This is a genomic window from Streptococcus suis (assembly GCF_046032115.1).
Taxonomy (GTDB): Bacteria; Bacillota; Bacilli; order Lactobacillales; family Streptococcaceae; genus Streptococcus; species Streptococcus suis_AJ.
Genome location: NZ_JARQOZ010000002.1, coordinates 1 through 115343, shown reverse-complemented (window position 1 = coordinate 115343; position 115343 = coordinate 1). Strand labels below are relative to the sequence as shown.

The following is a 115343-nucleotide window of genomic DNA, read 5'->3' as shown; positions in this document are numbered from 1 at the left end:
TACCTTATTGATGGTTAAAACAGGGAATCTATTTGAAATTCTGCATCTGATTCGTCAAGTCTTAGACGGTGGCAAACACATTGAGAGTGATTTAGTTGAATACATAAAAACAAAGAGCCTATCCATCGAAAATCTGAACCCAGATAACCGTCTACTGCTCAATCTAGATGGAGAGTTTGGTGGGGAAGCCCCTGTTCGTCTGTACAACCTATCAAACCATATAGAGTTTTTCGCGGATACAGATCTGGTTTCTGACCATGCAATCACTCTTGATACTGATCAGATGAATCGAGAAGATATGGCCAAACGATTCATTGAAGAAACAGACCATATTGATGAAGCTATTAAATAGGAAGAAAAGATGAAATACTCTTTTCTTTTTATTTTACAAAAACGAATTAAACGCTTACAATGGCGGTATTTTCTTGACAAATAGATGTTTTAGGAGTATCCTTACATGGTATTAAATTTTAAAAGGAGAATTCGTTATGAGTTTAGGCGCATTGGCCCTTGGATTGGCCTGTCTTGGTGTAAGTATCGGTGAGGGACTGTTGGTGGCTTCATACCTTAGTTCGACTGCACGTCAACCAGAAATGCAAAGTAAATTGATGGCTGGTGTATTTTTGGGTGTTGCCTTTATCGAGGGAACTTTCTTCGTAACCTTGGCTATGACATTTGTCTTGAAATAGTAGAAAATAGAGAAATAGAAAAGGGGGGAACCTCCATTGGAAGAACATTTAAGTCCAACCCTTACCCTTGGTCCCGTAACCTTTGACCTGACCATGGTATTGGTTTCTGTCATTACCATTTCCATTATTTTCTTACTTGTTTTTTGGGCTAGTCGTCGGATGGAGCTCAAGCCTAAAGGAAAACAGAATGTTTTGGAGTACGTTTACGAATTGACCATCAATTTTACAAAAGGGAATCTTGGCGATGCGGAAGCAAAGCGGTATTCCTTGTTCTTCTTTACAGTCTTTACTTTTCTTTTGGTTGCCAATAATCTAGGTTTGATGACCAAATTGGAAACAGCAGAAGGACATAATTTGTGGACTTCTCCAACGGCCAATATGGCTTACGATTTCGGTTTGGCAACAATTGCAACAGTATTTTGTCATGTTGAGGGTATTCGTCGTCGCGGTTTCAAGGCATACCTCAAATCTTTTGTGACACCTTGGGCTATGGCTCCAATGAACATTTTGGAAGAAGTGACCAACCTTGTGTCGCTTGCTCTTCGTCTGTACGGTAACATTTATGCTGGTGAAGTGCTTGTCTCTCTTCTTCTACAATTATCTCAACAAAGTGCACTTGCATATCCAATTGCCTTTGCTCTGAACGTTGTTTGGACAGCATTTTCTGTATTCATTTCATGCTTGCAGGGATATGTATTTATCATGTTGGTATCTATGTACTTAAATAAAAAAATCAGTAGTGAGAGTGAATAGGAAAGGGAAAGACAACTATGGCAACAACTATTACAATGCAATCTAGTACCATTCTTGGAAACTTTATCTTGGTAACAGTCTCATTTGCAGTACTTATTATTCTTATTCGTGTTTTTGCATGGGATAAAATTACAGGTATTTTTGAAGAACGTGCCAATAAAATTGCGAACGATATTGATGCTGCAGAAGAAAAATTAACAGCAGCAGCAAACCTTGTTCAACAACGTGAAGATGAGTTGGTACAGGGACGTATCGAAAGTCAAAAGATTATTCAAGATGCGGTTGAACGTGCAAAACTAGAGAAAAAACGTATTCTTGAGCAAGCAGATGTTGAAATTCAAGGATTGAAGCAAAAAGCTCAATTGGAAATTGAAGCTGAAAAACGTGAAGCACAAGAAAACTTGCGTGTTCAAGTTGCTGAATTGGCAGTTGATCTTGCAAGCAAAATTATTTTGGAAGATTTGGACCAACAAGCTCATAGTAACTTGATTGACCGTTATTTGGACAAACTAGGAGACAAGTAGATGAACGCTAGAGAAAATGCCATCGTGCAAAAATATGCTCTATCATTTGTTGAAAAAGTCAGTGATCATGCAGATATTTGGGATATGTATGACCAGATTTCTGACTTGATTTCCATCATTCATGATAGTAAGCTGAATCGAATCTTGCTGTCAGCGACAGTATCGAGAGAAGAAAAGGCTGACTTTGTAAGGACGGTACGTCAATCTAGTTTCTGGCAAATCAATGACTTGATTGAAGATGTTATTCGTGATGGTCATGCAGACTTGCTTCTTGAAACCCTTGAGCGTGTCCAATTACAAATCAGTAAATTTAAAAATGAATTTGAAGCCCGTGTGGTTTCAGTCTATCCGTTGACAGAAGCTCAAAAAGAGCGTCTCCGTCACTTGGTAGAACAACGATTTTCCTTGCGTGTACGCAATATCACGGAAGAACTTGATCAAAGTCTCCTCGGTGGTTTTATTGTAACGGTTAACCATAAGGTAATCGATGCAAGCGTTCGGACACAGTTGAAGGACGTTAGAAAAAAACTTTAGAAAATAGAAAGTGGTGTTCTTTTGATTAATGCACAAGAAATTAGCGCTTTACTAAAACAACAAATTGAAGGCTTTCAGCCTGACTTTGACTACACAGAGACTGGTGTCGTAACCTATATCGGTGACGGTATCGCTCGTGCGCAAGGTCTTGACAATGCCATGAGTGGAGAGCTTTTGGTATTTGAAAATGGCACCATTGGTATGGCACAAAACTTAGAAACCAACGATGTTGGTATCATCATTCTGGGTGAATTTACAGATATCCGAGAGGGTTCTGTTGTTCGTAGGACTGGTAAAATTATGGAAGTACCAGTTGGTTCGGCTTTGATTGGTCGTGTCATCAACCCACTTGGTCAACCAGTGGATGGTCTTGGTGAAATTCGTACTAGTAAGACTCGTCCGATTGAATATCCAGCACCAGGTGTTATGCAACGTAAGTCGGTTAATGAACCGCTTCAAACTGGTCTTAAGGCTATTGACGCTTTGGTTCCGATTGGTCGGGGTCAGCGTGAATTGATTATCGGTGACCGTCAGACAGGGAAGACGTCTGTAGCTATCGATGCTATTCTCAACCAAAAAGGCCAAGATATGATTTGTATCTATGTGGCTATCGGTCAGAAAGAGTCAACTGTTCGTACTCAGGTTGAAACCCTTCGTCAATATGGTGCTTTGGATTACACAATCGTAGTAACAGCATCTGCTTCACAACCATCTCCATTGCTTTTCTTGGCTCCTTATGCTGGTGTTGCGATGGCAGAAGAGTTCATGTATGAAGGCAAACACGTCTTGATTGTTTACGATGATTTGTCAAAACAAGCGGTAGCTTACCGTGAATTATCTCTCTTGCTTCGTCGTCCTCCGGGTCGTGAAGCCTATCCAGGGGATGTATTCTACTTGCACAGCCGCTTGCTAGAGCGTTCAGCAAAGGTTTCAGATGAACTGGGTGGCGGCTCCATTACAGCACTACCATTTATCGAAACACAAGCGGGAGATATTTCAGCTTACATCGCGACCAACGTGATTTCAATCACGGATGGACAAATCTTCTTGAAGGACGATTTATTCAACTCTGGTATCCGTCCAGCGATTGATGCGGGTTCTTCCGTATCGCGTGTAGGTGGTTCGGCACAGATTAAGGCCATGAAAAAGGTTGCAGGTACCCTTCGTATCGATTTGGCTTCATACCGTGAATTAGAAGCCTTTACGCAATTTGGTTCCGATTTGGATGCGGCTACTCAGGCCAAACTCAACCGTGGTCGTCGGACTGTGGAAGTGTTGAAACAACCATTGCATAAGCCGCTTCCAGTTGAAAAACAGGTTTTGATTTTGTATGCTTTGACAAACGGCTTCTTGGATTCAGTGCCAATTGATGATATCTTGGCATTTGAAGAAGAGTTGTATGCTTATTTTGATTTGCATTATGATAATCTTTTGGATGTCATTCGTACAACCAAAGATCTACCTGATACAGATGAGTTGAACGCTGCAATTCAAGCCTTCAAAGACCAGTCTGTCTTTAAGTAAAGGAGTGAATAATGGCAGGTTCTCTAAATGAAATCAAGTCAAAAATTGCATCTACTAAGAAAACCAGTCAAATCACCGGTGCCATGCAGATGGTTTCGGCTTCTAAACTAGCCAAATCAGAGCAATTAGCGCAATCCTTTCAGATCTACGCTAGTAAGGTTCGTCAGATTACAACAGACCTCTTGCGTGGAGAATTGATGGCTTCAGATACAAGCAATCCAATGCTGATTCGCCGTCCAGTTCAAAAATCTGGTTATATTGTCATTACATCTGATAGTGGACTAAAAGGTTCTTATAATTCCAGTATTTTGAAGGCTGTGATGGGGATGATTGAACAGGATCATGAGTCGAAAGACGAGTATGAGATTATTGCTATTGGTAGTATGGGAGCTGATTTCTTCCGTGCGCGTGGTATCAATCCTGTCTTTGAATTGCGTGGTTTAGCAGATAATCCAAGTTTTGAAGAGGTTCAAAAAATCATTTCCAAGTCTGTTGAAATGTATAAGAATGAACTGTTTGATGAGTTGTATGTTTGTTACAACCACCATGTCAATAGCTTGACCAGTCAGGTCCGTGTGCAACAGATGCTTCCTGTAGAAGATTTGGACCACAATGAAGCGGACGGCTACACAGCCACTTTTGAACTGGAGCCAAACCGTGAAGTGATTCTGGAGCAACTCTTGACGCAGTATGCAGAGTCAACTATTTACGGAGCGATTTTGGATGCCAAAACTGCTGAAAATGCAGCAGGTATGACAGCCATGCAGACAGCGACGGATAATGCTAAGAATGTCATTAACGATTTGACAATCCAATACAATAGGGCTCGTCAGGCAGCGATTACTCAGGAAATTACTGAGATTGTAGCTGGTGCCTCAGCCCTTGAGTAATAGAAATAGAGGAAATAGAATGAGTTCAGGCAAAATTACTCAGGTTGTCGGACCAGTTGTAGACGTTGCGTTTGCAGCAGAAGATAAACTTCCTGAGATTAACAACGCACTCGTTGTATATAAAAATGATGATTCCAAACAAAAAGTCGTGCTTGAAGTGGCTTTGGAACTTGGTGATGGCGTTGTACGGACCATTGCCATGGAATCAACGGATGGATTGACACGTGGGATGGAAGTTCTCGATACAGGTCGTCCTATCTCTGTTCCAGTCGGTAAAGAAACGCTGGGTCGTGTCTTCAATGTGTTGGGAGATACCATTGACCTTGAAGAGTCTTTTCCGGCAGATTTTGAACGTGAGCCTATCCATAAGAAAGCGCCAGCTTTTGACGAATTATCTACTTCAAGCGAAATTTTGGAAACAGGGATTAAGGTTATCGACCTCCTAGCACCTTATCTAAAAGGTGGTAAGGTTGGTCTCTTCGGTGGTGCCGGTGTTGGTAAAACCGTTCTTATCCAAGAATTGATTCACAATATTGCCCAAGAACACGGTGGTATCTCTGTGTTTACCGGAGTTGGCGAGCGTACCCGTGAAGGGAACGATCTTTACTGGGAAATGAAAGAATCAGGTGTTATTGAAAAAACGGCCATGGTATTTGGTCAGATGAATGAGCCACCAGGAGCCCGTATGCGTGTTGCTCTTACTGGTTTGACCATTGCGGAATACTTCCGTGATGTAGAAGGTCAGGACGTTCTTCTGTTCATCGATAACATCTTCCGTTTCACTCAGGCTGGTTCAGAAGTGTCTGCCCTCTTGGGTCGTATGCCATCAGCCGTTGGTTATCAGCCAACACTTGCAACTGAGATGGGACAATTGCAGGAGCGTATTACCTCAACTAAGAAGGGTTCTGTTACATCTATTCAGGCCATTTACGTACCTGCGGATGACTATACAGACCCAGCTCCAGCGACAGCTTTCGCTCACTTGGACTCGACTACCAACTTGGAACGTAAGTTGACTCAGCTTGGTATCTACCCTGCGGTGGATCCATTGGCATCATCATCTCGTGCGCTTTCTCCACAAATCGTTGGTGAAGAGCACTATGCAGTGGCCATGGAAGTAAAACGTGTTCTTCAACGTTACCAAGAATTGCAAGATATTATTGCCATTCTCGGTATGGACGAATTGTCAGATGAAGAGAAGACCTTGGTTGGTCGCGCTCGTCGTATCCAATTCTTCCTCTCTCAAAACTTCAATGTTGCGGAGCAATTTACAGGTATGCCAGGTTCTTATGTGCCAGTAGCTGAAACGGTGAAAGGCTTTAAGGAAATCTTGGACGGCAAACACGACCATCTACCAGAAGATGCCTTCCGAAATGTTGGTTCAATTGAGGATGTGGTCGCTAAAGCTGCTAAAATGAAATTCTAGAGGTGGCTTATGGGACAAATGACTGTACAAATCGTAACACCAGACGGTATCAAATATGACCATCATGCAGCATTTGTTTTGGTCAAAACGGTTGATGGTGAGATGGGTGTCTATTCTGGACATGAAGAACTGATTGCAGTTTTGGAAATCGGTGAAATGAAAGTGCGTCGTGTTGATGATGAAAACCATGTAGACTGGATTGCGGTCAATGGTGGAATCATTGAAGTCAACAAGGATATTATTACGGTCATTTCTGATTCTGCTGAGCGGGAACGGGATATTGATATTAGTCGTGCGGAACGTGCCAAATTGCGCGCGGAACGTGAATTGGAAGAAGCACAGACTGCTCGTAATATTGATATGGAGATGCGTGCAACAGTCGCCCTCCAACGTGCGATAAATCGTATTCGTGTTGGAAAACATTAATCTATATGGAATTGAACTTGGTTCAGTTCCATTTTTTAATTTCATGGTATAATGGAAACATGGTAATTTCAATTTTACAGTTTTTTAGTCATCTACTTTTTATCTATTTGAGCTATCATCTGTTAGTTTCAACAGTTGATTGGTCAAATTTTTTAAAAGTAACAGGTGAAAATCAGCGCAAAATCAACCTACTAATCTTGTTTCTAGCTATTGCTCTAGGATATTTGGTTTCAACATTTTTCTTGGAATTATTGGTCGTAGGTCGTTCTTTTGCTAATATTTAAATAGAAATGAGTAATATATGGATACAATTATTGTTACAGGTAGTAAAACTGGCTTGAAAGGTCAGGTGGAAATCGAAGGAGCTAAGAATGCTGTTCTACCTTTGTTGGCGGCGACTGTCCTAGCAAGTCAAGGGCAAACCAAATTGACTCAGGTTCCTATTTTGTCTGATGTCTATACAATGAATAATGTTGTACGTGGTCTGGGAGTTCGTGTGAAATTTGACGAGGAAACAAAGACTATCGATATTGACGCAACAGGTAAACTTGGTAGTGAAACTCCTTATAAGTATGTGAGTCAAATGCGGGCTTCTATTGTCATTCTGGGGCCAATTTTGGCTCGGAATGGCTATGCCAAGGTTTCTATGCCAGGAGGTTGTACAATTGGTAGTCGTCCTATTGATTTGCATTTGAAAGGGCTCCAAGCTATGGGGGCTAAGATTAAGCAACGGGCTGGCTACATTGAGGCAAGTGCAGAGAACTTGCAGGGCGCCCATATCTATCTGGACTTCCCAAGTGTTGGGGCAACGCAAAATTTGATGATGGCTGCAACGCTGGCGCAGGGTACAACTGTTTTGGAGAATGCTGCGCGGGAACCAGAAATCGTTGACCTGGCAATTTTCCTCAACAAAATGGGGGCAAATGTCAAGGGAGCAGGAACAGAAACCATTACCATTACTGGTGTGGACCAACTACATGGAGCAGAACACCAAGTGGTGCAAGACCGCATCGAAGCAGGTACCTTTATGGTGGCAGCGGCAATGACTGGTGGCGATGTCTTGGTTAAGGATGCTGTCTGGGAGCACAACCGTCCACTCATTTCTAAGATGTTGGAAATGGGAGTTGAGGTGACGGAAGAAGCTGAAGGGATTCGAGTACGTTCACAGGTGGACAAGCTCAAACCCGTAACAGTAAAAACCTTGCCACACCCAGGCTTCCCAACGGATATGCAGGCTCAATTTACAGCTCTAATGGCAGTTGCAAAGGGTGAATCTACCATGATTGAAACGGTATTTGAGAATCGTTTCCAGCATTTGGAAGAAATGCGTCGGATGGATTTGCATTCGGAAATTTTACGAGATACAGCTATCATCACGGGAGGACAAGCTCTGCAAGGTGCTCAGGTTATGTCTACTGATTTGCGAGCTAGTGCTGCATTGATTTTGGCAGGTTTGGTTGCTGAAGGTGAGACGATTGTAGGTAAATTAACGCACTTAGATCGAGGTTATTATCGTTTTCATGAGAAATTAGCTGCTTTAGGTGCAACGATTGAACGTGTGAGTGGAGAATATGAAAATGTATAAGGATAATCTTAGCTATGTTGGTAAAAATTTAATCTTAGTAGCAGTTGTTTTGTTGATTGCTATTTTGGTGTTTATTTTAGGATTAATGGTTGGTTACGGTGTCATAGGAGATGGAGACAATGTATTTGCGGTGTTGTCACCAGCTAAGTGGCAAGAACTAATCGGTAAATTTACAGGAAAGTAGGCTGGACCTGCTTTTTTGATGGAGAGAAAATGGCGAAGAAAAATGTAAAAAAACAAGCAATGAGTCTGCTCAGCTTATTGGCTACGATTGTTGTAGTAGCGGGTGGCTATCTTTTAAGTGATAACAAGAGCAGTAACGTTGCTGATTATTCCTATTATGTCAATCAGTCTAAGGCAAGTGAGAGCACACCTAGTCAGGAACTGGCTAGTTCGGTATTGACAGAAGATGTAAAAAAACAACTGGGCAATTCGATTGACTGGAATGGAGCTGGTGCTTTTATTATCAACGGCAATAAGACCGATTTGGATGCTTCGGTTACAAGTAAGCCTTATGCGGATAACAAGACAAAGACTGTGCAGGGAGAAACGGTTCCAACGGTGGCAAATGCTCTTTTGGCGAAATCAACGCGGCAGTACAAGAGTCGTGAAGAAACAGGAAATGGTTCAACCTCATGGACTCCAGCAGGTTGGCATCAGGTGCAGGATTTGGAAGGTTCCTATGATCATGCGATTGATAGAGGGCATCTGCTGGGCTATGCCTTGATTGGCGGTTTAAAAGGCTACGATGCTTCGACTAGTAATCCTAAAAATATCGCTGTTCAAACAGCTTGGGCTAATCAGTCAAGGGCTGAGGATTCGACGGGGCAAAACTATTTTGAAACCTTAGTACGAAAAGCCTTAGACAAGAACAAACGTGTTCGCTACCGTGTAACCTTGATCTATGCTGATGAGGATGATTTGCTTCCAGTTGGAAGTCATCTGGAAGCAAAATCATCCGATGGCAGCTTGGAGTTTAATGTCTTTGTGCCGAATGTGCAGAGTGGCCTCAGCATTAACTACAATAGTGGGGAAATTGTAGCGAATCAATAAATAGTCAGACGAATTCTCCCTCGCTAAATCAAATATATCAGACGATTTTCACGTAAAATCGTCTTTTTTTGCGTATAATTAAAAAAATTTACAAAAACAGTTGACAAATCATCTGATGAATATTAGAATATAGTTAAAGAAAACGCTTACGACTTTGTCGTAGAAAACATTTAGGAGGAATTTCCAATGGAAAAACATGTTGAGCAACGTGTCGAAGACGTTACTTATAACAAAGCCAAGTTATGGCAAATTATATTATTTGCGATGAACAATTCATCGACGAATATTTACTTGGTTGCCTTTACTTTCGTGACTTATTTATCGACAGGCGTGCTTGGTCTGGCAGCCCTGTTTGTTAGTCAACTCATGGGCTATATTCGTATCTTTGATGGTTTCATCGATCCTACAATCGGAGTTATCATTGATAAAACGGATACTAAGTTTGGTAAATATCGTCCTATCTTGGTTTTGGGAAATATCATTACAGCAGCTTCTCTCTTTATGATGTTGGGCTTAAGCGGTGTGAGTGAAAACCTCCGTCTTCCTCTATTCATCCTTGTTTTGATTATCCATAAAATTGGTTATTCATTGCAACAGACTATTACAAAAGCAGGACAAGTTGCGCTTACCAATGATCCAAAGCAACGTCCAATCTTTAATATTGTTGATGGTATTGCCACAACTGTATTGATGACTGGTAGTCAGGTTGTTGTGTCAGGGACATTGGTTCCGAAACATGGTGGTTTCACTCCAAGTTTCTTCCAAGAATTGTTCCTCGGTGTAGTAGTAATTTCAGCTGTTCTGGGTATTCTTGCTATTATCGGTATTTGGGAGAAAGACAATAAGAAATACTTTGGTCTTGGTGAGAAGACACAGGAAACTAAGTTGAAAGACTACTGGAAAGTTATCAAAGGAAACAAACCTTTGCAGGTTCTTTCAATCTCTGCAGCCTTTGTAAAATTTGTTGCTCAACTGTTTGGAGATTCCGTTATCGGGGTTATGTTGTATGGTATTATCTTCGGTGACTATGCTCTTTCTGGAAAAATGTCTATGCTTTTGATTTTGCCAGGTATTCTTGTAACAGTTGGTGCTGCGCAATTGGCTCGTCGTAAAGGTTTACGTTTTGCTTATATTACAGCGCTTCAACTTGGGATTGCTGGTCTTGTGACCTTGGCAGCAATGCTCTTTTCAGCTAAACCAGGTATGTTGGATTTGACAAATTGGAATCTCTACACAATCGGTTTCTTTGTTGTTTATATCATTGCTCGCTACGCATCCAGTGCTCCATCTGGTTTGGTATTGACCATGGGTGCGGATATTACAGACTATGAAACATCAGTATCTGGTCGTTACTTGTCAGGTATGATTGGGACTATCTTCTCATTGACAGACTCAATTGCTTCTTCATTTGCTCCAATGGTTGTTGGATTTGTATTAGCAGGTATCGGTTTTGGTAAAGAGTACCCAACTGTTGAAACAGCATTCTCAACAGATTTGAGACTGGCACTGATTGTCCTGTTGACAGTGATTCCAGCAGTGGTATTGAGCGTATCCTTGTTCTTGATGAAATTCTACAAACTAGATCGTGAAGAAATGGCTCGTATTCAAGAAAAAATCCATGTTATGAAAGCGGCAAAAGATGAAGAACGTGTGCGTGCGATTGCGAAAAATGTTCCATTATCTGATATGGATTATGTTGATGTAACTCAATATAAGGTTGATCAATACGACGATAAATAATACATTAACGACCTAGTTGGAGGCTTCCAGCTGGGTCTTTCATCTAGGAGGCGGTATGAAAAAAATCTTAGCGTTTGGAGAAGTTTTATTGCGGCTATCTCCTCCTCATTATCAGACCTTAACACAGGCCACGAGTTTAGATTGTCAGTTTGGTGGTTCGGAGTTGAATGTTTTAGCCAGCTTGGCTCAGCTTGGTCACTCAGTCGAGTTGGTGACGGCACTGCCTAAGAATGAAGTGGGAAAAATGGCAGAACACTTTCTATTTGCAAGGCAGATTGGACAGAAAAATGTGATTCGAAAAGAGGGAAGGCTGGGGCTTTATTATTATCAAAAGGGTTTCTCTCTTAGACCTAGCCAGGTGACCTACGACCGTGATTATTCTGCTTTCAACTTATCCAAGGAAGAAGACTATGATTTGGAAGGTATGTTTGACGGTGTCGATTGGTTTCATGTGAGTGGTATAACGGTCGCTTTGAATCCAGATATTTATCGCCTAGCCTTTCGTTTGATGGAAATGGCAAAGGGGCAGGGTGTTAAGGTTTCCTTTGACTTGAATTATCGAGAAAGTTTGTGGTCTTCTTTTGAAGAAGCGAGGGAGAAATTATCTCCTTTTGTAGGTTTAGCAGATATTTGCTTTGGTCTAGAGCCTATTCAACTCTTCAATGAATCTGGTCAAGATGTGAAGGATGAACTGGGGTTGAAGCGCCCTTATGAAAATAAAGAAGTCTTGTTGGCGGTGGTTAAAGGTCTAGCGGAGGCGTATTCTTTGCAAAGTCTTGCTTTTACCCAGAGGGAAATGACCTACAATAATGAATATTTGCTGAAAGCATACTTGTATCAAGATGGTATTCTTTATGAAACGGAAAAAGAATCCATTCAAGTTTTGGACCGAGTTGGGACAGGGGATGCCTTTACAGCAGGAATTATTTTGGGCTATTTGCAGGAAAAAACGCCACAGGAAATAGTCGACTTGGGGATGGCTAGTTTTCAATTCAAACATACCATTGAAGGGGACATTAATGTCATCAGTCAATCAGATATTGATTTGCTATTGAAAAAAGGGTCACGTGAAATAAAACGATAGAAAGAAGGAAAAAGTATGTTGTATCCTATACAAACAAAAACACGCTCAGTTTATTCTTTAAATGGAATATGGGCTTTTAAGCAAGGGAGCAATGATGTTCATAGTCTGTTAGATACAGATGAAGTAATGGTTGTACCGAGTTCCTTTAATGATGTTGTTGTCGATAAAGCAAAGCGTCGTTTTGTCGGAGATAATTGGTATGAACTCATGGTAGCTCTCCCTGTCGTATCAGCTGATGAGGAGTTGGTTGTGCGTTTTGGTTCGGTGACGCATCAGGCCAAAGTCTATGCAGATGGTCAGTTAATCGGGGAGCACAAGGGTGGATTCACACCTTTTGAATGCTTGATTCCATCAAACTTATACGACGCTGACCAATTCCGTTTGACAGTCTGTGCCAATAATGAGTTGAATTACACAACCCTTCCAGTAGGGAATTATAGCGAAGAAGTGGATGAGAATGGTCAAATTGTGAAGACCGTCAAGGAGAATTTTGACTTTTTCAACTATGCTGGTATCCAGCGGACAGTCCATCTCTATAAACGTCCCAAAAATAGGATTGAGGATATTGTTATTCGGACGGAGCTAAATCAAGATTTGACTCAGGCGGTAGTGAATGTTGATGTGAAGATAGTTGGGCAGTACGATTCCATCCGTATGTCTATTTTAGATCAAGAGGGACAGGAAGTAGGTCTTCTTGAAAATGGACAAATGGTCATTGAACATCCACGCCTTTGGGAGGTCTTGGATGCCTATCTCTATACTGCTAAAGTTGAATTATTTGACGGAGAAAACTTGCTAGATACCTACTCAGAACAATTCGGCATTCGTAGTGTTGCGGTTGAAAATGGGCAGTTTTTTATCAATGGAAAACCGTTCTATTTCAAGGGATTTGGTAAACATGAAGATACCTTTATTAATGGTCGTGGTTTCAATGAAGCAGCCAATCTGATGGATTTGAACTTACTGAAGGATATTGGAGCAAATTCTTTTAGGACATCTCATTATCCCTATTCTGAGGAAATGATGCGGCTGGCAGATCGTTTGGGAATCGTCGTTATTGATGAAGTGCCAGCAGTTGGCCTGTTCCAGCTTTTCAATGCAGCCTTGAATTTGACAGGTGATTCTGAAGAAGTAAAAAATACTTGGGAAGTTATGCAAACCAAGGAGGCTCATGAGCTGGTGATTGATGAATTGATAGCGCGTGATAAGAATCATCCTTCTGTAGTGATGTGGGTTGTTGCCAATGAACCGGCAGGGCATGAAAAGGGAGCACGTGCTTACTTTGAACCTCTGATTCAGCGCATGAGGGACAGAGATCCTTCTAAGCGTCCTGTGACCTTGGTCAATATTATGACAGCAACGCCTGATAAGGATGAGGTTATGGATTTGGTCGATGTTGTCTGTCTCAATCGTTATTATGGTTGGTATGTTGCTCAAGGTGACTTGAAGGCGGCAGAGAAAGGGCTCCGTCAAGAGTTGGAGACTTGGCAAAAACTTTATCCTGACAAGCCGATTTTGATTACGGAATATGGTGCAGATACTCTTCCAGGCTTGCATTCGATGTGGGATATTCCTTATACAGAGGAATTTCAGGTGGATTACTATGAGATGAACCATCGAGTCTTTGATTCTATTCCTAATTTGGTTGGTGAGCAGGTCTGGAATTTTGCTGATTTTGAAACCACGGTTGGTATTATTCGGATTCAAGGAAATCATAAGGGGTTATTCTCACGGAACCGTCAACCGAAGCAAATTGTTAGAGAAATAAAGAAACGTTGGACTGCCATTCCAAACTACCATTATAAGAGGAAATGAGCTATAATAGTAGCAAATAGAAAGTTGTATTGGAGGACCAAGCACATGGCGAAACCCTTGGTAGAAAAAGCATCGGAACGCTTATTGGAATTGATTTTGGAAAGAGGATATAAAGTTGGTGACAAGCTTCCAAATGAGTATGAATTGGCCCAAGATTTAGAAGTTGGACGTTCGACTGTTCGTGAAGCTGTTCGAAGTTTGGCTACTCGAAATATTCTGGAGGTGCGCCAAGGGTCGGGAACCTATATCAGCTCTAAAAAAGGAGTATCAGAGGATCCCCTAGGTTTTTCTTTGGTAAGAGACCGTGTAAAGTTGACGACGGATTTGTTTGAGGTGCGGTATTTGCTTGAACCGAGAATTGCGGAGCGTGTCGCTCAGTTTGCTTCGGACGAAGATATTGCTCGACTAGAAGAAATTGTCCTTGCTATTGAAGAGGCCGTTGCAGCTGGAGACACGAAGCATCTGGAGTTGGATGTGAAATTCCACTGTATGCTGGCTGAGATGAGTGGGAATCTGGCAATGACTAGTCTGATGCCAGTCATTAATCAATCTATTCATCTGATCAATGAAAATTACTCAAATCGTCAGATGAAATCGGATAGTTTACAGGCCCACAGGAACATCTTAATGGCTATCAAGCAACGCCACCCTGTTGCGGCTTATGATAGCATGTTAGCACATATTATATCAGTAAGACAGGTTGTTTTAGGCGAATGGTTCGATAAAGATATGACCTTGCATGGTCTCAATGATCGTAAATAGAAAAACAAAATAGACTGCCCAGAAGAATTCTTCTGGGTATTTTTTGCTTTTTTATTGACAAATCATCTGATGAATTGTATACTATAACTATAAATGACAACGCTTTCTAATTGGAGGTCAAGATGTTAAAGCAATTAAAAGAAAATTACTTTTTCGCAGTGATTCGCGGAAAAGATGAAGAAGATGCGAAAGAAATCGCTCGCCATGCGATTTTGGGAGGTATTCGAAATATTGAAATTACATTTTCGACTCCAAATGCAGCGACAGTTATCAAAGAATTACAAGAGGAGTTCTCAGACGATTCTTCCGTAGTCATCGGGGCGGGAACAGTAATGAATCTTAAGCTGACACAAGCGGCCATTGATGCAGGTGCTAGTTTCCTGGTTAGTCCTCATTTTGATAAAGAAATTCAAGACTTGGCGCAAGAGGCTGAGGTATTCTACTTCCCAGGCTGTGCAACTGCAACAGAGATTGTCACAGCTAGTCAGGCGGGATGTCCTATTATCAAGCTTTTCCCTGGTGGCGTGTTGGGTCCTGGATTTATCAAGGATATTCACGGTCCTATTCCTGACGTAGATTTGATGCCTTCAGGCGGAGTGTCAGTTGAAAATGTTGCAGATTGGAAAAAGGCAGGCGCTTGTGCTGTTGGAGTCGGTTCAGCTCTGGCAAGTCGAGTGCAGGCTGAAGGCTATGAAAGTGTAACGACGATTGCTCGCAGTTTTGTTGCAGCTTTGGAGGGATGAAATGAGTTTTAATGATAAAAACTTTATGCTAAAAAATGAGCCTGCTAAGGAGCTTTACGGGAAAATAGCAGAGCTTCCTATCTATGATTTCCATTGCCACTTGGATCCTAAGGAAATTTTTGAAGATAAGGTTTATGAAGATATTGTTGATCTGTGGCTGGGTGGGGACCATTATAAGTGGCGCTTGATGCGGGCAAATGGTATCTCAGAAGAAGAAATCACAGGTTCAGCAAGTAAATTAGATAAGTTTAAGGCTTGGGCAAGAACCTTGGAACGGGCTTTCGGAAATCCTCTCTATCATTGGAGTCATTTGGAATTGCGACAGGTTTTCGGTGTTGAGGAATTGTTGACCGAAGAAAATGCAGAGCGACTCTATCATCAGCTCAATGCCTTTTTGCAAGAACATCAAGTTAGTCCACGGAAGCTGATTGCGGATGCTAGGGTGACCTTTATTGGGACAACTGACCATCCACTAGATAGCTTGGAATGGCATAAGCGTTTGGCTGAGGACTCAACTATAGATACTGTAGTGGCACCAACTTTCCGCCCAGATGAAGCCTTTATAGAACATCGAAATTTCAATTCATTTATTAAACGCTTGGAGGAAGCAACAGGGGTAGCAGTAAGAGACTTTGCAAGTTTTGTAGAGGCACTTGGTCAGCGCGTTTCCTATTTTGTTCAACATGGTTGTCGAGCAAGTGACATCAGTTTTACGGCTATTTCATACGAAGAAGCAAGCCTTGAAGAGCTTGATGATATTTTACTAGCAAGACTTGCAGGTAAAGAGGTTGGCCAATCCAGTATCAATAAATGGCAGACTGCTATCTTTAGAGAATTGTGCCGATTGTACAAGAAACATGGCTTTGTGACACAAGTTCACTTTGGTGCCTTACGGAACAACCATACCGGACTGTTTGAAAAACTTGGAGCAGATGTAGGTGTGGATTCGATTGGAGACCAGACATGTCTGACTGTGAATTTGAATCGTTTGTTAGATAACTTGGTCAAGGAAAATGCCCTTCCAAAAATGATTTGGTACAATCTCAATCCAAGTTACAACATTGCTCTGGCCAATACTTTGGCGAATTTCCAGTCCAATGAGGAAGGGCTTCGTAGCCAGCTACAATTTGGTGCTGGTTGGTGGTTCAATGACACCAAGTTGGGCATGATTGACCAGATGAATGCCTATGCAGAACAGGGTATGCTTGCTAATTTTGTTGGTATGTTGACCGATTCGCGTAGCTTTTTATCTTATCAACGGCATGATTATTTCAGACGCATTTTAGCGACTTATGTCGGCCAATGGATTGTTGATGAAGAAGTGCCTGAAGATTACAATCGTTTAGGGCGGTTTGTAGAAGCCATATCCTATTACAATGCCAAAGAATTTTTTGAACAATAAAGGAGAGTAAATCATGAAAATGTCATTTCGATGGTATGGGAAAAAGGATCCTGTGACACTTGAGGAGATTAAGGCGATTCCTGGTATGCAGGGAATTGTGACTGCTGTCTATGATGTGCCAGTTGGTCAAGCTTGGCCCCTTGAAAACATACTAGAGCTGAAAAAAATGGTAGAAGAGGCAGGACTTGAAATTACTGTTATTGAATCCATTCCTGTTCATGAAGACATCAAACAAGGGAAGTCAAATCGCGATGAGTTAATCGAAAACTATAAAACTTCCATCCGTAATGTAGGGGCTGCAGGTATTCCAGTTGTGTGCTACAATTTCATGCCTGTGTTTGACTGGACCCGTTCAGACTTGCATCACCCACTTCCAGATGGATCGACCTCTTTAGCTTTCCTCAAATCTGATTTGGCAGGTGTTGATCCTGTGGCGGATGATTTGAACTTACCAGGTTGGGATTCATCCTATTCCAAGGAAGAAATGAAGGCTATTATCGAAAATTATCGTCAGAATATTTCCGAAGAAGATTTATGGGCGAATTTGGAGTATTTTATCAAAGCGATTATGCCAACGGCTGAGGAGGCTGGCGTCAAAATGGCCATTCATCCTGATGATCCGCCCTACGGAATCTTTGGTTTACCGCGCATCATCACTGGTCAAGAAGCCGTTGAACGATTTTTGAATCTCTATGATTCAGAGCACAATGGAATTACCATGTGTGTCGGATCCTATGCTTCTGATCCGAAAAATAATGTCCTTGCCATGACAGAATATGCTCTCAAACGCAATCGCATCAATTTTATGCATACGCGCAATGTGACGGCAGGTGCTTGGGGCTTCCAAGAAACTGCACATTTGTCACAGGCTGGTGACATTGACATGAACGCTGTTGTTAAATTATTGGTAGACTATGACTGGACTGGTGCCTTGCGTCCAGACCACGGTCGTCGTATCTGGGGAGACCAGACCAAGACACCTGGTTATGGTCTGTATGACCGAGCCCTTGGGGCAACCTACTTTAACGGTCTCTATGAAGCCAATATGCGAGCAGCAGGCAAGACACCAGATTTTGGAATTACAGTCAAAACAGTTGGAAATAAGGAGAGCTAATATGTCACGTGTTATTGAGTTTAAGGATAAGGTCGTTGTTATTACAGGTGCAGGAGGCGTTCTTTGTGGCTATTTGGCAAAAGAATTTGCTAAGGCAGGTGCAAAGGTTGCGCTTTTGGACTTGAATGAGGCTGCGGCTCAGGTCTTCGTTGATGAGATTGCAGCAGCAGGAGGCGTTGCGAAAGCCTATAAATCTAACGTTCTTTCTAAGGAAAATTTGGAAGAAGTTCGCAAGCAAGTCCTAGCAGATTTTGGTCCTGTAGATATTTTGATCAATGGTGCTGGAGGCAATAGTCCCAAAGCGACAACTGACAATGAATTCCATGAGATTGGACTGCCAGCTGATACCAAAACTTTCTTCGACTTGGATGAAGCAGGTATCAACTTTGTGTTCAATCTAAATTATCTAGGAACCTTATTGCCAACACAGGTCTTTGCACAGGATATGATCGGTCGCTCTGGAGCAAATATTATCAATATTTCCAGCATGAACGCTTTTACTCCTTTGACAAAAATTCCAGCCTATTCAGGTGCCAAGGCTGCTATTAGTAATTTTACCCAATGGTTAGCAGTCCATTTTTCAAAAGTTGGCATCCGTTGTAATGCGATTGCGCCTGGATTCTTGGTTACCAACCAAAACCGTGGTTTGCTGTTTGATGAGGCAGGTCAACCGACCGCACGTGCCAACAAGATTTTGACCAATACACCAATGGGACGGTTTGGTGAAGCCGAAGAGTTGGTCGGAGGAGTCTTCTTCTTGGCAGATGAGAATTTGGCAAGTTTTGTCAATGGTGTTGTTTTACCGATTGACGGTGGCTTCTCAGCCTATTCAGGAGTCTAATGATGAAGATGGAATACGTATTTTGTGTGGACTCTGATGGCTGCGCCATGGACACCATGACCTACAAACATAAACTTTTTTTCGGCCCCTTGGCTGCAGATGTTTTTGATGTCAAAGATAAAGAACCGTTTTTAGCTGAATGGAATCGAGTTAATCTGTACTCGCGAGAACGTGGCATTAACCGTTTTGTAGGCTTAGTCAAAGGCCTAGAATTTGCAGGTGTGACGGGTATAGACAACTTGAAAAATTGGGTCGCGACCACAGATTCTTTGTCAAATGCTTCTCTGGAAAGATTGATAGAGGAGCAGCCGTCTAAAGATTTGGAACTCGCTTTAAAATGGTCCACTCAAGTCAATCAAGCCATTAAGCAGTATAGCGGTCCTGTTTTAGCCTTCATCGGCGTTCACAAGGGCTTGGAAAAATTGAGCCAGTTAGGAAAAGTCTACGTTGTTTCTTCTGCTAATAAGGAAGCAGTAGAAGAAGAGTGGACAGACCAAGGTTTGATGGACTATGTTACAGAATTGTACTGTCAAGACCGTGGTAAGAAAGAAGATGTCATCAAACTGTTAATAGAGGAAGGGTATTGTCCTGATAAGATTATGATGATTGGTGACTCGCCTGGTGATTTAAAGGCAGCGGAATTGAACGGTGTCCATTTCTATCCTATTTTAGTAGGACGAGAGATGCAATCTTGGACAGATTTGACAGAAAAAATTGCAGATGAATTTGCTCATCAAGCATTCACAGGTGAGAAAGAAACAAAATTGACACAGGCATTTTGGAATAATTTAGACGACTAGAGAGAAGGGGGAGCAGGAAAGAACTCGACCATTCAAAAAAGAGTTCGTCAACAAGTCTTTATTTCTAGTTGTTGAGCTGAAACAGTCTATCCCCAGACTGTTTCACTCCCACCCCCGCACAGCTCAAACTGTCTGGGAGACAGTTTGAGGTTGGAAATGGAGCGAACTTTGTTCGCAACTGTCGTAATGGTCAGATTTGGAGTGTAGTACACGAATTGCTGAGATTTGCTTCGCAAATCTTATCTCCAACCTTTAACAGTCCACTGGACTGTTAAAGCCAATCAACCACTGCGCTGAGATGTTGACACTAACTTTGAGAAGTAGTGTTAGGACTTTTTCTCAGTTTCTTTTTTGGAGGCAAATATGACACATTTAGTAGATTTACGGAAGAAACCTTACAGCCTTGACGAAGAGGCTATTTCTTGGATTGAAGAAACCATTGCTCAGATGACCTTGGATGAAAAAATCGGTCATCTCTTTGTCAACATGGGGAGCCAGCGGACGGAAGACTATCTGACTGGAGTATTAAATGATTATAAGATTGCTGCTGTTCGTTACAATCCTGGACCTGCTGCAGATATTTGGGAGCAAAACTATATTTTGCAGACCAAGTCTAAGATTCCCCTTTTGATTGCAGCCAATACCGAATCTGGTGGGAATGGCGCTGTTACGGATGGAACGAAAATTGGGGATGAAATCAAGATTGCTGCGACAGCTGATCCCCGCTATGCTTATGAAATGGGGAAAGTTGCAGGACTTGAAGCAGCTGCGGTAGGCTGCAATGCCTCCTTTGCACCGATTATGGACCTCAGCCGTAATTGGCGCAATCCAATCATTGCAAACCGAACTTGGGGAGCTAATGTAGACCAAGTCATTGAATTATCCAAAGAATACATGCGTGGCATTATGGAACACGGAATTGTGTCGTTTGCTAAGCATTTCCCAGGCGATGGTATTGATGAACGTGACCATCATCTTTCTTTTGCTTCGAATCCCATGACCAAGTCTGAATGGATGGAAACATTTGGACGGATTTACGGTGAGATGGCTGACGCAGGTCTTCCAGGTATTATGGCGGGGCACATTCATTTGCCAAATGTTGAGAAAGAAATGCATCCAGAACGTGAATTGGATGACATGTTGCCAGCTTCGCTGAATAAAACCCTCTTGGATGAGTTGCTTCGTGGAGAGTTAGGTTACAATGGTGCCATTGTAACGGATGCCAGTCACATGATCGGTATGACAGCATCTATGCCGCGTCGAGAGCTATTGCCTACAGCAATTGAGGCAGGATGTGATCTTTTCCTTTTCTTCAACGATCCAGAAGAAGATTTGCAATGGATGAAAGAAGGATTGGAAAATGGTCTGCTTTCTGAGGAACGCCTCCATGATGCTCTTCGTCGTACCTTGGGCTTGAAAGCTAAACTCGGTCTTCACTTGTTTGAAGGTCGTCGTCAGGAAATCATGTTGCCAAAAGAAGAAGCACTGGCTTTGATTGGTAGAGATGAGGCAAAACAGCTTGCAAAAGAAGTAGCTGACAAGGCGATTACCTTGGTAAAAGCCAAACAAGAAGGAATTTTCCCAGTCAATCCAGAACGCTACAAACGTATTTTGTTGGTAGAAGTAGATGGCTATAAGGGTGGTTTTGGCGCCATGATCAATGCTGGCAAGAAGAGAGCAGCCGATACGCTGAAAGAACTATTAGAAGCTCGAGGGCACCAAGTATCTATCTGGGAAAATACAGAAGTACGGATTGCCAAATTGCCAGAAGAAGAAAGACCAGCAGCGATTGCAAATGTCTATGCTTCTAAGCGTCCTATTGCAGAAATCACAGATAACTATGATTTGATTATCAATTTAGTCGATGTCAACTCAGGAGGGACAACTCAGCGGATTATTTGGCCAGCTGCCAAGGGAACACCAGACCAGCCTTTCTATGTTCACGAAATTCCAACCATTGTTGTCTCTGTTCAGCACCCGTTTGCACTTGCAGATATGCCACAGGTTGCAACCTATATCAATGCCTATGATGGCTTGCCTGTCACTTTAGAAGCCTTGGTTACCAAATTAGCAGGAGAGTCAGCCTTTACAGGAGTATCGCCTGTAGATGCCTACTGTGGTTTGGTAGATACACGTATTTGGCGAGGAAAATAAGGAGGAAATAATGCCTAGATTGGTTGATTTGCGGAAGAAACCCTATTGTTTGAATGAAGAGCAGATTGTTTGGGTGGAAAATACCTTGGCTCATCTGACTGATGAAGAAAAAATCGGTCAATTGTTTGTCAATCTATTCTTCTTCGGAGGAGATGCTTTTAGCGGAAATAATTTGAGTAATCAGGAATTGATTGACCGGTACCACATAGGTGGCGCCCGCTATATGAATGGTAGTCCAGAACAGGTACAAGGACTGATTAACGACTTGCAAAGCTATTCAAAAGTACCTCTCTTGGTTGCAGCGAACTGCGACTCAGGTGGAGATGGAGCTGTGAAAGGAGGAACCTATATTTCCTCAGGCGCTCAATCTGAAGCCAGTCGGGATCCTCGTATCCCCTACCTAGCAGGTCTCGTATCTGCGCGAGAGGAGACTGCATTAGGTGTAAATGTCAACTTTGACCCTTGTGTGGATATTGTTCAGAACTGGCGCAATACTATCGTCAATACCAGAGCCTACGGTACCAATGCTGATGATGTTATTGCCTATACCAGTGCCTATTTGGAAGGATTGACTGCTGAAAGAGATGTAATTCAATGTATCAAGCATTTCCCAGGAGATGGTACAGAAGAACGTGATCAGCACCTAGTCCTCGGTGTCAATGAGCTCTCTCCAGAAGAATGGGACAAGAGTTTTGGTCGTGTCTATCGTCATCATATTGAAGCTGGTGTTGAGATGATTATGGCGGGTCATATAGCCTTGCCTTACTATCAACAAACATTGAATCCAAGTTTGAAGGACGAAGATATTTTGCCTGCAACACTAGCTCCCGAATTGATTCAAGATTTATTGAAAGAAAAACTGGAATTCAATGGCTTGGTCATAACAGATGCCAGCCACATGTTGGGGATGACAGCAGCGATGCGTCGTGAAGATTATGTCCCAGCAGCCATTGCTGCGGGTTGCGATATGTTCTTATTCTTCAATAACTTGGAAGAAGATTTTGAATTTATGCTCAATGGCTACCGCAAGGGAGTGATTACTGAAGAACGCCTTCAAGATGCTCTCCGTCGCATTTTAGGTCTGAAAGCCAAACTCAATCTGCATATCAAGCAAGCGGAAGGAACTTTACTAAAATCAGCTGATGAATTGGCTATTATCGGCTGTGAAGAACACTTGGCTTGGCAACGTGAAGCAGCAGACAAAGCAATTACGCTGTTGAAAGATACACAGAAAAATCTTCCAATCAGTCCAGAAACCCATCGCAGAATCCGTTTGTATTACCTAGAAGGTGAAAAAGAAGGGATTATGGCGGCAAGTACCGAAGTGGTTGATAACCTTAAAGCTGCCTTGGAAGCGCGTGGTTATGAAGTGACCGTCAATGATGGTACGACTCGGATCAAAGGAAAAACGCTGCAATACCGAGAAGAAGTTGATTTAGCTTTAACGGTTGCCAATATCATTGGATATGGAGCGCAGAATAATTACCGCATCCAGTGGAAAACGGCCATGTCCAATGAAGTTCCTTGGTATGTACATGAAGTTCCAACTATTTTCGTTTCACTAAACTATACAACTCACCTTCACGATGTTACCATGGTCAAAACTGCTATCAATGCCTACCATCATAATAAAAACACGATTGAATCCCTCCTTGATAAATTAGAAGGGAAAGATGCATTCTATGGTGTGCCAAATGAAAATGTTTGGACCAATAAATGGCAGGCAAAACTATAAAAACCTGTATCAACAGTTCAGCACTTCCATCTAAGGATAGTTTTTGGCAAAATACAGCCAGAATTCCTTCAAAAAACAGCCTTGATGAGCGAAAAACTAGTTCTTATTTTTAAGTACTTCGCTTATGAATACATGTTCTAAATGTAAACTCCTTTCTATCCTAGATAGAAGGAGTTTTTATGGGAAGATTTCTTGCCAAACTTTCTTATTTTTGATAGAATACTCTTAATTGAATAGAAGTCTGTGAGACTAGTACACCTATGGAAACTGTCCAGGGAGTTGAGCCGTGACTGCAAGCTCAATCAGTGAAAGTTGGTCGAATTCACTCACGCAAGGACTTAGAACCTTTATTCACCGTGCGACACTTCACTTGTGAATACAGGTTCATAGAACTAAGATCTGCCTAGCAGATGAAAACGGATGGTACCGCGTGACAACGCTCCGATACGAGTGGTGTCATGCGTTTTTTTATTGGAGGAATTATGTCAAACATTGAACAACAGTTGGCTGAATTAAGCCAAACTACACTTGAAAAGTTAAAAGAAATCCAGCACCAAGGAGAAAAAGAACTACAAGACCTGCGTGTTGCGGTTTTGGGTAAAAAAGGGTCCTTGACTGACTTGTTGAAAGGTTTGAAAGACCTATCTAACGACATGAAACCAATCGTTGGTAAGCAGGTCAATGAAGTACGTGACGTGCTGACAGCTGCCTTTGAAGAAACAGCTCAGAAGGTTGCTGCAGCCAAAATTCAGCAGCAATTAGCTTCAGAAACCATTGATGTGACCTTGCCAGGTCGTCAGGTCAAGGTCGGGAAACGCCATGTCTTGACTCAGACTTCTGAAGAAATCGAAGATATTTTCTTGGGCATGGGCTTCCAAATCGTTGACGGATTTGAAGTGGAGAAAGACTACTACAACTTTGAGCGCATGAATTTGCCAAAAGACCACCCAGCACGTGATATGCAGGATACCTTCTACATCACAGAAGAAATCCTTATGCGGACCCATACGTCGCCTGTTCAGGCACGGACCATGGATCAGCATGATTTCTCAAAAGGTGCCTTGAAGATGATTTCGCCAGGCCGTGTTTTCCGTCGTGATACGGACGATGCGACCCACAGCCACCAGTTCCACCAGATTGAAGGTTTGGTTGTCGGTGAAAATGTATCCATGGGTGATCTCAAAGGTACGCTTGAAATGATCATCAAGAAAATGTTTGGTGAAGAGCGTCAAATTCGTCTCCGTCCATCTTACTTCCCATTCACTGAGCCATCTGTTGAGGTGGATGTTTCTTGCTTCAAGTGTGGCGGTGACGGCTGTAACGTATGTAAGAAAACAGGCTGGATTGAAATCCTCGGTGCCGGCATGGTCCACCCACAAGTATTGGAAATGAGTGGGATTGACTCAACCAAGTACTCTGGCTTTGCCTTCGGTCTCGGTCAGGAACGTATTGCCATGCTCCGTTACGGTATCAACGATATTCGTGGATTCTACCAAGGCGATGTACGATTCTCGGAGCAATTTTAACGTAGCACTACTTAAGGCTGACAAAGTCAGCTCTTAAGTAGACGGGAATCGCTATTCTGCGACTTCCCTAGCTACCTTACTAGGATTTCAAGCAAAAAATATCGTTTTGCTTGAAATCCGTCGTAATTCGATACTCATAAATGGTGCTAAAGCACCTATTTATGAGACGACAGTCGCTATGGCGAACTGTCTAATCGTCTCACTAGCTCTAAGGTTGAAAAAATGTCGTTTTCAACCTTAGAGCGTCGTAACCACGGACGGTCGTAATCCGATAAAATTAGTTGATTGTTGTTTGAGAGAAACGATAGCCGCTATAGCGGTCTACCTACTCCCCTCACTAGTTCTAAGGTTGAAAGAGTATCGTTTTCAACCTAAGAACGTCAGACTTCGATACTCATAAATGGTGCTAAAGCACCTATTTATGAGACGACAGTCGCTATGGCGAACTGTCTAATCGTCTCACTAGCTCTAAGGTTGAAAAAATGTCGTTTTCAACCTTAGAGCGTCGTAACTCCGTAGGAGTGAGTAGAAGGAAATCGCTATTCTGCGACTTTCCAGGCATATTTAGAAAAGGGAGGTGCCAAAGTGCAGATTGACCCAATACAATTAGAAGAAGTTTCTATTCTACAAGACCTTGCTAAGCAGACTTTTGCCGAGACCTTTGCTCACGATAATGACCCTGAAGAATTAGAAAACTTCTTCGAGGAAGCTTATTCGCTGGAAGTCTTGACTAGGGAGTTATCGGATCCCAACTGCCAGCACTATTTTCTAAGAGTTGATCATCAGATAGCTGGTTATCTCAAGCTCAACCAGGGTCCTGCCCAGACGGAGCAGGAGCTGGAAAACGCCTTTGAAATCCAGCGTATCTATCTCTTGCATGCTTTTCAAGGCCGCGGTCTTGGGAAGGTCTTGTTTGATTTTGCTTTGGAAAAAGCAGAGCAGTCAAGCTGTGATTGGGTTTGGCTGGGAGTTTGGGAACATAATTACAAGGCTCAGAAATTCTATTCCAAATACGGATTTGAAAAATTTGGCCAGCATGAATTTGCGGTCGGTGATAAAATAGATGTGGATTGGCTACTAAAACGGCCTTTGCACCAGAAAGGATAATATGTTAGTAAGTTACAAATGGTTAAAAGAACTCGTTGACTTTGATGCGACAAGCCATGATTTGTCTGAAAAAATGTCAACAACAGGGATTGAGGTAGAAGGGGTTGAGCAAAAGAGTGCTGGCCTGTCTAAGTTGGTTGTCGGTCAGGTTGTGTCTGCTGAGCCGATTCCAGATACCCACCTCAACATTTGCCAGGTCAATGTCGGTGAGGAAGTTACGCAAATCGTTTGCGGTGCTCCAAATGTCAAGCCAGGCATCAAGGTGATCGTCGCTCTGCCAGGAGCTCGTATCGCTGGCAACTACAAGATCAAGAAAGGTAAAATCCGCGGCGTTGAGTCCTTGGGGATGCTCTGCTCATTGAGCGAAATCGGCGTGTCCGACTCTGTGGTGCCAAAAGTATATGCGGATGGAATCTACCACCTGCCTGAAGATGCAGTCGTAGGTGAGCCAGTCTTTTCATACCTTGACCTCGATGACGAGATTATCGAGCTGTCTATCACACCAAACCGTGCCGACGCCCTTTCTATGCGTGGTGTGGCTCACGAAGTGGCTGCTATCTATGACAGCAAGGTCAACTTCAAGCCTGTAGCCTTGGAGGAAAGCGACAAGAAGGCCAGCGATGTGATTGAAGTGGCCATTGAGTCAGACAAGGTGGCTGCCTACACGGCTCGTGTCATTGAAAATGTGACTATCGCACCGAGCCCACAGTGGTTGCAAAACCTGCTCATGAACGCAGGTATCCGCCCACTCAACAACGTGGTGGACATCACCAACTACATCTTGCTCTACTTCGGTCAGCCAATGCATGCCTTTGACTTTGATAAGTTTGACGGCAAGAAAATCGTGGCTCGTCAGGCAAAAGAGGGTGAAAACTTGGTAACGCTTGACGGCGAAGAGCGTGACTTGATTGCTGATGACATCGTCATTTCCGTTGCGGACAAGGCAGTTGCCCTTGGTGGTGTCATGGGTGGTGCCAACACAGAGATTGACAACAACTCTAAGACGGTTGTGCTGGAAGCTGCCCTTTTTGACGGCAAGTCTATCCGCAAGACCTCAGGTCGCCTCAACCTTCGCTCAGAGTCCTCTTCTCGCTTTGAAAAAGGCATCAACGTGTCAACCTTGACGGAGGCTATGGACACAGCAGCGGCTATGATTGCAGAACTAGCTGGCGGTCAGGTCTTGTCTGGCATCGTTTCTGCGGGTAGCGTGGACACTTCTGATGTCCCAGTCACAGCGACCATTGATTATGTCAACCGCTCGCTCGGGACCAATCTGGACTATGCTCAAATCGCAGACATTTTCCGTCGTTTAGGTATGGAAACAACTGGCGATGCAAGTCAGTTTACAGTCGCAGTACCGCGTCGCCGTTGGGACATTCGCATTCCAGCAGACTTGGTGGAGGAAATCGCTCGTATTTATGGTTATAATAATCTACCGACCACTCTTCCGAAAGAGGACGGAACAGCAGGTGAGTTGACCCTGACCCAGAAAATCCGTCGCCAAGTGCGTAGCCTGGCAGAAGGTGCAGGCCTGACAGAAATTATTTCTTATGCCCTGACAACACCTGAAAAGGCAGTGGAGTTTGCGGCTCGTCCAACCACAGTCACCGAACTCATGTGGCCGATGACCGTTGACCGCTCTGCCCTCCGTCAGAACATGGTGTCTGGTATGCTGGAAACAGTAGCCTACAACGTGGCTCGTAAGAACAAGAACTTGGCCCTCTACGAAATCGGAAAAATCTTTGAACAGTCTGGCAATCCAAAAGAGGACCTGCCACAAGAAATCAATAAGTTCGCCCTTGTCTTGACTGGCTTGGTAGCTGAGAAAGACTTCCAGACACCAGCTGTACCAGTCGATTTCTTCCATGCCAAAGGGATTTTGGAAGCTATCTTTGGTCACTACAAGTTGGCAGTTGACTTTGTGGCAACCAGTGAGATTGCGGCCTTGCACCCAGGTCGTACAGCTGAAATCCATTTGAATGGGGCGGTAATCGGCTTTGTCAGTCAGGTACACCCTCAAACGGCTAAGGACTACGGTATTCCTGAGACTTATGTGGCTGAAATCAATCTGGATGCGATTGAAGAAGCCCTCCAGCCTGCTCAGCCATTTACCGAAATCTCCAAATTCCCAGCGGTTAGCCGTGATATTGCCCTGCTTTTGAGCAGCGATGTCAAGCATCAGGATGTCCTGGATGCGATTGCCGGTGCTGGCGTCAAACGCTTGACCAAGGTGACCCTCTTTGATGTCTATGCTGGTAGCAATATTGAGGCTGGTAAGAAGTCTATGGCTTACAACCTGACCTTCCAAAATCCTGCGGACAGCCTGACGGACGAAGAAGTGGCCAAGTACATGGAGAAAATCAGTAAGGCGCTGGTAGAGCTTGGTGCTGAAATTCGTTAATTTGTAAATATTGTGAAATCCTAGTCTGCGGGCTAGGATTTTTGGGAGGGTAATATGAAGGCTCAAGATATTCAAGAAAAATTTTTCCGAGATGGGAAGTTGCTTGTCATTCCGAAAAAGTTGAAAAGTAAGCAGGTCTTGTTTGCTTATTTACAGGAAGAGTTAGCTAAGAAAGGCTCGGTATTCACCGAAAAGGAGGTCAATGCCTTTCTAGCTGAGATTTATGATGATTATGCTATATTGAGACGCTACTTGGTGGATTATGGCTACTTGTCGCGTGACCAGTATGGTTTGGAACACAGAATAGAAGAAAAGAGATGATTGCGGTCATCTCTTTTGTCTTACAAAATAAAGGGTTCAATCTTCAATGCTATCTGGTTGCCATACTTGGCCAGTAAATCGTCTGCCAGGGGATGATAGAGTGTTCGTAGTTGTTCAATCTTGTTAGGGAATTGCTTGCCGATGTAGTCAAACTTGCATTCGATGGTTAAGAAAAGTTGGTGGAAGAGTTCGTTCATCTCGTTCAATCGGGCAATCATTTCTTCGTCTTCTTTGAGAAAATCAGGGATTTCTGAGCGATTGTTGATAAAACCGTCGATGAGTTTTACGGGGAAAGAGCCGTATTCTAGGACAAATTCGTACATGGGGTTCTCCTTGCCTTACTATTGATAAGACTATTGTAGCATAGTTTGGAATGTGACAAAAGAATTTCAACCTTATTGCAGTTTAAGTTTTGTTTAACATTACTTTCAGTTTCGTTTAAAGGTTGTTCAGTAAACTAAGTATTGTAAATGAGGCAGGCAACTGCTAAGAAGTTTTGAGATAAAGAGGGAAAAACATGAAAACTAGAATCGTACAAAAACAATTTAAACGTAAAGAAACAAAATACATCGTTGATAAAGAAACATTTGCCCTACTTGAGAAAGATTTACTGAAACATATGGTTTCAGACGAGTTTGCAACGTCAACCATTACAAATATATATTTCGATAATGAAGATTTCGATATGATTCAAGATTCTATTGCTAAAAAGAATGGTCGTGAGAAGATTCGCATGCGTGTCTATGATGCCAAACCATCTGAATCTAGTCAGGCCTTCCTTGAAATCAAGAAAAAAGAAAACAAAATCGGTTACAAATACCGTCTAACTTCAAACCCAGTTTCCGTAACAAATTATATTGAAAACGGAGTGATTGATTCTACCATTAAAGATGAAAAAGTCACCTCAGAATTGGAACAATTGAGAGAACGCTATGGTACAATTAAACCTAAAATGTATATTTACTATGATCGCGTATCCTATAAAGGGATTGAAGATAGAAAAGTTCGACTCACAATTGACAAGAATTTGCTCTACCGCGATTATGATGTAGATGCCATGGAAGGTAAGTTTGGTAAAGACCTTTTGGATCCTACAAAAGTTATCATGGAAGTAAAGGTTCCTGAAGAACGACCAGAATGGTTGGTAGCCTTGCTTGAAAAATATCGAATCGAAAAACAATCATTCTCAAAATATGGCAATGCCTATAAACTTGCCCACAACATAACCGGAGAGGAAGTAAATCAACATGCAGCTGTTTAATAGCATTTTTTCAACAGCCAATAGCAGTATCACCTTAGCACAGATGTCCATGGTCTTTGGAGTCAGTCTGGCCATGGGTATCCTACATGCGGCTGTGTATAAATACAAAGCCAATTACACGAAAGAATTCGTCATTACATTAAGCCTAATGCCAACCCTAATTGCTGTTATCATTGCCTTGGTAAATGGTAATTTGGGTGCAGGTGTTGCGGTTGCTGGGACCTTTAGTTTGATTAAGTTCCGTTCTGCCGCAGGTTCCTCAAAAGAGATGTTGGCTATCTTGCTAGCAATGGCAATCGGTTTGGCAACGGGTATGGGATTCCTAGGTTTGGCGATCTTTATGACTCTTGTTTTATCGGTATGTATCCTTATTTTTGAAAATAGTAGTTTTGCACAAGTCAATCAAAATCGTCGTCATCTTTTGGTAACTGTACCAATGAATTTTGATTACGATCAATTTTTTGAAAAACAATTTGGCAAGTCTTGTAAGCAATCTGATTTAATTTCCCTCAAGTATAAAAAGAAAAAAGAAGCACTTGTCTTAGAATATCAAGTCCTTCTCGATAAGAAAATTACAGACAAACAATTGGTCGATACAGTATTATCAGCCGGTCCCTTGGATGTCGTATTGAACAAGCAAATGCCTAAGAAGAAATATTTGTAATAGCAAAGAAGCCCTGGATTTCCAAGGCTTTTTCTGTTTCACTGTCTAAGATTATTCTTCATAAAAATCAACGCTGTAATCCAGCAGTTTGTCCCCATCATAGCGGAAGCAGGCAGAGAAGAAGGGACGGTTTTCCAAGAGCCATTCTTGAAAATGACGGTCGCCTTCCCAGGTTGGCTTGGTTAAGACCTGGTCGTAAGGTACCCACTCCAAATCTCCTTCGTTGCATTCTATTAGGTTTCCCTCAAAACCAGTTATCTTAAAGACATAGGTGTACCAGTCAGTGTTTGGAGTAAAGTCTGGAAAGGTGATGACCCCTTTGAGAGCATGCTTGGTGACGGTAAGTCCCGTTTCTTCAAAGACCTCGCGAATGGCACAAGCTTGCGGTGTTTCACCAGGCTCCAACTTGCCACCGACCCCAATCCATTTTCCCTTGTGGACATCATTTTCTTTTTTATTGCGATGGAGTAGGAGAAATTCTTTGCCATTATCAATGTAGCAAATCGTCGCTAGTTGGACAGGTTTTTTGGTCATAGTAGCTCCTTGAAAATCATTTCCTCCATTATACCATAAAGCTAGTCGATGGGTATGGGCTAGTTGAAAATTGGTCGGGGACAGTTTCTGCATTCGGAAGTTGAAAGCCCTTTTCTGAAAGGGGATTTTGCGGTATAATAAGAACATCAAACTATTTAGGATGCATTATGTCAAAACAAGAACAAATCGAACAAACCATTTATCAATTATTGGAATTATTGGGTGAGGACCCGAATCGTGAAGGTTTATTAGATACGCCAAAACGTGTAGCTAAAATGTATTTAGAGATGTTTAACGGCCTACAAGAGGACCCTAAAGACCAATTTACAGCCGTCTTTTCAGAAGGGCATGAAGAGGTTGTTTTGGTCAAGGATATTCTCTTCCACTCCATGTGTGAACACCATTTGGTACCCTTTTATGGTATTGCTCATGTTGCCTATATTCCAAGCAAGGGGCGTGTGACAGGTCTGAGTAAATTGGCGCGTGCAGTCGAAGTAGCTAGCCGTCGTCCCCAGTTGCAGGAACGCTTGACCCATCAGGTTGCCCATGCCCTTCAAGATGCTCTCGAGCCAGAAGGTGTTTTTGTCATGGTAGAAGCAGAGCATATGTGCATGAGTATGCGTGGCATTCGCAAGCCGGGTAGTAAAACAGTGACCACAGTTGCCCTTGGCAAATACAAGGAAGATGCCATCTTGCGCCGTGAACTCTTATCCATGATCCACAATAAATAGGAGGTTCTATGTCAATTGATCAATTAGCCCATCAAGTAACCATTATGGGGATTCTCAATGTGACCCCAGACTCATTTTCAGATGGGGGTAACTATAATGAGGTAGAAGCAGCCCTGGTTCAAGTAGAAAAGTTGTTGGCAGACGGCGCGACTGTCATCGATGTTGGTGGTGAGTCCACTCGTCCAGGTGCAAGCTTTGTGTCTGAAGAAGACGAGATTGCTCGCGTGGTTCCGATTATCCGCGCTATCAAAGAAAACTATGACTGTCTTGTCAGCATCGACACCTATAAAACAGGCACAGCACGAGCAGCGATTGAAGCAGGCGCAGATATTTTAAATGATGTCTGGGCAGGACTTTATGATGGAGATATGCTAGCACTGGCTGCGGAGTACAAGGTACCAATTATTCTCATGCACAACCAGAAAGAAGAAAGCTATGCGGATGTTGTTGGAGAGGTCAAAAACTTTCTAGCTGAACGAGCTCAAGCAGCACTTGATGCTGGTGTTTCCGAAGACAAGATTTGGTTGGATCCAGGATTTGGCTTTTCTAAGAATGTTCAGCATAATTTGGATCTCTTGCAAGGTTTGGATCAGATTACTGGTCTTGGTTATCCTGTTTTATTCGGGATTTCCCGTAAGCGCGTGGTGGATTACCTGCTTGGGGGAAATAGTTTACCGACTGATCGGGATCAAGCTACAGCAGCCCTGTCCGCCTGGGCAGTTCAAAAAGGTTGCAAAATGGTCCGTGTCCACAATGTCGCTGCCAACCGTGACATTGTTAAGGTTTGGGATCAGTTGAGCCAGGGAGGTCAACATGGATAAGATTTCACTTAATAAATGCCGTTTTTACGGCTACCATGGCGCCTTCAAAGAAGAACAAGTTCTTGGTCAAATTTTCACAGTTGATTGTGATTTGTTTGTTGACTTGGCAGCAGCTTCACAAACTGACAATTTAGAAGACACAGTTCACTACGGAATGGTCTTTGAAACCATTAAAGCAGTTGTGGAAGGCAAACCCTACATCCTTATAGAAAAGGTAGCAGGTGTTATTTGTCAGGAGATTTTTGATCAATTTCCAAAGGTGGAGAAGATTCGCTTGGCCATTTACAAGGAAAATCCGCCCATTGCTGGACACTATGATTCTGTCGGAATTGAATTGGAGCGTGAACGACCATGAAGCATCTAGCTTATCTTAGTATTGGCGGAAATATGGGGGACCGTCTAGCTTATTTAAAGGCGGCTTTAGAGGCTGTAGATCGTCATCCTGACTGCCGACTAGGTTTGGTTTCTCCCATCTATGAAACTCCAGCTTGGGGTAAGACAGATCAAGCTGATTTCCTCAATCTGGCCTGTCAGGTTGAAACAGATTTATCTGCCCAAGACTTTCTAGCCCTTTGCCAGCAGATTGAACTGAACCTGGATCGGGTCAGGATTGAGAAGTGGGGGCAACGCACCATTGATTTGGATATTATTTTTTGGGATGAGCAAGTGATTGAAGAAGAAAACCTCATCGTTCCCCATCCCTATGCTCATGAGAGGGCATTTGTTCTTTTACCACTGGCTGATATTGCAGCAGATTATCGACATCCAAGTTTTGGTCAAAGTGTAGAAGAGCTAGTAAGAAATTTAGGAGATACGTCAGACATTAAAAAAATTTCCCTTGACTAAAAAGGGAAACTAAGGAGACCTATGGAAATTTTAGCAATATTAGGAGTTTTACTGGCCGTAGTGGCCATTATTTATTGGACTGCAAAGAATCTACATGTGATTGTTGCAGCACCATTGGCTAGTTTGATTATCATCTTGACCAATCAGATGAATGTGTTAGAGGTCATGTTAGGACAAGAAAAATCTTACATGACGGGTCTGGCAGGATTTCTGATTAATAACTTTGCCATTTTTATGCTGGGGTCTATCTTAGCTCGTTATATGGAAGTTAGTGGTGCCACTCAGACTATTGCCAATAGTATTTTGAAATTGATGGGCAAAGACAGTCCTTATAGAGGTTTACTTGCGATTACCTTGATAGCTTCAATTTTGACCTACGGTGGTGTCAGTATCTTTGTTGTAATCTTTACTTTACTACCATTATCACGTCCACTTTTTAAAGAATTAAATATTAATTGGGCCCTTTTCCCTATTCCTGTCTTTTTAGGAGCGGGAACCTACACGATGACCACGCTTCCAGGTGCTCCGTCTATTCAAAATGTTATTCCGACAAAGGTTTTGGGAACAAGTTTGACGGCAGCTCCATTGATTAGTTTGGCAGCTAGCTTGACACTTCTCGTATTCGGTTTGCTTTATATGGCCTATTGTCTCAAGAAGAGTCTGGCAAATGGTGAAACCTATTCTGAAGAAGAGGATGAAGTAGCAGTAATGGTGGCTGATAAGAAACCTAATCTGTTTCTGTCAGTATTACCGCTCATTAGTCTGATTGGAACAATCTTTCTTCTAAACAAGTTGCCAAATGTCTTGGCAATCGGTTTGCTAGTTTCAATTCTCTTATCAGCCTTGATTTTCTATCCCTATCTGCCAAATCAAAAAGAAATCTTGAACACTGCTGCGACAGCGTCTATTGTACCAGCCTTTGCCACATCTAGTACGGTAGCATTTGGGACGGTGTTAACCTTGTCAACTGGATTTGCATTTATTCAAGATTGGATTCAACAAATTCCGGGCTCTCCCTTGATTAGTTTATCAGTTTCTACAGCTCTTGTTAGTGGTATTATTGGTTCATCCTCTGGTGCGGTTGGGATTGCTTCAAGTAATTTCTTGCCAGCCTACTTGGAAATGGGGATAAATCCTGAAATCCTGCACCGTGTTGTTGTTGTTGTTGCATCAGCTATCTTGACAGTTGTGCCTCAGTCTGGCGTGATGATTACCTTCCACAATCTTTCGAAATTAAGTATGAAACGTGGACTCAAGTATTCGTTTACCCTAGTGACAGTTGGGCATTTGTTAGCCTTACTTGTGATTTTACTGTTGGCACCTTTGCTATATTAGGATTGATTAACAAATAAATAAAAGCCCTGCCAAATGGCGGGGCTTTTATGCACGAATAACAAGAAGTGGCTTAAGACCAAAACTTCTCTGCAATTTCTTGGCCTTGTTTAATTTTTGCCCACTGTTGCGGGATGGCCAATTCATTACCTGAATCACATGAAGCGAATCCACATTGATGTGACAAGTAGAGACGCTCTTTTGGAATAATCTTGCTTGCTTCCTCGAGTAATTTATAAACACGTTCTTCATCATCCAAATCAGAAGTTTTACTTGAAAGTAGACCAAGAACGACTTCGACATTCTTATCACGCAAGCTTTCCAAAGCTTTTAAATCACCTGCACGTTCATCATCCCACTCAAGGAAGAATCGATCGTATTTTTGGTCACGCAGGAATTTTTCAGCAATAGCTTCGTAAGTTCCGCCAGCTGCTGAGCGGCTTTCATAGTTACCACGGCAGTTGTGCGTCCAGACGGTTAAGCCAATTTCATGTCCGTAATCAATAACAGCATTATTGATAGCAACAAACTCGTCAGCCAAAGCAGCCAATGCTTCAGAATCGTCTTGTGGCAAGAAAGGTACAGGGTTAGCAGGGTCGAATAATTCCCAAAGGCAGTCATCAAATTGAACGATTTGTCCACCAGCTTCCTTGTACTGGTCTAAAAATTCTCTATACGCAGCCAATAAACCTTCTTTCAAATCCTCACGTGTTTTATAAACTTGGTCTGGACCGACTTGACTATTGAAGAGAACAAGCTCGGTAAAGGCATGGGCAGGTCCCCATACAGTTAACTTTGTATCAGTTTCACCAGCTAGTTCTTTAACTTTTTTATAAATGTCAATGAAATGGTGATTTTTTGCTGAAAGAGGACCGGTGATACGTAATCCAATATCCTTACGTGTTTCAAAAATTTGTCCATCATGGTCTTTAAAAGGATAACCATGCTCAGCAATGTAACGCTCGATACCATCGAAGCCCCAGACAAAGTCAAGATGCCACATTGATTTTGAAAACTCACCGTCTGTTACAATATCAATACCATTTGCTTTTTGTTCAGCGACAATCGCTTCGATAGTTGCAGCTTCAGTTTCTTGATAGCCATCAAAGGCGTCGTAGAATGGGTATTGGATATTGTCACGATGCTCAATTTTACGTTTAAATTCTCCTAAGTTTGCTGGTCGAAGAAGTGAACCGACTAATTGGAATCTTGATGTTGTCATGTAAAATCTCTCTTTCGATTTGTGATGAACTTATTCTAACCTAGAAAGTCTCATTTGAAAAATAGTTATTTTTGGGTCAAATCCATAGTTAAAAACTATAACAAAATAAAATAGAGAAATCCCTTTCTATCAATTGTCAAGTATGTTATAATCGAAAGAGTGTAAATTCCGAACATTATATATATTAGGAGAATTAAAAATGAAAAAACAATCACCCTTTATAATTGCAGGAATCGTCATGCTAGGGGTCGTGATGCGTGCCCCCTTTACAGCTTTACCTGCTATTTTGACAGATGTGGCAGCAGGACTGGGAGTAGAAGTGAGTTCATTAGGAATTTTAACCTCTATTCCGCTCATCATGTTTGCTCTCTGTTCATCCTTAGCACCGCGTCTTGCGGCTAAGTTTGGCATGGAAAAACTAATGGCCCTGGTCTTACTGGTCATGGTGCTTGGTTCAGGAATGCGAGTTCTCAACTTACCAGCCCTTTACATTGGTACTATGCTTGTTGGTGCTACAATAGCGTTTATTAATGTTTTGCTACCAAGTTTGGTTGCGGCTAATTTTCCAAAGAAAATTGGTCTGTATACGACGATTTATATCACTCTCATGGGGGTGGCGGCAACAGTTGCATCCATGATTGCTGTTCCAATTGTATCCTCTAGTTCTTGGGAATTTTTTATTCTATTAATTACAGGATTGGTGTTTATAGCTTTCCTAATCTGGTTGCCTAATGTAAAAAATAACCATCGATTTGCAAGTGAGAACCAAGGAAAACAGAAATCATCTATCTGGAAAAATAAAGCAGCGATTGCCTTTTTGATATTTGGTGGGCTACAATCAGTTCTCTACTATACAGAGATTACCTGGCTGCCAACCATTTCTCAATCAGTTGGCTTTAGTAAGGCAGAAGCAGGTCTAATGGCTGGTTTCTTTAATATGACAGCTATTCCTATGTCTATGATTATCCCAGCTGTTCTTTCCCGTCAGACAAAAGAAATGCGTCGAAATATCATGCTGGCTATTTCATCTGTTACCTTGCTTGGCTTGGCTATGATGGCATTGATTCCGACCAATCTCATTCTTTGGTCAGCGCTTCACATTATTTTAAGTTTTTCAAATGCAGCCCTCTTCCCTTATATGATGTTGAGCTTTACTTTGAAAACAAGCAACAGCCAGGCTACTGCCCAGTTATCAGGAATGGTGCAGACAGGTGGCTATCTCATTGCAGCATTTGGACCTGGTCTTCTCGGTTATAGCTATCCAATCTTCGGAAACTGGATGCCATTGATTCTTGCTCTGGCTATCGTCACACTTGCCATGATGTGGACTATTGTTCTCATTGAAAGAGAAGATATTATCTTATAAAGTATAATTCCTTAAGAAGGCTGGCATTTTCTGTGAAAATGGCAGAGCTTCTAAGGGATTTTTTGTCAAACAAAAAAAGCTGGACATTTGCCAGCTTTTTAGTGTGCTACACGTTTACGTGCAGCTTTTTTACGATTTTCCTCGATGAAGGCTTCTTTCTTTTCTTCTGGTTCGATGATTGTTTTATGAACGGTGAAGATTGCACCAGCTGCAAGAGCAACAGTAGAAAGAACACCTGTCAAGAAACCTTTTCCAAAACCTTTAGCCATAGTTATTTCTCCTTTACTTGTGTTATAATAGATTTTAGCGAAAAAACAAAATATTTTCAAGGAAAAAGATGAAAACTAAAGTTATTGTGGTCATTGGACCAACTGCGGTAGGAAAAACTGCTTTAGGCATAGACTTGGCCCAGCGCTACAATGGAGAGATTATCAGCGGTGATAGCCAGCAAGTCTATCGCAAACTAGATATTGGTACGGCAAAAGCTAGTCCTGAAGAGCAGGCTGCTGCGGTTCATCACTTGATTGATGTCCGAGATGTGACCGAGGGCTACTCGGCTTATGAATTTGTAGCAGAAGCCAAGGTCTTAATTGCAGACATTACTAGTCGTGGCAAGCTACCCATTATCGTTGGAGGAACTGGGCTTTACATTCAGAGCTTACTTGAAGGCTACCATCTGGGCGGGCTGGTTGACCAGGAGCAAGTTCTCGCCTATCGGGCGGAACTCGACTGCTTGTCTGACGAGGTTTTGGAAACAATGGCAGAGCAGGCAGGTTTAATGGTCGAAGGAAACAGCCGACGGAGAATCATTCGTGGCCTTGAGCTGAAAAAATTTGGCAAAAACTTAGAAAATACAGAGTCAGAATATGTGCCTCTTTACATATGCCTGACGGATGACAGACAGGTTCTTTACGACCGCATCAATCAGCGAGTGGATAAGATGATGGCGGCGGGCTTGCTAGAAGAAGTTAGCTGGCTCTACAAAGCGCATCCTCAAGCTCAAGCCACTATGGGAATTGGCTACAAGGAGTTTTTCCCCTACTTAGCAGGTCAAATCAGCCTAGAAGAAGCAGTTGATAAGGTCAAGCAAAATAGTCGCCGCTTTGCCAAACGCCAATTGACCTGGTTCAGAAATCGCATGCAGGTCCCCTTTTATTCAGTAGGCGAGCCAGATTACAAGTCGCAGATTTTCACCACCGTGGAGGAATTTTTAAATGATTGAAACGCAGAAAGAACAAGAACGCGCCCTCCTGGTTGGAGTGGAACTACAGCAGACAGATAATTTTGACATGTCCATGGAGGAGTTGGCAAGTCTGGCTAAAACAGCAGGCGCTCTGGTCAAGGGAGTCTACACTCAAAAACGAGAAAAATACGACAGCAAGACTTTTGTCGGCTCAGGGAAACTAGAAGAAATTGCCCAGATGGTCGAGGCCGATGAGATTGATACGGTTATTGTCAATAACCGACTGACACCCCGTCAGAATGTCAATTTGGAGGAGATTCTGGGGGTCAAGGTCATTGACCGTATGCAGTTGATTTTAGATATTTTTGCCATGCGAGCACGGAGCCACGAGGGAAAACTGCAGGTCCACTTGGCCCAGCTCAAGTATATGTTGCCACGCTTGGTTGGACAAGGCATCATGCTCAGCCGTCAGGCCGGTGGTATCGGCTCTCGTGGACCAGGTGAAAGTCAGTTGGAGCTTAACCGTCGAAGTATCCGCAATCAAATTCATGACATCGAACGCCAACTCAAAACGGTGGAGAAGAACCGAGCGACTGTTCGCGAACGCCGCCTGCAATCAGGCGTGTTCAAAATCGGCTTGATTGGCTATACCAATGCTGGTAAGTCCACTATCATGAATGCCATGACGGATAAGCGACAGTACGAGGCAGACGAACTCTTTGCCACACTTGATGCCACGACCAAGCAGATTAACTTGGCTGACAAGTTCAACGTGACCTTGACCGATACGGTTGGTTTCATTCAGGACCTGCCGACTGAGTTGATTTCTGCCTTCAAATCCACCTTGGAGGAGTCCATGAACGTGGACCTCTTGCTCCATGTCATCGACGCCTCTGACCCCAATCATAGCGAGCAGGAGCAGGTGGTCTTGGACATTTTGAAAGACCTGGATATGCTGGATATTCCCCGTCTGGCCCTTTATAACAAGCTGGACAAGACGGACGACAGCTTTACCCCCAGTCAGTTTCCTCATGTCATGCTGTCCGCTAAGGATGAAAATGCCAAAGGCCATATACAAATGATGGTCTTGGCCAAGATTAAGACCATGTTTGAACGATTTGAGGTCAGAGTGCCACTTGCTGAATCTTATAAATTGCATGATTTAGCAACTCTTGCCCTGATAGAAAATCGGACCTATGAAGAGGATGTGGAAGTGGTATCAGGCTATATCGCTTCCAGCAATAAATGGAAGTTGGAAGAATTTTATGACGGATTATCTTGATTTGGCAATCAAATACGGTGGCTTTACTAGCCTGGACAAGGTCTATCTGGCTAAGAAATTAGCTGATTTGACTGACCAACAAAAACTAGATTTTATCACGCCACCGCCTTCAGTTATCAATGCCTATTTTGCGGAAATCTACCAGAAACAAGGAGCAGAAGAGGCGACGGACTACTATCTGACCCTCTCACAGCAGCTCTGCCTTTTTCCAAAAGAACCCAGCTTTGCTGAAAGCAAACCCTTTGTCCGCCTGAATTTATCAGGCAAGTCTTTCGGATTTGCCTATGTGTCGGCTGACGGTCTGGCCCAGGTTTTTTCGGAGCAAGAGGAGGAAGTGACAGATAGCCTACTCTTTGAAATCGCCCAAGTCTTTCCCCACTATGTTGTCTTTGTGGAGGAGGGCAAGATTTTTATGAAAGTCAATCCCTTTGAGGACGCCGAGTTAGAGGAAGTTGAAACAGACTACCTCTTGACCCAGGTGGAAAAGACAGAGGGTTTGGTCAAGATTTCAGGCTTTAATCAGGAAGAAGTGCTGGAAGTGGCGGACGGATATGCTGGTCAGTATTACTATGTCTGGTCGGGTCGCTCTGCAATTTTATATATAAAACATTAGAAAGTAAACAATGCAAATTCAATTTTTAGGTACGGGGGCTGGTCAGCCCTCCAAGGCTCGAAATGTATCCAGTTTGGCCTTGAAACTCTTGGATGAAATCAATCAGGTTTGGCTTTTTGATTGTGGCGAGGGAACTCAAAATCAAATTTTGGAAACGACTATTCGTCCACGAAAGGTCGCAAAAATCTTTATCACTCACCTGCACGGAGACCATATTTTTGGTCTACCTGGTTTTTTATCCAGTCGTTCTTTCCAGTCAAGTGAGGAGCAAACTGATATTGATATTTATGGTCCTGTGGGCATTCGTTCCTTTGTCTTGGCAAGTCTTAAAGTATCAGGGACACGCCTACCTTATCGCATTCATTTTCATGAGTTTGATGTGGATACGGTAGGTCAGGTCTTAGAAACCGACAAATTCACGGTATTCGCTGAAAAGCTGGATCATACCATACCTTGTGTCGGCTATCGTGTTATCCAGAAAGATTTGGAAGGGACTCTGGATGCAGATGCTCTGCGCGCGGCGGGTGTACCATTTGGTCCCCTCTTTGGGCAAATAAAAAATGGTCAAAATGTAACGCTAGAAGATGGGACTGAAATTATCGCAAGTGATTATCTTTCTCCTCCACGGCCTGGTAAGGTAGTGACCATTCTTGGTGATACACGCAAGTGCTATGCTAGTGTACGTTTGGCAGTTAATGCTGATGTGCTGGTGCATGAGGCGACTTACGGAAAAGGCGATGAGAAGATTGCTCGCAAGCATGGGCATTCGACCAATATGGAAGCCGCTCAGATTGCTAAGGATGCGGGTGTCAAACAGCTGCTTCTCAATCACATTAGTCCTCGCTTTTTAGCCAAGGATGTCAGTCAGCTGCGCAAGGATGCTAGCACCGTCTTCGAAAATGTCCACATTGTTAAGGATTTAGAGGAAATTGAGCTATGAGAACCATTCTGATAACAGGTGCTTCTGGTGGTTTGGTGCAGGAGATGGTACCTTTGCTCAAAGATGATTTCTTGATTCTATTAGGGCGAGATGTGGAGAAAATCGAGCAACTCTATACCTTTCATGACAAGAAGGCTGTCTTTGATGTAGACATCCGAGATGAAGCAGCCCTGACGGCATTTTTCGATGAACTGGATAGTCAGTTTGGTCAGATTGATATTTTAGTCAATAATGCTGGCTATGCCATTTACGATGATTTTGAGAATTTTTCCAGCCAGCAGGTGCAGGCTATGTTTGACATCAATACCTTTGCTCTGATGACCATGTGTCGTTTAGTAGGAAAACAAATGAAGGCTAGACGGAGCGGGCAGATGATCAATATCATTTCCATGTCAGGCTTGATCGCTTCAAGCAAGTCATCTGTTTATTCTGCGACCAAGTTTGCGGCCATGGGATTTTCCAATACTATTCGCTTGGAATTAGCTCAGTATGGTGTGACGGTTACAACTGTTAACCCAGGACCTATTGCGACTAGCTTTTTCGACCAGGCAGACCCGGATGGAAGCTACCAAGAGAGCGTCAAGGCTTTCTTGCTGCAACCAGACTATGTGGCTCGTAAAATTGTTGCAGCCATGGGAACCAGAAAGAGAGACATCAACCTGCCTTGGTCACTAGCGGTTGCTCACAAGCTCTATACGCTTTTTCCAAGACTGGCGGACTATCTAGCCAGCACGGTTTTTAATTTGAAATAAAGAAAAGTGAACACATAATATGACCTAGATGGATTAATGCCATTCTAGGTTTTTTTGATCTAATCGGTTGACATTTTTTGACTACAAGTGTAAACTATAATTATAAATCGATTACAAATGTAGACAGAAATAGGAGTTATCTTATGAACTATTCAAAAGAAAATAAGCAGGAACACCAACATATGATGCATTCTGAGGAAGTTGGTCAGACCAGCCATCATTCTCATCAGCAGGAGCATCCTCATGAAGAGGGGGTTCACGCCAATCATCATTCTGACCATCACGTCCATCACGACCATCATCATGTAGGGGGCTCTGACATCAGTCATCATTCTCATCATACTCATGATGCTCATCAGCATCACCAAGGGCATGATCATGACATGATGGAGCATGGTGGGCACATGATGCACATGGGGGATATGAATACAAAACTCAAAGTCGCAGTGGCAGTCATGATTCCCCTACTGGCCATTTCTCCAATTGCAGGTTTCACTCTCTTACGTTTTCCGGGTGTTGAACTTGTCCAGCTGATACTAGGTTCTATTATCTTCTTCTACTCAGGAACACCTTTCTTTAACGGAGCTAGAGGGGAGTTGCGAGCTAAAAAACCGGCAATGATGACCCTGATTTCCATGGGGATTATTGTTTCCTATCTTTACTCCGTTTATGCGACCATTTTAGCGTTATTGGGACAAGAAAGCATGAACTTTTGGTTTGAGTTGTCTACGCTGATTGTCATTATGCTGATTGGGCATATCATTGAGATGAAGGCGGTTATGGGAGCAGGCGATGCCCTGAAAGACTTGGCCTCTCTCATTCCGAAAAAAGCCCATCTCAAGGATGGGACAGATGTTGCGGTAGAGGACTTGCAGATTGGGGATTTCCTCCTAGTCAAGGAAAATGAAAAAATTCCGGCTGACGGTAAGATTTTGAGTGTTGCTCATATTGATGAATCCATGATTACTGGGGAATCTCGAGCTGTCAAAAAAGAGGCAGGAGATAGAGTATTCGGTGGTTCGCTCAATCAAAACACGCCCTTTGAAATGGAAGTGACCACTCTTGGTAAGGACAGCTTTTTGGCGGAGGTGACCGAAATGGTCCGTCAAGCGCAAAACCAGAAATCCAAGCTTGAAAATATGGCTGACCGCGTAGCCTCTTGGCTCTTCTATGCAGCTTTAATTGTGGGGATTTTGGCCTTTATTTATTGGACCATGACGGCTAATCTTGCCTTTGCCTTGATGATGGCAGTTTCTGTTTTTGTCATTGCCTGTCCGCATGCCCTTGGTTTAGCCATCCCTCTTGTTGTGGCGCGTTTGACCACGATTTCTTCAAAAAATGGTCTTTTGGTTCAGAACCGAACAGCTCTTGAACAGGTTAACCAGATTCGGTTTGCCTTGATGGATAAGACCGGAACCTTGACCGACGGAAAATTTCAAGTTCGCCACAGTCAAGATTTGGTTGAGGGAGCGGATGTGCTGGCCAAAATGGCAGCCCTAGAAGTTCATTCAACCCACCCAATTGCCCTTTCCATAGTGGAGGCGGCAGGTCAACATTCCTATCAAGTAGAGCAGGTTGAGAATATCCCTGGTAGTGGGATTCGAGGAGTCTTGGATGGAAGGGTTTATGAAATCATGTCCTACAAAGGTCTGCAGGAAATAGGTTTGTCAGTGGATCAGGACGTGATTGCTCCCTATCTTGATTTGGGTCTAACCGTGAGTTTTTTGGTGACTGATCATGTGGTCTTGGGATTTGTAGCCTTGGGAGACCAGATAAAAGAAGATGCTAAAGATTTTGTAGCAGGCTTGAAAGCGCAGGGTATTAGTCCTGTGATGTTAACGGGTGACAATCCAGCTACCGCACAAAAAGTGGCCAGTCAGTTGGGCATAGAGGATTACCGAGCTGAACTTAAACCAGAGGATAAGGCAAAACTGGTCAAGGACTATCAGGCGCGTGGGGCAGTTCTTTTCATCGGCGATGGGGTCAATGATTCGCCTGCTCTAGCGACGGCAGATTTAGGCTTTGCCATTGGCGCAGGAACTTCTGTTGCCATTCACTCTGCAGACGTGGTCTTGGTTCAATCCAATCCATCAGCAGTCTTGGATATGTTGAGCATTGCCAAGACAACCATCCGCAAAATGAGGCAAAATCTCTGGTTTGGGGCAGGATACAACATCATTGCCATTCCTTTAGCTGCTGGAATCCTTTATCCAAGCATGGGCATTATGGTGGATCCTTTATTGGCGGCCGTGCTCATGAGTCTATCGACGGTTATTGTCGCTATCAATGCTATGGGTTTACGTTACGGTAAACCGTAGAAATTTTGACAGATAATATATATAAGTAAAACACCGGTCTATGTCGGTGTTTTATGATGTAGGAGATAGGGGTGCTGTTTTCAAGTAAGAACTGCGAGAAATCTACTGCGATAATTAGTAGGATAATGAACTAAAATCTGTTATAATGGTAAAAAAAATAAGGGAGAGATGTATGGAAAAACTTTGGAAAATTATATACAGTCGGACCTTTATCGTCATTAGTTTGATTGTTCTAACCATTTTCCTTATTCTATGGTTGGTAGGTTCGGCAGCTACCTATATGCCTGCTTTATTGATTGTTTTGCAAATTTTTTCGATTTTTGTAGCTATTTCAATCATCAATAGACCGATGAATACCAGTTTTAAGTTAACCTGGATTGTTTTTGTCATTGGTATTCCGATTTTTGGTGCTCTATTCTATTTTATTTTGCAGTCCAACATCGAAACCAAACGCTATCGTAAAAATTTTCATAAGCAAGCACAAAGACTTCGGGAGTATAGTAAGACGTCTGAAAAGGTCATGAAGGCATTAGAGCGGGAAGATAAGGAGCAACTGAAATTAGCTCACTTCATGAGTGAGTACGTTGGCTACCCAATTCATACCAATACGGATGCCGTCTATTTTTCGACAGGTCAGGAAAAATTTGAAGCTCTACTAGAAGAATTGAAAAAGGCAGAGCAGTATATTTTCATGGAGTACTTTATTGTCGATATGGGATATATGTGGGATTCTATCCTTGACATTTTGAAGGAAAAGGCAGCGCAAGGGGTGGAAGTTCGTTTTATGTATGATGGGATGAATTCACTGACCAATCTTCCCTATAATTACTATAAAACCTTGAGAAAATATGGGATAAAAGCCAAAGTATTTTCTCAAATTATCCCAGCCTTATCTACGGTGCAAAATAACCGTGACCATAGAAAAATTGCGATTATTGATGGAAAGGTTGCCTTTACTGGTGGCATTAATATCGCAGATGAATACATCAACAAGAAAGTGCGTTTTGGTTACTGGAAAGACGCAGCGATTATGATTAGGGGAGAAGCTGTTGCAAACTTTACGTTGATGTTCCTTCAAATGTGGAATTACAATGAAAAGACAGAGACAGATGATCTACAATACCTCAAAACGCATAAAGATTTAGAGACGGAAACCATTGATGCTGAAGGTTTCTTCCTTCCGTATGGCGAGAATCCATTTGATGGAGATGAGGTAGCCAAACGAGTCTGCCTAGACATGATTCAGTCGGCAACGGATTATATTTATATCATGACACCCTACTTAGTGTTGGATGATGAAATGATTGATAATTTGACTTATGCTGCGAAGCGTGGAGTCGAGGTTCGCATTCTGCTCCCGCATATCTACGATAAAAAATCGGCTTATTTGGCTGCTCGTACTGATTTTCCGACTTACTTGGAAGCAGGAATTGAAATCTTTGAATTCCAGCCTGGGTTTGTCCATTCCAAAGTTGTTTTGGTCGATGATAAGAAAGCTACTGTTGGTACGGTGAATATGGATTTTCGCTCTTTTTATCTTAATTTTGAGTGCGGTCTCTATATTTACAATCACTCGGCAGTTTTGGCAGCTATTAAGGATGACTTTACTCATTCCTTCAAAAAATCACAGCAAATTAACCTTCTAACCTTCCATAAAACGTACTCTTGGTATAAGCGTTTGGGAGGAGCCCTACTGCGAATTATTTCACCTTTATTATAAATTGCACTATTAGTTCTTCATGGAGCAAGGGAACGACATTCTGTTTCGGTCTTACCTTGCTCCATTTTTCTTGGAAAATGATATAATAGAAAGATAGTTTATACTCGGAAAAGTTACAGGTTACTTGTGATTTTGAGTATTAAGGAGTAAAAAAACGTGATAAAACCCAATTATGACTGGCAATTATTGACCGGTTTTTCTGATGAACAATTTGTCAAAGTGGCGAAAAAAGAAGGATTGGATCCTGTAGCTGCAAAGTTACTCTATGAACGTGGCATTCAGTCAGCTGAAGATTTACAGGCCTTTTTACAACCAAGCCTAGAAGATCTCCACGACCCCTACCTCCTTCACGATATGGATAAGGCAGTAGAGCGCATTCGTCGAGCCATCGAAGATTACGAACAGATTCTGATTTATGGGGATTATGATGCAGATGGCATGACCTCGGCATCTATTCTGAAAGAAACCCTGGAGGAAATGGGGGCAGAAGTCCAAGTTTATCTTCCCAACCGTTTCACAGACGGCTATGGGCCAAATCAGTCAGTTTACAAGTATTTTATCGAGCAGCAGGGGATTTCTCTTATTGTGACGGTGGACAATGGCGTAGCGGGCCATGAAGCGATTGCCTATGCCCAGGAAATGGGTGTCGATGTTGTCGTGACAGACCACCATTCCATGCAGGAAACCCTTCCCAATGCCTATGCGATTGTACATCCAGAGCATCCAGAGGGAAATTATCCCTTCAAACATTTGGCAGGTTGCGGTGTGGCTTTCAAATTGGCCTGTGCCCTTCTTGAAACGGTTCATGCAGACTTGCTGGATTTGGTCGCAATTGGCACCATCGCTGATATGGTTAGCTTGACCGATGAGAATCGTGTCATGGTCAAATATGGTCTGTCCCTTCTCAAACAGACTGAGCGAGCAGGTTTGCAAGAGTTGATAAAGATAGCTGGTATTGACATAGACAGTATTGATGAAGAAACTGTTGGTTTCCAACTTGCTCCGAGGTTGAATGCCCTTGGTCGACTTGATGATCCTAATCCAGCCATCGAATTACTGACTGGTTTTGATGACGAAGAGGCCCATGAGATTGCTCTCATGATTGACAGTAAGAATGTCGAGCGTAAGGATGTCGTCCAAGCAATTTACGATGAAGCAAAAACCATGCTCCGTCATGATAGACCTGTTCAAGTTCTGGCTAAAGAAGGTTGGAACCCAGGTGTTTTAGGGATTGTAGCAGGACGCCTACTAGAAGAATTGCACCAGCCTGTTATCGTCTTGTCCATTGAAGATGGTAAGGCAAAGGGTTCGGCTCGTTCTGTTGAAGCGGTTGACATTTTCAAGGCCCTTAAAGATCATCAGGACCTATTTATCGCCTTTGGTGGCCATGCTGGTGCAGCAGGTATGACCTTGGAAGTTGACAAACTTGAAGAGCTTGCTCTAACCTTGGCAGACTACATTATCGAAAATAAATTGGATTTATCCAGCAAGTCTTCGCTGGTCTTAGATGAAGAATTGGATTTAGAGGAATTAACCCTAGATACTCTAAAATCTTTCGAGAAGCTTGCGCCTTACGGCATGGATAATAAAAAGCCTGTATTCTACATCAGAGACTTTCAGGTAGAATCAGCAAGAACCATGGGGCAGAATAATGCTCATCTGAAGATACGGATTACAAAAGGGGTTGCTGGATTTGATGTGGTTGCTTTTGGTAAGGGTAATCTAGCCTTGGAATTTTCACAGGCCAAGGGCTTAGAACTAGCTGTCACCTTGTCTGTCAATCAATGGAATGGCAATACCAGTCTTCAGCTCATGTTGGTTGATGCTCGGGTCAATGGTGTTCAACTTTATAATATTCGTGGAAAGCAACATCCTATTCCTGCAGGAGTCCCAATTTTGGACATTGAAAATCCAGTAGCAGATAACAAAGCAATTGTCTTAGCTAACTTGCCTGAGGACCTCAGTAGTCTGCGTAGCTATTTTCAGGAAAGAGAATTTGAAGCCATTTATTTTAAAAATGAAATTGCCAAACCGTACTATCTAGATGGTTATGGTAGCCGAGAACAATTCGCTAAATTGTATAAGACTATTTACCAATTTGATGAGTTTGATGTCCGCTACAAACTGAAAGATTTGGCTGGTTACTTAAAAATTAAGGACAGTCTCTTGGTCAAAATGATTCAGATTTTCCAAGAATTAGAATTCGTCACGATTACGGATGGGGTCATGCGGGTCAACAAAGAGGCGCAGAAGCGAGAGATTTCAGAAAGTCAAATATATCAAGAATTGAAAGAAACAGTTATCCAACAAGAGTTGATGGCGCTTGGCACCGTTCAGGAAATTTATGAATGGCTATGTGGTCGCGTTTGATGACAGTAGAAGCTCTGGTTGTTGTTGGAGTGATTGGAACGCTTCTCTACACTTATAGGTTTATCAGGCAAAAAAGCCTGTTGAAAAATCTTGAACAGATAACCGAAATAAAGCACGCACTGATTGAATTACGGCGAGTAGGATGGTCAGAAAGAGCCATCAAAAAGGTTTTCCTGAAACAACTGTTGCCTCTAAAACAAGAAGACATCCCAGCATTTGTTCAAAATTTCATAAAAGAAGCTACTATTTTTGCCTCAACTAGCTTTTATCAGTTGATAAAAGTTGACAGTCGCTCTTTAAACCAAGAGAAAGCGACGGCTTTATTGGAGCAAAGTATGAATATGTTAGATTTTCCTGAGGAATTAAGTCACGGGCTATTACCTGAACTTTTGCAGAAGATGAATGTGAATTGTCCTCCACACCATCCATTTTGGCGGTATTTTGCTAAGCTAGTTGATAAAGCTTTTCCAGTTCGGGAATTAGAAGTCAAACGGCCGTTAAACAGACAGGTCCATCAACTGCGCTACCTTATTTCCTATCAGCAGGCTTTTTGGGTACGTCAGCAGTTTGGAAGAGGAAAAACAGACTGGCAGGCTCTGGTAGCCTATTTACGTAGCCTACCTCGCTGGTCTTACCGCTTACGAGAATCTGCCCGCCTACACAATAAACAACTGTTCGGCAAGAAAAATCAGAAGACCTTGCCAGTCAATATGAAGATTTTGATTCATTTTCACAGCGAATTTATCCTAAATCAAGATGGACAATTTGCCTTGATTTTAGAAGAACGACCTCAGGTCAATGGCGTGGTAAACGGGGCTTCCTTCAATTATGCCAGAGCTAATAATAAGCGCCATAGACAACTTGATATGGCTCCAGTTGGCACGCAGGATCCCGTTTTTCGGAAAGAATTGCTACGCTCAAAGATGGGAGTCTATTTATCGCCTACTCGCTTTCGTCGCTACCAAAAAGGAAGAAATGAGGTTGGCTGGGAGCAGTCTTACTTTAATCAGCAAGGAAGCTTTTCCTATGGTGGACATAGCAGGGCAGCTTGTGTGGCGAATGTGAGGAGACGATTTGCTAAAGATATAGGTCTGAAATGTACCAAAAAACAATTTCATGGTATAATGAAGAGTAAAAATTATTTTTAAAAAGAGAGAGACAAATGAACTTAAAAGATTACATCGCAACAATTCCTAACTATCCAAAAGAAGGTATCGAATTCCGTGACATTAGCCCTTTGATGGCAGATGGAAATGCTTATAGCTATGCAGTACGTGAAATCGTTCAGTATGCGACAGATAAGCAAATCGATATGATTGTTGGGCCAGAGGCGCGTGGTTTCATTGTTGGATGTCCAGTTGCCTTTGAATTGGGAATCGGTTTTGCACCAGTTCGTAAGCCAGGTAAGTTACCACGTGAGGTTATCTCAGCTGACTATGAAAAAGAATATGGTGTAGATACATTGACGATGCATGCAGACGCAATCAAACCAGGACAACGTGTCTTGATTGTCGATGACTTGTTGGCAACTGGTGGTACTGTAAAAGCAACAATCGAAATGATTGAAAAGCTTGGCGGTATCGTTGCTGGCTGTGCCTTCTTGATTGAGCTAGATGATTTGAAAGGCCGCGAAGCAATCGGCGATTACGACTACAAGGTTTTGATGCACTATTAATCTAAGGTTATAGCCAAAACTTATAACTGGTCCTATTTTTATTCTAATTGAATTGCATAGCAACCTGTCTTATAATAAATATAAGAAAATTGGGAGGTTGCTTATGCCAATTAAAATTGAAAAATCATTACCAGCAGTTGAAATTTTGAGAAAAGAGAATATTTTTGTGATGGATAGTGACCGAGCTAGTCATCAGGACATTCGTCCTATCAAAATCCTTATTCTCAATCTCATGCCACAGAAGATAGTGACGGAGACTCAGTTGCTCCGTCTTTTGGCTAACACTCCTTTACAGCTAGAGGTTGAATTTCTCTATATGGCTAGTCACGAGTCCAAAAATACACACTCGGACCATTTGAAGCAGTTTTATAAGACTTTTGAGCAGGTCAGGGATAGCTATTTTGATGGGCTCATCGTGACAGGAGCACCAGTTGAAAACTTACCCTTTGAGGAAGTTGATTACTGGCAAGAACTTACCCAAGTTTTTGATTGGTCAAAAACACATGTTTATTCAACATTGCACATTTGTTGGGGAGCACAGGCTGGTTTGTATGCACGCTATGGTGTACCCAAACACAGTATGTCTCGAAAACTATCAGGCGTATATTGTCAAGAAGTGACTAATCCAACTAGCCCTCTTATGCGTGGATTTGACGATGAATTTCGTTCGCCACACTCCCGTTATACGGAAGTAAGAGAAGCAGATATTGCCCATCTGAGTGGGTTGACGATTTTATCACAAGGTCCAGAAGTTGGTCTATCCATTTTAGCCAGCAAGGATTTAAGAGAAATTTATAGTTTTGGACATTTAGAGTATGATAGGGATACCCTAGCTAAGGAATACCAACGTGATTGTATAGCTGGAAAAAATCCCCATTTACCGGAAAATTATTTCAAAGAAGATGACCCTACAAGCAAACCATCTCTCTCTTGGAATTTACCAGCAGCACAATTCTTTACCAATTGGGTGAATTACGCTGTCTATCAAGAAACTCCATACGACTGGCATATCTTTGAACAATCAGCCCAGTCAGCTAGTCTTTAAAGAGGAAGTATGAACTATTCACAGCAATTTCGTCAGGGACATTTGGTCCTGCCAGCAGCAATATTATTCCACTATCAAGAGCTTTTTCCGTCGGCAGATGATTTTTTGATTTGGCAGTTTTTCTTTTATCAAAATTCTTCAGCTATCGAATCATTAGCACCTAGTGAGATCGCTCAAGCTACTGGTAAAACAGTTGCCCAGGTCAATCAAGCTATTGAAAATCTCCAAGATGCTGGACTCTTAGAATTTAAGACAATCAGTATTGCTGGTGAAATTGAAATGATATTCGATGCGCTTCCTGCTTTTGAAAAATTGGATGCTCTGTTAACTCCAAAACAGGCAGTTGAGATTGTGCAGCCAGAGAATGATTTGAAGACCTTGGTGGGTGATTTTGAACGTGAATTGGGCCGCTTTTTATCGCCGTTTGAAATCGAAGATTTGCAGAAGACTATTGAGGATGACAAAACTTCGATTGATTTGGTTCGTGCAGCCTTGAAAGAAGCTGTTTTTAACAACAAAACAAATTGGAAATACATCCAAGCTATTCTACGAAACTGGCGCCGCGAGGGAATTGCTACAGTTGCGCAAGTAGAAGCGAAAAATGCAGAAAGAGAAATTCAGACTCCTAAGAATGTGACTGTTTCAAGTGACTTTCTTGATGCAATGGATCTCTGGAAAGATTGATATGGAAACAAAATTATCTAAAAGGCTGGAAACAGTCGCAAGTTTTGTCCCACAAGGGGCACGTCTAGTCGATGTAGGGAGTGACCATGCTTATCTCCCTCTTTTTTTGGTAGAGCAGGGGCGTATTGATTTTGCCATTGCGGGGGAAGTCGTTCAAGGCCCCTATCAGTCAGCGCTCCAGAATGTAGAGCAGGCGGGACAAACAGAAAAAATTCTAGTCCGTTTAGCAAATGGCTTAGGTGCGTTTGAGACGTCTGATCAGATGACTGCCGTGACCATAGCAGGTATGGGAGGACGCTTGATTGCAGAAATCTTAGAAGCAGGAAAAGAAAAGCTTGCGACCATTGAACGGTTGATACTCCAGCCAAATAATCGTGAAGATGATGTGCGTCGATGGTTGGAAAAAAATGGTTTTAGATTGGTTGCTGAAAAGATTCTGGAAGAAAATGGTAAGTTATATGAAATCCTCGTTGCAGAATCAGGACAGATGAGATTATCAGAAGTTGAACATCGTTTTGGTCCCTATTTACTAGAGGAGGTTTCGCCAGTTTTCGTCAAAAAGTGGAGAAGAGAACTTGAAAAACTAAGTTTTGCTTTGGAACAAGTTCCATCTGAACGCCAAGGTGACCGCTTTGCCATTTCCCAAAAAATCCAACAAATTCAGGAGGTACTCCATGTTAGCTAGTCAGGTTATTGAGCGCTATCAAGCCTTTTGTCCCCCTTCTTTAGCTATGGAAGGCGATGTCAAAGGGCTGCAAATTGGTACCCTTAATAAAGAGATTCAACGTGTCATGGTGGCTCTGGATATTCGTGAGACAACAGTGGCAGAGGCGATTGATAAAAAGGTGGATTTGATTATCGTCAAGCACGCTCCGATTTTTCGTCCAATAAAGGATTTGGTGGCTGACAATCCGCAAACTAAAATGTATCTTGATTTGATTAAGCATGATATTGCAGTCTATGTCAGTCATACAGATATTGATGTGGTTGAGGGTGGTCTCAACGACTGGTTCTGTGAACTATTAGAAATTCAAGATACTACCTACTTGATTGAAACTGCCGAGGGGCAGGGGCTTGGTCGTGTGGGGACAATAGCAGAGCAGACTTTGGAGGATTTGGCTTTGAAAGTCAAGTCTGTCTTTGGTCTAGATGCTGTCCGTCTGGTGACCTATGGGCACCAAGCTCAGCAATATGTCAATCGTGTGGCGATTTGTGGTGGCAGTGGTGGTTCCTATTACCATGAGGCTCTTGCCAAGGGAGCAGATGTTTACATCACAGGCGATATTTACTACCATACGGGTCAGGATATGTTGACACAAGGCTTGCTGGCTATTGATCCAGGCCATCATATCGAAGCCTTGTTTATCAAGAAAATTGCAGATTTACTGGAAACTTGGAAAGCAGAAGAGGGCTGGGATGTGGACATTCTTCCTTCAACTGTTTCGACCAATCCGTTTAGACATTTGTGATAAATTAATCAGTACCTAATTATGGAAAGACCAAGACGACATTTAATGTAGCTTTAGGTCTTTTAGTTTTTAGATATTTTCTTATTTATTTAAGTGAAAAAAGCTTGAATTTTATAATAAATTAGGGTATCTTAATTTATAGGATATGCAAGATTAAACAGGATAGGATGTTAGTTATGACTTGGTTTACTAATCAGTCTGTAGTTCTACAGGCTTTGCTAGGTGGTTTATTCACATGGTTTTGTACGATTATGGGATCTGCCGTTGTATTTTTCTTTAAGACAGTTAGTCGTCGTTTGCTAGACACCATGCTAGGCTTTGCAGCTGGTGTTATGATTGCGGCTTCTTTTTGGTCATTATTAGCTCCATCGATTGAGTATGCTGAAAGTTCATACGGCAATTTAGCTTGGATACCAGCAGCAGTAGGTTTTGCAGCAGGTGGTATTTTTTTACGCTTGGTAGATGCCTGGGTTCCGCATTTGCATTTGGGAAATGATAAAGATAAGGCAGAAGGCGGTGGTGAGAAGGAGAGAAAAAATCTATCAAAAACAGCCCTGCTCTTCTTAGCTATTACGATCCACAATATTCCTGAAGGCTTGGCGGTCGGTGTTACATTTGGTGCACTTGCTTCTAACTATAGTCCAGCAGCTCTTATCGGCGCAATCGGTCTTGCTATTGGGATCGGTATACAAAATATTCCTGAAGGTGCAGCCTTGGCTATTCCAATTCGTACAGACGGTGCATCTAGGTGGAAAGCTTTTTACTGGGGATCAATGTCAGCAATTGTCGAGCCGATTGCAGCAGTCATAGGGGCTTTTGCGGTCACCTTTATGACACCTATTTTACCATATGCCCTCTCCTTTGCGGCAGGAGCCATGATTTTTGTCGTTGTAGAAGAGCTCATTCCAGAGTCGCAGACAAATGGCAATACGGACATTGCAACACTGGGCTTAATGGCCGGTTTTATCATCATGATGATTTTGGATGTTGCCTTAGGATAATTTGTTAAAGCCTGTCGTCACAGGCTTTTTTCTTATGACAATATCTTTAAAAATATGGTATAATGAACTGATATTAATTTAGGGAAGGTACTCTTATATGAAAGGTATTATTCTAGCTGGTGGGTCAGGTACACGCTTGTATCCTTTAACGCGCGCAGCTTCAAAACAGTTGATGCCAATTTACGATAAACCAATGATCTATTATCCATTGTCAACATTGATGTTGGCTGGAATCAAAGATATTTTGATTATTTCAACTCCGCAAGATCTTCCACGTTTTAAGGATATGTTAGGAGATGGTTCTGAACTTGGAATTTCACTTTCATATGCAGAACAACCAAGTCCAGATGGTTTGGCGCAAGCCTTCATTATCGGTGAAGAATTTATCGGTGATGACAATGTGGCTTTGATCCTTGGTGATAACATCTACCACGGCAATGGATTGACCAAGATGTTGCAACGTGCAGCAAGCAAAGAAAAAGGTGCAACTGTCTTTGGTTACCAAGTTAAAGACCCAGAACGCTTTGGCGTTGTAGAATTTGACGCTGACATGAATGCCATCTCTATCGAAGAAAAACCAGAAGTGCCAAAATCAAACTTTGCAGTTACTGGTCTTTATTTCTATGACAATGATGTAGTAGAAATTGCTAAAAATATCAAACCTTCTCCACGCGGTGAGTTGGAAATCACAGATGTCAACAAGGCTTACTTAGATCGCGGCGACTTATCTGTTGAGCTTATGGGCCGTGGATTTGCTTGGTTGGATACAGGTACGCATGAAAGCCTTTTGGAAGCGGCTCAGTACATCGAAACCGTTCAACGCTTGCAAAACGTTCAAGTGGCTAACTTGGAAGAAATTGCCTACCGCATGGGTTACATTACAAAAGAACAAGTACATGAATTGGCACAGCCACTTAAGAAAAATGAATACGGACAATACTTGCTCCGTTTGATTGGAGAAGCCTAATGACAGAAAACTTTTTCGGTAAAACACTTGCAGCTCGCCCAGTTGAAGCTATTCCAGGAATGTTAGAATTCGACATTCCTGTTCATGGCGACAACCGTGGCTGGTTTAAGGAAAACTTCCAGAAGGAAAAAATGCTTCCGCTCGGTTTCCCTGAAAGCTTCTTTGCAGAAGGAAAATTGCAAAATAACGTTTCCTTCTCTCGCAAAAATGTTCTTCGTGGTCTTCACGCAGAGCCTTGGGACAAGTATATTTCCGTAGCGGACGGCGGTAAGGTTTTGGGAACTTGGGTCGATCTTCGTGAAGGCGAAACCTTCGGTAATACCTACCAAACCGTTATTGATGCTTCAAAAGGTATCTTTGTCCCACGTGGCGTTGCCAATGGTTTCCAAGTTTTGTCAGATTTCGTGGCTTACAGCTACTTGGTTAATGACTACTGGGCTTTGGAACTCAAGCCTAAGTATGCCTTCGTCAACTACGCTGACCCTAGCCTCGACATCCAGTGGGAAAACCTAGAAGAAGCAGAAGTTTCAGAAGCAGATGAGAATCACCCACTTCTCAAAGATGTGAAGCCTTTGAGAAAAGAGGACCTCTAATGTTTCAAGCCTTTTTGGAAATAGCAGAGCAGTTAAACAAGTTAGGAATCACTCCCTTGTTAATGGGCTCAGTTGGTTTGGAAAGGCGAACAGGGAAGGACTGGCAGGCAGGAGATTTAGATATTCATGTTCCAAGTGATCCACGTGGCTGGGAAGTCCCAGATGACGAACGGATTTACCGTGCAGATGAGCTGATAGCCATGATGAACCAACTAGGCTATGTCCTTGTTGACCGTCACGAACATGAATTTCATAAAGATGGCTTATCTGTTGAATTCGGAGGCCTTCATTCACTTCCTGAATTTGCAGGTGTGGAATTAGATGAACTGGAAGAGTTAGAAACTGCGGGTGTCCGTTATTACCTACCGACACTTGAGCAATACCTAAAAATCTACCAGGCCTCTTCAAAAGATTCCTACCGAGCAGAAAACAATAATCAAAAAGACTTTACCAAGATTGCTTACTTGAAAGAAATCTTGAAGTAAAGAAAGCGAGCATAGCGAGTCGCTTCGTGTGTCATCGCCGTAGTGAGAAGCTCTTTTGCTTTGCTAAGGAGCGGGGGAATCCATGAGACCGTTGGCTCATGGGTTAGTAATAAAACACCTTGGTGGTTGCTTACGACCCCACTACTTAAGATGACACACAAAAAAGAAAAAACTTTTCGGAGAAAAAAATGTCTCAATTCAAAAATATTATCGTAACTGGTGGAGCTGGTTTCATCGGTTCAAACTTTGTACACTATGTTTATAATAATCATCCAGACGTTCACGTAACTGTTTTGGATAAACTTACTTATGCTGGTAACAAGGCTAACATCGAAGCCATTCTTGGTGACCGTGTTGAGCTAGTTGTTGGCGACATTGCAGATGCTGAGTTGGTTGACAAATTGGCTGCTAAGGCAGATGCAATCGTTCACTATGCGGCAGAAAGCCACAACGACAACTCTCTCAACGATCCAAGCCCATTCATCCATACCAACTTTATCGGTACTTACACCTTGCTTGAAGCGGCTCGTAAATACGATATTCGTTTCCACCATGTATCGACTGACGAAGTATACGGTGACCTTCCTTTGCGTGAAGATTTGCCAGGTCATGGCGAGGGTCCGGGTGAGAAATTTACAGCAGAAACCAACTACAACCCATCATCACCATACTCATCAACCAAGGCTGCTTCAGACTTGATTGTTAAAGCATGGGTGCGTTCATTTGGTGTTAAAGCGACTATTTCAAACTGTTCAAACAACTACGGTCCATACCAACACATCGAGAAATTTATCCCACGCCAAATCACCAACATCTTGGCGGGTATCAAGCCAAAACTGTACGGTGAAGGTAAAAACGTCCGTGACTGGATTCATACCAACGACCACTCGACTGGTGTTTGGGCAATCTTGACAAAAGGCCGTATGGGTGAAACTTACTTGATTGGTGCTGACGGTGAGAAGAACAACAAAGAAGTGCTTGAATTGATTCTTGAAAAAATGGGTCAACCAAAAGATGCATACGACCACGTGACTGACCGTGCAGGACATGATTTGCGCTATGCTATTGACGCAAGCAAACTTCGTGATGAGCTTGGTTGGACACCACAATTCACAGACTTCTCTCAAGGTTTGGAAGAAACAATCCAGTGGTACACAGACAACCAAGACTGGTGGAAGGCTGAAAAAGAAGCAGTTGAAGCCAACTATGCTAAGACACAGGAAGTTATTAAATAAGACTATTAAAGGCTAGGGCTCTTGCCCAAGCCTTTCTTGAAATAAGGAGCAAATATGATTTTAATTACAGGTGCAAATGGTCAGTTAGGTACAGAGTTGCGTTATCTCTTGGATGAGCGTGGTGTTGAGTATGTTGCCGCTGACGTAGCAGAAATGGACATCACGGATGCAGACAAGGTGGATGCCTTCTTTGCAGAAGTCAAACCAAGCGTTGTTTACCATTGTGCAGCCTATACAGCTGTTGATATGGCTGAAGACGAAGGTAAAGAACTCAACTACAAGATTAACGTAACAGGCTCTGAAAATGTTGCCAAGGCAGCAGCAAAATACGGTGCAACCCTTGTCTATATCTCTACAGACTATGTCTTCAATGGTGATTTGCCAGTCGGTCAAGAGTGGCAAGTAGATGACCAACCAGATCCGCAATCTGAATACGGTCGTACCAAGCGCTTGGGTGAAGAAGCAGTTGAGAAGTTTGCAGACAAATTCTACACTGTTCGCACGGCTTGGGTTTTTGGTAACTACGGTAAAAACTTTGTTTTCACCATGCAAAATCTTGCGGAAACCCGCGACACTTTGACGGTTGTCAATGACCAACACGGTCGCCCAACCTGGACACGCACACTTGCGGAATTCATGGTACACTTGGTGGACACCAAGCAAGCATTTGGTTACTACCATTTGTCAAACGATGCAGCAGAAGATACAACTTGGTTTGATTTTGCAACAGAAATCCTAAAGGATACCAACACTAAGGTATTGCCAGTGGATTCTAGCCAATTCCCAGCTAAGGCAAAACGTCCCTTCAACTCAACCATGAGCTTGGATAAGGCAAAGGCGACAGGCTTTGTCATCCCAACCTGGCAAGAAGCCCTCGAAGCTTTTTATAAGCAGGAGAAGCGATAGAAATTCTCTTTCGTTAATTATTCACTTGCTATCATTAGTGATTGTAATTTTATTGCTATATATACTGAAATGGTTTGCTTCTTGTCTGATGTATGTAGTAGTTTGACATTGTCAGATTAAGTTAGACATTTAGAGAGTTCTCATAGAGTAAGGAATCCTGTTAGGACAGATTCCTTTTATCACCGTCAAGTTCCAATCTTCTTCTGAATGAGATTGGATAAAGGCTTTTTCTGATGATGTTAGGTTCGTTCTACTCAGATTATAACGTTTCTTATTTAGCTAATAGTAGTCGTAAGCTGAATTTCCATTTTTGAGAAAGTGCATTATACATTATAGATAGTCTATTTTGAATTATCTAAAATTTTCAGTTTTGTCAATTTTTTTGTCTTCTTGAAAGCAAGCCTTTATCATAATGAGTTCATTTGTGGTAAGAAGGGGACCTGCATTTATGTTAGTCATTTCAGATAAATGTGGTAGTTTATCTGAGCCTAACATAGATGTTTTTTTGTCTAGCTTAATTTTACAAATTTCGGGGCTTAATAAAACCGAATAATTATTGTTTGTATGATAAAATTTTTGTTTAAAAATGAGAAATTGTGCTATAATTTAGAATATAGATTTTAGTTTTGTTAGTGTAGCTATGGCTATTATCTTAACTGAAATTAAGGAGGGTAATGTGAAAAAGAAAACGATATTCTTACTATCTGTATGTGCGATTGTTTTGAGTGGTTATGTCGTACAAGCGGATAGTTTAGAAGCTTCAAGTCAGTTAATGAGTGTTCCTAGTTCACCGGAAACCGGAGGACAGTTATCCGTTATAGAAGAAGCTGGTCAGATGAAAGCTGTTCTTTCACATATTACTGGGGAAATCATTGGAGTAACAGGACAGTTTAAATCAAGTTCAAACTCAGGAAAAACTATTGCCTTCACTATTGATGCTCAGGGACAGTATGTTGCTTATTTAAATCGCTCTAATTTTTCAGATGAAGATCAAATATTTACTTTGACTTTAGTAGTTAATCTCCTAGATGGAAGTTCACATAGTTTGGATGAATATACATTCTCTTGGATAAAAGCCACAGATATTAGTCAAGAAGTAGCTATTGTTAAAGAAGATAGTGGAAAAGAGACGACAGCTTCAAATAGTTCGGTTACTTCTAGTATTTCATCTACTTTAGCTTCGACTACGACTAGTGGGACAACAATTTCTGAAAAAAATACTGTATCTTCAGATGATACCAATTCTGTAAGCACTTCTTTAGCAAAATTGGTAACGAGTACACAAACTGAGACGGTAGCAAGCACAAGTCAAATTTTAAGTAGCGTGGGAACACAGCTTCAATCGGCTTCTATGATGAGAGCAGCAACGAATACAAGTACGCAATCACAAACAGGTACAACACCGTCAAGTGTGATAACTGAAGTTGCACAAAAGAATCAGATATTGGAAATAAAATATACTCGTCCAATTAGTAGCGGAGAAGTTATTAAATTTGCAGTTTGGTCAGAAAAAAATTCTCAAGATGATCTTATTTGGTATGATGCCAATCAAACTGGTGCTGCTTATGTAGATTTGAGAAAACATCGTGATTATGGAAAGTATCAGATTCACACTTATGCAAATCGTAATGGTAAAATGGTTTATCTAGATGAAGTTGTATTTGATGTAGAAGCTAGTGGAAAAATTTCAGTTTCTAATATTGATTCAGTAACTGGGACTTTTGACGTCAATATTGAAAATATTTCAGCGCCACTCGGTTTGAGTAAAGTCCTTGTTCCAACTTGGACAAAGTCAGGTGGCCAAGATGACATTGTTTGGTATGAAGCACAACGTCAGACAAATGGTAACTATAAGGTAACAGTAAATAAACGAAATCATAAAAATGGTGTAGGTGATTACAATCTACATTTATATTATAAGGATAGTAATGGAAATTTAGTATACATTACTGAAACGATTGCTAATCTCCCTGAAGTTAAATTATCAGGAGATTTTACGATTTTGGATATCAATCCTCAGAGTGATAGTTTTAAAGTACGTATAACAAATATTGTAGCCCCTAATGGTATTAGCAAGGTTCTTGTTCCAACTTGGACAGAGTCAGGTGGCCAAGATGACATAAAGTGGTATGAAGCAAGCCGACAAACAGATGGCAGTTATATCCTAACTGTTAATAGAACCAAACATAATTATGAGGCTGGTAAATATAACTTACATCTATATTATAAGAGTGACGATGGTAGTCTAAGATATGTGAATGAAACAGTTATTGATTTTCCTTCCGCTAAAGCATCAGGTACTATTACGGTATCGGACATAAATCAACAACACGGTACTTTTAAAGTTCGTATAACAAATGTTTTAGCGCCTAATGGTATTAGCAAGGTTCTTGTTCCAATTTGGACAGATTCCAATGGTCAAGATGATATAAAATGGTACGAAGCTAATCGTCAGACGGATGGTAGTTATCTACTTACTATCAATAAGGCTCAGCATAAGTATGGTACTGGTAAATATAACATTCATTTGTATTATCGTGGTTTAGATAATCGTTTGGTATATGTTACTGAAGCTGTAGCAAATCTACCTGAAGCTAAAGTTTCTGGTAATATTAAGATTATTGAACAAGATAATTTAAAAGGTATTTTCAATGTCAGAGTAACAGACATTGTAGCACCTAATACATTAAGTAAAGTTATCATACCAACCTGGACAGAATTTAATGGTCAGGATGATATAAAATGGTATGAAGCCAGTCTTCAGGCGGATGGCAGTTATCTATTTACAGTCAATAAGGCTCAACATAAATATGAAACTGGTAAATACAATATTCATGTGTACTATCGTGATACAGATGGTAGACTGACTTTTGCTGGATCGACAACAACAGAATTGGCAGCTGTCAAGTCTTCAGGAAAGCTTTCAGTTTCTTCGTTAGATGCTAAGAACGGAACATTCAATCTTAAGGTTTCGGATATTGTACCATCATCTTCTTTAAAATATGTTGAGGTTGTTGTTTGGTCTCAAAAAAATCCTAGCGATTTAAAATCATATAATGCAGTTGCTCAAAGTGATGGTACTTACGCAGTGCAAATTGATAAAAAAAATCACAGTAATAATATCGGTGATTATCAGGTCTCTGTATATTATGTATATTCTGACTATAAAGATTATGTAACTTCGGCTGTTGTAAATATTCCGTCCTCCCGATCTTATACAATTTATATTGATCCAGGTCATGGCGGTTCAGATTCTGGTGCATCATATGATGGTATTTACGAGAAGAACTTAGCAATGTCGGTCGCCAACAAATTAAAAGCTAATTTGATACAAATGGGTTACCAAGTGTTAATGACGCGTACAGCAGACTATGATGTTGATTTCAAAACAGAACGTTCGAGAATGGCTAATCAAAGCAATGCTGATCTCTTCATAAGTATCCATTTCAATGCAACCGGTTTAGGGAAATCTAGTGCAACTGGTATCGAAACATACTGGTATCAATATGATCCAGAATACCAACCTAAAATTAATCAGAAAATGCATAACAATCCGACTCGTTTAGCTGAAAGTGAGATTTTGGCAAATCAAGTTCAAACTAGTCTAATTCGTGAAACTGGTGCGGTAAACCGAGGAGTTCGTAGAGAAACATTTGCAGTTTTACGCGAGACTTCAATTCCAGCGATATTAGTCGAACTTGGATTCATGGATAATCCATCTGAATTGCAAAAAATTAAACAAGAGGCATACCATACAAAACTTGCAAAAGCTTTGGCTACTGGTATTGATAATTGGTATAGTGTTGTTGGTAGCAAACCATCAGCAACTGAAACGACTAACCAGAAAAATACTGTTGAACGAGTTCAGATGACAACTAGCCAACAAGCATTTGTTAATAAAATATTACCTACAGTGCAGCAAGTTTCAAAAAATAAAGGTATAGTTACTAGTGTGATGTTAGCACAGACTATTTTAGAGAGTGCATGGGGAACGTCTCAACTAGCTACAAATGCGAATAATATTTTTGGAATTAAGGCCGATGTAAGTTGGAAAGGAAACACCTACACTGTTCAAACAAACGAAGTTGTAAGCGGAAAAACAGTTACGGTCGAGAAACAATTCCGTGCATATGGGACTATTTTTGAAAGTATAGCTGACTATGGTAATTTCTTTACTTCAACACCTTGGAGAATAAAAAATTATTCTAACTTTTTGCAAGCTAAGGATTATGAGTCTGCATTAACTAGCTTACTAGCTTCTGGTTATGCAACCGATCCAGCATACGCAGAGAAATTAAAATCGTTAATTCTTAGATATGGGCTTGATCAATACGATGTCAATTAGTTTGATTCGGATTGAGCAATAATATGAATAAGAATAGATTTTATTGGAAGTTTAATATCTAGTAGACTCTTTTGGCTCTTTGTCAACTGTAGTGGGTAGATGAAAAGCTAACACCTAGAGAGGACGAACTCGTTCTCTCTTTTTCTATCTCTTTCTTATTTTTAGGAGATAGGCTGAAAAGGGCTATCCCCAGCCCTTTTCACTGTTCAAAGCGATTAAAATCCGTTTTTTAAAGTTTTAATCTTCCTAAAGCCAAAAGTATTTCGCTTAATGACTTTGATGAGATTATTGGTAGCTTCCAGTTTGGCGTTGGAATAAGGTAATTCCAACGCGTTTAAAACCTTGTCTTTATCCTTTAGAAATGTCTTAAATACCGTCTGGAAAATAGGATTAACAGTAGCTATTTCTTGTTCGATTAGGTCAAAGAAATAGTTTGAGTTTTTCTCTCAGTAATGAAATAGGAGTAGCAGAAAGGGTCCATAGTTCTGTTTTAGCTCGTCCGAGTAGGATAGAAGTTTGTCTAGGATTGCCTGTTTGTTAGATGTATTCGAAACATGGGGCAATAGAATCGTTTATCGCTGAGCTTACGGTTATCCTGTTGGAGAGAAACAGTCTGGGGCTAGAAACTAGAGAGCGAGGGGGCTCATTTGTAGTAAATGCAAACTTTATTTGCTCCATTTCAACTCTTCCTAGGCAGGAGAAATAAATTCGTTGTAATGGCTTTTACACGATTTCTTGTCTCTCTAGGCTAGCATAGGAATCTGTAGAATTTAGCCTACAATAGCACACTAAGTAAACCACGTATAGAATTAGAAAAAAAAATAAAAAAATGGTATAATGAAAAGGACTGCAATTTGATGGAGAGGATTCATGAAACACGTTTTTATTATCGGTAGTCGTGGACTACCAGCAAAATATGGTGGCTTTGAGACCTTTGTCCAACAATTGGTCAGTTACCAGCAATCTGAGAAGATTTGCTATCATGTGGCTTGTTTATCGGATACAAGTCATCACCAACATTCGACCTACCTAGGCGCAGATTGCTTCACCATTAATCCACCAAAACTTGGACCAGCTCGTGTGATTGCTTATGATATGATGGCAATCACTTATGCCCTTAAAATCATTAAGGAACAGCAGATAGAGCGACCAATTTTCTATATCTTGGGAAATACCATAGGTGGTTTCATAGTACCTTTTGCGAAAAAGATTCACTCTGTTGGAGGTACCTTGTTTGTCAATCCAGACGGTTTGGAATGGAAACGGGCCAAGTGGGCTAAGCCAGTCCAAAGGTATCTAAAATTTTCTGAAAAAATGATGGTCAAATATGCTGATTTGATTATTGCTGATAATGAGGGAATTGAGGATTATATTCAATCTGAATACTCGGCTACCAATACACGCTTTATTGCCTATGGTACAGATTTAAGTCCGACTAAGTTAACAAAAGAATCTGAGCAAGTTCGCCAATATTTTACAAATTGGAACATTAAAGAGAAAGAATTTTATCTGATTATCGGTCGTTTTGTACCCGAGAATAACTATGTGACAGCAATTCGGGAGTTTATGGCAAGCAACACGAGACGTGATTTAGTCATCGTTGCAAACCATGAAGGCTCTGCCTATTTTCAAAAATTGAAAGATGAGACAGGCTTTATATCCGATAAGCGAATTAAGTTTGTAGGAACAGTATATGACCAAGAACTACTTAAGTATCTGCGCCAAGAATGTCGAGCTTATATTCATGGACATGAAGTTGGAGGAACCAATCCTAGTCTCCTAGAAGCACTGGCGCAAACCAATGAAAATTTGGTTTTAGGTGTTGATTTTAACCGCAAAGTTGCCCTAGAAGGGGCTCATTATTGGAGTAAAGAATCCGGTAATTTAAGTCAATTGATTAACCAGATAGATAAGCAGATGGAAGCAGAAGACCTAGGTAATATTGCCAAGAAGCACATGCACGAATCCTACACCTGGAGAAAAATTGTCCAAGAGTACGAGGAATTATTTTTAAAATGAAAGTAAACATACTCATGTCGACCTACAATGGTCAACAGTTTTTAACTGAGCAAATTCGCTCTATCCAAGAACAGACTTACACAGACTGGACACTATTTATTCGTGATGATGGTTCCAGTGATCGAACAAGAGAGCTTATTAAAGATTTTGTTGAACAAGATCAGCGAATTCATTTCATAGATGTTGAGACAGATGAAAATCTCGGTGTCATCAAAAGTTTCCATAGATTGGTTCATTATGATACTGCTGATTTCTATTTTTTCAGTGACCAAGATGATGTTTGGTTGCCAGATAAACTGGAAGTTAGTCTGAAAAAAGCACAAACCTATCCAACAAATTTGCCATTGATGGTTTATATGGACCTCAAAGTTGTCAATCAAAATCTAGAGGTTATGGCAGAAAGCATGGTAAAATCTCAATCTCATCATGCCAATACGGAATTGGTGCAAGAGTTGACTGAGAATACTGTGACTGGCGGTGTCGCCATGATTAATCACCATCTTGCTGAAATGTGGCAAGTAACTGAGGATATTTTGATGCATGATTGGTATCTGGCCCTGCTTGCGTCAGCCTTTGGAAATTTGGTATTTATTGATCAACCAGGGGAACTGTACCGCCAGCATTCTGATAATGTTTTAGGAGCTCGAACTCTCTCAAAACGCTTTAAAAAATGGATTCGCCCTCATATTTTATTTGCTATCTATTGGGATTTGATAAAGAATAGTCAAAAGCAAGCCAGCCATTTATTACAAATGTCGCTATCTCAGAAAAATAGAGAATTAGTCGAAGCGTTTGTAACAATTATGGATAAACCAGTGCTAGAACGCTATAAAACATTAAAAAAATATGGTTTGAGAAAAAATAAAACTTTCCATACCTTTGTTTTTTCGAGCTTAATAATTACAAAATTTGCTTATAAGGAATAGTTATGAATTTATTAAATAAAGAAAATCAAATACTCTTAAGAGAGATGATAAAAACAGATTTTAAACTACGTTATCAAGGTTCCTTTATTGGGCATCTATGGTCAATTTTGAAACCAATGTTACTATTTACAATCATGTATCTTGTCTTTATTCGATTTTTGAGAATTGATGATGGTACCCCACATGCTGCTGTTGGCGTTTTGTTTGCAATGGTCAATTGGAACTTTTTTGCTGAAGCAACTAATATGGGAATGTTATCCATTGTATCACGAGGAGACTTATTGAGGAAACTAAGTTTTCCCAAAGAGATTATAGTTATTTCCTCAGTTGCAGGAGCTGCTATTAACTATAGTATCAACTTAATTGTCGTTTTAGCCTTCTCAATTGTGAACGGAATTTATCCTAATGTCAATTTTCTCGTTTTAATTCCTCTCTTTATTGAACTAGTTATTTTGGCTACAGGGATTGCCTTCATTCTCTCAAGCCTGTTTGTAAAATATCGAGACATCGGTCCAATTTGGGAAGTTATCATGCAGGCTGGGATGTATGCTACACCGATTATCTATTCACTAACGTATCTTTTGGATAGAGGGCAAGAACAAGTAGCTAAATTTCTTATGCTTAATCCATTGGCTCAGATTGTCCAAGATATTCGTCACTATATCGTCTATGATGGAAACTTGCGTGGATGGGACCTAATTGGAAACAAGGTAATTGCCTCAGTTCCATATGTCATTCCATTTGTAATTTTTGGGATTGGACTGATTATCTTTAGAAAAAATTCTAAACGTTTTGCGGAGATTCTTTAATGACAAAAAATATTGCAGTAAAAGTTGAACATGTTTCAAAATATTTCAAATTGCCGACTGAAAGTACCCAGAGCCTTCGAACAGCTTTGGTAAATCGCTTTAAAGGGATAAAAGGTTATAAAAAACAACATGTACTCAGAGACATCAATTTTGAAGTAGAAGAAGGGGACTTTTTTGGGATTGTTGGACGTAATGGTTCAGGTAAATCAACACTCCTTAAAATTATTTCTCAAATTTATGTTCCAGAACAAGGAAAAGCAACTGTAAATGGTAAGTTAGTTTCGTTTATTGAACTTGGTGTAGGTTTTAACCCAGAATTAACAGGTAAAGAAAATGTATATTTGAATGGGGCCATGTTAGGATTTACCCAAAAGGAAATTGATGATATGTATGATGATATTGTTGATTTTGCTGAACTTGGTGAATTCATGAATCAAAAGCTGAAAAATTACTCCAGTGGTATGCAAGTACGCTTAGCTTTCTCCGTTGCGATTAAAGCTCAAGGAGATGTACTAATCCTTGATGAAGTATTAGCTGTTGGTGATGAAGCTTTCCAGAGAAAATGTAATGACTATTTCATGGAACGGAAAAAATCTGGTAAAACAACAATACTTGTAACTCATGATATGAGTGCTGTTAAAAAGTATTGTAACAAGGCGGTGCTTATCGAGAACGGTTTGGTAAAAGCTTATGGTGAACCATTTGATGTTGCAGGACAATACCAATTGGATAACACTCATACTAACACCCCTACTACCACATCGAATGAAGAGGAATCGCCATCAAAAGGTGAGCTTGAAACAAATCATCGAATTCAAAATTTGAAAGCAGTATTACTACATGATAAAATTTATCAGCCCGAGGATATACTTCAATTTGAAATCTCTTATGATCAGTTAGTTGATGATGATACTTATCTAGCATTTACATTTTTTGATCTTGATACAGGGCAACCTTTATACAATGATAATTCTATGTACCTGTCAACTACAGGGATTGGTAAAAAAACATTTAGTTATGAGTGTTGCTTAGATTACTTTAATAGTATTAAGGTTAGAATGGTGATGGTTGTGAAGAATAGGGCTTCTGAGATTTTAGCTGTAACACCATTGGATGAGTCGCCGATTGTAACTATCGTTCGCAAAATTGATCAAACTGATTTATCATTGGTGGATTCTGCAGATGGAATTCTTAAAAGACAGGGAACCTTTAAAACAATCTAAAACATGGACTCAGAGGTGTTAAATGAGAAGACTACTAGTATATGTTCACTATAATAAATATAATGCTTATAGTGAATATGTTGATTATCAATTGAGTACAATTACACCCATTTTTGATAGAACTATTTTCATCAGCAATAGTCAATTAAGCACATCAATAGTTGAAAGTTTAGAGAGTAAGTTTAAAATTTCAAATCCTATTATACGAGAAAATGTTGGCTTTGATTTCGCGGCTTGGAGGGATGGGATTTTCAATTTAGATAGTCAAGAACTTCTTGAATTTGATTCCATCACATTTATGAATGATACATGTTTTGGTCCAATTTGGGATTTGGAAGGTTACTATCAAATTTTTGAACAGCAAACTGATGTAGATTTTTGGGGTATGACAAATCATGCTGAGGTTCCAAATAGCGAGCCATTTATTCCAGAACATTTACAATCGTATTTCATGGTTTTTAAAAAGTCTGTTTTTAGTTCTGAAATATTCTTGAATTTTATGAAGAATGTAGAAAATTTTACAGATGTTCAAAATGTAATTAATCAGTATGAAACACAACTAACAAAAATATTGATAGATGCTGGATTTCATTATCAATCCATTTTAGATACAACAAAAATAGAAAATAATGGGAAGTTGAATTTTTCATTAGATCACCCTAAAACTTTGATTGAGGCCAAAATTCCATTCTTAAAAGTTAAACTTTTTGAAATGCACCAACCTATCTCTCCATATATTTTAGAGGAATTAAAGAGACAAACAGACTATCCAACAAACTTGATTATTGACCATCTATCTCAGGTTTACTATCCTGATTCGGTTTTCAAATTAAGTCAAAAACTATTAAAAAAAGAAACAAAGCTAGTAAACTTTGACGAATTTTCTAATGGTGCAGTAGTTATTCATCTTACTGACTTATGGACCTTTAACAGTATTATTGATAAAATAAAATCGTTAGCCAATAAATTCGATATAATTATTTCGGTTGAAAGTGAAGAACTGAAAAAGAGGATTCGCCTTGAATTGGAAAAATTTACTATCGTGGCTCAAATTTTTATTATAGAAAAATGTGGTTTTGCGTTTTCTCCTCTTTACCAACTAAAAGATAATATTACTCACTACAACTATATCGGTTTTTTGAACAGTTTTATGGTTGATTCGGATGACTTTTATAACGGACATTCAACTTACACTGAATTAGCTGATATGATGTTTACCGAGAGCGATAGCATTTTACTCGAATTTTTAAGTAAAAGTAATGTAGGGGTGCTCATTCCTGATGTACCGACTTCATTCCGAATGCAACGCTTGGTCGATGCTGATATGGAGAATAGGCTCTCAAACGAATTGAATCAAGTGTGGAGAGAAGTATCCGAGCGGAAAAATATTGATTTTTCATCATTTGATAGTTTTGTTTTGCCATATGGTGGAGCGGTTTGGATGAAAGATGAAGTGGTCAAGCATTTGCTAAATGTACCAATTAGCCAGTTACTTAGAGATGACTACTCTGATAAAAATAAACTATTTAGCATTATTGATAGACTAGTTGTTTACTTAGCTTGGGATAAAGGATATGATTTTCGAATTATTGAAAATCCAAATTCCCTACCTTCATTTCTAGATAATAAAGTATTGAATCGTCAAAAAGTTTATCATGAGGTTGAAATAATCAAGGAAATTGAGGTAGTAAAAGAAGTTAAAGTAGAAGTCATAAAAGAAGTCAAAATCCCAGTCTACCCAGATTTTTATATTAACATGTCAGACCTTAGTAATAGCAATATTAAAAATCTATTTATTGTTCCGTTTAAGGCGTTAAAATTTATTGTCAAATGGAATTATTACAAATGGAGAATAGGCCGAAAGGAGAAAAAATGAAAAAAATTATTCATAGTACTATTCGTACTTATCGCCAAGAAGGAACCAAGGCAACAATCCGAAAAATTAAAGCGCATCTACTAGGACAAAACCAAGTAGTTGTTACCCCTCCCTCTAAAATAAACATGGACGAACTTCCTCAAATGCCACAATTTTCAGATTTAGCTAGTGCTGATTATATTCATCATCCCTATATTAAACCTGAAAAATTATCCAAAGACAAGTTAAATATTGCTTGGGTATCTCCTCCAGTCGGACCTGGCGGCGGTGGTCATACGACCATTTCGCGATTTGTGAAATATTTACAAAGTCAGGGACATCACATTACATTTTATATCTATCATAACAATACTATTCCACAATCAGCAGGTGAAGCACAGCAGATTTTTTCTCGTTCTTATGGAATAGACGTGGATGTAGAAGAATTAGAAGACTTTAAAAATCAAGATGTAGTATTTGCTACGAGTTGGGAAACTGCTTACGCTGTTTTCAATCTACAAGATGACCATTTGCATAAGTTTTATTTTGTTCAGGATTTTGAACCAATATTCTTTGGTGTGGGATCTAGATACATGCTTGCTGAAGCAACCTATAAGTTTGGTTTTTATGGTATCACAGCAGGGAAGTGGCTTGTAGAAAAAGTTGGTCAATATGGAATGCAAGCAGATTATTTTGATTTCGGTGCAGATATCGATATTTATAAACCCAAAACACCAATTGTAAAGAAGAAGAAAATTTCATTTTATGCTAGGGCTCACACTGAGCGACGCGGTTTTGAAATTGGGGTTATGGCTTTGAAAATTTTCAAAGAAAAACATCCTGAATATGAAATCGAGTTTTTCGGTCAAGATATGTCAAATTACGATATTCCGTTCGAATTTACAGACCGTGGTATTTTAAATAAAGAGCAATTAGCAGCAATTTATCATGAAAGTGTAGCATGTTTAGTTCTTTCATTAACAAATGTATCATTATTGCCTTTAGAATTGTTGGTAGCAGGATGTGTTCCAGTCATGAACGATGGAGATAATAACCGTATGGTTCTCGGTGAGATTGATGATATCCTCTATACGGAAGCCTATCCCGTATCATTAGCAAATAAGTTATGTGAAGCTGTCGAAAGAGCCGATATTAATGAGCATGCCGAACAAATGAGTGATAAGTATACTGGTTTATCATGGGATGAAAGCTATAAAAAAGTGGAGAAAATTATTCGTCGAGAGGTTATAAATGGCTAACCAAATTAAAGCTACAGTATTTATTCCAGTTTATAATGGTGAAAATGACCATTTAGAAGAAACATTGTCTGCTCTTTACAATCAAAAGACAGATTTTAATTGGAATGTCCTTATAACAGATTCTGGTTCAAGCGATAATTCTGTTCCTATTATTCGTAAGTTTGCTGATAAATATGGGAACCTTACGTTAAAGCAGATTGATAAAAGTGAATATTCACATGGTGGAACTCGACAAATGGCGGCTGAAATATCAGACGGAGAGTATATGGTGTATCTTAGTCAGGATGCTGTTCCATACAATCAAAATTGGTTAAATGAGATGCTGGCACCGTTTGAAATTAGTGAAAAAGTCGTTGCGGTACTTGCACGTCAGAAACCTAGAGACTATTGTTTTCCTGCCATGAAATACGACATCAATGCGGTATTTGAGGAGCAAGGGACACCTGATGCGGTGACGATTTGGACTAGAACTGTTTCAGAACAGGTTGGAATGTACACAAAAGAATCATTTTATAGTGATGTGTGTTCAGCAGCTCCACGTCTTTTTCTAGTGAATGAAATAGGTTATCGCCCAGTCAAGTATTCCGAGGATTATGAGTATGGAAAAGATATTATAGATGCGGGATATTACAAGGCATATAATGGCCGAGCAATAGTCGAACACTCAAACGATGTTTTGTTAAAAGAGTATAAAAAACGTATCTTTGACGAAACATATAACGTTCGTCTAAATAGTGGAGCGCCAGAGTCACAAATGAGCTTGTGGTTTATATTCCGTCAAAGTTTGAAAGGGATTCTAAAAGATATACCTAAAATATTGAGTGATAAAGATTATTCTGTAAAGAAGAAATTATATTGGTCAGTTGTTAACCCCTTGTTCCATATTGAGAAATGGCGTGGAATTCGACTTGCAAATATGATAAAACTAGATGAGGATATATCAAGCTTTTCATTAGAACATCAGGGAAAAAAAAGAAAATAGTCTATTAGTTGACAATCTAAATGTTATTTAATTAGGAAGAGAAAGTATTCCAAATGCCTTATTTTAAGAAAATATTTTACGAAAATATGAGAAAAATAATGGATAGAGATTTGAAAATTCAATCAATGAAAAAGTATTTTAAAAAAAGCATACAAAAAGATATACTTATGAAAGTTGTTTTGATGCTAGCAGCTATTGTGATTGGAACATTTTCATTGAGTGAATATTTAGTAGATTATATCACTATTAGCCAGAGTGTAACCGAATTTCGGTATGTATTACAGGTCTTATCCGCTATTTCGATTCTCATTTTTTCATCCTATCTTTCTGTAACTATTGGAGGGGAATTTTTTAGAAAGTTAATAGATTCATATTTTGTATATTTACTCATCTCTTATTTTTTACTAATGACCCAAAATCTTAATAATGAATCTTTTGATATTACCACTTTTGATGTTGATTATTTTTTTGAGATAGGAAGTTTTGGAGTAATTTTTATTATCATTTCTTTAGCATTTGTTCTGAAGTATTTGACCAGCAAAGTTGAAGTGATTAGAAAGCATTCTAATTATTTAAATGAAAATAAGTCAACAAATTTATTATTAGCTTTATTAGTATCAGTAATCGTATTGCACGATAGCAAGCTGATAGAGAAGTTGAAGCAATTTTTAGCATTATCAGATTATAGTGATTATCAGCAGTTCTATTTGCAAATTTTATATTTCTCAGCAACCGTTATACTAATTGTTATTTTTATAACTATTTCATTTTGGCAAGCAATGAATAAGTTGCGAAATAATCAAACTAGCCTATCTTTAGTAATTATTAGTAGCTTATTTTTGGCGATGATTTTCAATTTTTTCATCCAATTTGGCATTCGGATGAACGAAGATTTTTATGGGGAATATATTTTTCCAGGAGCAACTGCATTTCAAATAATATTATTTGCGTTAATCAATTTGACCGTCTACCTACTTTTTAATCGCTATTGGCCATCAACTATTTTGATTATTTTTTCTGGAATTACAGTAGCGATTGTAAATGGAATGAAGTATTCCATGAGGCGTGAACCGCTATTGTTGACAGATTTTTCAATGGTATCTCAACTTGATTTAATCTTTAATTATATAGACTTAAAGATTTTAAGTGTAGCAATTTTATTAATTATTACATCCGTATTTATCACATTCTTTTTAAAGAGTAGATATCTGACGGGAAAAATCATAGCTAAGGTAAAAATCCAATTAGTAGTCCTTTCAGCAGTGTTCACGGTATTTGTTGGTATTCTGACAGTATTTTTTAATCAAGAAAACGGACGAATTGCGGATAATATTCCTATTTTATCCAGACTTAATAATAGTTATAATATTTCTTTCACAGGTCACGCAACTACAGCGCGTTTTCAATCACTATCTTATGTGTGGATGAAACAATTCACTCGTCCGATAATGGACAAGCCAAATAATTATAACCAGCAAACGATTCAAACGTTAGTTGAAAAATATAAAAAGAGGGCTGCCGAAATAAATGCTAGTCGTTCGCAATTGATAGAGGATGAAACAGTCATCTTTATATTAAGTGAGAGTCTAGCCGATCCCACTAGACTTGAAGGAGTAACACTAAGCCAAGACGTTTTGCCTAATTTTAAAGAAATTGCTTCCGAAACGACGAGCGGTTTAATGAAATCGGACGCTTATGGCGGTGGTACTGCGAATATTGAAATTCAAACGCTACTTGGTTTACCATATTATAATTTGTCTTCGTCAATCTCAATATATAATACTGAAGTTGTTCCTAAAATGAAAAAATTACCTTCTATTAGTTATGTCTATCATTCTCAGAATCGCTATGTTATTCATCTTGGAGAAACAAAATTATACTCTAGAGGAGAAGTTTATGGTAAATTAGGCTTCGATAGCTTTATAGCAAACGATAATCTTGCGTTACCACCAACGGAAAGTATAAAATATGGTAATTTTCCAAGCGATAGTTCAACCTATCAAAATATTCTTGATAAACTAGATATGAATCAAAGCCAATTCTTTTCAGTCATTACTTACCAAAATCATGTTCCGTGGTCCATAGGTGAGCCGTCTGAAATCACAGGAGTAGGTGAAGGCTTTAGTGCGGATGAAAATAATCAACTTTCTAATTTCTCACGCCTACTTTTTGAAACGGATAAAGTCACAAAAGAATTTTTAGATAAATTATCAACAATGGAAAAGAAGATAACAGTTGTTTTCTATGGCGATCATCTTCCAGGATTGTATCCTGAAACTCTTTTTAAGAATAATTCAGAGTCCAAGTATTTAACCGATTATTTTATTTGGAGTAATAAAGATAATCAGAAATTAAATTTTCCGTTAATCAATTCCAGTGATTTTCCGGCGGCACTATTAGCACATACAAATTCAAAAGTGTCCCCTTATTATGCACTTTTAACGGATGTATTAGAAAAATCTAGCGTTGATAAAACTGAGTTGGATGAAGAAGGTCAATTAACTGCTGATGATTTGAAGCTTATTCAGTATGATATTACAGTTGGAAAAAATTATTTAAAAAATTACGCTGAATTTTTTAGTGTAGAAAACTAAAAAATTCTACCTATGGAGAGTATTCATGATAAAAAAGATAGTTTATAATAGGTATATTTATCTATTTATATATTCAGTATTGTTTACAATTATTTCTTATTATTCTGCGAATATGTCAAGTATAATATATGACTATCCTTTTCATCTAGGCAGAATTGTTGGTCTAGCTCAATCTATTCGCAATTATGATTTTTTACCTAGCTTAAACTATGTTTTTCTTAAAGGCTCAGGCTATGGTGTGCCTATGTTTTATGGCAACTGGGTCTTATATCTTCCTGCTATAGTTTTTATTAAAACAAAGGTTGCTACACTTTCTTTTGCTGTGTTGGTTTGGCAATCGACTTTCGCAACAGTTTGCACAACTTATTTTACTTTAGAAAAGATGACAGGAAGGTGGCTTCACTCTTTTTGTGGAGCCATTGCAATATCCTGTTCAGTGACATATTTTGGATTTGGGATGACTGCGGTGGTGCCGCTGATTCCTCTGTTATTATATTCAATTTACAAAGTGATTTATAAAGATGAGTGCAATCCAATTCTTTTAGCAATTGTAATTTCTTTATTGGTTCAAACTCATATAATATCTACAGTTGTCTTAGCTATTTTTGCATTAGTTCTAGTTCTGCTGAATATAGATTTGCTAAGTTTCAAAAAAATAAAATCTTTTATCTATTCTGTTCTTATTTCTATTTTATTGCTAAGTGGTTTTATTGTTCAGTATCTTGAGCAGAATGCTTCACAAATATTTTTTGTTAATTGGAAATTACGTGACCATCCTTTTCCCTCTGGAGCCCTAATGGCTCCCGGTAGCATTCTGTCTATTTTATCTAATTATTATTGGCCGATTATATATGTATTTATTTTACTAGCTATTTTTTCCATTAGAAAATTAGATCGTTTCTCAAAGCAGTTAGTTTTTGCTACAGTGTTAATGTTTATCTTTTCTTCTAACATCTTACCATGGCATCTATTAAGGGAGTCCTTTCTATCAGTTTTTCAATATACCGAACGCCTAATCTATCTGTTACCGGTTTTTGTCATTTTTGCACTTGCTAAATCAGCATCCAAAAATATAGTAATTCTAGCAACGGTTCTTCAGTTTTTAATTTATATTTATGCGTTTCCAATGAGATTTACAATAGATGGCATTCCCTACTCTGAGAGAGGTTATACATCAACTACTCGAGAAATTATATTTAATACAAATCAGGATGCTTTAAATGCATATAATAATCCTCTGACTTATCAATATGATACATCTGGTGATGAATATCTGAACATAGATGTAAATCATGAAAATATTAGGAATGGTGTTATTAACAATTTTGAATTTGACGGAGACTCTGTTGAAGTTACCAATATTAGACATGGCTATAATTTATTAGAGTTTGATGTAAAATTGGCCAGTGAAGGGGAGGAACAGCTAATTGTACTCCCAAGAATTTGGTATGAAGGATATATCGCTGAATATTCGGAAGGTGCGAACGGAAGTCAACCTCAGATATTCTATGTTGAAAAAACTCCTGAGGAAATACATGCTGATTTACAAGTAGGAAAACCAGAAAATAATAAGAAAGCATTATATGATGGAAGGGCTACTCTTAAAATTTCCTCCAGTGGTCATGTATCAGTTTACTTTGCTAAAACTACTTTGCAAAAAATAGGTTTCACGGTTGAAAGTATATCTTTTGTATGTTTATTTTGTTATTTGGTGGTATGTAAAATTTTGGAGAAATTAAATGAAAAAACTATCGGTCGTCGTTCCATGTTTTAACGAAGAAAAGACAATTGTTCCCTTTTTAGAATCTATAACGAAAATTGAAAATGAATTAAGCAGTAAACTTCAATTTAGCTATATATTTATAGATGATGGCTCATCAGACGGTACTTTAAAAGTCTTGAAGGAAGTTTCAAGCCAAAATCCGAATATACACTTTATTTCTTTTTCACGAAACTTTGGTAAGGAAGCTGCATTGCTGGCTGGATTGGAGTCGACCGATGGAGATTTTGTGACCGTTATGGATGTTGATTTGCAAGACCCTCCAGAACTTCTAATTGAAATGTATTCGAAAATAAACGAAGGTTACGATATTGTTGCAACTCGTCGATCCAATCGCACTGGGGAACCAGTTATTCGCTCATTTTTTGCTAACCTTTTTTATAAGATAATGAATAGAGTATCAAGTACGGAAATGGTTGATGGAGCACGAGATTTTCGGTTAATGACTCGACAAGTTGTTAATAGTATTTTAGAATTAAAAGAAGTAAATCGATTTTCTAAAGGATTATTTTCATGGGTAGGTTATAAAGTTACCTATATCTCTTATGAAAATCGTGAAAGAATTGCAGGAGAAACATCATGGAATTTTTGGAGTTTATTTAAATATTCTGTTGAGGGATTTATAAATTTTTCTGATGTACCATTAACACTTGCTACATGGGCTGGACTTTGCTCTTTTATTGTTTCAATAATAAGTACTATTTTTGTTATTATTCGCCAACTAATTTTTGCTGATCCAGTTCCAGGTTGGGCGAGCCTAGTGACAGTTATTTTATTCTTAGGTGGGATTCAATTATTAGCTTTGGGTATTATTGGTAAATATATTTCAAAAATTTTTTTAGAAACAAAGAAAAGGCCAATCTATATAGTAAAAGAAAAAAGTTAAATAGTTGGTTACTACTTTTGGATATATACTGATATTGTTCGTTAAAGTAAGTGGAAAAGAGGAGTATAGTGAAGTTTTTAGAATTGCCCATTTTAGCAATTATTGTTCCTTGCTATAATGAAGAGGATGTTTTACCAATTACTGCTCCATTGTTTTTAAAGAAAATACAATCACTAATTGAAGAAGGTTTGGTTGCTAAAAATAGTAGAATAGTATTTGTAGATGATGGAAGTAAAGATGATACATGGAAAATTATTTCTAATCTATCAAAACAATCAGTTCATTGTACTGGATTGCGTCAAAGTCGAAATAGAGGACATCAAAATGCAGTTTATGCCGGCTTGATGGAAAGTAAGAATTGGGCGGATATTACGATTTCCATTGATTGTGATGGTCAAGATGATATTGACGCAATGGATGAAATGATTTTTGCATATATGCAAGGAGCAGAAATTGTATATGGTGTCAGGAATGATCGTGATTCTGATAAATTTTTTAAGAAAACAACCGCTCACCTCTTCTATAAAATGCTGGATATGATGGGAGTGGAAGCTATCTATAATCATGCAGATTATCGTTTGGTTTCTAGTAAAGTTCTGAACGAATTCAAAAAGTTTGATGAGGTCAATTTGTTTTTGAGAGGTATGTTTCCTCTGGTTGGTTTTAATAGCTCTGCAGTTTATTATAAGCGTAACGAGAGAGTAGCAGGGAAAAGTAAGTATCCACTGAATAAGATGATAAATCTTGCATTTGATGGGATTACTAGTTTAAGTGTAAAACCTATTAGATTGGTAACAGTTTTAGGCTTGCTCATGGCTTTTATTAGTTTCTTAGTAATTCTTTGGATTTTTATCAAGTTTTTCTCTGGTCAAACCGTTTCAGGTTGGGCATCAAATGGTACTTTACTCAGCCTATTTTGTGGCGTTCAATTAGTATGTCTGGGGATAATTGGTGAATATATCGGGAAAATCTATTTAGAAGTAAAACACAGACCTAAATATATTATTAGTGATAGAACTGAAATAGAGCATAGGGACTAATTACTTTTTATAGAGATTCTAGTATTAGTAGCATTCACCTTATTATTGGTTATGTTATTATTGATTAAAAACTTTACTTATTGGAGAACTAATGAAACGCTATAGATTCCAAATTTTTTTAATTCTATTCAGTTCTATTTTGTTTTTAACCTATTTAGTATGGGCAAAAACAATTCCATTTGATGGTGCTCCTGATGAGTACTTACGCTATAAGATTCCCATGTTTATATATAAGCATGGACATCTCCCAACTGGCTATGATACCGAAACTTTATTTGATAGAGGTGGAAATTGGTCTTATGGTTTTTATTCTCAGTTCCTAGCTCCATTGTTTAGTGCGCTTTTCATGAAAGTTACGAGTTTATTTAGCCAAAGTGACCAGGCACTGTTATTAGCTGCAAGATTTACTAGTGTTATTAGCGGAGTTTTGACTGCAAATGTGATTGCACTTTCTGTCTGGAGAATCACAAAAAGTAAAATGATTTGCTTGTTTACAATCTTATTTGTTGGACTTTGGCCACAAATTATCTTTTTATCCTCCTACGTTAATAATGACATCATTGGATTGTTGGGAGTAGCTTTAGTCACTGATGTAGTTGTAAAAACAAGCATTGCTCGCAAGTGGACATATTTTGATACCATTTATTTAGCATTGGATTTTATTGTTTGCTTATTGGGATATATCAATACCTATGGTTTTGTATTGTTTGCTGGTATATATTTCCTGTTCGCAATCAACTACTCTAATAAACTGAAGCACAATAGCTTCGTAATGAAAATCAATCATTGTGTCTTACTATCAATTATCTTAATTGTCGTTGTTGCACCATTTTTTGTAAGAAATTATCTCTTATATGGAGATTTTTTTGGCAGTAGTGCCTTTGAAGCTGCTCATCAAAAATGGATTGAACAGGGTGGTGAGTCAATGTTAAATGGCGCTGTTAGTTATGGTAGAAATTTTATAGAGTTTTTTACTTGGCGTAACTATGATTTTATTGTTTGGACTTGGCAGTCATTTATTGGTCGATTTAGCTATATGTCCTTGGTTCTGTCAGACTTTCTCTACAATGTCTATTGGTATAGTTTGATAATTGGAGTATGTTTTAGCATTTTTTATAAGTTTAAAATAAAGCTCTCGATATGGGAAATTTTTGCATATTTATCACTTGCAGGCTCAATGCTAATAACTATTTTTTTACACGTTTATAGGAGTTACTTTACTGATTATCAGCCACAAGGTAGATATATCATTGGATTATTTGTTCCACTATGCTTGATGATGATGTTCGGGTATTGGAAGTTATTAAAAATGTATCCGAAAATTCAAAGACTGGTTTTCCTTATTTCGGCTCTCTTACTTATTTTAAGTAGTATTCATATTTTCAAAAGTTATATTTATGATTTTTACATCATTCGAGGACTCGGTGTTATTTATCATTGATATATATTATTATGGTAAAATACAAAGAATTTGTGGATTTTAAAATTTGTTCAATAAATTAAGGTTTATTGGCAAGTAAACCTTGTCAACTATAAATGGTTGCTGAAAAGTTCGTAATAGAGAGAAGTAAAATATTTCATTTCTTTTACAAATAAGACGCCGTTGTCATGTAAATGTAATAAAAATTTCAAAAGATAGAGGTTTTCATAGGAAAATCTCTTTTTTTGTGCTAGAATAATAGATGGAGGTCCGATATGATCAAAATTTTTGGTAAAATTCGTTACCATTGGCAACCGGATTTATCATGGGCCATTATTTACTGGTCACTTACCTTCACGCCTATTTTCATTGGTATGACACTTTTATTGGAAAAGTTGAGAGTGTCAAGATTATTTATCTTACTGCTCTCTCTCTTTGCTGTATTAGTAGTGCTTGGCTTACATCGCTATTTCGAGATAAAAGAAAAGCATTTACGGATTGCTTCAGCTAATCCTTTTGCAGTACAGAAAATTGAAATTGCTACCATAGAAAAAATTGAAGTTTCTTATCTAGCCATTCGCATATTTTCACAAGAATTTCCCAATGGACAGGTGTATCACATGCGCAAATGGCCGAAAAAATACTTTATTAACCATTTAGCTATTCATAATTGCTTCAAGGGTGAGATTGAATTAATAGACCATTTAATAAAACAGGATTATTTTGAAGAGTATTATACAAAAAAAGCCAAATCAATCCGCTGAAATGGCTTTTGTAGGACATGATTTGATAGCTTTGAGAATATCTGGATTGGGTTCAATCGTTTTCTCAAATTGTGAGTCGTCTGAAAAAACAACGATACCGTCGTCATCATAATCGAATATAGATGAATAGGTTTGACAGAGCCCGCAGGCAATGCACCGTTCAGGAATAAGTTTTATTTTCATATTAGTATTGTAATCATATTTTAATAAAAATACAAGGAGTTTTCTCGATAATGTCACAAGAGCCATGGAATGAAGAAGTTTATCAAACAGAAACAGTTAGTCGAAAAGAACGTTTAAACAAGGGAGTAGCAAGTACAACAGTATTTACAGTCTTGGCAATTATTTTCTTTGTTATCGTACTGATTATTGGTATCACTGCCATCTATTTGTCGGTTGGAGGAAGTAAAACAGATTCAACTAAAGAATTCTATAATCCAAGCTCCGCAGCAGTTGTAGCAGAAAGTTCAACTTCAGTTGCAGAAACACAGGAGTCTACTTCTACTGATGCGACAGAAACAGAAACAACGGAAACAAGTTCCAGTCTAGCAGAAGCTACGGATGGCTCTACCATTACTGTTCAAGCAGGTGAAGGTGTTGGACAATTAGCCGCACGTGGCGGGATTTCAATTGCTGAGCTAGAGCGATTAAATCCAGAGAAAATGACCACAGGGTCTTGGCTTGCGCATCCAGGTGATGTAGTCCGTATTAGATAAAGAGGAGTTATGAAATCAATTCAAATTGCAATTGACGGTCCAGCTTCAAGCGGGAAGTCAACGGTTGCTAAAATTATTGCTAAAAATTTTGGATATACTTACTTAGATACAGGAGCTATGTATCGCTCGGCTACCTATCTAGCCTTGACAAACGGCATAGAGGTCACAGATCAAAATAGAATCGTGGCCTTGCTTGCTCAGTACCCTATTCGATTTGGGCGTGATGAAAATGGTCAACAATTAGTTTTTGTGGGTGATGAAGATGTCACTTTACCAATTCGTGATAACCAAGTAACAAATAATGTGTCGGCAGTAGCAGCACTTCCTCTAGTACGGGAAGAATTGGTACGCTTGCAACAGGAAATTGCCCAGGCTGGCGGCATTGTTATGGATGGTCGCGATATTGGAACAGTCGTATTACCACAGGCGGAACTCAAGATTTTCCTGATTGCTTCAGTGGAAGAGCGTGCCATGCGTCGTTTTAAGGAAAATACGGAACGTGGCATCGAGACAGACTTGGAAATCTTGAAAGAGGAGATTGCAGCTCGTGACCTGAAAGACAGTACTCGGGAGGTTTCACCTTTGAAAGCTGCTGACGATGCCATCACATTTGATACAACAGGAGTATCCATCGAAGGTGTAGTGAAATTTATTTCCGAAAAAGCGAAAGAAATTCTTGACAAGTAGTTTTAGACATGTTAGAATAGTCGTATTGAGAAAAGCAGAAGTGAGAGCTTCTCGCCTTGCGACTAACGTTGTCTGGCTCTACGGATTAAGATTTCTTCGGAAAGAATAATGGTGTAGTGCGGACTTGTTTAGCAAGTCCGTTTCGTTTTTCTCGAAAAATATAAAATGAGGTGAAAAGCCATAGCAAAGCAAGATTTGTTCATCAATGATGAAATTCGAGTGCGTGAAGTTCGTCTTATCGGTCTTGAGGGTGAACAGTTGGGAATCAAACCGCTCAATGAGGCTCAGGCCATTGCTGATAGCGCCAACGTGGATTTAGTATTGATTCAACCGCAAGCTAAACCACCAGTAGCGAAAATTATGGACTACGGTAAGTTCAAATTTGAATATCAGAAGAAACAGAAAGAACAACGCAAAAAACAAAGTGTTGTCACTGTGAAAGAAGTGCGTCTAAGTCCAGTTATTGATAAAGGGGACTTCGAGACAAAACTTCGTCATGCCCGTAAATTCCTTGAAAAAGGAAATAAGGTTAAGGTTTCGATCCGTTTCAAGGGTCGTATGATTACCCACAAAGAAGTTGGAGCGAAAGTATTAGCTGAGTTCGCTGAAGCAACCCAAGATATTGCCATTATCGAACAACGCGCTAAGATGGACGGACGTCAAATGTTTATGCAATTGGCCCCAGCTTCAGATAAAAAATAAGCTTTTTAAGCAAAAGGAGAATTAACATGCCAAAACAAAAAACTCACCGCGCATCAGCTAAACGTTTCAAACGTACAGGTTCTGGTGGATTGAAACGCTTCCGCGCTTATACTTCACACCGTTTCCACGGTAAAACTAAAAAACAACGTCGTCACCTTCGTAAAGCAGGTATGGTACATGCTGGTGACTTCAAGCGTATCAAGTCAATGCTTACTCAAATGCGCTAAGCACTGATATAGCACTACTTATTATTTGAATTATTTGGAGGAAAATTAAATGGCACGTGTTAAAGGTGGCGTTGTTTCTCGTAAACGCCGTAAACGTATTTTAAAATTAGCTAAAGGTTACTATGGAGCTAAACATCTCTTGTTCCGCACTGCGAAAGAACAAGTAATGAACTCTTACTACTATGCATACCGTGACCGCCGTCAGAAAAAACGTGATTTCCGTAAATTGTGGATCACTCGTATCAACGCGGCTGCTCGCATGAACGGTTTGTCATACTCACAATTGATGCACGGTTTGAAATTGGCAGAAATCGAAGTAAACCGCAAAATGCTTGCTGACTTGGCAGTAAACGATGCAGTAGCTTTCACAGCACTTGCTGATGCTGCTAAAGCAAAGCTTGCTAAATAAGTATATAAAATAAAGAGTTTGGTCTGTGTACCAAGCTCTTTATTTTGTTTTAATTCGCTCAGAGCTTGCTAAATTTCAATATGAATGATATACTTAACTGGTAAATTAAAAAGGCGACAAATTTTATTTTATGAAGTAAATGGATATGGAGATGAATCTGGGCAAAGCCCAGCACCGCTTCTCAACGTTAGTGTCAACATCTCAGCGCAGTGGTTGATTGGGTTTAACAGTCCAGTGGAGTGAAACAGTTCGGGGAACTGTTTCAGCCTGAGCCTCGAAGCATGAAAGCGAGGAAGAAGGTTGGAGATAAGATTTGCGAAGCAAATCTCAGCAATTCGTGTTTTACACTCCAAATCTGACCTCTACGACTGATGCGAACAGAGTTCGCCTTATCTCCAACCTCAAACTGTCTCCCAGACAGTTTGAGCTGTGCGGGGGTGGGAGTGAAACAGTCTGGGGATAGACTGTTTCAGCTCAACAACTAGAAATAAAGACTTGTTGACGAACTCTTCTATGAATGGTCGAGTTCTTTCCCACTCCCATTTATCATATCAACAACATAAATATAATAGTAGACAAGGAGAGAAACAGTGATATGAAACAAGGTAAGACTTTGCTTTATGTAGCAGGAGTATCGCTTATTTGTGCTGTAGTATTGGTAACCTATCAAGTGTCTAATTATAAAGAGCAATCGAGCCATCAAAAAATAACAAGCATAGAAACATCGCAATCAAAGCAATCAAAAGAGATTCCTTCAGATTCGAAAAAGGAAGTTCCAGGGATTGATAAAGCGACAGATGATGGATTTTTATTCACTGATGAGTCACAAATTGAGGAAAAAACTGATTTAGGAATTATTGTCAATCATGGCGATCATAAGCACTTTTTCTTTTATTCAGATTTAAAGAATACAAAATGGGCTTATTTAATTCCTGAGATCTATCAAGAAAAAACACATTCTTCTCAACCTAATAGAAATCAGCGACCATCTGGTTCGAAACAGACCGAAGATGAATACGTTTTTGATCCTAAAGATATTGTCGCAGAGGATGCCAATGGCTATACTGTTCGGCATGGAGATCATTATCACTATATTTTAAAATCAAGCTTAGGTGGCACGACCCACAGACAATTGACCTCTGATAGTCGTCAATCGCCAACTCTTCCTATCGTTCACCGACAGGAAGGGATTCCGGGGATTGATTTTCAAACGAGTGATGGTTTCTTGTTTGATGGGCAAAATATCAACGGTGTAACGGAAATTGGGATTCTAGTAATGCATGGGAAACATTTGCATCTTATTCATTTTGAAACATTGAAAAAGAGTAAATGGTCTTATCTTGTAAACCAGTATAAACCAAATGTTGAATCGGATAAGAAGCCATTGTCCGAGGTAGAAAATACTGAGTATCAAACCAAATTGGACTACTTAGCAAAAGAACTGAATTTAGAGCCATCACGTCTTAAGAAAGTCATTGTTGACGGTCAAATTGGATTAGAATATCCGCATGGAGATCACACACATATTGTTTTATTAAAGGAAATTGATACAAGGAAGCCGTTTGAAAGTCCAGAGGATCGTATTCTTAAGCAAAAGGATGGAGAAACTCTTGAACAGAGAAAAGAACGTCTCATTAAGCAGTATATGGAGCGTTTTAAAGTCAAGCGTGAGGACATTACAATTGATGGGAACTATATGAGTGTACGCCATGGGGACCATGCGCACGTTTATAAAATTGATCCTAGTTTGCCAGATGATCCTGAGCGTGATGTTAAGACCGAAACGGTAAATCTTGCTATTGAGAAACAATCGGTCTATGGGCCTTTTTATACAGAAGGTTCAACAGAAAATTTAACACGTAATGGTGTCCATCAAAAGTATCATCCAGAAGGGCTTCAGGATATTAAAAATTTTATTCTAGTAACATTCAGTACAAATAGTGATTTTGGTGATTTTGTCGTTAATGGTAAAAAAACGAAGAGAGTTTATTATTTGGTTCGTAAAGATTTAAATTGGGAGGATTTGAACATCGCCTATCCGCAGACCCTTCAACAAAAGGGACGCGTCTTTAATGGTTGGAATGCTACTTTGCCAAAGTCTGGCAAGATGGCAAGAGAACATCAAAGTTTTTATGCTGATTTTGATACTGTTTATCGTAAGCCAACCAAAAATATTTACACTCCAAGTGATGATGTTTCAAATATTGATCTATCAGACTATGTACCTGTTAAATATAGTGCGATAGCCAATGGGCGTTTAAAATTAAATGGTGAGATTCGAGCAGGGTTCATATACTTTGTGAAATCTGACTTAACTTGGAAACAAGCTAAGGAGCAGGGGCTTGTTGTACCAGAACCGATTCCAAGTAAAGATTATGAATTCATTGAGTTTAGGACAGTTATTACTGGTGGAGAAAAAGATACAGATTATGTTAGTGCCACAACAAGCTTGGCAGCATTTGGGACAACAGCTCCTCGTATAGGGCCATATATTGCCGAAAATATGGATAATCCAACGGACATCAATGATCCAAGTAGACATCCAAATTACCATTGGCATGATCCAAAGAATTATGTAGCTCTTGCATTTCGAGCAGGTGAAGGCGGTCAACTTCAGACACATTTGGGAACTAGTAAAACAGTTGTTTACCTTGTTAGAAAAGGGTTAACATTGAACCAAGCTGGAATTTTTCCGCCATCTTTGAAGAGTGATACAGGTTATAAACGAGATTATACAAAATCGATTATTCCAAATGTAGCATGGGACACACCTATTTTGAAAGATACTGTCTACGATATTCATTTTGATAAAGTTGAAAGTGATAGCAAAGACGGAACAGCTGAGAAAGGGAACACTTGGTTGCCTGGAAATCCACTGCCGAATACTCCAGATGTCCCTAATGGAGAAGAGGATGCAGACGGCTGGTTAGATGATTTGTTGACACCTAGCCCAGAAGTAGAAACTGTAACAGACATTGAAACTACAACAGAAGATACAAAAGCAACTGAAAGTAGTACTGTTGCACCCATAGATGCCCCTAAGAATCCATCAACAGGGGAAGAGTCTAGTGAGGATTCTATATTTCCTTGATGGAATAGAGATGAGTGATTTGAAATAGTGGTCTAATACTCTTCGAAAATCAAAATCAGACGTTGTTGACTTGATTTGATGAGTGAAAGGCTCCAGTGGAGCCTTTCAGCCTGTTACCTTGAAACAAAATAGTAACAGGGTTCTATCTGCTAAGTAGAAACGAACTACGTTCGCTCTATCTCCAACCTCCAAAGGTTCCCCAAACCTTTGGAGCTAGCCTGTTTTTGATTTTCATTGAGTATAAAAGGCTTAGAATCAATGTAGTAACTGACATGATTCTAAGCCTTTTAGTGTATTACTGCGAATTTGCACTGGTACTTGTTGAGCTAGTGCTTGTACTTGTACCAGTATTTGGTGTGCTAGTAGCAGTTGTACTACCGTGAAGTTCTAGGTAGCTTGGTGCTTTAAATAGTTCAATTGTTGATTTATTGCCGTTTTTACTATACAAACTTGTCGATTGTGTACCAAGTTTATTCTCTAGTGCAATCTCGGCAGCCAATGAGTCAATGTAGTTATATTGACTTGAATCTAAGGCTGGCAATCCATTGTCGAAGAATCGGATAAGATCACCAGTTTGAATGGCATCGCTAGTCGCTAGTTGTGCTGCAGTAGCTTCTTTAATTGCATCAATTTCTTTTTGAGTTGTCTCATCTGGATTTGTAATTTCAAGACCAGTTTCTGTATAGTAGATTTTACCTTCGTAGCTAGTGTATTTTGGTGTGATGAAACTGCCAGCGGTTCGAAGAGCCACAATTTGGCTGTGTTGGCTGGAAAGTAGGTCTTGACCAACTTGGAGATAGTTATCGGATTTGATTCCTAAAAGATGTTCGAGAGTAGGAAGTGCATCAATCTCACCACCATAGGTATCAAAAATCCCACCGTTGGTCATTCCAGGTACAACAATCATATATGGAACACGTTGCATCATGGCATTGTCAAAATCTGACCAAGTCTGTGAATCTTTTCCAATCAATGGTGCCAAGTCAGGATTGCGTGAATTAGAAATCCCATAGTGATCACCATAGAGGACGATGACGGAGTTTTCGTACAAGCCAGTCGCTTTTAAGTAATCGAAAAATGCCTTTATGGACGCATCGAGATAGTTGGCAGTAGCAAAATAACCATTAATGGTTTCATCATCTGTATTGGCTAATGGAAAGCCTATCTCATCCCCAATCAAGCTGGTTGTATAGGGGTAGTGGTTGGAAACTGTGATAAATTTGGTATAGAAGGGTTGCTGTAAATGTTCAAGATATTGGATAGAGTCGGCGAACATGATTTTATCATTCAGACCGTATTGGAATGAATTTTCAGCAGTGGCTTCAGAGAAGTAGGATTGATCAAAGAAGTAATTGTAACCCCACTGTTTATAGGTGTTGTTCCTATTCCAGAAACTGGCTGCGTTACCGTGGAATACAGCAGATGTATAGCCACCATTTTGAGAGAGAATATATGGTGCAGCTTGCTGGGTATTGCTTCCACCATATTGGACCATGAAAGAGCCTTGATTGAGTCCAAAAAGTGAGGTTTCAATCATGGTTTCGGCATCAGAGGTTTTACCTGCCTTCACTTGGTTAAAGAAATTAGAAAAGGCGAGAGTAGAGCTAGAATGATACAGAGAATTGAGGAAAGGTGTGACTTCGTATTCGACACCGTTGACGTTCAACTTATAGTCAATAACAAATTGTTGTAAGCTTTCTAGGTGGAGATAGATAACATTTCGTCCTTTGGCAATACCGAAGTAGTTGTCATTCGGTTGAGCATAATGTTCTGTAATATATTGTTTTACAGGCTCCAGGTCTGAGGCAGTGGCCCCAGAGCGATCCCTATGGGCATTGTAGGTTTGATTAGCATTGTAGCCAAGGAAAGCTGGTAACCCAATGGCTCTGACGATATAAGTATTAGAAAATCCTCTTGTAAGTAGCTCAGGTCTATCAATTTCTGCTAAAAAGAGATTGATAGAGAACAATAATACTGAAAAGGCTGTGATGGCAAAGCTAGATTTTTTATGAAATGGAGTTTTGTCCCAGTGAAATGCCTTACGGTAGACTAAGAAACCAAAAGCTATAAAATCAAGAAAATAGACAATATCCCATAGCCTAAATAACTTAAGAGCTGCTTCTCCTAGTCCAGCAGATACGCTAGAGGTAGCCATCATGGTAGAAATGGAGATATAATCGGAAAATTCTCTATAATAGACTGCATTTGAAAAGAGCCAGGCGAAAAGAACAATATAAATGGTCATCGCTACACTATAGAATGCTTTCGTATTCTTTATATAAAGCGAGAGACCAAGCAATAAAATCCCTACTGGTAGAGGATTTATAATAGCGATAAAATTTTGGAAAAATCCTTGGGTATCTAAATTAAAATCAACATAGTAGGCCCAGAGTGTTTTGAGCCAGTAAATGATTAGCAAAATCAAGACGAAGCCAAGTCGAGTTTGTCCGCTCTTCTTGACGTAGTCAATTAGTTTTTTCACAATAAAAACTCATGGTCCTTTCTAAAAGCTTAGTTCATTATACCATAATTTTAAAATAAGCCTCAAAGTTTAGAGTTTTTTTGGCATATATGAAGAAACATGTTATAATAATTCTATGAAAATAAAGGTAAACCGTATTGCAGAACAGAAAATAAACAGAGGGATTCAACTCTTGGATAGCGCTGATTTTTCAGGTTTTTCGTTTGATGAAGACAGGCTGGCTGTTTTGTATTCAGAATCTGGAAGCTATTTAGGTCAGGCTTATTTGTCCAAACAGAATAAGGGAATAGGCTGGCTGTTTAGTAGAAGCAACCAAGACTTGACCGTGGATTTTTTTGTTAAATTATTCGTGGATGCTAAACAGAAACGTCAACATTTTTATCAATCTGAGATGACGAATGCTTTTCGTTTATTTAATCAAGATGGAGATAATTTTGGTGGAATGACGGTTGACTTGTATGATGAATACGCAGTTTTTTCATGGTATAATACCTTTATTTATTCTGTCAAAGAGATGATTGTTGCTGCCTTTCAACAGGTATTTCCAGAAGTAAGAGGAGCTTATGAGAAGATTCGTTTTAAAGGTTTGGCCTTTGAGTCTGCTCATCTTTATGGAGAAGAAGCCCCTGAGTATTTCACAGTGTTGGAAAATGGAGTTCACTATCAGGTCTTTATGAATGATGGACTGATGACGGGAATCTTTTTGGATCAGCATGAGGTACGTGGTTCCTTGGTGGATGGCCTGGCGGCAGGCAAGTCACTTTTGAACATGTTTTCGTACACGGCAGCATTTTCTATTGCTGCTGCCATGGGCGGAGCAGGGGAAACGACTTCTGTTGACTTAGCCAAACGCTCGCGAGAACTTTCTAAAGCTCACTTTAAGGTTAATAGTTTAGACTTAGATAATCATCACTTTGTAGTAATGGATGTATTTGAATATTTCAAATATGCCAAACGTAAAGGCTTGACTTATGATGTGATTGTCTTGGATCCGCCAAGCTTTGCACGAAATAAGAAACAAACCTTTTCAGTAGCCAAAGATTACCACAAGTTGATTTCTCAATCTTTGGAAATACTAAAGACAGGTGGAACTATTATCGCTTCGACCAACGCCGCAAATGTTTCTGTTGAAAAATTTAAGCGGCAGATTGAAAAAGGTTTTGGTGTTAGAAAACACCGTTATGAGGCAAGTTACCGCTTGCCAGCCGATTTTGTAATCAATAAAAATGATGAAAGTAGTAATTACCTAAAGGTCTTTACGATACAGGTAGATAAATGAAAATAGTAGTTCCTATTATGCCTAGAAATCTGGAAGAGGTAGAGGCCATTGATGTAGAACGTCTAGCAGAGGCAGATATTGTTGAATGGCGAGCAGACTACCTTCCGAAAGATGATATTTTAAGAGTAGCACCTGCTATATTTGAAAAATGTAATGGTAAGGAAGTGGTTTTCACCATTCGGACAACACGTGAAGGTGGCCACTTGGATTTGGACGATCAAGAATATGTCAATTTAATCAAAGAAGTTGCAGCGCTTTATCAGCCAGATTATATTGATTTTGAATATTATTCTTATAAGTCGGTTTTTGAGCAGATGTTGGAGTTTCCTAATCTTGTGTTGAGTTATCATAATTTTGAGGAAACACCGTCTAATTATATGGAAATCATGTCTGAACTGACTAGCCTGTCACCAGCTGTTGTTAAAATGGCTGTAATGGCTAAGTCAGAGCAGGATGTCCTAGATGTTATGAATTATACTCGTGGTTTTAAATCGCTGAACACCGAGCAGACATTTGCGACAATCGCTATGGGTGAACTAGGGAAGTTAACGCGTATTGCAGGTGTGATTACAGGATCCTGCTGGACTTTTGCCAGCTTAGATGAAACATCTGCACCTGGACAGATGTCTTTAGGCAATACTCGTAAGTTTTTGGAAATTTTGGAGAATTAAGTATGCGTTATTTAACAGCTGGTGAGTCTCATGGACCACGTCTAACAGCCATTATTGAGGGAGTTCCAGCTGGTCTTCCTTTAACAGCTGAGGATATTAATGAAGATTTAAAACGTCGCCAGGGGGGATACGGTCGTGGTAGTCGGATGCAGATTGAAACAGACTGCGTAGAGATTACGGCTGGTGTTCGTCACGGTAAGACAACTGGTGCGCCGATTACATTGAATGTGACCAATAAAGATCATCAAAAATGGTTGGATATTATGGCAGTTGAGGACATCGAAGAGAAGCTCAAAAGTAAGCGTCGTATCAAACATCCACGACCAGGACATGCTGACCTAGTTGGTGGTATGAAATATCGCTTTGATGATTTGCGTAATTCCTTGGAGCGTTCTAGTGCGCGTGAGACAACTATGCGTGTGGCTGTTGGTGCGGTTGCCAAACGGATTTTGGCTGAGTTGGATATTGAAATTGCTAACCATGTAGTCGTTTTCGGAGGGAAGGAAATTGATGTCCCAGATGGTTTAAGCGTAGCAGAAATCAAAGAGCGTGCAGCTCAGTCAGAAGTATCCATTGTCAACCAAGAGCGTGAAGAAGAAATCAAAGCCTATATTGATCAAATCAAGCGAGATGGAGATACTATTGGCGGAGTGATTGAGACTGTTGTTGGAGGAGTTCCAGCTGGCTTGGGGTCATATGTGCAATGGGATAAAAAGTTAGATGCAAAATTAGCGCAGGCTGTTGTTTCAATCAATGCTTTTAAGGGAGTAGAATTTGGCGTAGGCTTCCAAGCTGGCTATCTCAAAGGGAGCCAAGTCATGGACGAAATTCTCTGGTCCCAAGAAAAAGGATATACACGCCGAACCAATAATCTAGGTGGTTTCGAAGGTGGTATGACCAATGGCGAGGCCCTAATCATTCGTGGTGTTATGAAACCAATTCCGACCCTCTATAAGCCATTGATGTCGGTTGACATTGATACCCATGAGCCCTATAAAGCTACTGTGGAGCGTTCAGATCCAACGGCTCTCCCAGCAGCTGGTGTGGTCATGGAATCAGTCGTAGCCACAACTCTAGCGACAGAAATCCTAGAGAAGTTCTCTTCCGATAATATGGAGGAATTGAAAGCTGCAGTAGCCAGTCATCGCGACTATGTCAAAAATTTCTAGGTAATTAATGAAAAAAACGATTTTAATTGTAGGTCTAGGGTTGATTGGAAGTTCACTTGCGCTCTGTATTCGCAAAGACCATCCTGACTATCACCTCATTGGCTTTGATCCTAACGAACAATCGTGCCAAATTGCCTTGGGCAAGGGGATGGTTGATGAGGTATCAACGGAATTGGAGGGTGTAGCAAAGCAGGCTGATGTGATTCTTCTTTGTGTTCCAATTCAAGTTTCTTTGCGCTTGATTGAAGAATTTAGTGCCCTCGAATTGAAGGATACGGTCTTGATTACAGATGCAGGTTCAACGAAGTCTGCAATTGTGGCTGCTGCAGAGGAACATTTGGCGCCAAGACAAATTAATTTTATCGGTGGCCACCCTATGGCAGGTAGTCATAAATCTGGTGCCAGTGCAGCAGATCTCTATCTATTTGAGAATGCTTACTACATTATGACACCGTGTCAGGCTACCAAGCAGGATGCGGTTCCCCGATTGACAGATTTGTTATCTGGAACGGGGGCACGTTTTGTTCAGATTGATGCAGCAGAACATGACCGTGTGACCAGTCAAATTTCACATTTTCCACACGTATTGGCTTCTAGTTTGATGCATCAAGCTGGAGAGTTTGCGCAAGATCATCCCTTTACGAATAATTTTGCAGCTGGAGGATTTAGAGATATGACACGGATTGCGGAAAGTGAGCCGAGCATGTGGACTAGCATTTTGCTAACCAATGCAGATTCTATTCTAAATCGAATCGAGGAATTTCAAGCACGTCTCTCAGAAATTTCAGATGTTCTCAGATCTGGCGACCAAAAAGCAATTTGGGACTTTTTTGATAAGGGACGTCAAACTCGTAGAGCCATGGAAATTCACAAGCGTGCAGGTGTTGATTCTTTCTACGATTTATTCCTTAGTGTTCCTGATGAGGAAGATACGATTTTGAAGGTTTTGGAAGTCTTACGGGGTATTTCCATTGTCAATATTCGTATCAATGAAGAGAACCGTGAAGATATACATGGTATTTTACAAATTACGTTTAAAAACAAAGGAAATTTGGAAGACGCTGCGAAACGTTTAAGAGAGCAGACGACTTACAAAATTCATTTAGATTAGGAGAAAATTATGTCAACAAATATCTATGATATAGCAAATGAATTGGAACGTGCAATCCGTAACCTGCCTGAATATAAGGCGGTGGAAGCCGTTAAAGTCTCAGTTGAGGAGAATTCAGAAGCCAAAGAAATATTGGAAAGTTATATTTCTTTCCAAAAAGAAATCCAGTCTAAATTGCAGGCTGGTGAAATTCCTACTGAAGCTGACCAAAAGAAAATGTTGGATTTCAACAAGAAAGTTCAGGGAAATCCACTTTTGACGGAATATTTCAGCAAGCAACAACAGTTGGGAACTTATGTAGCTGATTTGGAACGTATCATCTTCAAGCCTCTCAACGAATTGTTGTAATATATTTATATTTGATAGGAGCAGGGTGTTAGGTCATGGATTGACGCCTAGTATACACTGCTTACGTAGAGTTCTTATCTCCAAGTACAGATTCAGAAACGGTACTTTGGGGAGTAAGAACTCTTTTTTCTACCTTCTCACAGCATCCATTTCTTATAAAGTTATGGTAATTACTTGACATTTTCTAATAGAAGTTCTACAATATATTTAGTATATGGTTATAACCAGTTTGATAAGTGTATATATCAATAAAGGAGATAGTATGACAGTATTTATAAAAGCAAAATCTATTATTTTACCAGAGAGTGAGGTCGAATCAGCCTATTTGGAAATTACTGACAAGGGTCAGTTTGGACGGATTGTGACTGAAAAGCCTGAAGGGGAGATTGTTGATTATTCTGATTTTCATTTAGCACCAGGGCTAGTTGATACACATATCCACGGCTACGCTTCTCACGATGTTATGGACAATGATTTTGAAGGGATTAAGGTAATTTCAGAAGGCCTCTTGTCTTGTGGGGTAACCTCTTGGCTTCCAACGACCTTAACAGATACGACTGAAAATTTAGATGCAGTTTGTGAAACGATTGGGACTTATGCAGGGCAGGAAACAGGCGCCAAGATTCAAGGTATTTTCTTAGAAGGTCCCTTCTTTACAGAAAAATACAAGGGAGCACAAAATCCTAAGTACATGAGCGATCCGTCCATTGAAAAGTTGGACAACTGGCACAGCTTATCTAAAGGTTTAGTCAATAAAATTGCTATTGCTCCAGAACGTGAAGGTGTCAAAGAATTCATCGAGTTTGCTAACAGCAAGGCAATTCATACTGCCTTGGCTCACAGTGATGCGACCTATGCGCAAGCGGAAGCGGCAGTAGAATCTGGTGCCAATATCTTCGTCCATGTTTACAATGGGATGAGTGGGCTTCATCACCGTGAACCAGGTATGGTCGGAGCTGCTTTGAATTTAAAAAATGTCTATGCGGAAATGATTTGTGATGGACACCATGTTCATCCAGCTGCGGCAGAAATCGTGGTCAAAGCACGTGGAGCAGAGGAAACTGTTTTGATTACGGACTGTATGCGAGCTGGCGGTATGGGTGAAGGGGAGTCCCGCCTCGGTGAATTTGAAGTTGTTGTAAAAGATGGAACTGCTCGTTTAAAAGAAAGTGGTAGTTTGGCAGGTTCTATCTTAGAATTGATCGAAGCAGTACAGAATGTTGTGAAATGGGGCTTGGTGTCCCTACCTGATGCCCTTCGTATGGCCTCTCTGGCACCAGCTCGCTCTGTCAATATTGACCATATTTGCGGTCGGATTGCAGAAGGCCGAGCTGCAGACTTTATCGTCGTAGATGATGCAGGACGCTTACAAGCGACCTATCTAGATGGCGTGAAACGATTTGGTTAATAAAATTTCTTAGGAGGAAACTAATGACAAAATTACAACTTTCTCAGGCTAAATTCAATCACATGACCCGCTTGTCAAACAGCGATCAGGTGATTGCTGCCTTGGCGATTGACCAACGGGGGGCTTTGAAACGCTTGCTTGCTGCTGCAGCAGGTGGTGGCGAATTTGGAGATGACATTTTGATTGACTTCAAAAAAGTCATTTCAAGCGATTTGACCCCTTATGCAAGCTCCATTCTTTTGGATGCGGAATACGGTGTTCCAGCTTCAGAATTGCGCCATGCAGACTGTGGTTTCATTGCAGCTTATGAAAAAACAGGTTACGATGCGTCCACACCAGGTCGTTTGCCAGACCTTTTGCCAAACTGGTCAGCAAAACGAATCAAAGAATTGGGGGCGGATGCCGTAAAAATCTTGCTTTACTATGATGTGGATGACAAGCCAGAAATCAACGACATTAAGCATGCCTGGGTAGAACGTATTGGTAGCGAGTGTATCGCAGAAGATATTCCTTACTTTGTCGAAATCTTGACTTACGATGCCAGCGATATGGATGTGACTTCTCGTGAATACGCAGCCCTCAAACCACACAAGGTCAATGGTGCTATGCGTGAATTTAGCAAGTCACGTTATAATGCCGACGTGCTCAAGGTTGAAGTGCCTGTCAATATGAACTTTGTAGAAGGTTACACGGATGAAGAGCCAGTCTATACAGTTGAAGAAGCTAAGGCCTTCTTCAAGGAACAAACAGACAGTACTCACTTGCCATTCATTTATTTGAGTGCGGGTGTATCTGCTAAACTCTTCCAAGAGACACTTGTCTTTGCCAAAGAAGCCGGTTCAAGCTTTAATGGTGTTCTTTGTGGTCGGGCGACTTGGAAGGATGCAGTAGCCATCTTTGCAAGCGAGGGTGAAGAAGCAGCCAAAGCTTGGTTGGCAGATCAAGGCCGCCGCAACGTAGAAGAACTCAACGAGGTTCTAGCAACTACAGCATGTCCTTGGACTGAAAAAGTTGAAGTAAAATAATTGTTTTAGTAGGGTCTGAGCTTAGGTTCAGACTTTTTTGTGACATCAAATATAGTCATTTATACCCTTCGAAAATCAAAATCAGTCGTTGTTGACCTGATTTTGCAATCCGCTCTTATATCTCCCACCTTGAACAGTTCATTTACTGTGCAAGCAATCTAGGGGACTGTTTCAAGTCAATGCTAGAAATTAAGTTATAGCTGCGGCTGTTGATAGATCGTTTTATAGCTAATAATATAGGGGGTTATTTTTAGAAAAATTCGAAAAAACCCCAAATTTCAAGTTGAAGTTAGCCACCCAAAAGAAATTCACTTGGCGACTTGTAGTCCAAGCATTTTTTAGGGTAGTTGTTAATCCAATTTTCGATAAAAGCGACTTCTTTCGGAGTCGTTTTCTTGGTTCCTTTAGGTAACCATCTCCGAATCAATCGATTATGATTTTCATTTGAACCTCTCTCCCATGAAGAGTAAGCATGTGCGTAGTAGATATGTTCCTCAGGAAATACCTCAGACAATCGTTTGAACTCCGAACCATTATCTGCAGTAATGGACAGAATACGATGCTCCCCTAATAGTAACGTAAGCGCCTGATTGACAGATTCAGCAGTTTTATTTGGAATTAATCGTATAATTTGGTGTCTGCTCCGCCGGTCGGTTAAGACTAACAGGCAATAATTTTTTATCTTAGTCAGTAGGACGGTATCAATTTCATAATGACCATTTTCCAAGCGAAGATTAATAACGTCAGGACGTTCTTCGATAGATTTACCAGCCGGCTTAAAGTTCGGACTAGCTTGCTTCTTGACACCTTTCCTTTTTCTGGGATAAAGCATGTCGGCCTTCGTCAATCCTAAATGACCATTATGAAACCAATAGTAGATAGTTGAAATACCAACTTTCACTTGCTTCTTCTTAACCATCATTTCAGGCGAAAATTTTTGCTTATGATAGTGTAAGATATTCTCTCTGATTTCCTTTGTTAGAATTAACTTTTTCACCGACCGTTTTCGATTGGATTGGTAAACAGTTTGTGCGTAATCGGCAGAATAAACTTTTTTGTAGACCCCTTTTCGCACTTGTTGTAAGGTTGTCCCACGCTTAATTTCATTGTGAATTGTTTGAGGAGCCTTTCCAAGCAAGCCTGCAATTTCACGATTTGACTTATTTTCAAGTTTCCACCGCTCAATCAAGCGACGGTTATCTATTGTCAAATGTTTCCCTTTTAGTGTATAATACTTTTGCATCTCTGTGCCTTTCCTTGTGTTTGTGGTGAACAACAAGTATAGCACAGAGGTGTTTTCTTATACCTTAAATCACATTTCATTTGACAACAGGAACCCTTGAACCTGTTTTTTCAGCTAAACCAAGGCTATAATTAGCCTTGGGCAACTAGCCTAACAGCTTCAAGCCTGTTATCAAATGAAATCATCAACTTACTCAAACATAGTGAAACATCTAATTTTTGACTAAGGTAAGGTGGCTAACTTCATTATAGAACTTTCGAAATTCGAAAAAACTTGAAAAATCTGAAAATTTACGCAATTTCCTATTGACAAATAATTTGAAAACAGTTATGATAGTTACAAATAAATGAGAAAGGGAAACAGAGATGTTACAAATGTGTCAAAATCATTCAGCTAATCATACTTATTTCTACGGCTATTTTAGATAGTGTTTGTAGACATGGTAAACATGGATGCAAACACGGGAACGTAAAGTTTGTATCTATGTGGCTGTAGCTATTTTGACATGTGCCCATAGATGATACATCTAAATGGCACGGATAATTCATTCTGTTTTCCTATACAGATGAAATATAAGGACCGTTTAGAGTGTAGTCTAAGCGGTCCTTTCTTGTTTGCTATTATATTTATAAAAGGAGAATAATCATGGGATTTAAAAAAATTATACTTAGTTCAGTAGCACTTTTGTCAGCAGTAACGCTTGCTGCATGCAGTTCCAATTCGTCAGATTCAAGTTCGGTCAATGTTGGTATTATTCAATATGCTGAACATGAAGCATTGACCTCAGCTCGTGAAGGTTTTGTAGAGGCACTCGAAGAAGCAGGCTACAAGGAAGGTGAAAATCTGACGATTGATTTGCAAAATGCCCAAGGTGATCAAGCAAACTTACAGACAATGGTTGAGAAATTGGCAGGGAAAAATGATCTTAACTTTGCCATCGCAACACCGGCAGCCCAAGCCATGCTTAATGCAGATAGTGAAACATCAAGTGTATTCACAGCTGTAACGGATCCAGTTGAAGCAGGCTTGGTGGAATCCCTAGATGCCCCAGGTGGGACCATGACGGGATCGACTGATGCAACTGATGTGGAAGGTCAAATCGAGATGTTGCTCAAAGTTGTACCAACTGCGAAGACTGTCGGTATTTTCTACAATTCTAGCGAGGTAAACTCAGAAGTCCAAGCTGAGCAGGCTAAAAAAGCACTCGAAGCAAAAGGTGTAAAAGTAGAAGTGACAACAGTTACGACGACAAACGATGTTCAGCAAGCTATTACTTCACTTGCAGGAAAAGTCGATGCTATCTATCTTCCAACTGATAATACAGTTGCCTCTACAGCTTCAACAATCGGTGATATTTTAAAAGAAGCAAAAGTTCCAGCTATGGGAAGTGATGCGGCAGTTATTGACGCAGCTCTATTTACCTACGGTGTAGACTACCATGCTATCGGTGTTCAAGCTGGTGAATTGGCTGTGAAGATTTTGAAGGGTGAAAAGCCTGCTGACTTAGCAGTTGAAAAACCAAATACAGCAGCTATTACCGTCAATGAAGAAATGGCTAAAGCTGTTGGTATTGATGCAGCGACTATAAAAGCATTAGAAGAGTAAAATATTTAGGAGAAGAAACGTTTATGTATTATAAGCTAGTAAAAAAATTGGCAACTATTTCAGTAGCAAGTATGGGTTTGCTAACACTTGCAGCTTGTTCCTCATCATCAGAACAAGCTTCCTCAGATGTGGTCAAAGTTGGAGTTCTCCAATATATGGAGCATGAATCATTGACAGCTGCCCGTGAGGGTTTTGTGGCGGAATTAGAAGCAAATGGCTATAAAGAGGGTGAAAAATTGGTTTTGGATTATCAAAATGCCCAAGGTGATCAAGCTAACCTTCAAACCATTTCAGAACAATTAATCGATGAAAACGATATTGTCTTAGCAATCGCTACGCCGTCTGCCCAGAGTTTAGCGACTGTGTCTACTGAAACGCCGATTGTCTTTACTGCGGTTACAGATCCCTTGTCAGCTGACTTGGTAGAATCCATTGAAAAACCAGGTGGACTGTTGACAGGTACTTCTGATCAAGCTCCAATTGACAAACAGGTTGAGTTGCTAGGACAAGCTGTTCCGAATGCAAAGACAGTTGGTATTTTGTACACTACTAGCGAACGTAATTCAGAAGTCCAGGTAGAGCAAGCTAGGGAATTGCTAGAAAAAGCAGGTTATAAGGTAGTGGTAAAAGGAATCACTTCGACTAATGAAGTGCAAGATGCGACAACAAGTTTGATGAAGGATGTAGATGCTCTCTTTATTCCAACAGACAATACTGTCGCTTCAACCATGACCATGATCGGTGAATTATCTGTGGAGCATAAGGTTCCAGTAATCGGTGGTTCAACGGACATGGTGGATGAAGGAGGTCTTTTGACTTACGGTACCAACTATGAAGCTTTAGGTCGTCAAACTGCAAAAATGGCTATTAAGATTATCGAAGGAGCCAATGTGTCAGAAACAGCGGTAGAATACCCAGAGACCGTCAGTCTTCACGTTAATGAAGAAATGGCTCAGAAATTAGGTATCGATACTTCTAAGCTTGCTGTATCTGAATAAGATCGGTAAGTATAGAACCTAGTATTGACTACGAATTTAGAAAAAGGAGAAAATCGTGGATATTATTTTATCAAGTATCTCGCAAGGCTTGCTTTGGTCAGTTATGGCGATTGGTGTTTACTTGACGTTTCGTATTTTAGATATTGCTGATATGACAGCTGAGGGGTCTTATCCGCTTGGAGCTGCTGTTTGTGCGACAGGGATTGTGAACGGAGTGAATCCCTTACTGGCAACCTTTATGGCTATGGTAGCTGGTATGGGTGCAGGCTTGATTTCTGGTTTACTTCATACAAAACTAAAAATCCCAGCCCTTTTGACTGGTATTGTAACCTTGACAGGTCTCTACTCCATCAACTTGAAAATTTTGGGTAAGGCCAACGTAGCTCTACTTAAGCAAGAAACTCTAGTGACGCAATTGCAGGATTTCGGTTTGACAAAAACAAATGCTGTTTTGGTCATCGGTCTGGTCTTTGTACTTGCAGTTGTGGGCCTATTGACGCTCTTGCTCAATACACAAATTGGTCTAGCTATTCGTTCAACAGGGGATAATATTCCAATGAGTGAGGCCAATGGTATCAATGTAGACAATATGAAAATCTACGGCTATATGTTGTCGAATGGTCTAATTGCCCTTTGTGGTGCTCTTCTTACTCAGAATAATGGCTATGCGGATTTGAACTCTGGTACAGGTACCATTGTTATCGGTCTAGCATCTGTCATTATTGCAGAAGTTATCTTGCGTAACTTACGCTTGGGTTGGAGACTCCTATCGGTTGTTCTCGGTGCGGTTGTTTACCGTTTGATTATCTTAGCGATTTTGGAAATTCCAGGTATGGATGCAGACCTTGTTAAACTCTTCTCAGCTATCCTTCTGGCAACCGTTCTCTATGTGCCAGAATTGCAGAAGAAATTGAATATTCGTCGTCCAAAATTGAATGGAAATGCTTAGGAGGAAGTCATGTCTACAATTTTATCAATTCAAAATATTCATAAAACCTTCGAAGCTGGAACAGTTAATGAAAACCATGTTCTTCGTGGGTTGAACTTAGATGTGAAAGAAGGGGATTTTATCTCTATCATCGGTGGTAATGGTGCTGGTAAATCAACTTTCATGAACTCACTTGCAGGTGCTTTGACGGTTGATTCGGGCGATATTTTGCTTGAAGGTAAATCCATTAAGCATGTCTCAGCTGCCAAACGTTCTAAGGATATCAGCCGTGTTTTCCAAGATCCTAAGATGGGAACAGCCTCTCGCTTGACCATTGAAGAAAATATGGCTATTGCTTATCGTCGTGGATTGTCACGTGGTCTTGGTTGGGGTGTGAAGGATAGTGAACGTGCTATTTTTAAGGAAGCCTTGAAAGAGCTTGGTCTGGGACTAGAAAACCGTATGAAAGTGGACACGCAATTTCTTTCAGGTGGTCAACGTCAGGCTCTGACCTTGATGATGGCTTCGCTGGTTAAACCAAAAGTTCTGCTCCTGGACGAACATACTGCTGCCCTGGATCCAAAAACCAGCGATATGGTTATGGAATTGACCAAGAAAATCGTGGAAAGCCACCAGTTGACAGCTCTGATGATTACGCATAATATGGAAAATGCCATTGAATATGGAAATCGTTTGGTCATGTTGCACCGTGGTCAGATTGTTGTCGATGTAGAAGGAGAAGAGAAGAAGAACTTGACCGTTCAAAACTTGATGGACCTTTTCTACAAAAACAGTGGTGAAAAGCTAACTGACGATGAGATGATTTTATAAAAAAATAAGACTACTGATGATTTTTGAATCAGTAGTCATTTTTCTTATATCGTCATTTAGTTGACTTTTATTACTTCGACGTGAGAGGAAACTCCGTTTCCTGATTTCCAACTTCAAACACTCTACTGGATTGTTTGAACTGGCCTTGCCTGATTTTGCAAAAACGACTTACTCCGCTCTTTTATCTCCCACCTTGCACAGTCCATTGACTGTGCAAGCAATCTGGGGGATACGAATAGTCCAGTGGACTATTCGTACCTGAGCCTGAAAACAAAAAAGCGAAGTACATCAGCTGGTCGCCTAGAAACAAGAAAGCATTGAGTTATACCTGCGGCTTTTGATGTGAACTAAAAGACTATACTTGTAGAAATTCTAGCATTTCTTCCATTGGAATTTGATGGATGGCAGCCTGTCCCAATTGAGGGACGATGACGAGTTTGATGGTCTTGCCACGTGCTTTTTTATCGTGAGTTAGGGCGGCGTATAATTCATCTACATTCCAAGGCTGGTGTGTAGTCGGCAAGCCGAATTTTTCACACATGGCGATAATCTTTTCTGTCATACCAGCTGGCATCAGTCCTTTTTTCTCAGCTGCGCATGAGATTTGTACCATACCGATGGCAACAGCTTCACCATGCATGACCTTGCCGTAGCCAGCGGTCGCTTCAATAGCATGTCCAATCGTGTGACCGAAGTTGAGGTAGAGTCTGACACCGTTGTCTAATTCATCTTCGACAACAACCTTGCGTTTGACTTCACAGGAGTGGTAGACGATATAGTCAGCATGCTCCAGAATGCTCTCGACAGAGCCGTCTAATTGGTCTAGGGTTTCCCAGAGCTCCACATCATCTATTAAGCCATATTTGACAACCTCGCCCATTCCTTCAATCAATTCTCGTTTACCTAGGGTTTTGAGAGTGTCAGGGTCAATGAGAACGCCGTCTGGCTGGCAGAAGGTGCCCACCATATTTTTGGCAAATGGGGTGTTCACGCCAGTTTTTCCCCCGATAGAAGAATCGACTTGGGCAGTTAGGCTGGTTGGAATTTGTAGGAAATGGATACCACGCATATAGGTAGAAGCGACAAAACCTGCCAAATCACCAACGACTCCCCCGCCGAGAGCAATGATTCCATCACTTCGTGTCATACCATTTTTTACGAGAAATTCGTAGGCCTGGTTGACGGTATCAAGATTTTTTGAGGCTTCACCTTCTGGAAATTCAAAAGCAATGGTTTCAAAACCAGCTTGTTCCAAGCTTGACTGTACTGTTTCACGGTAGAGTGAGCCAACGTGATCATCTGTAATAATGGCGATTTTCTGAGGTTTCCAAAGTTCTTTGACCCATGTACCTGTCTGTGCTAAACTTCCTCTTTGGATAAGGATGTCGTAGGGAGTGTTGGGAAGATTGACGGTCAGTTTCATCAGATTTCCTCTCTATTTTATGTCGTATTTCTGGACTAATTGATCCCAAATCAAGTCAGTCGGCATTTCTTTTCCAGTCCAGGTTTTGAAGGCTTCGGCTGCTTGGAAAAGAAGCATGCCCAATCCGTTAATAGTAGGATTGCCTTGTGACTGGGCAAGTTTCAATAAAGGTGTTTCAAATGGTTGGTATATGATGTCCGAAACCAAGAGTTGTTCTGGGAATTCTAGGTTGGCAGGGATAGGTAGAGAAACGCCATCCATACCGACACTGGTACCGTTGACCAACAAGTCTGATTTGGTAATTTCTTCTTGCATCAACTGGCTATCATCGTTGACTAGAACCTTCATAGGCACTCCAGTAGCTTGAGCAATTGGTGCAATACTCGCCTGTGTTCTTTCCAAGCTTTGTTGGCGGCAGAAAATAGTGATTTCCTTTGCCCCATCTAGAGCGGCCTGAGCAATGATAGCGGTAGAAGCACCACCACCTCCAAGGATGGTTAGGCGTTTGTTGTCTACTTGAAATCCTCTTAAATTTTCCAAGCTCTTGAAAAATCCAATGCCGTCAGTATTGTGCCCTATTAGCTTTCCATCCTGATGAATAACTGTATTGACAGCACCAATCAGTCGAGCTGCTGGGGTTAGGTCATCGAGATACGGGATGACAGCCTGCTTATAGGGCATAGAAAGATTGATACCAAACATATCATAGCGTTTGATATTTTCAAGCGTAACAGCCAAGTCTTCCTCTGGAATTTCCCAAGCGACATAGACACCGTTTACACCTGTTTCCTTAAAAGCCAGATTATGAATGAAGGGGGAAATGGAGTGTTTGATTGGATTTGCAACAACGGCAGCAAGACGAGTGTAACCATCAATGTTCATAGCTTACCTCCAAATTATTTATTCTATAAAAAATTAAGGAAAGAATTAGACAGTTTGATGAATTTCACGAATCAGGGCTTCCGTTTTATCCCAGCCCAAGCAAGGGTCGGTAATGGATTTGCCAAACACCTCAGGGCTATCTTGACGGCCGTCTTCCAAGTAGGATTCAATCATGAAACCACGGACATATTTGCGAATGGCTTCATTCCAATCACGGTTGATGAGGGTTTGACGGACGATACGGATTTGTTCCAGGTAGTTTTTACCAGAATTGTCGTGGTTGGTATCAATTACGATAAATGGATTTTTAAGACCAAATTGTTCATACTGTTTGATGGTTTTCAAGAGAATATCATAGTAGTAGTTTGGTTCATAACCGCCCTTTTCAGTATTGGCACCACGAAGGATAGCATGAGCTAGAGGGTTCCCATCTGTATCAACTTCTGCGTCGCGGTAAATAAAGTTCTGTTTGTTTTGTGCGGCGTAGATAGCATTGAACATAACGGTCAAATTACCAGAAGTTGGGTTTTTCATACCAGTTGGCATATCGACACCTGATGCAACAAATCTGTGTTCTTGGTCTTCAACCGAACGTGCTCCGATAGCATGGTAGGACACCAAGTCTTCCACAAGAGGGTAGTTGGCAGAGTAGAGCATTTCATCAGCAGTTGTGAGTCCGGTCTCAGTAATGACACGGTAATGCAAATTACGAACGGCTGCAATTCCGTTAATGAGGTCTGGTAATTTAGAAGTATCTGGCTGATGAACCAGTCCTTTATAGCCTTCCCCATTGGTACGTGGCTTAGCTGTGTAAACCCGCATGACCATGAAGATTTTATCTTTGACTTCCTCTTGAAGCTTAGAGAGACGACGTGCATACTCTAGAACGGCCTCTTCATTATCTGATGAGCAAGGACCGATAACCAAGAGTAGACGGTCATCTTCGCCTCGGATAATTCTTTTCAGTTCTTCATCGCGCTGATTTTTGGCAGCTAGAAAGTCTCCTTCGAGCTTTGAAAGCTCTTTTACTTTATTAATGTCTAAACTGGTGCTACGTTTGTGAATTCCCATAATATCTTCCTATCTGTTGTAAATTTCTCGGATGAGTTCTTGTGTTTTTTCCCAGCCTAAGCAAGGGTCTGTGATGGATTTTCCATAGACATCTGGATTGTCTTGGCGACCGTCTTCAATGTAGGATTCAATCATGAAGCCGCGAACGTAGTTACGAATGGATTCGTTCCAGTCACGGTTGATTAAGGTTTGACGGACGATACGGATTTGTTCCAAATAATTTTTCCCAGAATTGTCATGGTTGGTATCGATAATAATAAATGGATTTTTCAAGCCAAATTGGTCATAGAGCTCAATGGTTTCTAGAAGATTGTCATAGTAGTAGTTTGGCAAATATTTACCGTTTTCATCGACTGCGCCACGAAGGATAACGTGGGCAAGTGGGTTGCCAGATGTTTCAACTTCCGTATTATTGAATAGGAAAGATTGTTTCTTCTGAGCGGCAAAAAGACCGTTGAACATGACTTTAAGATTTCCAGATGTTGGATTTTTCAAGCCTGTTGGAACATCGATGCCTGACGCTACAAAGCGGTGCTGCTGATTTTCAACCGAACGAGCTCCGATAGCGATGTAGGAAACCAAGTCATCAACCAAAGGCAGGTTTTCAGGATAGAGCATCTCGTCAGCAGTAGTTAAACCTGTTTCCGTAATGACACGATAGTGGAGGTTACGAACTGCTTTGATTCCGTTGATGAGGCTTGGTGCAGCATCTGTATCTGGTTGGTGCATGAGTCCTTTATAACCATCACCATTGGTACGTGGTTTGGCAGTATAGACGCGCATGACCATGAAAATTTTATCTTTGACCTCTTCTTGGAGCTTGGCCAAGCGGTGAGCATAATCTAAGACAGCCTCTTCATTGTCAGAAGAACATGGTCCAATTACTAGGAGAAGACGATCATCTTCACCTTTTAAGATAGCTTCAAGTTCACGGTCACGGGCTTGTTTTTTAGCAAGTGTTTCTGGAGAAAGTTTTGAATGTTCTCGTACTTGATTGATGTCAATTTTTTCGCTGATTGGTGTAAACAATAGGTCTTCCTCTTTCATTTATAGATTTCTCAATTATACCATTATTTTTAAGAATTTAAAACCAATATTCATGATTTTGTGTAAAATTTACAGTAAATTCTGAATATTTTATATAAAGAAAATTTAAGAAATTTTAAGAAATTTTACTTACAATAGGTTAACGATTTTTGATTCATACACTTTGGATAAAAATGTAATGGAAATTGATTTTTTTGCAAGTCATTGTCATAAAAATCAGAAAATATTTTATAAATATGATAGAATGGAAGTAATACTAGTTTGAGGTAAGGATATGAAATTAAGAAAAAACGTAGAAGAACTACAGGGTGTGATTCGTGTCCCAGGTGATAAATCAATCAGTCATCGTTCTATTATTTTTGGTTCCCTTGCAAAAGGTGTTACCCGTGTCCACGATATTTTGCGTGGAGAAGATGTCTTGTCAACCATGCAGGTCTTTCGTGATTTGGGTGTGAAAATTGAAGACAATGGTGACATTGTTGAAGTACACGGTGTTGGCTTTGATGGTCTTCAAGCACCCAAAAATGATTTGGATATGGGAAATTCTGGAACCTCGATTCGTTTGATTTCAGGCGTTTTAGCAGGTCAAGATTTTGAAGCGACTATGTTTGGTGATGATTCCTTATCCAAACGTCCTATGGACCGAGTGACTATTCCACTCAGTCAAATGGGAGTAGAGATTTCTGGACAAACTGAACGTGATCTACCTCCGTTGACCATCAAAGGGAATAAGAATCTAAAACCAATTCGCTACCGACTCCCTGTAGCCTCTGCCCAAGTAAAATCAGCTCTGATTTTTGCTGCCTTGCAAGCTGAGGGAGAGTCGGTCATCGTAGAAAAAGAGTTGACTCGAAACCATACAGAAGATATGATTATCCAGTTTGGTGGACAGTTGGAAGTCAATGGCAAGGAAATCCGCATCCAAGGTGGTCAGGAGTTTATTGCTCAAGAGATTACAGTTCCAGGAGATATTTCAAGTGCTGCCTTTTGGTTGGTTGCTGGCTTAATCGTACCAGGTTCAAAAATTGTCCTTGAAAATGTGGGAATCAATGAAACTCGGACTGGTATTTTAGATGTCATTAAAGCTATGGGCGGTAAAATGACTCTTTCTAACATAGATGAACTTGCAAAATCTGCTACCATTACAGTTGAAACGTCGGAATTGAAGGCTACGGAGATTGCAGGCGAATTGATTCCTCGTTTGATTGATGAGTTGCCAATTATTACCTTACTAGCGACTCAAGCACATGGAACAACGATTATTCGTGATGCTGAGGAGTTGAAAGTTAAAGAAACGGATCGTATTCAGGTTGTTGCAGATGCTCTAAATAGTATGGGAGCAACTATTGAACCAACAGAAGATGGTATGATTATTCACGGACCAACTGCTTTACATGGTGCTGAAATCAATACATTTGGTGACCACCGTATCGGTATGATGACCGCCATTGCCGCCTTGTTGGCCAAAGATGGAGAAGTTGTATTGGAAAGAGCAGAAGCTATCAATACTAGCTATCCTGCCTTCTTTGAACACTTAAATAGTTTGATGGATTAGGAGAACGTATGCCAATCGTTTTACTTGGATTTATGGGAGTTGGAAAAACAACAACAGCACATTTGTTAAATCTCCCCGTTTACGATATGGACCATATCATTGAAGAACGGATTGGTATGCCTATTGCTGACTATTTCAGTCTTGAAGGAGAGGCTTCGTTTAGACAACTGGAGACAGAGGTGTTGAAAGAATTGCTGGACTTACCTAGTAATTGTATCGTGTCAACTGGTGGTGGGGTGATTAAATCTGAAGTAAACAGGGAATTGCTGTTGGCAAATAGGGAGGACAATGTACTTCTTACTGCCTCCTTTGAAGTTTCTTATCAGAGAATTCGTAAGGATAGACAGTCGCAAAGACCTCTCTTTTTACAGTGTAGTAAGGAAGAGTTTGAATCCCTCTATCGTGAACGAATGGCACTTTATCAAGGTTTAGCCGATACTGTAATCGATACAGATAAACTGAATCCAGAACAAGTAGCAAGGAAAATTTTATGCAAGTAGCCTATCTAGGACCTCGTGGTTCTTTTACACATCAAGTGGCCCAGCAGGCCTTTCCGACTGCGGATTTGCAGGCTTTTGAAACGATTACAGAGGTTATCAAGGCCTACGAAACGGAGGAAGTTACCTATTCCGTTATTCCAGTAGAGAACTCGATTGAAGGTAGTGTTCATGAAACGATTGACTATCTCTTTCATCAGGCGGAGATTCATGCGGTTGCAGAGATTGTTCAACCGATTGCCCAACAACTGTTAGCCACGAGTGCCGATAAGGCTGTAGAGGTTATCTATTCTCATCCGCAGGCAATTGCTCAGGGGAAGAAATATATTCAGGAACATTTTCCTCAGGCTCGTATTGAAATAACAGCTAGTACAGCCTATGCTGCTCGCTTTGTGGCAGAACACCCTGAACAACCATTTGCGGCAATTGCTCCGCAAGCGGCAGCTGTTGAATATGGACTGGAGGTAATTGCGCAAGACATCCAGGAAATCAGCGAGAATTTTACACGTTTTTGGATTTTGGGGGATAAGGCTCCGTCTATTGCCCTGGAACAAGTAGCTAAAAAAGTCAGTCTTGCACTGACATTGCCAGATAACCTGCCAGGAGCCTTGTATAAGGCCATGTCTGTTTTCTCATGGAGAGGAATCAGCTTAACAAAAATAGAAAGCCGACCCCTGAAAACGGCTTTGGGTGAGTATTTTTTCATACTGGATCTTGACAATCAGTCTGAGGAATTATTAGCCTATTCTCAAAAAGAATTGACTAGTTTAGACATAACCTATAAAGTACTAGGGAATTACCTGGTCTATATGACCAGCTAGGATGAAGACAGATGAATAAAAACAATAATATCCTAACCCATCATGAACAATTGAGGTTAGATTATTTGCAAAAAAATATCCACTACTTAAATGACAAAGAAAGTCGTGAGTTGGATTATCTATTATATAAAAAAGAGCTGAGAGAACGGCATGGAAGTCCAAGGCAATCTCTACGTAGCTTCACACCAACGGCTTACGAAGATGACTTCGAGGAAGATTATTTTGAAGAGGATGATGAGCAAGAGGAACTGTTGCCTCGCTATCCTGAACGTAAATCCAGAAAAACAAGACAAGCCAAACCTCAACGGTTTCAGTCTCCTCGTATCGAGCCCAAAGCGAAAGTACCTAAACCTAAAAAAGCTCGTAAAAAGGGTGGTTTCAAGCGCTTTATTAGTTTCGTATTGCTTGCTATAGCGCTAGTGATTGTAGCGATGGGCTATAGTTTTTTCAAAGGTATGAATAGCGTGAGTGAGAAGCCAGTAGCTGAGGTCTTCAACGGCGTAGATACATCGAATGGGACAAATATTTTAATTTTGGGAACAGACGGTCGTGTTGGCGAAAGTTCAGGTGAAACTCGAACGGATACCATCATGGTTCTAAACGTGAATAACACGGATAACAAAATCAAACTTGTTAGCTTTATGCGGGATACCTTGGTGGATATTGAGGGATATGAATATAAACTCAATACTGCCTATACTTTGGGAGAACAGGATAATCAGCAGGGAGCAGAGGCTGTACGTCAAGTATTGAAAGAAAATTTTGACATTGATATCAAGTACTATGCGATGGTGGATTTTGCAACCTTTGCGACGACGATTGATACACTTTTCCCTGAGGGTGTAACGATTGATGCACAGTTTTCAACTATTAATGGTGAAGTCGTTAGCTCAGTAGAAGTGCCGAATGATTTACAGCTGGAAGAAAATGCTCCTGCTTATCAAACGATTCAGGTCGGTGTACAGCAGATGGATGGTAAGACCTTGCTTAACTACGCGCGCTATCGTTCGGATGATGAAGGCGATTTTGGTCGTACGAGACGTCAACAGGAAGTGTTATCTGCTGTTATGACACAAGCTAAAAATCCAATGAAACTATTCTCTGGTTCCGAAGCTATAGGTAAGGTTGTGGCCATGACTCCGACAACAGTGCCACAAAGCTTTATGTGGCTACAGGGACCAGGCCTTCTATTGGATGCGGCAAATGGTATCGAACGTGTTACAATCCCAGAATATGGAGACTGGATTGACGACTATGATATGTATGGCGGTATGGCTTTACGTGTCGACTTTGAAAAATACCAACAACGTCTTGCCGATTTGGGTTTCCGATAGAAAATATGATATACTAGAAAGTGACTTCGGTCACTTTTTTTAGTGCCCAAATTAGAAAGTAGTAACTATGTTAAAGAAGAATGATATTGTTGAAGTAGAAATTGTAGACCTGACCCATGAGGGACAGGGGGTTGCCAAGTTGGATGGTTTTGTCTTTTTTGTAGACAATGCTCTTCCAGGCGAGAAAATTTCCATGCGAATTTTGAAGCTCAAAAAAAATATTGGTTTTGGAAAGGTGGAAGAATGGCAGAGCTTCTCACCAGACCGTAATCAGGACTTGGATTTGACCTATCTGAGAACGGGTATTGCAGACTTGGGGCATTTGAATTACCCAGCCCAGCTTGAATTTAAGAAAAAGCAAGTTGAAAATAGTCTGCGCAAGATTGCGGGCATTTCAGAGATAGAAGTAGAACATACTCTTGGTATGGACAGTCCACTTGCCTATCGAAATAAGGCGGCAGTTCCTGTTCGCCGAGTTAATGGCCAATTGGAAACTGGTTTTTTCCGTAAGAACTCGCATGATTTGGTACCGATTGAAGATTTTTATATCCAGCATAAGGAAATCGATGCTTTGATCCTTGTGACTTGTGATTTATTGAGAAAGTTAGACTTGAAGCCTTACGATGAGAAAGAACAGACAGGACTGATCCGCAATATCGTCGTTCGTCGTGGTCATTATTCTGGCCAGTTGATGCTCATTTTGGTCACAACTAGACCAAAGATTTTCCGTGTTGAAACACTTATTGAGCGTTTGACAAACCAGTTTCCAAATCTAGTTTCTATTATCCAGAATATCAATGATCAGAATACCAATGCGATTTTTGGACAAGAATTCCGACTGTTGCATGGCAGTGAAACCATTGTCGACACCATGTTGGGCAATGAATTTGAGATTTCAGCTCCGTCATTCTATCAAGTCAATACAGAAATGGCGGAAAAACTCTACCAGACTGCTATTGATTTCGCAGAATTGTCGACAGATGATGTCGTGATTGATGCCTATTCAGGTATTGGGACAATTGGTCTCTCCTTTGCAAAACAAGTAAAGCATGTTTACGGTGTAGAAGTCGTTGAAAAGGCTGTCCTTGATAGTCAGAAGAATGCTGCTCGAAATGGGATTGATAATGTTACCTATGTCTGTGATAGCGCTGAATCCGCTATGCAAAAATGGGTGGCAGATGGAGTCAAGCCAACTGTGATTTTTGTCGACCCACCACGAAAAGGTTTGACAGAAAGTTTTATCAAAGCAAGTACTTCTGTAAAACCAGAGAAAATCGTTTATATCTCTTGTAATGTGGCAACCATGGCGCGTGATATTAAACTTTATGAGGAATTGGGGTACAAATTGACGAAGGTACAGCCGACTGATTTATTTCCAAATACGCATCACATAGAAGTAGTCGGTTTGTTAGAAAAACGCATTTAGGTTGTCCAGCTTGCTTACCTGTTTTCCGGCAAGCTGCTTCAAAGGTCCACTGGACCTTTGAACTCCCCAATACGCATCACGTTGAGGCAGTATCACTGCTTGTACGAGATGATTTATCATCGAAGTAAAAGCAGATGTTCTGCCCATGCGATAGCTGTCGGAGAGTGAGGAACGTAGTGACGATATGATGCGGTAACAGCGAACCGCTGAGTGTGTTGCTCTGCTCGTAAATGAGTAGAAACCTTTGAACGAAAGCATAAAAAGCCTTGGAGACAAGGCTTGAGCTTTGGGGTGGGTAAGTATCAGAGTGAGAAAATTTTTGGAATGAGTAGAAGTGATAGCTAGAAATTATCAGTTTCTATTTCCATTTACCCTGTGGGTACGTGTTTGTTTCCATTGACAAGGAGTTTGTGGGAATAGAAATGTACCCACCTTGTTTGAATCAAGTGAAGTGTAGTTGAAGGAAATCTGTTGAAAGCAATACTTCATTTTACCGAATAAGTAATAATTTAGGCAACTTCAAATCGATTAAAAAAAACTATTTTAAAGGTTAAGAGTAGACAAAAATTGTCCACTCTTTTTTGTAAACTCAATTTATCAATAAATGAAATGAGGGAATGTAAAATGAAATATTTTGAGGTTGAGTTAGAAAATCCTGATGAATTTTTAAAACTACAAACAGAAGATTTTGTGAAAGCTAATCGCTTGCTACTAAGGAAGATAATCCAGAGCGTTACAGTCTATGAAGAACACTTCGTCATATCCTTTAAATCTGGCATCGAATTGGAAGTATGAGACTCATTCCATAACTTTTATATTGAACATATCATCTTGTTGTGTTATACTATAAATTGAAGTTAAATTAGATGCTAAAAATTTGTAATTAAGAAGGAGGGATTCGTCATGTTGGTATTCCAAATGCGTAATGTAGATAAAACATCTACTGTTTTGAAACAGACTAAAAACAGTGATTACGCAGATAAATAAATACGTTAGATTAATTCCTACCAGTGACTAATCTTATGACTTTTTAAACAGATAACTAAAATTACAAACAAATCGTTTAACTTCTGTATTTGTTTATAGATATAATCACTTCAGGAGAGATTACATGAACAAAAATATAAAATATTCTCAAAACTTTTTAACGAGTGAAAAAGTACTCAACCAAATAATAAAACAATTGAATTTAAAAGAAACCGATACCGTTTACGAAATTGGAACAGGTAAAGGGCATTTAACGACGAAACTGGCTAAAATAAGTAAACAGGTAACGTCTATTGAATTAGACAGTCATCTATTCAACTTATCGTCAGAAAAATTAAAACTGAATACTCGTGTCACTTTAATTCACCAAGATATTCTACAGTTTCAATTCCCTAACAAACAGAGGTATAAAATTGTTGGGAATATTCCTTACCATTTAAGCACACAAATTATTAAAAAAGTGGTTTTTGAAAGCCATGCGTCTGACATCTATCTGATTGTTGAAGAAGGATTCTACAAGCGTACCTTGGATATTCACCGAACACTAGGGTTGCTCTTGCACACTCAAGTCTCGATTCAGCAATTGCTTAAGCTGCCAGCGGAATGCTTTCATCCTAAACCAAAAGTAAACAGCGTCTTAATAAAACTTACCCGCCATACCACAGATGTTCCAGATAAATATTGGAAGCTATATACGTACTTTGTTTCAAAATGGGTCAATCGAGAATATCGTCAACTGTTTACTAAAAATCAGTTTCATCAAGCAATGAAACACGCCAAAGTAAACAATTTAAGTACCGTTACTTATGAGCAAGTATTGTCTATTTTTAATAGTTATCTATTATTTAACGGGAGGAAATAATTCTATGAGTCGCTTTTGTAAATTTGGAAAGTTACACGTTACTAAAGGGAATGTAGATAAATTATTAGGTATACTACTGACAGCTTCCAAGGAGCTAAAGAGGTCCCTAGCGCCTACGGGGAATTTGTATCGATAAGGGGTACAAATTCCCACTAAGCGCTCGGGACCCCTTGTAGGAAAATGTCCTAAGTGTGGCAACAATATTGTATTAAAAAAATCGTTTTATGGTTGTTCAAATTATCCTGAATGTACCTTCACTTTAGCTGAACATTTTAGAAAGAAAAAACTCACCAAAACAAATGTAAAAGAATTACTAGAGGGAAAAGAAACCCTGGTAAAAGGAATCAAAACGAAAGATAGAAAGTCCTACAATGCCAAGGTAATGAAGTAATTAAAGATTAAAGGAGCTAATATTTTATGATAGGACCAGATAAGAAAAAACTTTATCCAAATGAAAATATAAAGACGGTTTGTTTTATAAGCAATCTACCTAAAAGACCCAATGTGGAGATTGGGGAATATACCTATTATAGCGATAATAAAAAAACACCGGAGAAATTTTATGATAATATAGAGCACCATTACGAATTTCTAGGGGATAAACTTATAATAGGAAAGTTCTGTGCAATTGCAGAGGGTGTTAAGTTTATTATGAATGGTGCAAATCATAGAATGGATGGAATTACAACCTATCCCTTTAATATCTTTGGCCATGGATGGGAAAAGGTGACTCCTACAATTGAACAACTTCCTTTTAAGGGAGATACAGTGATTGGCAATGATGTATGGATAGGTCAAAATGTTACCATTATGCCGGGTATTAAAATTGGTGATGGTGCGATTATTGCCGCTAATTCAACAGTAGTGAAAAGTGTTGAGCCATATACAATATATGGTGGGAATCCAGCTAAGTTTATCAAAAAACGCTTTAGTGACGAAAAGATTGAATTCTTGCTAAAGCTACAATGGTGGAACTGGAGCGAAGAGGAAATATTTAATAATCTTGAAATGTTAACATCCAAAGCAGGGTTAGAGCAATTCATGAAAAATTCCTAGACTTGGGGTCTTTCTACCACGGCACAAAAGCCGACTTGAATCTGGGGGGATTGTTGGAACCCGGTTATAGCTCTAATTATGGGGAGCAAAAGAAGGCCAACTACGTCTATCTGACCGCGACACTAGATGCGGCTATATGGGGAGCTGAACTTGCGGTGGGCGATGAACCTGGTCGGATTTATATTGTAGAGCCTACTGGTACCTTTGAGAATGATCCTAATTTAACTGACAAGAAGTTCCCGGGGAATCCGACAAGGTCTTACCGCACCAAGTCACCGCTACGAGTAGTAGGCGAAGTGTTGGATTGGGATGGACACGCTCCAGAGGTGCTCCAGAACATGTTAGATAACCTTGAGAAGCTAAAGCAGCAGGGTATCGAGGCAATTAACGACTGATAACGTGATAATAGATAAATTAAAGTTGTTATACAGAGAAATCTAGCTGGTAAATAAGAACTTAATAAAGGGAGATTTTATGAATAAAAAAGAGATTGTAACCAAGGAAAACTTGGTTCTGTTGCAAAGTTTTAAATAAAGAATAAAATCCCTTACGGTATCTATGATTTAAGCTGGGATTCCCAATAATA

Annotated in this window: 107 protein-coding genes, 3 pseudogenes and 1 other annotated feature (1 of these 111 running past the window's edge); of the genes and pseudogenes, 98 read left to right on the top strand and 12 right to left on the bottom strand. The window is 40.2% G+C overall.

Annotated elements, in window-relative coordinates:
* From P7J36_RS01675 to P7J36_RS01540, 28 genes are all read left to right on the top strand, one after another.
* Positions 1-352, top strand: the 3' end of a protein-coding gene (locus P7J36_RS01675; protein ID WP_002939803.1) for a diacylglycerol kinase family lipid kinase. 692 nt of this gene lie to the left of the window's left edge; 352 of the gene's 1044 nt are visible here — the last part of the coding sequence; its start codon lies beyond the left edge, outside the window; its stop codon occupies positions 350-352.
* Positions 353-488: 136 nt separating this feature from the next.
* The gene (locus P7J36_RS01670; protein WP_002936021.1) at positions 489-689 is read left to right on the top strand and encodes a F0F1 ATP synthase subunit C; all 201 of its coding nucleotides are present in this window, start codon (positions 489-491) and stop codon (positions 687-689) included.
* A gap of 36 nt (positions 690-725) precedes the next feature.
* The gene (atpB, locus tag P7J36_RS01665; protein WP_002936020.1) at positions 726-1442 is read left to right on the top strand and encodes a F0F1 ATP synthase subunit A; all 717 of its coding nucleotides are present in this window, start codon (positions 726-728) and stop codon (positions 1440-1442) included.
* Between the two features lie 17 nt (positions 1443-1459).
* On the top strand, positions 1460-1966 hold the full coding sequence (gene atpF, locus P7J36_RS01660) for a F0F1 ATP synthase subunit B (RefSeq protein WP_002939801.1): 507 nt from the start codon (positions 1460-1462) through the stop codon (positions 1964-1966).
* Complete coding sequence (locus P7J36_RS01655; RefSeq protein WP_002936016.1) at positions 1967-2500, top strand: F0F1 ATP synthase subunit delta; 534 nt, start codon at positions 1967-1969, stop codon at positions 2498-2500.
* Positions 2501-2503: 3 nt separating this feature from the next.
* Positions 2504-4024 (top strand): F0F1 ATP synthase subunit alpha, encoded by a 1521-nt coding sequence (atpA, locus tag P7J36_RS01650; RefSeq protein ID WP_408550997.1) that lies wholly within the window; start codon positions 2504-2506, stop codon positions 4022-4024.
* A gap of 11 nt (positions 4025-4035) precedes the next feature.
* Entirely contained in the window at positions 4036-4914 is an 879-nt protein-coding gene (locus P7J36_RS01645; RefSeq protein ID WP_002939795.1) for a F0F1 ATP synthase subunit gamma, read from the top strand.
* 19 nt (positions 4915-4933) lie between these two features.
* On the top strand, positions 4934-6340 hold the full coding sequence (gene atpD / locus P7J36_RS01640) for a F0F1 ATP synthase subunit beta (RefSeq protein WP_024407431.1): 1407 nt from the start codon (positions 4934-4936) through the stop codon (positions 6338-6340).
* Between the two features lie 9 nt (positions 6341-6349).
* Positions 6350-6766 carry a F0F1 ATP synthase subunit epsilon gene (locus P7J36_RS01635; RefSeq protein WP_002936007.1) on the top strand — a complete coding sequence of 139 codons (417 nt, stop codon included), beginning with the start codon at positions 6350-6352 and terminating at the stop codon, positions 6764-6766.
* 59 nt (positions 6767-6825) lie between these two features.
* A complete protein-coding gene (locus tag P7J36_RS01630) occupies positions 6826-7050 on the top strand; it encodes a DUF1146 family protein (protein WP_398582418.1) in 225 nt (74 codons plus the stop codon).
* Between the two features lie 17 nt (positions 7051-7067).
* Positions 7068-8351 (top strand): UDP-N-acetylglucosamine 1-carboxyvinyltransferase, encoded by a 1284-nt coding sequence (gene murA / locus P7J36_RS01625; protein WP_408550934.1) that lies wholly within the window; start codon positions 7068-7070, stop codon positions 8349-8351.
* Complete coding sequence (locus P7J36_RS01620) at positions 8344-8535, top strand: DNA-directed RNA polymerase subunit beta (protein ID WP_398582420.1); 192 nt, start codon at positions 8344-8346, stop codon at positions 8533-8535. Before murA ends, P7J36_RS01620 begins: the two co-directional genes overlap by 8 nt.
* Before the next feature lie 29 nt (positions 8536-8564).
* Positions 8565-9404 (top strand): DNA/RNA non-specific endonuclease, encoded by an 840-nt coding sequence (locus tag P7J36_RS01615; RefSeq protein WP_408550935.1) that lies wholly within the window; start codon positions 8565-8567, stop codon positions 9402-9404.
* A 186-nt stretch (positions 9405-9590) separates the two neighbouring features.
* Entirely contained in the window at positions 9591-11144 is a 1554-nt protein-coding gene (locus tag P7J36_RS01610; RefSeq protein WP_408550936.1) for an MFS transporter, read from the top strand.
* Between the two features lie 55 nt (positions 11145-11199).
* Entirely contained in the window at positions 11200-12228 is a 1029-nt protein-coding gene (locus P7J36_RS01605) for a PfkB family carbohydrate kinase (RefSeq protein WP_408550937.1), read from the top strand.
* Positions 12229-12243: 15 nt separating this feature from the next.
* Positions 12244-14043 (top strand): beta-glucuronidase, encoded by a 1800-nt coding sequence (uidA, locus tag P7J36_RS01600; RefSeq protein ID WP_408550938.1) that lies wholly within the window; start codon positions 12244-12246, stop codon positions 14041-14043.
* A gap of 45 nt (positions 14044-14088) precedes the next feature.
* Positions 14089-14805 carry a FadR/GntR family transcriptional regulator gene (locus tag P7J36_RS01595; RefSeq protein WP_408550939.1) on the top strand — a complete coding sequence of 239 codons (717 nt, stop codon included), beginning with the start codon at positions 14089-14091 and terminating at the stop codon, positions 14803-14805.
* Positions 14806-14927: 122 nt separating this feature from the next.
* A complete protein-coding gene (locus P7J36_RS01590; protein ID WP_408550940.1) occupies positions 14928-15548 on the top strand; it encodes a bifunctional 4-hydroxy-2-oxoglutarate aldolase/2-dehydro-3-deoxy-phosphogluconate aldolase in 621 nt (206 codons plus the stop codon).
* Between the two features lies 1 nt (position 15549).
* On the top strand, positions 15550-16950 hold the full coding sequence (uxaC, locus tag P7J36_RS01585) for a glucuronate isomerase (protein ID WP_408550941.1): 1401 nt from the start codon (positions 15550-15552) through the stop codon (positions 16948-16950).
* 13 nt (positions 16951-16963) lie between these two features.
* Positions 16964-18064: a mannonate dehydratase gene (locus P7J36_RS01580; RefSeq protein ID WP_408550942.1), complete on the top strand. Its 1101-nt coding sequence runs from the start codon at positions 16964-16966 to the stop codon at positions 18062-18064.
* A gap of 1 nt (position 18065) precedes the next feature.
* Positions 18066-18905, top strand: coding sequence for an SDR family oxidoreductase (locus P7J36_RS01575; protein ID WP_408550943.1), 840 nt, complete (start codon positions 18066-18068; stop codon positions 18903-18905).
* Positions 18905-19705, top strand: a complete 801-nt coding sequence (locus tag P7J36_RS01570) for an HAD family hydrolase (protein ID WP_408550944.1) — start codon at positions 18905-18907, stop codon at positions 19703-19705. The genes P7J36_RS01575 and P7J36_RS01570 overlap by 1 nt, the downstream gene beginning before the upstream one ends.
* A 363-nt stretch (positions 19706-20068) precedes the next feature.
* The gene (locus P7J36_RS01565; protein ID WP_408550945.1) at positions 20069-21859 is read left to right on the top strand and encodes a glycoside hydrolase family 3 protein; all 1791 of its coding nucleotides are present in this window, start codon (positions 20069-20071) and stop codon (positions 21857-21859) included.
* Positions 21860-21869: 10 nt separating this feature from the next.
* Entirely contained in the window at positions 21870-23594 is a 1725-nt protein-coding gene (locus P7J36_RS01560) for a glycoside hydrolase family 3 protein (RefSeq protein WP_408550946.1), read from the top strand.
* Positions 23595-24076: 482 nt separating this feature from the next.
* Positions 24077-25120 (top strand): phenylalanine--tRNA ligase subunit alpha, encoded by a 1044-nt coding sequence (gene pheS, locus P7J36_RS01555; RefSeq protein WP_002939760.1) that lies wholly within the window; start codon positions 24077-24079, stop codon positions 25118-25120.
* Positions 25121-25705: 585 nt separating this feature from the next.
* Positions 25706-26227: a GNAT family N-acetyltransferase gene (locus P7J36_RS01550; protein WP_408550947.1), complete on the top strand. Its 522-nt coding sequence runs from the start codon at positions 25706-25708 to the stop codon at positions 26225-26227.
* Between the two features lies 1 nt (position 26228).
* Complete coding sequence (gene pheT, locus P7J36_RS01545) at positions 26229-28628, top strand: phenylalanine--tRNA ligase subunit beta (RefSeq protein ID WP_408550948.1); 2400 nt, start codon at positions 26229-26231, stop codon at positions 28626-28628.
* A 54-nt stretch (positions 28629-28682) separates the two neighbouring features.
* Positions 28683-28949: a DUF2087 domain-containing protein gene (locus P7J36_RS01540; RefSeq protein ID WP_408550949.1), complete on the top strand. Its 267-nt coding sequence runs from the start codon at positions 28683-28685 to the stop codon at positions 28947-28949.
* A 20-nt stretch (positions 28950-28969) separates the two neighbouring features.
* On the opposite strand, the gene P7J36_RS01535 is transcribed toward P7J36_RS01540, so the two are convergent.
* Positions 28970-29272 (bottom strand): hypothetical protein, encoded by a 303-nt coding sequence (locus tag P7J36_RS01535; RefSeq protein WP_408550950.1) that lies wholly within the window; start codon positions 29270-29272, stop codon positions 28970-28972.
* A 194-nt stretch (positions 29273-29466) separates the two neighbouring features.
* Between P7J36_RS01535 and P7J36_RS01530 the strand changes: the two genes are divergently transcribed.
* Both P7J36_RS01530 and P7J36_RS01525 read left to right on the top strand, forming a co-directional pair.
* On the top strand, positions 29467-30210 hold the full coding sequence (locus P7J36_RS01530) for a polyphosphate polymerase domain-containing protein (RefSeq protein WP_408550951.1): 744 nt from the start codon (positions 29467-29469) through the stop codon (positions 30208-30210).
* Positions 30197-30874 carry a DUF4956 domain-containing protein gene (locus P7J36_RS01525; protein WP_408550952.1) on the top strand — a complete coding sequence of 226 codons (678 nt, stop codon included), beginning with the start codon at positions 30197-30199 and terminating at the stop codon, positions 30872-30874. The genes P7J36_RS01530 and P7J36_RS01525 overlap by 14 nt, the downstream gene beginning before the upstream one ends.
* A 51-nt stretch (positions 30875-30925) precedes the next feature.
* On the opposite strand, the gene P7J36_RS01520 is transcribed toward P7J36_RS01525, so the two are convergent.
* Positions 30926-31408: an NUDIX hydrolase gene (locus P7J36_RS01520; RefSeq protein WP_172014966.1), complete on the bottom strand. Its 483-nt coding sequence runs from the start codon at positions 31406-31408 to the stop codon at positions 30926-30928.
* Positions 31409-31575: 167 nt separating this feature from the next.
* On the opposite strand from P7J36_RS01520, the gene folE reads away from it, so the two are divergent.
* From folE to P7J36_RS01495, 5 genes are read left to right on the top strand one after another with little or no spacing between them, the layout of a single operon-like run.
* Positions 31576-32139: a GTP cyclohydrolase I FolE gene (gene folE, locus P7J36_RS01515; RefSeq protein WP_408550953.1), complete on the top strand. Its 564-nt coding sequence runs from the start codon at positions 31576-31578 to the stop codon at positions 32137-32139.
* A gap of 8 nt (positions 32140-32147) precedes the next feature.
* Positions 32148-32960, top strand: coding sequence for a dihydropteroate synthase (gene folP, locus P7J36_RS01510; RefSeq protein WP_408550954.1), 813 nt, complete (start codon positions 32148-32150; stop codon positions 32958-32960).
* A complete protein-coding gene (folB, locus tag P7J36_RS01505; protein WP_408550955.1) occupies positions 32953-33315 on the top strand; it encodes a dihydroneopterin aldolase in 363 nt (120 codons plus the stop codon). Before folP ends, folB begins: the two co-directional genes overlap by 8 nt.
* Positions 33312-33806, top strand: coding sequence for a 2-amino-4-hydroxy-6-hydroxymethyldihydropteridine diphosphokinase (gene folK / locus P7J36_RS01500; RefSeq protein ID WP_408550956.1), 495 nt, complete (start codon positions 33312-33314; stop codon positions 33804-33806). The genes folB and folK overlap by 4 nt, the downstream gene beginning before the upstream one ends.
* Before the next feature lie 21 nt (positions 33807-33827).
* Positions 33828-35141 (top strand): GntP family permease, encoded by a 1314-nt coding sequence (locus P7J36_RS01495; protein WP_408550957.1) that lies wholly within the window; start codon positions 33828-33830, stop codon positions 35139-35141.
* Positions 35142-35211: 70 nt separating this feature from the next.
* On the opposite strand, the gene P7J36_RS01490 is transcribed toward P7J36_RS01495, so the two are convergent.
* Positions 35212-36360 carry a cobalamin-independent methionine synthase II family protein gene (locus tag P7J36_RS01490; protein WP_408550958.1) on the bottom strand — a complete coding sequence of 383 codons (1149 nt, stop codon included), beginning with the start codon at positions 36358-36360 and terminating at the stop codon, positions 35212-35214.
* A gap of 199 nt (positions 36361-36559) precedes the next feature.
* Here P7J36_RS01490 and P7J36_RS01485 point away from each other — a divergent pair, with 199 nt between their 5' ends.
* Positions 36560-37726 carry an MFS transporter gene (locus P7J36_RS01485; protein ID WP_408550959.1) on the top strand — a complete coding sequence of 389 codons (1167 nt, stop codon included), beginning with the start codon at positions 36560-36562 and terminating at the stop codon, positions 37724-37726.
* A 98-nt stretch (positions 37727-37824) separates the two neighbouring features.
* Here P7J36_RS01485 and P7J36_RS01480 read toward each other — a convergent pair whose 3' ends face one another.
* Entirely contained in the window at positions 37825-37995 is a 171-nt protein-coding gene (locus P7J36_RS01480) for a DUF3042 family protein (protein WP_032502441.1), read from the bottom strand.
* 68 nt (positions 37996-38063) lie between these two features.
* Here P7J36_RS01480 and miaA point away from each other — a divergent pair, with 68 nt between their 5' ends.
* From miaA to P7J36_RS01375, 21 genes are all read left to right on the top strand, one after another.
* Positions 38064-38948 carry a tRNA (adenosine(37)-N6)-dimethylallyltransferase MiaA gene (gene miaA / locus P7J36_RS01475; protein WP_408550960.1) on the top strand — a complete coding sequence of 295 codons (885 nt, stop codon included), beginning with the start codon at positions 38064-38066 and terminating at the stop codon, positions 38946-38948.
* Positions 38941-40191: a GTPase HflX gene (gene hflX, locus P7J36_RS01470; protein WP_015646651.1), complete on the top strand. Its 1251-nt coding sequence runs from the start codon at positions 38941-38943 to the stop codon at positions 40189-40191. Before miaA ends, hflX begins: the two co-directional genes overlap by 8 nt.
* Entirely contained in the window at positions 40175-40804 is a 630-nt protein-coding gene (locus tag P7J36_RS01465) for a cystathionine beta-lyase (protein WP_408550961.1), read from the top strand. Before hflX ends, P7J36_RS01465 begins: the two co-directional genes overlap by 17 nt.
* Positions 40805-40814: 10 nt before the next feature.
* Positions 40815-41744, top strand: coding sequence for a ribonuclease Z (gene rnz, locus P7J36_RS01460; RefSeq protein WP_408550962.1), 930 nt, complete (start codon positions 40815-40817; stop codon positions 41742-41744).
* Entirely contained in the window at positions 41741-42496 is a 756-nt protein-coding gene (locus P7J36_RS01455) for an SDR family NAD(P)-dependent oxidoreductase (protein ID WP_408550963.1), read from the top strand. The genes rnz and P7J36_RS01455 overlap by 4 nt, the downstream gene beginning before the upstream one ends.
* A gap of 143 nt (positions 42497-42639) precedes the next feature.
* Entirely contained in the window at positions 42640-44814 is a 2175-nt protein-coding gene (locus P7J36_RS01450; RefSeq protein ID WP_398582657.1) for a copper-translocating P-type ATPase, read from the top strand.
* Between the two features lie 172 nt (positions 44815-44986).
* Entirely contained in the window at positions 44987-46534 is a 1548-nt protein-coding gene (gene cls / locus P7J36_RS01445; RefSeq protein ID WP_024407402.1) for a cardiolipin synthase, read from the top strand.
* Between the two features lie 156 nt (positions 46535-46690).
* Entirely contained in the window at positions 46691-48904 is a 2214-nt protein-coding gene (gene recJ / locus P7J36_RS01440; RefSeq protein ID WP_408550964.1) for a single-stranded-DNA-specific exonuclease RecJ, read from the top strand.
* Positions 48883-50052, top strand: coding sequence for a DUF3114 domain-containing protein (locus P7J36_RS01435; protein ID WP_408550965.1), 1170 nt, complete (start codon positions 48883-48885; stop codon positions 50050-50052). Before recJ ends, P7J36_RS01435 begins: the two co-directional genes overlap by 22 nt.
* Positions 50053-50066: 14 nt before the next feature.
* The gene (locus P7J36_RS01430) at positions 50067-50579 is read left to right on the top strand and encodes an adenine phosphoribosyltransferase (protein WP_002937136.1); all 513 of its coding nucleotides are present in this window, start codon (positions 50067-50069) and stop codon (positions 50577-50579) included.
* A gap of 103 nt (positions 50580-50682) precedes the next feature.
* Positions 50683-51624 carry a homoserine O-acetyltransferase MetA gene (metA, locus tag P7J36_RS01425; RefSeq protein ID WP_014637718.1) on the top strand — a complete coding sequence of 314 codons (942 nt, stop codon included), beginning with the start codon at positions 50683-50685 and terminating at the stop codon, positions 51622-51624.
* Between the two features lie 9 nt (positions 51625-51633).
* Positions 51634-52308 (top strand): DnaD domain-containing protein, encoded by a 675-nt coding sequence (locus tag P7J36_RS01420; RefSeq protein ID WP_408550966.1) that lies wholly within the window; start codon positions 51634-51636, stop codon positions 52306-52308.
* Position 52309: 1 nt separating this feature from the next.
* Positions 52310-52993, top strand: coding sequence for a tRNA (adenine(22)-N(1))-methyltransferase (locus P7J36_RS01415; protein ID WP_105150854.1), 684 nt, complete (start codon positions 52310-52312; stop codon positions 52991-52993).
* Positions 52983-53777 carry a Nif3-like dinuclear metal center hexameric protein gene (locus P7J36_RS01410; protein ID WP_408550967.1) on the top strand — a complete coding sequence of 265 codons (795 nt, stop codon included), beginning with the start codon at positions 52983-52985 and terminating at the stop codon, positions 53775-53777. Before P7J36_RS01415 ends, P7J36_RS01410 begins: the two co-directional genes overlap by 11 nt.
* Before the next feature lie 176 nt (positions 53778-53953).
* The gene (locus P7J36_RS01405) at positions 53954-54778 is read left to right on the top strand and encodes a ZIP family metal transporter (RefSeq protein ID WP_105121790.1); all 825 of its coding nucleotides are present in this window, start codon (positions 53954-53956) and stop codon (positions 54776-54778) included.
* Between the two features lie 97 nt (positions 54779-54875).
* On the top strand, positions 54876-55745 hold the full coding sequence (gene rfbA, locus P7J36_RS01400) for a glucose-1-phosphate thymidylyltransferase RfbA (protein ID WP_024418471.1): 870 nt from the start codon (positions 54876-54878) through the stop codon (positions 55743-55745).
* A complete protein-coding gene (locus P7J36_RS01395) occupies positions 55745-56338 on the top strand; it encodes a dTDP-4-dehydrorhamnose 3,5-epimerase family protein (protein WP_014637724.1) in 594 nt (197 codons plus the stop codon). Before rfbA ends, P7J36_RS01395 begins: the two co-directional genes overlap by 1 nt.
* Positions 56338-56823 (top strand): phosphoribosylanthranilate isomerase, encoded by a 486-nt coding sequence (locus P7J36_RS01390; RefSeq protein WP_408550968.1) that lies wholly within the window; start codon positions 56338-56340, stop codon positions 56821-56823. Before P7J36_RS01395 ends, P7J36_RS01390 begins: the two co-directional genes overlap by 1 nt.
* Positions 56824-57011: 188 nt before the next feature.
* Complete coding sequence (rfbB, locus tag P7J36_RS01385; RefSeq protein ID WP_024385627.1) at positions 57012-58058, top strand: dTDP-glucose 4,6-dehydratase; 1047 nt, start codon at positions 57012-57014, stop codon at positions 58056-58058.
* A 54-nt stretch (positions 58059-58112) separates the two neighbouring features.
* Positions 58113-58964, top strand: coding sequence for a dTDP-4-dehydrorhamnose reductase (gene rfbD, locus P7J36_RS01380; protein WP_105150849.1), 852 nt, complete (start codon positions 58113-58115; stop codon positions 58962-58964).
* Between the two features lie 676 nt (positions 58965-59640).
* Positions 59641-63309: a GBS Bsp-like repeat-containing protein gene (locus P7J36_RS01375; protein ID WP_408550969.1), complete on the top strand. Its 3669-nt coding sequence runs from the start codon at positions 59641-59643 to the stop codon at positions 63307-63309.
* 183 nt (positions 63310-63492) lie between these two features.
* Here P7J36_RS01375 and P7J36_RS01370 read toward each other — a convergent pair.
* Positions 63493-63913, bottom strand: a pseudogene (locus P7J36_RS01370) (transposase); the annotation flags it as partial.
* Between the two features lie 266 nt (positions 63914-64179).
* Between P7J36_RS01370 and cps2T the strand changes: the two are divergent.
* The 13 genes from cps2T to P7J36_RS01305 all read left to right on the top strand — a co-directional run bounded on the left by cps2T (position 64180) and on the right by P7J36_RS01305 (position 80866).
* Positions 64180-65328: a beta 1-4 rhamnosyltransferase Cps2T gene (cps2T, locus tag P7J36_RS01365; protein WP_408550970.1), complete on the top strand. Its 1149-nt coding sequence runs from the start codon at positions 64180-64182 to the stop codon at positions 65326-65328.
* Positions 65325-66254, top strand: coding sequence for a glycosyltransferase family 2 protein (locus tag P7J36_RS01360; RefSeq protein WP_408550971.1), 930 nt, complete (start codon positions 65325-65327; stop codon positions 66252-66254). The genes cps2T and P7J36_RS01360 overlap by 4 nt, the downstream gene beginning before the upstream one ends.
* A gap of 2 nt (positions 66255-66256) precedes the next feature.
* Entirely contained in the window at positions 66257-67063 is an 807-nt protein-coding gene (locus tag P7J36_RS01355; RefSeq protein WP_044668178.1) for an ABC transporter permease, read from the top strand.
* On the top strand, positions 67063-68286 hold the full coding sequence (locus P7J36_RS01350) for an ABC transporter ATP-binding protein (protein ID WP_044668179.1): 1224 nt from the start codon (positions 67063-67065) through the stop codon (positions 68284-68286). The genes P7J36_RS01355 and P7J36_RS01350 overlap by 1 nt, the downstream gene beginning before the upstream one ends.
* Positions 68287-68308: 22 nt before the next feature.
* Positions 68309-70162 carry a rhamnan synthesis F family protein gene (locus P7J36_RS01345; protein WP_044773444.1) on the top strand — a complete coding sequence of 618 codons (1854 nt, stop codon included), beginning with the start codon at positions 68309-68311 and terminating at the stop codon, positions 70160-70162.
* Between the two features lie 5 nt (positions 70163-70167).
* A complete protein-coding gene (locus P7J36_RS01340) occupies positions 70168-71400 on the top strand; it encodes a rhamnosyltransferase WsaF family glycosyltransferase (RefSeq protein ID WP_044668250.1) in 1233 nt (410 codons plus the stop codon).
* Entirely contained in the window at positions 71393-72382 is a 990-nt protein-coding gene (locus P7J36_RS01335; RefSeq protein WP_408550972.1) for a glycosyltransferase family 2 protein, read from the top strand. Before P7J36_RS01340 ends, P7J36_RS01335 begins: the two co-directional genes overlap by 8 nt.
* Before the next feature lie 98 nt (positions 72383-72480).
* Positions 72481-74976 (top strand): LTA synthase family protein, encoded by a 2496-nt coding sequence (locus P7J36_RS01330; protein WP_408562424.1) that lies wholly within the window; start codon positions 72481-72483, stop codon positions 74974-74976.
* A 25-nt stretch (positions 74977-75001) separates the two neighbouring features.
* Positions 75002-76750: a glycosyltransferase family protein gene (locus P7J36_RS01325; RefSeq protein ID WP_208574287.1), complete on the top strand. Its 1749-nt coding sequence runs from the start codon at positions 75002-75004 to the stop codon at positions 76748-76750.
* Complete coding sequence (locus P7J36_RS01320; RefSeq protein WP_099872010.1) at positions 76716-77642, top strand: glycosyltransferase family 2 protein; 927 nt, start codon at positions 76716-76718, stop codon at positions 77640-77642. Before P7J36_RS01325 ends, P7J36_RS01320 begins: the two co-directional genes overlap by 35 nt.
* Before the next feature lie 68 nt (positions 77643-77710).
* Positions 77711-78682 carry a glycosyltransferase family 2 protein gene (locus P7J36_RS01315; protein WP_408550975.1) on the top strand — a complete coding sequence of 324 codons (972 nt, stop codon included), beginning with the start codon at positions 77711-77713 and terminating at the stop codon, positions 78680-78682.
* 91 nt (positions 78683-78773) lie between these two features.
* Positions 78774-80123: a hypothetical protein gene (locus P7J36_RS01310; RefSeq protein ID WP_408550976.1), complete on the top strand. Its 1350-nt coding sequence runs from the start codon at positions 78774-78776 to the stop codon at positions 80121-80123.
* 254 nt (positions 80124-80377) lie between these two features.
* A complete protein-coding gene (locus tag P7J36_RS01305) occupies positions 80378-80866 on the top strand; it encodes an EbsA family protein (protein ID WP_014637746.1) in 489 nt (162 codons plus the stop codon).
* Here the strand turns inward: P7J36_RS01305 and P7J36_RS01300 are convergent.
* Positions 80855-81049 (bottom strand): ferredoxin, encoded by a 195-nt coding sequence (locus P7J36_RS01300; protein WP_014637747.1) that lies wholly within the window; start codon positions 81047-81049, stop codon positions 80855-80857. The genes P7J36_RS01305 and P7J36_RS01300 overlap by 12 nt on opposite strands.
* A gap of 50 nt (positions 81050-81099) precedes the next feature.
* Here P7J36_RS01300 and P7J36_RS01295 point away from each other — a divergent pair, with 50 nt between their 5' ends.
* The 6 genes from P7J36_RS01295 to P7J36_RS01270 all read left to right on the top strand — a co-directional run bounded on the left by P7J36_RS01295 (position 81100) and on the right by P7J36_RS01270 (position 86698).
* A complete protein-coding gene (locus P7J36_RS01295) occupies positions 81100-81582 on the top strand; it encodes an SAG1386/EF1546 family surface-associated protein (protein ID WP_408550977.1) in 483 nt (160 codons plus the stop codon).
* A gap of 9 nt (positions 81583-81591) precedes the next feature.
* Positions 81592-82269 carry a (d)CMP kinase gene (cmk, locus tag P7J36_RS01290; protein ID WP_029178663.1) on the top strand — a complete coding sequence of 226 codons (678 nt, stop codon included), beginning with the start codon at positions 81592-81594 and terminating at the stop codon, positions 82267-82269.
* 26 nt (positions 82270-82295) lie between these two features.
* Positions 82296-82424 (top strand) — a sequence feature (ribosomal protein L20 leader region).
* Between the two features lie 40 nt (positions 82425-82464).
* Positions 82465-82971 (top strand): translation initiation factor IF-3, encoded by a 507-nt coding sequence (gene infC, locus P7J36_RS01285; RefSeq protein WP_002940606.1) that lies wholly within the window; start codon positions 82465-82467, stop codon positions 82969-82971.
* A 26-nt stretch (positions 82972-82997) separates the two neighbouring features.
* On the top strand, positions 82998-83198 hold the full coding sequence (gene rpmI, locus P7J36_RS01280) for a 50S ribosomal protein L35 (protein WP_024375714.1): 201 nt from the start codon (positions 82998-83000) through the stop codon (positions 83196-83198).
* Positions 83199-83247: 49 nt separating this feature from the next.
* Complete coding sequence (rplT, locus tag P7J36_RS01275; RefSeq protein ID WP_029180443.1) at positions 83248-83607, top strand: 50S ribosomal protein L20; 360 nt, start codon at positions 83248-83250, stop codon at positions 83605-83607.
* 595 nt (positions 83608-84202) lie between these two features.
* On the top strand, positions 84203-86698 hold the full coding sequence (locus tag P7J36_RS01270; RefSeq protein ID WP_408550978.1) for a pneumococcal-type histidine triad protein: 2496 nt from the start codon (positions 84203-84205) through the stop codon (positions 86696-86698).
* A 295-nt stretch (positions 86699-86993) separates the two neighbouring features.
* Here P7J36_RS01270 and P7J36_RS01265 read toward each other — a convergent pair whose 3' ends face one another.
* Positions 86994-89180 (bottom strand): LTA synthase family protein, encoded by a 2187-nt coding sequence (locus P7J36_RS01265; RefSeq protein ID WP_408550979.1) that lies wholly within the window; start codon positions 89178-89180, stop codon positions 86994-86996.
* A 115-nt stretch (positions 89181-89295) separates the two neighbouring features.
* On the opposite strand from P7J36_RS01265, the gene P7J36_RS01260 reads away from it, so the two are divergent.
* From P7J36_RS01260 to lacD, 7 genes are all read left to right on the top strand, one after another.
* Complete coding sequence (locus tag P7J36_RS01260) at positions 89296-90459, top strand: class I SAM-dependent rRNA methyltransferase (RefSeq protein ID WP_408550981.1); 1164 nt, start codon at positions 89296-89298, stop codon at positions 90457-90459.
* The gene (gene aroD, locus P7J36_RS01255) at positions 90456-91130 is read left to right on the top strand and encodes a type I 3-dehydroquinate dehydratase (RefSeq protein WP_024401414.1); all 675 of its coding nucleotides are present in this window, start codon (positions 90456-90458) and stop codon (positions 91128-91130) included. Before P7J36_RS01260 ends, aroD begins: the two co-directional genes overlap by 4 nt.
* A gap of 2 nt (positions 91131-91132) precedes the next feature.
* Positions 91133-92299 (top strand): chorismate synthase, encoded by a 1167-nt coding sequence (gene aroC, locus P7J36_RS01250; RefSeq protein WP_318829245.1) that lies wholly within the window; start codon positions 91133-91135, stop codon positions 92297-92299.
* Between the two features lie 7 nt (positions 92300-92306).
* Complete coding sequence (locus P7J36_RS01245; RefSeq protein WP_408550982.1) at positions 92307-93410, top strand: prephenate dehydrogenase; 1104 nt, start codon at positions 92307-92309, stop codon at positions 93408-93410.
* Between the two features lie 9 nt (positions 93411-93419).
* Positions 93420-93758, top strand: a complete 339-nt coding sequence (locus P7J36_RS01240; protein WP_029180450.1) for a YlbF/YmcA family competence regulator — start codon at positions 93420-93422, stop codon at positions 93756-93758.
* 262 nt (positions 93759-94020) lie between these two features.
* Positions 94021-95166, top strand: a complete 1146-nt coding sequence (gene nagA / locus P7J36_RS01235; protein ID WP_408550984.1) for an N-acetylglucosamine-6-phosphate deacetylase — start codon at positions 94021-94023, stop codon at positions 95164-95166.
* A 23-nt stretch (positions 95167-95189) separates the two neighbouring features.
* A complete protein-coding gene (gene lacD / locus P7J36_RS01230; protein WP_013730422.1) occupies positions 95190-96191 on the top strand; it encodes a tagatose-bisphosphate aldolase in 1002 nt (333 codons plus the stop codon).
* A gap of 289 nt (positions 96192-96480) precedes the next feature.
* Here lacD and P7J36_RS01225 read toward each other — a convergent pair whose 3' ends face one another.
* Positions 96481-97434 carry an IS30 family transposase gene (locus P7J36_RS01225; protein ID WP_408562423.1) on the bottom strand — a complete coding sequence of 318 codons (954 nt, stop codon included), beginning with the start codon at positions 97432-97434 and terminating at the stop codon, positions 96481-96483.
* Positions 97435-98079: 645 nt separating this feature from the next.
* Here P7J36_RS01225 and P7J36_RS01220 point away from each other — a divergent pair.
* From P7J36_RS01220 to P7J36_RS01205, 4 genes are read left to right on the top strand one after another with little or no spacing between them, the layout of a single operon-like run.
* Entirely contained in the window at positions 98080-99039 is a 960-nt protein-coding gene (locus P7J36_RS01220) for an ABC transporter substrate-binding protein (RefSeq protein ID WP_408550986.1), read from the top strand.
* Between the two features lie 23 nt (positions 99040-99062).
* Positions 99063-100037: an ABC transporter substrate-binding protein gene (locus P7J36_RS01215; RefSeq protein ID WP_408550987.1), complete on the top strand. Its 975-nt coding sequence runs from the start codon at positions 99063-99065 to the stop codon at positions 100035-100037.
* Positions 100038-100092: 55 nt separating this feature from the next.
* Entirely contained in the window at positions 100093-100986 is an 894-nt protein-coding gene (locus P7J36_RS01210; RefSeq protein ID WP_002940642.1) for an ABC transporter permease, read from the top strand.
* Positions 100987-100995: 9 nt separating this feature from the next.
* Positions 100996-101796, top strand: coding sequence for an ABC transporter ATP-binding protein (locus P7J36_RS01205; RefSeq protein ID WP_002940641.1), 801 nt, complete (start codon positions 100996-100998; stop codon positions 101794-101796).
* A gap of 355 nt (positions 101797-102151) precedes the next feature.
* On the opposite strand, the gene aroB is transcribed toward P7J36_RS01205, so the two are convergent.
* The 4 genes from aroB to P7J36_RS01185 are packed head-to-tail and all read right to left on the bottom strand — an operon-like array spanning position 102152 to position 106219.
* The gene (aroB, locus tag P7J36_RS01200; protein ID WP_408550988.1) at positions 102152-103219 is read right to left on the bottom strand and encodes a 3-dehydroquinate synthase; all 1068 of its coding nucleotides are present in this window, start codon (positions 103217-103219) and stop codon (positions 102152-102154) included.
* A gap of 12 nt (positions 103220-103231) precedes the next feature.
* Entirely contained in the window at positions 103232-104101 is an 870-nt protein-coding gene (locus tag P7J36_RS01195) for a shikimate dehydrogenase (RefSeq protein WP_099876618.1), read from the bottom strand.
* A 45-nt stretch (positions 104102-104146) separates the two neighbouring features.
* Positions 104147-105172 carry a 3-deoxy-7-phosphoheptulonate synthase gene (locus tag P7J36_RS01190; protein ID WP_408550990.1) on the bottom strand — a complete coding sequence of 342 codons (1026 nt, stop codon included), beginning with the start codon at positions 105170-105172 and terminating at the stop codon, positions 104147-104149.
* A 9-nt stretch (positions 105173-105181) separates the two neighbouring features.
* Positions 105182-106219, bottom strand: coding sequence for a 3-deoxy-7-phosphoheptulonate synthase (locus P7J36_RS01185; RefSeq protein WP_408550991.1), 1038 nt, complete (start codon positions 106217-106219; stop codon positions 105182-105184).
* Between the two features lie 274 nt (positions 106220-106493).
* Between P7J36_RS01185 and aroA the strand changes: the two genes are divergently transcribed.
* From aroA to arr, 11 genes and pseudogenes are all read left to right on the top strand, one after another.
* Positions 106494-107774: a 3-phosphoshikimate 1-carboxyvinyltransferase gene (gene aroA, locus P7J36_RS01180; protein WP_408550993.1), complete on the top strand. Its 1281-nt coding sequence runs from the start codon at positions 106494-106496 to the stop codon at positions 107772-107774.
* A gap of 8 nt (positions 107775-107782) precedes the next feature.
* Positions 107783-108274 carry a shikimate kinase gene (locus P7J36_RS01175; protein WP_408562422.1) on the top strand — a complete coding sequence of 164 codons (492 nt, stop codon included), beginning with the start codon at positions 107783-107785 and terminating at the stop codon, positions 108272-108274.
* The gene (gene pheA, locus P7J36_RS01170) at positions 108265-109092 is read left to right on the top strand and encodes a prephenate dehydratase (RefSeq protein ID WP_029180463.1); all 828 of its coding nucleotides are present in this window, start codon (positions 108265-108267) and stop codon (positions 109090-109092) included. The genes P7J36_RS01175 and pheA overlap by 10 nt, the downstream gene beginning before the upstream one ends.
* A gap of 11 nt (positions 109093-109103) precedes the next feature.
* On the top strand, positions 109104-110426 hold the full coding sequence (locus P7J36_RS01165; protein ID WP_408550995.1) for an LCP family protein: 1323 nt from the start codon (positions 109104-109106) through the stop codon (positions 110424-110426).
* A gap of 67 nt (positions 110427-110493) precedes the next feature.
* Positions 110494-111852 (top strand): 23S rRNA (uracil(1939)-C(5))-methyltransferase RlmD, encoded by a 1359-nt coding sequence (rlmD, locus tag P7J36_RS01160; RefSeq protein WP_408550996.1) that lies wholly within the window; start codon positions 110494-110496, stop codon positions 111850-111852.
* A 624-nt stretch (positions 111853-112476) separates the two neighbouring features.
* Positions 112477-112647 (top strand): hypothetical protein, encoded by a 171-nt coding sequence (locus P7J36_RS01155; protein ID WP_002941306.1) that lies wholly within the window; start codon positions 112477-112479, stop codon positions 112645-112647.
* Between the two features lie 108 nt (positions 112648-112755).
* Entirely contained in the window at positions 112756-112839 is an 84-nt protein-coding gene (locus tag P7J36_RS01150) for a 23S rRNA methyltransferase attenuation leader peptide (protein ID WP_001814874.1), read from the top strand.
* 100 nt (positions 112840-112939) lie between these two features.
* A pseudogene (gene erm(B), locus P7J36_RS01145) lies at positions 112940-113701 on the top strand (23S rRNA (adenine(2058)-N(6))-methyltransferase Erm(B)); the annotation flags it as partial.
* Positions 113702-113870: 169 nt separating this feature from the next.
* Positions 113871-114092: pseudogene (locus tag P7J36_RS01140) on the top strand (topoisomerase DNA-binding C4 zinc finger domain-containing protein); the annotation flags it as partial.
* A 26-nt stretch (positions 114093-114118) separates the two neighbouring features.
* On the top strand, positions 114119-114757 hold the full coding sequence (locus tag P7J36_RS01135) for a Vat family streptogramin A O-acetyltransferase (protein WP_024411463.1): 639 nt from the start codon (positions 114119-114121) through the stop codon (positions 114755-114757).
* The gene (gene arr, locus P7J36_RS01130) at positions 114718-115152 is read left to right on the top strand and encodes an NAD(+)--rifampin ADP-ribosyltransferase (RefSeq protein WP_347879609.1); all 435 of its coding nucleotides are present in this window, start codon (positions 114718-114720) and stop codon (positions 115150-115152) included. The genes P7J36_RS01135 and arr overlap by 40 nt, the downstream gene beginning before the upstream one ends.
* Positions 115153-115343: the final 191 nt, after the last annotated feature.

Bases quoted from the DNA above. Each gene is read 5' to 3' on its own strand.
- P7J36_RS01670 (WP_002936021.1), top strand. From the start codon at position 489: ATGAGTTTAGGCGCATTGGCCCTTGGATTGGCCTGTCTTGGTGTAAGT.
- atpF (WP_002939801.1), top strand. From the start codon at position 1,460: ATGGCAACAACTATTACAATGCAATCTAGTACCATTCTTGGAAACTTT.
- P7J36_RS01655 (WP_002936016.1), top strand. From the start codon at position 1,967: ATGAACGCTAGAGAAAATGCCATCGTGCAAAAATATGCTCTATCATTT.
- P7J36_RS01645 (WP_002939795.1), top strand. From the start codon at position 4,036: ATGGCAGGTTCTCTAAATGAAATCAAGTCAAAAATTGCATCTACTAAG.
- atpD (WP_024407431.1), top strand. From the start codon at position 4,934: ATGAGTTCAGGCAAAATTACTCAGGTTGTCGGACCAGTTGTAGACGTT.
- P7J36_RS01635 (WP_002936007.1), top strand. From the start codon at position 6,350: ATGGGACAAATGACTGTACAAATCGTAACACCAGACGGTATCAAATAT.
- P7J36_RS01630 (WP_398582418.1), top strand. From the start codon at position 6,826: ATGGTAATTTCAATTTTACAGTTTTTTAGTCATCTACTTTTTATCTAT.
- murA (WP_408550934.1), top strand. From the start codon at position 7,068: ATGGATACAATTATTGTTACAGGTAGTAAAACTGGCTTGAAAGGTCAG.
- P7J36_RS01620 (WP_398582420.1), top strand. From the start codon at position 8,344: ATGTATAAGGATAATCTTAGCTATGTTGGTAAAAATTTAATCTTAGTA.
- P7J36_RS01615 (WP_408550935.1), top strand. From the start codon at position 8,565: ATGGCGAAGAAAAATGTAAAAAAACAAGCAATGAGTCTGCTCAGCTTA.
- P7J36_RS01610 (WP_408550936.1), top strand. From the start codon at position 9,591: ATGGAAAAACATGTTGAGCAACGTGTCGAAGACGTTACTTATAACAAA.
- P7J36_RS01605 (WP_408550937.1), top strand. From the start codon at position 11,200: ATGAAAAAAATCTTAGCGTTTGGAGAAGTTTTATTGCGGCTATCTCCT.
- uidA (WP_408550938.1), top strand. From the start codon at position 12,244: ATGTTGTATCCTATACAAACAAAAACACGCTCAGTTTATTCTTTAAAT.
- P7J36_RS01595 (WP_408550939.1), top strand. From the start codon at position 14,089: ATGGCGAAACCCTTGGTAGAAAAAGCATCGGAACGCTTATTGGAATTG.
- P7J36_RS01590 (WP_408550940.1), top strand. From the start codon at position 14,928: ATGTTAAAGCAATTAAAAGAAAATTACTTTTTCGCAGTGATTCGCGGA.
- uxaC (WP_408550941.1), top strand. From the start codon at position 15,550: ATGAGTTTTAATGATAAAAACTTTATGCTAAAAAATGAGCCTGCTAAG.
- P7J36_RS01580 (WP_408550942.1), top strand. From the start codon at position 16,964: ATGAAAATGTCATTTCGATGGTATGGGAAAAAGGATCCTGTGACACTT.
- P7J36_RS01575 (WP_408550943.1), top strand. From the start codon at position 18,066: ATGTCACGTGTTATTGAGTTTAAGGATAAGGTCGTTGTTATTACAGGT.
- P7J36_RS01570 (WP_408550944.1), top strand. From the start codon at position 18,905: ATGATGAAGATGGAATACGTATTTTGTGTGGACTCTGATGGCTGCGCC.
- P7J36_RS01565 (WP_408550945.1), top strand. From the start codon at position 20,069: ATGACACATTTAGTAGATTTACGGAAGAAACCTTACAGCCTTGACGAA.
- P7J36_RS01560 (WP_408550946.1), top strand. From the start codon at position 21,870: ATGCCTAGATTGGTTGATTTGCGGAAGAAACCCTATTGTTTGAATGAA.
- pheS (WP_002939760.1), top strand. From the start codon at position 24,077: ATGTCAAACATTGAACAACAGTTGGCTGAATTAAGCCAAACTACACTT.
- pheT (WP_408550948.1), top strand. From the start codon at position 26,229: ATGTTAGTAAGTTACAAATGGTTAAAAGAACTCGTTGACTTTGATGCG.
- P7J36_RS01540 (WP_408550949.1), top strand. From the start codon at position 28,683: ATGAAGGCTCAAGATATTCAAGAAAAATTTTTCCGAGATGGGAAGTTG.
- P7J36_RS01535 (WP_408550950.1), bottom strand. From the start codon at position 29,272: ATGTACGAATTTGTCCTAGAATACGGCTCTTTCCCCGTAAAACTCATC.
- P7J36_RS01530 (WP_408550951.1), top strand. From the start codon at position 29,467: ATGAAAACTAGAATCGTACAAAAACAATTTAAACGTAAAGAAACAAAA.
- P7J36_RS01525 (WP_408550952.1), top strand. From the start codon at position 30,197: ATGCAGCTGTTTAATAGCATTTTTTCAACAGCCAATAGCAGTATCACC.
- P7J36_RS01520 (WP_172014966.1), bottom strand. From the start codon at position 31,408: ATGACCAAAAAACCTGTCCAACTAGCGACGATTTGCTACATTGATAAT.
- folE (WP_408550953.1), top strand. From the start codon at position 31,576: ATGTCAAAACAAGAACAAATCGAACAAACCATTTATCAATTATTGGAA.
- folP (WP_408550954.1), top strand. From the start codon at position 32,148: ATGTCAATTGATCAATTAGCCCATCAAGTAACCATTATGGGGATTCTC.
- folB (WP_408550955.1), top strand. From the start codon at position 32,953: ATGGATAAGATTTCACTTAATAAATGCCGTTTTTACGGCTACCATGGC.
- folK (WP_408550956.1), top strand. From the start codon at position 33,312: ATGAAGCATCTAGCTTATCTTAGTATTGGCGGAAATATGGGGGACCGT.
- P7J36_RS01495 (WP_408550957.1), top strand. From the start codon at position 33,828: ATGGAAATTTTAGCAATATTAGGAGTTTTACTGGCCGTAGTGGCCATT.
- P7J36_RS01490 (WP_408550958.1), bottom strand. From the start codon at position 36,360: ATGACAACATCAAGATTCCAATTAGTCGGTTCACTTCTTCGACCAGCA.
- P7J36_RS01485 (WP_408550959.1), top strand. From the start codon at position 36,560: ATGAAAAAACAATCACCCTTTATAATTGCAGGAATCGTCATGCTAGGG.
- P7J36_RS01480 (WP_032502441.1), bottom strand. From the start codon at position 37,995: ATGGCTAAAGGTTTTGGAAAAGGTTTCTTGACAGGTGTTCTTTCTACT.
- miaA (WP_408550960.1), top strand. From the start codon at position 38,064: ATGAAAACTAAAGTTATTGTGGTCATTGGACCAACTGCGGTAGGAAAA.
- hflX (WP_015646651.1), top strand. From the start codon at position 38,941: ATGATTGAAACGCAGAAAGAACAAGAACGCGCCCTCCTGGTTGGAGTG.
- P7J36_RS01465 (WP_408550961.1), top strand. From the start codon at position 40,175: ATGACGGATTATCTTGATTTGGCAATCAAATACGGTGGCTTTACTAGC.
- rnz (WP_408550962.1), top strand. From the start codon at position 40,815: ATGCAAATTCAATTTTTAGGTACGGGGGCTGGTCAGCCCTCCAAGGCT.
- P7J36_RS01455 (WP_408550963.1), top strand. From the start codon at position 41,741: ATGAGAACCATTCTGATAACAGGTGCTTCTGGTGGTTTGGTGCAGGAG.
- P7J36_RS01450 (WP_398582657.1), top strand. From the start codon at position 42,640: ATGAACTATTCAAAAGAAAATAAGCAGGAACACCAACATATGATGCAT.
- cls (WP_024407402.1), top strand. From the start codon at position 44,987: ATGGAAAAACTTTGGAAAATTATATACAGTCGGACCTTTATCGTCATT.
- P7J36_RS01435 (WP_408550965.1), top strand. From the start codon at position 48,883: ATGGCTATGTGGTCGCGTTTGATGACAGTAGAAGCTCTGGTTGTTGTT.
- P7J36_RS01430 (WP_002937136.1), top strand. From the start codon at position 50,067: ATGAACTTAAAAGATTACATCGCAACAATTCCTAACTATCCAAAAGAA.
- metA (WP_014637718.1), top strand. From the start codon at position 50,683: ATGCCAATTAAAATTGAAAAATCATTACCAGCAGTTGAAATTTTGAGA.
- P7J36_RS01420 (WP_408550966.1), top strand. From the start codon at position 51,634: ATGAACTATTCACAGCAATTTCGTCAGGGACATTTGGTCCTGCCAGCA.
- P7J36_RS01415 (WP_105150854.1), top strand. From the start codon at position 52,310: ATGGAAACAAAATTATCTAAAAGGCTGGAAACAGTCGCAAGTTTTGTC.
- P7J36_RS01410 (WP_408550967.1), top strand. From the start codon at position 52,983: ATGTTAGCTAGTCAGGTTATTGAGCGCTATCAAGCCTTTTGTCCCCCT.
- P7J36_RS01405 (WP_105121790.1), top strand. From the start codon at position 53,954: ATGACTTGGTTTACTAATCAGTCTGTAGTTCTACAGGCTTTGCTAGGT.
- rfbA (WP_024418471.1), top strand. From the start codon at position 54,876: ATGAAAGGTATTATTCTAGCTGGTGGGTCAGGTACACGCTTGTATCCT.
- P7J36_RS01395 (WP_014637724.1), top strand. From the start codon at position 55,745: ATGACAGAAAACTTTTTCGGTAAAACACTTGCAGCTCGCCCAGTTGAA.
- P7J36_RS01390 (WP_408550968.1), top strand. From the start codon at position 56,338: ATGTTTCAAGCCTTTTTGGAAATAGCAGAGCAGTTAAACAAGTTAGGA.
- rfbB (WP_024385627.1), top strand. From the start codon at position 57,012: ATGTCTCAATTCAAAAATATTATCGTAACTGGTGGAGCTGGTTTCATC.
- rfbD (WP_105150849.1), top strand. From the start codon at position 58,113: ATGATTTTAATTACAGGTGCAAATGGTCAGTTAGGTACAGAGTTGCGT.
- cps2T (WP_408550970.1), top strand. From the start codon at position 64,180: ATGAAACACGTTTTTATTATCGGTAGTCGTGGACTACCAGCAAAATAT.
- P7J36_RS01360 (WP_408550971.1), top strand. From the start codon at position 65,325: ATGAAAGTAAACATACTCATGTCGACCTACAATGGTCAACAGTTTTTA.
- P7J36_RS01355 (WP_044668178.1), top strand. From the start codon at position 66,257: ATGAATTTATTAAATAAAGAAAATCAAATACTCTTAAGAGAGATGATA.
- P7J36_RS01350 (WP_044668179.1), top strand. From the start codon at position 67,063: ATGACAAAAAATATTGCAGTAAAAGTTGAACATGTTTCAAAATATTTC.
- P7J36_RS01345 (WP_044773444.1), top strand. From the start codon at position 68,309: ATGAGAAGACTACTAGTATATGTTCACTATAATAAATATAATGCTTAT.
- P7J36_RS01335 (WP_408550972.1), top strand. From the start codon at position 71,393: ATGGCTAACCAAATTAAAGCTACAGTATTTATTCCAGTTTATAATGGT.
- P7J36_RS01330 (WP_408562424.1), top strand. From the start codon at position 72,481: ATGGATAGAGATTTGAAAATTCAATCAATGAAAAAGTATTTTAAAAAA.
- P7J36_RS01325 (WP_208574287.1), top strand. From the start codon at position 75,002: ATGATAAAAAAGATAGTTTATAATAGGTATATTTATCTATTTATATAT.
- P7J36_RS01320 (WP_099872010.1), top strand. From the start codon at position 76,716: ATGAAAAAACTATCGGTCGTCGTTCCATGTTTTAACGAAGAAAAGACA.
- P7J36_RS01310 (WP_408550976.1), top strand. From the start codon at position 78,774: ATGAAACGCTATAGATTCCAAATTTTTTTAATTCTATTCAGTTCTATT.
- P7J36_RS01305 (WP_014637746.1), top strand. From the start codon at position 80,378: ATGATCAAAATTTTTGGTAAAATTCGTTACCATTGGCAACCGGATTTA.
- P7J36_RS01300 (WP_014637747.1), bottom strand. From the start codon at position 81,049: ATGAAAATAAAACTTATTCCTGAACGGTGCATTGCCTGCGGGCTCTGT.
- P7J36_RS01295 (WP_408550977.1), top strand. From the start codon at position 81,100: ATGTCACAAGAGCCATGGAATGAAGAAGTTTATCAAACAGAAACAGTT.
- cmk (WP_029178663.1), top strand. From the start codon at position 81,592: ATGAAATCAATTCAAATTGCAATTGACGGTCCAGCTTCAAGCGGGAAG.
- rpmI (WP_024375714.1), top strand. From the start codon at position 82,998: ATGCCAAAACAAAAAACTCACCGCGCATCAGCTAAACGTTTCAAACGT.
- rplT (WP_029180443.1), top strand. From the start codon at position 83,248: ATGGCACGTGTTAAAGGTGGCGTTGTTTCTCGTAAACGCCGTAAACGT.
- P7J36_RS01270 (WP_408550978.1), top strand. From the start codon at position 84,203: ATGAAACAAGGTAAGACTTTGCTTTATGTAGCAGGAGTATCGCTTATT.
- P7J36_RS01260 (WP_408550981.1), top strand. From the start codon at position 89,296: ATGAAAATAAAGGTAAACCGTATTGCAGAACAGAAAATAAACAGAGGG.
- aroD (WP_024401414.1), top strand. From the start codon at position 90,456: ATGAAAATAGTAGTTCCTATTATGCCTAGAAATCTGGAAGAGGTAGAG.
- aroC (WP_318829245.1), top strand. From the start codon at position 91,133: ATGCGTTATTTAACAGCTGGTGAGTCTCATGGACCACGTCTAACAGCC.
- P7J36_RS01245 (WP_408550982.1), top strand. From the start codon at position 92,307: ATGAAAAAAACGATTTTAATTGTAGGTCTAGGGTTGATTGGAAGTTCA.
- P7J36_RS01240 (WP_029180450.1), top strand. From the start codon at position 93,420: ATGTCAACAAATATCTATGATATAGCAAATGAATTGGAACGTGCAATC.
- nagA (WP_408550984.1), top strand. From the start codon at position 94,021: ATGACAGTATTTATAAAAGCAAAATCTATTATTTTACCAGAGAGTGAG.
- lacD (WP_013730422.1), top strand. From the start codon at position 95,190: ATGACAAAATTACAACTTTCTCAGGCTAAATTCAATCACATGACCCGC.
- P7J36_RS01225 (WP_408562423.1), bottom strand. From the start codon at position 97,434: ATGCAAAAGTATTATACACTAAAAGGGAAACATTTGACAATAGATAAC.
- P7J36_RS01220 (WP_408550986.1), top strand. From the start codon at position 98,080: ATGGGATTTAAAAAAATTATACTTAGTTCAGTAGCACTTTTGTCAGCA.
- P7J36_RS01215 (WP_408550987.1), top strand. From the start codon at position 99,063: ATGTATTATAAGCTAGTAAAAAAATTGGCAACTATTTCAGTAGCAAGT.
- P7J36_RS01205 (WP_002940641.1), top strand. From the start codon at position 100,996: ATGTCTACAATTTTATCAATTCAAAATATTCATAAAACCTTCGAAGCT.
- aroB (WP_408550988.1), bottom strand. From the start codon at position 103,219: ATGAAACTGACCGTCAATCTTCCCAACACTCCCTACGACATCCTTATC.
- P7J36_RS01195 (WP_099876618.1), bottom strand. From the start codon at position 104,101: ATGAACATTGATGGTTACACTCGTCTTGCTGCCGTTGTTGCAAATCCA.
- P7J36_RS01190 (WP_408550990.1), bottom strand. From the start codon at position 105,172: ATGGGAATTCACAAACGTAGCACCAGTTTAGACATTAATAAAGTAAAA.
- P7J36_RS01185 (WP_408550991.1), bottom strand. From the start codon at position 106,219: ATGAAAGAGGAAGACCTATTGTTTACACCAATCAGCGAAAAAATTGAC.
- aroA (WP_408550993.1), top strand. From the start codon at position 106,494: ATGAAATTAAGAAAAAACGTAGAAGAACTACAGGGTGTGATTCGTGTC.
- P7J36_RS01175 (WP_408562422.1), top strand. From the start codon at position 107,783: ATGCCAATCGTTTTACTTGGATTTATGGGAGTTGGAAAAACAACAACA.
- pheA (WP_029180463.1), top strand. From the start codon at position 108,265: ATGCAAGTAGCCTATCTAGGACCTCGTGGTTCTTTTACACATCAAGTG.
- P7J36_RS01165 (WP_408550995.1), top strand. From the start codon at position 109,104: ATGAATAAAAACAATAATATCCTAACCCATCATGAACAATTGAGGTTA.
- rlmD (WP_408550996.1), top strand. From the start codon at position 110,494: ATGTTAAAGAAGAATGATATTGTTGAAGTAGAAATTGTAGACCTGACC.
- P7J36_RS01155 (WP_002941306.1), top strand. From the start codon at position 112,477: ATGAAATATTTTGAGGTTGAGTTAGAAAATCCTGATGAATTTTTAAAA.
- P7J36_RS01150 (WP_001814874.1), top strand. From the start codon at position 112,756: ATGTTGGTATTCCAAATGCGTAATGTAGATAAAACATCTACTGTTTTG.
- P7J36_RS01135 (WP_024411463.1), top strand. From the start codon at position 114,119: ATGATAGGACCAGATAAGAAAAAACTTTATCCAAATGAAAATATAAAG.